This is a genomic window from Sphingopyxis italica, from assembly GCF_011926545.1.
GTDB classification, from domain to species: domain Bacteria; phylum Pseudomonadota; class Alphaproteobacteria; order Sphingomonadales; family Sphingomonadaceae; genus Sphingopyxis; species Sphingopyxis italica.
Genome location: NZ_JAATIT010000002.1, coordinates 508,422 through 622,782 on the forward strand (window position 1 = coordinate 508,422; position 114,361 = coordinate 622,782).

A 114,361-nucleotide genomic window follows, 5' to 3' on the forward strand; every position below is an offset into this window, starting at 1 on the left:
TCGATCGTCAAACTCTATATCCTCGACGAACTGGCCGCGCAGGTTGCCACGGGCAAGCGGCGATGGTCGGACGTCGTGCCGCTGTCGCATCAGAGCTTTTCCTCCGCCGGCACGGCAAACTGGCCGAAAGATACGCCCGTCACTGTGCAGAGCCTTGCCAATTGGATGATCTCGGTCAGCGACAACAGCGCGACCGACACGCTGATCCATCTGCTCGGCCGCAAAAACATCGAGGCGCGAATGCGCGCCGCCGGCCACAGCGCCGTGTCGCGCAACATCCCCCTCCTGACCACGGTCGAAGCTTTCGCGCTCAAGGGCGACAATTTCGCGGCCGAGCGCGCCGCCTTCATCGCGGGCGACGATCAAGCTCAGCGGGCACTGATCGACGCCAAAGCCGACCGGCTGATCCTGTCGAATGTCGACGGGGTCAGTTTTTCGGGCGGCCCGCGCTTCATCGACAGTCTTGAGTGGTTCGCCAGTCCGAATGACATCGCCCGCGCGATGATCGACCTGCGGACGCGCGGGTCGGACACGGCCATGTCGGCGATGGCGATCAATAATGGCGTCGGCGGCGGCCCGGCAACGCCCTGGTCCTATCTCGGCTACAAGGGCGGGTCCGAGCTTGGCGTCGTAGCGATGAGCCTGCTCGGGCAGCGCAAATCGGATGGCAAATGGTTCGTCGTGACCGCGAGCTGGAACAATCCCGACGCGGCGGTGCCGACCGAAACCATGGCCAGCCTGATCACCAGACTGCTCGCTCTCGCGGCGAAATGATCAGGCCGTCAGCGCCGCGACCAGCGCCTTGACCTTCGCCTGCCGCCACTGCGGGGTGGGGGCGACGAGCCAATAGCCCCGCTTGACGGCAAAAGCCTCGCGAACCAGCCGCACTCGGCCCGCGGCGATATCCGCTTCGGCCAGCATCGCGGGGACATTCGCCTGCCCCAGCCCGTTCGCCGCGGCGTCGATCGCCAGCCCGGCGTCGCCGAGCCGCAACGCCGGCTCGCCTTCCTCGACGGGGCAGCCGGGCCATGCGATGCGCGTTTCGCTTTCGCTCCCGGGCCCCGCGACGGTCACCATCAGCGCCTCGGCGAGCGCCACACCCTCATGCTCGCCGGCGCCGTCGGTCCAGAAGATCGCGAGGTCGAGGTTCGCCTCGGTAAAATCGATCCCGCTGTCGGCCGACACGAGCGTGAAGCGCACGTCGGGCGCTTGCTGGCTGTAGCGCGCGAGCCGCGGCGCGAGCCATTTCGCTGTCAGGTCGCGCGGCGCCGCGATCGTCAGCGACTGCGACGATTGGCCCGCCTGCATCGCGCGCACCGATTCCTCGAACTGCAGGAAGCCCTGACGCAACGCGTCGAGCCCGGCGTTGGCCTCGCCCGTCAACTCCAGCCCCTTCGGTGTCCGGCGGAACAGCACGACGCCGAGCATATCCTCGAGCGCGCGGATCTGCTGCCCCACCGCCGCGGGCGTCACCGCCAGTTCGTCGGCGGCGCGCGTGAAACTGAGATGCCGGGCAGCGGCGTCGAAGACGCGGAGCGCGTTGAGGGGCAGGTGCGTGCGCTTCATAACGCGGTCGCGGGCGCCTGAAGCGGGAAATGCGGGATGGCGACGAGCATTTGCGATCCGTCGCCCAGCTCCATCGCATAGCTGCCGACCATCGAGCCTTCCGGAGTCGGCAACGGGCAGCCCGATACATAATCATAGGCGCCGCCGGGCATGATCAGCGGCTGTTCGCCGACGACGCCCTCGCCTTCGACTTCGCTGGTCTGGCCGCGCCCGTCGCTGATCCGCCAATGGCGGCTGATGAGTTGCACGGTGTCGTCCCCATGATTCTCGACACGGACATGATAGGCCCAGAACCAGCGGCCGAGCGCCGGGTGCGACTGTTCGGGCAGATAGCTGACCGCGACGCGCACGGTGATCGACCCGGTGGTCGCCGCAAAGGGGAAGAAGGAGTCGATCATTTCCATGACAAATTCGCTTAAAGCCCGACTTTGGTCAATGCCTGGTCGAGGTCGGCGATCACGTCGCGCGGGTCTTCGAGTCCGATATTGATACGGAGCAACCCTTCGCTGACGCCCATGTCGAGCCGGACTTCGGGGCTGACGCCATAATGGGTCGTCGTCCATGGATGACAGCACAGGCTGCGCGAATCACCAATATTGTTGCTGATGTCGATCAGTTCGAGCGCGTTGAGGAACGCCATAGCCTGTTCGCTGCCGCCCGCCAATTCGAAGGCGAAGATCGGACCGCAATCCTCCATCTGGCTCTTCGCCAGCTCATGCTGAGGGTGGCTGGGCAGCCCCGGATGCAACATGCGCGCGACGCGGCTCTCGATCGCTTTCCCGACCGCGAGCGCATTTTCCGATTGGCGCCGCGCGCGCAGGTCGAGCGTTTCGAGTCCCTTCAGCACCACCCATGCGTTGAACGGCGACAGGTTGGGCCCGGTGTTGCGCTGGAACGGCAGCAGCACGTCATTGATGAATTTCCCGGTCCCGCAAACGGCGCCCGCGAGCACGCGCCCCTGTCCTTCCATCAGCTTGGTCGCCGAATAAGCGACGACGTCGGCGCCGAAATCCATCGGACGCTGGAGAACCGCGGTCGCAAAGGCATTGTCGACGACGCTGGTGATGCCGTGCGCCTTGGCCAGCCCACAGACATGCTTCATGTCGACGATATCCATCGTCGGATTGGCCGGGGTTTCGAAGAAGAAGACCTTGGTGTTCGGCTTGATCGCCTTTTCCCACGCGTCATTATCGCGGCCATCAACGACGGTGGCTTCGATCCCGAAACGCGGACAGAGATGATCGACGAGCCAGCGGCACGAGCCAAAGGCGGCCTTTGCCGCGACGATATGGTCGCCCGCCGACAATTGGCACAGCAGCGCGGTCGTCATCGCCGCCATGCCGGTCGCCTGAACGCGGCACGCCTCGGCGCCTTCCATCAGCGCGATCCGCTCCTCGAGCATCGCGACCGTCGGGTTTTGCAGGCGCGAATAGGTCATGCCCTGTTCGTCGCCTGAGAAACGCCCCGCGACTTCCTCGGCGCTTTCGTAGGTGTATCCCGAGGTCAGGAAGAGGGCTTCCGACGTCTCGCCATGCTCGCTGCGCCAGGTGCCGCCGCGCACCGCCTGCGTCGCGGGATGCCAGCTCTTTGTCTTGCTACGATCGAAACCCGTCGTCTTTTTCATCATCTTATCCGTTCAAAGCCGAAACAACCGCATCGCCCAATGCCGCCGTTCCCATATTGCCCCCCAGATCCGCACCGCGGCAACCGTCGGCCAACACCTTTGCCACCGCCGCCTCGATCCGCGCCGCGCTCGCCTCGTCGTGGCCCGAATGGCGCAGCAGCATCGCGAGCGACAGGATCATCGCCAGCGGATTGGCTACGCCCCGACCCGCGATGTCGGGCGCGCTGCCGTGGATGGGCTCGTAAAGCCCCTGCTTGCCTTCGCTCAGTGACGCCGACGCGAGCAGTCCGATCGATCCGACGCACATCGACGCCTGATCGGACAAAATGTCACCGAACAGATTGCCGGTGACGACGACGTCGAACTGCCCCGGGTTGCGCACCAGCTGCATCGCGGCATTGTCGACATACATATGGGTCAGCGCCACGTCGGGATAGTCGGCGGCGACCTCGATCACCACGTCGCGCCACAGCTGCGAGGTTTCGAGGACATTCGCCTTGTCGACCGAACACAGCCGCTTCGCCCGTCCCTGCGCCGCGCGGAAGGCGACATGTGCGATGCGCCGCACTTCGCTCTCGCTGTACGACATGATGTCATAGCCTTCGCGCTCGCCGCTCGCCGTTGTGCGCGTGCCCTTCTCGCCGAAATAGACGTCGCCGTTGAGCTCGCGGACGATCAGCAAGTCGATCGCCGACGCCACTTCGGGACGCAGCGCCGAGCTGCCTTCCAGCCCGGCGAACAGCTTTGCGGGGCGCAGATTGGCGAACAGCCCGAGTTCGGCGCGCAGGCCGAGGATCGCCTGTTCGGGGCGCAGATGGCGTTCGACATTGTCGAAACGCGGATCGCCGACCGCGCCGAAGAGGATGGCATCGGCGGCCTTCGCCTTCGCGAGCGTCTCGGGCGGCAGCGGATGACCGGTCGCTTCATAAGCCGTGCCGCCGACGAGCGCGCGGTCGAGCGTCACCGGCAATGCGAGCGCGGCGAGGACCTTTTCGGCCTCCACCATGATCTCCGGACCGATACCATCGCCAGCCAGCAGCAGGATTTTCAATGCGTCGCCCTTTCGTGTCTCGCCAGCCGCTTAGACAGCGGCGCCGCGTCACGCAACCGCCCTGCCCAGCCGGGAGACCAATCTTTCCCTTACGACCAGCAAGTCGCGGTTGCGCCCGTCGAAGACATCGCGGGCGAGGAAGTGGCCGGTGATCGCGAGGAAGTCGAGTATGTCGGCCATCGTCGAATCCGGGGCGGCTTCGTCCGGATCGTCGTGCCGCATGAACGGCGGAAGGCGAAGAAGCCGTGTTTCATACCCGGCCGCGGCCGCCGCGCTGACCGCGCCGCCCGATTTGGGACTCACGAAAGCGATGTCGCCGGTCGATCCCGTCACGACGCATTCGCTGAGGTCCAGCCCGTAACCCAGTTCGGCGAGCAGAAGCAGTTCGTAACGTCCCAGCGCAAGCGCCCATTGGCGCGCCGACGATGCGACGCCGATCGCGTCCAGCACGGCCGACAGCGCCGAATAAAGCGCCGGATAGGGCTGATTTTCGGGCAGCGTCGCCGCGGTGAGGCTCGTCGCCCAGTCGATCGCCGCCGCCGCCAGCGGCTCGGCGAGCAGCGGCGCGCGGCTCTCCAACAGCTCGACCGTCGCGCCGCCCAATTGCTCCTCGGTCCGCGCGCGCAGTTCGAGCGCCACCAGATTGCCCGGTATCAGGATCGGCCGCACCCGCCGCGAGCGCCCGCCGCGCACATAACCCGCGACCAGTCCGGCCTCCGCCGTCAGCGCGCGCAGGATCGCGCCATGCTCGCCATGCGCGCGCACCGCGCAGACGATGGCCGATGTCGTCAGGCTGGCCAAAGCACCATCTGCGTCTGCGTCACCAGTGCGACGTCGGCGCCGTCTTCGGTGCGGATGCGCGTCTGCCACACCGACAGCCGCTTGCCGATCTTCACCGGGGTCGCCTCGCCGACCAGCACCGAACCCACTGGGCCAGCGCCGAGAAAGTTGGTCTTGCTCTCGATCGTCGTCGTGCCGCTCGCGCCCTCGGGCAATGTCAGGAATGCGCCCACGGCGCCGAGGCAATCGGCGAATGCCATGATCGCCCCACCATGGACAATCCCGCCCGCGGTGCAGATCTCGGGCCGAACGGGCAGCTTGCCCGCAATGCGTTCCTTGCTGCCTTCTTCGATCGTGACACCCAGCGTTCCAGCAAGCGGCATGGCGGCTGCAAAATCCATAATATTCCCCTCACCGTCCCGAATGATAGAAATCATGCACCGCCTGCGCGACCCCGGCGCTCACACCCGGCGCTTTCCGCAAATCCTCCAGGCTCGCACCGCGCACGGCGCGCGCGGTGCCGAAGTGCATCAGCAGCGCCTTCTTGCGCGCCGGGCCGATGCCCGGCACCTCGTCGAGCGGCGAGCTGCCCATTGCCTTGGCGCGTTTCTGCCGGTGCGCGCCGATCGCGAAGCGGTGCGCCTCGTCGCGCAGCCGCTGGATATAGAAAAGCACGGCATTGTTCGGCGGCAGCGTGAACTCTCGCCCGTCGGGGTGATAGAAAGTCTCACGCCCGGCGTTGCGATCCGGCCCCTTGGCGACCCCCACATAAGTCAGGTCGTCGATCCCCAGCTCGGCGAGCACCGCGCCCGCCGCCGACACCTGTCCCTTGCCGCCGTCGATCAGCACCAGGTTGGGCCATTCGCCCTTGGTGCGTTCGGGATCCTCCTCGATCGCGCGCGCAAAGCGGCGCTGAAACACCTCGCGCATCATCGCGAAATCGTCGCCGGGCTGCGTTTCGGGCCGCTTGATGTTGAACTTGCGATAGGCGCCCTTGATCCAGCCCTCGGGACCCGCGACGACCATCGCGCCGAGCGCGTTCGTCCCCTGGATATGGCTGTTGTCGTAAATCTCGATGCGCTGCGGCGGATTTTCGAGATCGAACAGCTCGGCAAGCTCGCGCCCGAGCTTCGCCTGGCTGCTGCTTTCGGCGAGGCGGCGGTCGAGTTCCTCGCCGGCATTGCGCACCGCCTGTTCGAGCAGCCGGCGGCGGTTGCCGCGCTGCGGCACGCTGATCTCGACCTTACGGTTCGCGCTCTCGCCCAGCGCTTCGGCCAGCAGCGCGCATTCGTCGGGCTCGCGGTCGACGAGAATTGTCTTCGGCGGCGGCACGCCTTCGTAGAATTGCATCAGGAAGCTCGCCATCACCTCGTTCTCGGGCACCCCCGAAACATGCGCCGGAAAGAAACTACGATGCCCCCAATTCTGGCCGCCGCGGATGAAGAAGCCCGCGATGCACAGCTGCCCGCCCTTCGCGGCGAGCGCGAACACGTCGGCATCGCCCAGCCCCTCCGCGTGGACCGACTGGCTACCCTGGATGAAGGTCAGCGACTTCAGCCGGTCGCGGATCACCGCCGCCTGCTCAAAATCCATCGCTTCGGCGGCGCGCGTCATCGCATCGCCCAGCCGTTTCTGCACCGCCGTCGAGCGGCCTTCGAGGAAATCCTGCGCGTCACTCACCAGCCCGGCATAATCCTCCTTCGAGATGCGATCGACGCACGGCGCGCTGCACCGCTTGATCTGGTAGAGCAGGCACGGCCGCGAGCGGTTCGCGAAGAAGCTGTCGGTGCAGCTGCGCAGGAGGAAGGTCTTCTGCAACGCATTGAGCGTCTGGTTCACCGATCCGGCACTCGCGAACGGGCCATAATAGCGCCCCTTCGCGCGCCGCGCGCCGCGATGCTTTTGCACGCGCGGGAAATCATGGTCTGCGCGCAGCAGGATGAAGGGGAAGCTTTTGTCGTCGCGCAGCAGCACATTGTACGGCGGGCGATAACGCTTGATCAGCTGGGCTTCGAGCAGCAGCGCCTCGGCTTCGCTCACCGTCGTGACGATCTCCATCGCGCGCGTCTGCGACACCATGCGCTGGAGCCGCTGCGGCAGGCGCGCGACCTGCGTGTAGTTGGTGACGCGGTTCTTGAGCGCGCGCGCCTTCCCCACATAGAGCACGTCGCCGCGCGCATCGAGCATCCGGTAGACGCCGGGGCGCGTCGGCAATTTGCGCACCACGCTGCGGATCGCCTCGGCGCCGCGTTCGAGGTCGGGCTGGTCGCCCTCCCCGTCGCCGCCGCGGATCACATAGGTCGCTTTTTCTTCGTTGAATCGGTCGGGAGCGTTCGGGCGGGCCATGATTTTGCATGTAGGCGATGGCGCTGCGAGCCGCCATAGTGCGGGAGGTAAAACATGGGAGGGGTCGTATGGAACTTCGTGGAAAGCTCGCGCTGGTCACCGGCGGCAGCGACGGGATCGGGCGCGAGATCGCGCTGCAACTGCAGGGTGCGGGCGCCGAGGTGATCGTCACCGGCCGCTCGGCGGAGAAATTGCGGGCGATGGCGGCGCTCGGTTTCGGCACGATCGCGGGTGATCTCTCGACACCCTCGGGCGTCGATGCCGTCGTCGATGGCGTGGCGGACAAGCCACTCGCGCTGCTCGTCAACAATGCGGGCGTCGGCAGCGAATATGAGCTGGACCGGCCCGAAACGCTCGACAATGCGGCGCATTGCATCCGCACCAACCTCGACGCGCCGATCGCGCTTTGCACCCGGCTGCTCCCGGTGCTTCAGGCCCAGCCCGAAGCCGCGATCGTCAACGTCACCTCGGGCCTTGCGATCGCCCCGCGCGCGGGCGGTTCGGTCTATTGCGCGACCAAGGCGGGATTGCGCAGCTATACGCAGGCGATCCGCCATGCGCTGAAGGACAGCAATGTCCGGGTGATCGAGGCGCTGCCGCCGGTGGTCGAAACCAACATGACCGCGGGCCGCGCGGGCAAGAAAATGAACGCGCACGACTGCGCCGCCGAAATCGTCCGCGGCATCCGGACTGGCAAACGCGAGGTGAACGCCGGGATGGTGAAGCTGTTGCAGCTGATGCACAGCATTTCGCCCGCGCTCGCGCGGCGGATCATGATCGGGTTTTGAGGGGGGGCGTTTCGACGTAACGGTGCTCGACGCCGCCGACGTCCGTTTTGGGGTGGGGAGCGGACGTTGCCACTCTCAACCCTCGTCATTCCCGCGAAAGCGGGAACCCAGCGAGCAACCGTCGCTACTGGGTTCCCGCTTTCGCGGGAATGACGAAGTAAGGGAATAGCAGCTACCGGCCGCAGCCCGACCTTTCACCCTCAGCCGTGCGGCTTGATCAGATATTTCTCGCCCGTGCGCTTCGCGTTGTACGCCTGCGCCGTATCAACATCCAGCGCATCGGCCAACGAGACCTCATGGCTGTAATGGCTCTTGAACGTCGTCGTCAGCTCGTCGACGACGCGCTTCCGCATCCGTCCCACGACGTCCGCGCCGGCCTTCGCCATGAAGGGGGTCAGCAGGAAGCCGCCGAGCGCCCAGGTCAGGCCAAAGCTGCGCGCCGAGAAGGTCGTCGGTGACAGGTCGAGCGCGCCATAGATATAGACCTGCTTGAACGTATCCGAACCATAGCGGCTATATGTCGTCGTTTTCCGCACCGCCGCCGCCTCCATCGCGGTCAGGATCTGTCCGGCGAGCTTGCCGCCGCCGGTCGCGTCGAAGCCGATCGTTGCGCCCGTCTCAGCGATCGCATCGACCAGCCGATCCATAAAATCGTCGGCACCGCTGTTGACGATATATTTCGCCCCGATGCCCTTCAGGATTTCGACCTGCGCGTCGCTGCGCACGATGTTGACGAGCGGAATGCCGTCCTTCGCGCAAATCTTGACGAGCATCTGGCCGAGGTTCGACGCCGCCGCAGTGTGGACGATCGCGCTGTGATTCTCCATCCGCATCGTCTCGGTGAAGGCGAGGCTGGTCAGCGGATTGACGAAACAGGACGCACCGTCGGCCGCATCGGTGCCATCGGGCAGCGCCATCACCATCTGCACCGGCAGGCAGCGATATTCGGCATACATCTCGCCGCCGAGCAGCGCGACGGTCTTGCCGAGCAGCGCCTGCGCTTCGGGCGAGTCCCCTGCCGCGACGACGGTTCCGCAGCCTTCGTTGCCGATCGCGAGCGCGTCGCCGATGCGCCCCCCCATCGCGCGCATGCCCGCGGGCGGGACGTCGGCGGTGATCAGCGGCTGGCCATCCTTGGTCGAGGCGCGCGCGGTCGACACGTCCGCGCCGCCGAACAGCAGGCCGAGGTCCGACGGATTGATCGGCGCGGCGAGCACCTTCACCAGCACCTCGTGCGGCTTCGGCACCGGCATCGGGCGGGGTTCGAGCGACACTTCGAGCTGCCCTTCGGGCTTCACAAGCGTCAGCATGGTGAGGTTGGTTTCAGGCAGGTCGGTCATCGCGCGTCTCCGGTCGCTTTTCGGTTTCTCGATGCAACGGATTAGGCGAGGCGGTGCCCTGTGACAATGGGTCCTTGTCGACTTTCCTCTCCGTTCGCATCGAGCGAAGTCGAGATGCCTCGCAGGCACGCGCTTCTGTTGGGTGTCTCGACTTCGACCGCAGGTCGAAGTTTATCCTGAGCGCCTGCCAAGGCAGTCGAAGGGCTCGACACGAATGGAAATGGAGAGTTGCGTTTTAGCCGGGCGAATATTGCGCCGCGAGCCGTAGCACCTCGCCGGCGAGTTCAGCGCGGCAGATCAACAGATCGGGCAGATAGGTATCGGGATTATTGTAACGGAGCGGCGAACCGTCAACGCGGCTGACGTGCAGGCCCGCCGCTTGCGCCACGGCGACGGGCGCGCAATTGTCCCATTCATATTGGCCGCCGGTGTGGAGGTAGATATCGGCCTCGCCGCGCACGACGGCCATCGCCTTGGCGCCCGCCGAGCCCATCGCCACCAGCTCGGCGCCGAGCCGTTCGGCCACGAAAACCGCTTCGGCGGCGGGGCGCGTGCGGCTGACGAGCATGCGGAGCGGCTGGTTCGCCGGTTGAAGCGCGACCGGCGAACCAGAAGTCAGCGTGACGCCCAAGCCCGGCAACGCGACCGCGCCGACCGCCGCGAGGCCATCGACCGCGAGCGCAACATGCACCGCCCAGTCGTCGCGACCCTCACCATATTCGCGCGTGCCATCCAGCGGGTCGACAATCCACACGCGGCTCTGCCCGCAGCGTGCGCGATTATCCTTTTCCTCTTCGGAGAGCAGCCCATCGCTGGGCCGCGCAGCGCGCAACTCGCGGCAGAGCATCGCGTTGGCGGCCTCGTCGCCCGCCCGCCCCAGCGCCTTGCCTTCGAGGTCGCCCCGCCCCCGCAGGTCGAGCAAAATCGCGCCCGCGGCGTTCGCGAGCTGTCCGGCGAGTTGTTCGTCCGTTTCCTCCACGCCCAATGCCCTACCCCAACAAGCGATCGATGATCAGGTCTGCCGCCTCTTCGGGCGTCATCGCGGTCGTGTCGATGCGGATCTCGGGATTTTCGGGCGCCTCATAGGGGCTGTCGATGCCGGTGAAATTCTTGAGCTGTCCCGCGCGCGCCTTTTTGTAGAGGCCCTTCACGTCGCGGCGCTCCGCTTCGGCCAGCGGCGTATCGATGAACACTTCGATGAACTCGCCGTCGGGCAACATGCCGCGCACCATCTCGCGCTCGGCGCGGAAGGGCGAGATGAAGGCGGTGATGACGATCAGCCCGGCATCCGACATCAGCTTCGCAACCTCGCCGACGCGGCGGATATTCTCGATCCGGTCGGCTTCGGTGAAGCCGAGATCGCGGTTGAGCCCGTGACGGACATTGTCGCCGTCGAGCAGGAAGCTGTGCCGGTTCATCCGGTGCAGCTTCTTTTCGACGAGGTTCGCGATCGTGGATTTACCCGACCCCGACAGGCCGGTGAACCAGAGCAGCGCGGGCCGCTGGTTCTTCAGGCTCGCGCGCATGTCGCGGTCGATGTCGGTCGCTTGCCAATGAACATTCTGGGCGCGGCGCAGGCTGAAATGCAGCATCCCCGCGGCGACGGTCGCGTTGGTCAGCTTGTCGATCAGGATAAAGCCGCCGAGCGTATGATTGTCGCCATAGGCTTCGAAGGTGATCGGCTTGTCGGTCGACAGTTCGACGACGCCGATGCCGTTGAGGTCCAGCGTCTTCGCCGCGAGATGATCGAGCGTGTTGACGTTGATCTCGTACTTCGGCGCCTGCACCGTCGCCGAGACGCTCTGCGTCGCGAGCTTCAGCCAATAGGCGCGGCCCGGAATCATCGCCTCGTCGGCCATCCAGACGAGCGTCGCTTCGAACTGGTCGGCGGCCTCGGGCGGCGCGTCGGCGGCGGCGATCACATCGCCGCGCGAACAATCGACCTCATCGGCGAGCGTGAGGGTGACCGACTGCCCCGCGACGGCTTCATCGAGGTCGCCATCGAGCGTGACGATCCGGTCGATCGTCGTCGTTTTGCCGCTGGGCAGGATGCGCACCGCATCGCCGGGCTTGACCTTGCCGCTCGCGAGTTGGCCCGAGAAGCCCCGGAAATCGAGGTTCGGGCGGTTGACCCACTGGACCGGCAAACGGAACGGCTTCGCTTCATCGGCGGCGCTGCCGACCTCGACATTTTCGAGATGCTCGATCAGCGCGGGCCCCTTGAACCAGGGCGTATTGTCCGAGAGCGCGGTGATATTGTCGCCCTTGAAACCCGAGATCGGGATCGCGGTGAAATTGGTGATGCCGATCTCGCTGGCGAAGGCGCGGTAGGCCAACGTGATGCGGTCGAAGACGGCCTTGTCGTAGCCGACGAGGTCCATCTTGTTCACCGCCAGCACGATATGCTTGATGCCGATCAGGTGCGCGAGGAAGCTGTGGCGGCGCGTCTGCGTCAGCACGCCCTTGCGCGCGTCGATCAGGATGACGGCGAGGTCGGCGGTCGACGCACCGGTGACCATGTTGCGCGTATACTGTTCGTGCCCCGGGGTGTCGGCGACGATGAACTTGCGCTTTTCGGTCGTGAAAAAGCGGTAGGCGACGTCGATCGTGATCCCCTGCTCGCGCTCGGCGGCGAGGCCGTCGACGAGGAGCGCGAAATCGATCTCCTGCCCCTGCGTCCCGACGCGCTTGCTGTCGGCCTCGAGCGCGGCAAGCTGGTCCTCGAAGATCATCTTGCTGTCGTAGAGCAGCCGTCCGATCAGCGTCGACTTGCCGTCGTCGACCGATCCGCAGGTGATGAAGCGCAGCAAAGATTTCTGCTGATGCTGTTCGAGATAGGCGTCGATGTCCTCGGCGATCAGCGCGTCGGTGACGTAGATGGGAGAGTTTGGGGTATTTGGCATCAGAAATACCCCTCCTGCTTCTTCTTCTCCATGCTGGCGTCACCGCCATCCTTGTCGATGATGCGGCCTTGCCGTTCGCTGGTCGTGGTCAGCAGCATTTCCTGAATCACTTCCGACAACGTGCTGGCCTCGCTCTCGACCGCGCCCGTCAGCGGATAGCAGCCAAGGGTGCGAAAACGCACCGAGCGCTGAACGGGCGTCTCACCCGGCAGCAAGGGAAAGCGGTCGTCATCGACCATCAGCAGCAGCCCATCGCGCTCGACCGTCGGACGCGGCGCGGCGAAATAGAGCGGGACGATCGGGATATTCTCCCGCGCGATATACTGCCAGATGTCGAGTTCGGTCCAGTTCGAGATCGGGAAGACGCGGATGCTCTCGCCTTTCGCCTTGCGGGCGTTGTAAAGATTCCAGAGCTCGGGACGCTGTTTCTTCGGGTCCCAGCCGTGGGTCGCGGTGCGAAAGGAGAAGATGCGCTCCTTGGCGCGACTCTTTTCCTCGTCGCGGCGCGCGCCGCCGAAGGCGACGTCGAAGCCGTGGAGGTCGAGCGCCTGCTTCAGCCCCTCGGTCTTCCACATGTCGGTGTGCAAGGGGCCATGGTCGAAGGGATTGATGCCGCGCGCCTTCGCCTCCGGATTCTGATAGACGATCAGATCCATGCCGCTTTCGGCCGCCATGCGGTCGCGCAGCTCGTACATCGCCTGGAATTTCCACGTCGTATCGACATGGAGCAAAGGGAACGGCGGCGGCGAGGGATAAAAGGCCTTGCGCGCGAGATGAAGCATCACCGCGCTGTCCTTGCCCACGCTATAGAGCATCACAGGCTTCGCTGCGTCGGCCATCACTTCGCGCATGATATGGATGCTCTCGGCCTCGAGCCGGTCGAGATGGGTCAGCGTATCGGTCATGCCCCGCCCTTGCCGTCCCCGTTGACGGTGCGCAAACTGTATGGCCTTTCGAGGGGGCAAGCCAGACTTGTGATGCGCGGGGTCATGCGGCGATATCGACTTTCATCTGCCGCCATTCGGCCGCGATCGCGGCGATCGTTTCGAGCGCGTGCGTCAGCTGCGGCGCGATGTCGGGGAGCGTACGCCACGCGGGATCGGCGATCAGCCCGAGTTCGCGGCGGAAATCATAGCCCGCGACCTTCAAGGGAACGATCCCCTCGATCGCAAGCGAGACGGGCGCCGTGGTGATCCCGATTCCTGCGGCGACCATGCGCAGACATCGCTCGTCGCTCTCGCTGCGCAGCGCGAAGCGCGGGCGGACGCCGTGGCGCGTGAAGAAGCGGCTCGTCGCGTCGAGGAATTCGCACGAACGGCGCGCGATCATCGTCTCGGCGGCGAGTTCCTCGGGACCGACCTCGATACGTCCGGCCAGCGGATGATCCGCCGCTATGAACATCGCGAGCGGTTCCGCATAGAGCGGCGTCACATGGTCGCCGCGTTCGCCATCGCGCAGCGGAACCAGCGCCATATGGATGCGGCCGCTACCCAGCGCGGCGCGCAATTCGGAGTCGCTGTTTTCGACCAGCTCGATCGCGAAGCCCGGCCGCAGCGCGGCGGCGATCGCCTGCAACAACTCCGCGGGAGCCGAGCGGATGATCCCAAGCTTGAGTTCGGCCGCCTGACGGTCGCTCTCGCGCCCGAAACTGTCGGCGGAACGAAAGCCGCGCTCCAGATCGCGCGCGATCGGGAGAAAGCGTCCGCCCGCCTCGGTCAGCCGGATCTGGCGGCGATTACGAATGAACAGCGGCGTTCCGACGAGTTTTTCGAGGTCGGCGATCCCCGTCGACAGCGCCGGCTGGGTCACGCGGATGCGCAGTGCGGCCTGCGTGAAGCTGCCGGCATCGACGACGGCGAGAAACTGCCGGATGTGCGCGCGCTTTATCATAAATTTTTCTTATGCTAAATATCAGCTTGTTTCAATTTCCATATGCGGAAATTTTGATGCACTATCGCGGCCTGCACCGCCCCCAGACCGATAGGTAATTCATGCGCGCCACCCCCGACTTCGATTTCGCGCTCGGCGAGACCGCCGACATGATCCGTGACACGACCGCCCGCTTCGCCGACGAACAGATCGCGCCGCTCGCGGCGAAGGCCGACGCACAGGACTGGTTTCCGCGCGACGAGCTATGGACGCAGATGGGCGCGCTTGGCCTGCACGGCATCACCGTCGAGGAAGAGTTCGGCGGGCTCGGCCTCGGTTATCTTGAGCATGTCATCGCGGTCGAGGAAGTTTCGCGCGCATCGGGGGCCATCGGCCTCTCCTACGGCGCGCATTCGAACCTTTGCGTCAACCAGATCCGCCGCTGGGGCAATGCCGATCAGAAGGCGAAATATCTCCCCAAGCTGATCAGCGGCGAGCATGTCGGCAGCCTTGCCATGTCCGAAGCCGGGGCGGGCAGCGACGTCGTGTCGATGAAGCTGAAAGCCGACAAGGTTCAGGGCGGCTACGTCCTCAACGGCACCAAATTCTGGATCACCAACGCGACCTGCGCCGACACGCTAGTCGTCTATGCCAAAACGAGCCCCGAGGCGGGGTCGCGCGGCATCACCGCCTTCCTGATCGAAAAGGACATGCCGGGGTTCAGCATCGGGCAAAAGATCGACAAGGTCGGAATGCGCGGCTCGCCGACCGCCGAGCTCGTCTTCACCGACTGCGAAATCTCCGAAGAACAGGTAATGGGCCCCGAGAATGGCGGCGTCGGCGTGCTGATGTCGGGGCTTGATTATGAGCGCGTCGTGCTCGCCGGGCTCCAACTCGGCATCATGCAGGCGTGCCTCGACACGGTCATCCCTTACGTGCGTGAGCGCAAGCAGTTCGGCAAGCCGATCGGGTCGTTCCAGCTGATGCAGGCGAAGGTCGCCGATATGTATGTCATGCTCCAGTCGGCGCGCTCCTATGTCTACAACGTCGCCAAGGCGTGCGACGCCGGACAGACGACGCGCTTCGACGCGGCAGGCTGCATCCTGCTGGCGAGCGAGAATGCGGTGAAGGTCGCAGGCGAAGCGATTCAGGCATTGGGAGGCGCGGGCTATACCAAGGACTGGCCGGTCGAGCGTTACTGGCGCGATGCCAAGCTGCTCGACATCGGCGCCGGCACGAACGAGATTCGCCGCATGCTGATCGGCCGTGAACTGATCGGCGCCGGCGCGTGATCTGGCTCTGGCTGTCGGCCGCCTTCATGGTGACGACGGCCGGTGTTCATTCGGTGCTCGGCTACCGGCGGATGATCGTGCCGTTGCTGCACGGCGAAGCCGGGCCGCTCGCCGACCCGCGGACGCGCCGGATCATCCGTTTCGCATGGCACGCGACATCGGTGCTGATGCTGATTTCGGCGGCCGCGGTGGCCTGGCCGGGAACGCCCAATAACCTGCTGATCGTCATCGGTGCCGGCTGGCTCGCGGCAGGTTTTTTCGACGCCGCCTATACGAAGGGGCGCCATATCGCGTGGCCCGCGCTCAGCGGCGCGGGCATCTTCGCGCTGATCGGTGCGTTGGTATGAACATGCGCGACCCTTTTGCCGCCACCGGGCTGGACCATATCGTGCTTTGTGTACGCGACATCGTTGCGACCTGCGCCTTCTATGAACATGTGCTCGGTATGACCGTGCGCGAGGAACGACCCGGCAAATATTCGCTGCAGTTCGGCGAAAACAAGATCAGCCTGCAGGATGCCGCCAACAGCCCGAGCATCGCGCGCGATACCGTGCCGGGCAGCGGCAATTTCTGCCTGCTCAGCGACACGCCGGTCGCCGAATGGCGCGCGCATCTGGCGGCCGAGGGGATCGAGATCATCGACTCCGGGCTTCGCGACGGCGCGACCGGAACGATCAACTCGCTATATTTCCGCGATCCCGACGGCAATCTCGTCGAAGTCAGCAACCAGGTCGATCGCCGATGAGCGAGACACTACTCGACATCCTGCAATATTATGGCGCCGGCGCGGCGACGCTCGCGGCGTTGCTTGTCTCGCTCAACCTCGGTCGGCGCTGGACCGGCTGGGCGTTCGTCATCTTCGTGACGAGCAGCCTCGCGCTGATCGGCTGGGGTTTCCTGCAACCCGACAGCGAGGGTATCGGATGGCAGAATATCGCCCTGCTCTGCATCAACTGCGTCGGGGTCTATCGCTATCTGATCCTGAAGGAAAAGCCCGGCGAGCCGGCGGGTCGGGGCGGGACCGACTGAGTGCCCCGCCCTTCCCGATCATCAGCCCCAGACGCGGACGCGCTTGTCGGGCGCCAAGTAGAGCTTGTCGCCTTCCTTGACATCGAACGCCTTGTACCAGGCGTCGAGGTTGCGGACGGTGAGCGCGCGATAGTTGCCCGGCGCATGGCCGTCGGTCGCGACGCGCGCGCGGAGCGCCTCGTCGCGCATCTTGGTCGCCCACGTCTGCGCATAGGCGATGAAGAAGCGTTGATCGCCGGTGAAGCCGTCGATTACCGGCGCTTCCTTGCCGTTCAGCGACGCGCGATACGCGTCGTACGCGGCCTGCAGACCCGCGACGTCGGCGATATTCTCACCCAGCGTCAGCTTGCCGTTCACCGCGAGATCGGGGAACGGCTTGTAGCTGTCGTACTGCGCAGCGAGCGCCGAGCCGGCTTCCCCGAACTTCTTGAGGTCGGCGGCGGTCCACCAGTTGCGCAGCGCCCCGGTCGAGTCGAACGCGGCGCCATTATTGTCGAAGCTGTGGCTGATCTCGTGGCCGATCACCGCCCCGATCGCGCCGTAGTTATAAGCCGGATCGGCCTTGGCGTTGAAGAAGGGCGGCTGGAGGATCGCGGCGGGGAAATTCAGCGCGTTCTGAACCGGCAGGTTGACCGCGTTGACCGTCTGCGGGGTCATCCACCATTCGCTCTTGTCCATCGGCTTGCCGATCTTGGCGAGCTGGTGCGCATATTCGGTCGTTTGCGCCGCAACCTCGTTCGCATAGGCATTGTCGGCACTGACGCTATAGCTGCCATAGTCGCGCCAGCTTTCGGGATAGCCGACGCCGACGACGATCGTTTCGACCTTCTTGATCGCCTCCTTCTTCGTTTCGGGCGCCATCCAGTCGATGCCGTTCACACGGCTGGCAAACGCCGCCTTGATCCCCTTCACCATGTCGCCGACTTCGGCTTTGGCGGACGCCGGGAAATATTTCTCGGCATAGACGCGGCCGACCGCGTCGCCGAGGTCGGTGTTCAGCGCGTCGAGCGCGCGCTTATCGCGGCTGCGCTGCTGCGGTGTGCCCGCAAGCGTCGTGCCGTAAAAGGCGAAGTGCGCGCTGTCGATCGCGCTCGGCAGCACGTCGCTGTGGCTGTTGATCTGGTGGAACGTCAGCCAGTCCTTCCACGCATCGAGCGGCTCCGACGCCACAAGCGCCGACAGGTTCGTGATCGCGTTCGCGTGATAGGCGCCGAACTTGCCCGCCTTGTCGAGCTTCGCCGCGGCAAAATACGCATCCCAGTCGATACCAGGCGCCTTCTTCGCGAAGTCGGCTTTCGCCCAGACGTCGGCCGATTGAGTGAAATCCTCGCTCTGTTCGCGGGTAGCGTGTGCGCGCGCGATCTTGAGTTCGAGGTCGTAGATACGCTTGGCCTTCGCCGCGGCGTCGCTCTGCCCCGCCGCGGTCAGCAGCTTTTCGATATAGGCCTGATAGTCGGTGCGGATCGCCGCCATCTTGGGATCGGCCGACAGATAATATTCGCGCTCGGGAAGCCCGAGGCCGCCCTGCAGCATATAGGGGATGACCTCGCCCGGGGTCGCGAGCCCCTGCGTCACGAAGATGCCGAAAAGATTTTCGGTACCGAAGTCGGTCGCGTTGAGCGGGTCGACGTCGGCGCGGGTCTGTTCGCCGAGGACCTTCGACAGCGTCGCCTTGTTGGCGATCGCAGCGAAACGCGCGAGGTCGGCTTCGACCGGCTTCATGCCCGCGGCATCGATCGCCGGCCTGTCCATATAGGCCTTGTAGAAAGCGGCGATGCGCCCCGCGTCGGCGTTCGGTTCGCCGCCCTTCTGGACGATCGCGCCGACGAGTTCGCGGACGCGCTTCTCGGTCTCGAGAAAGGCGGTGTAGAAGGCGCCGGTCGACGAACGGTCGGTGGGAATTTCGGTCGTCCTTTGCCAATTGCCGTTGGCATAGGCGTAGAAATCGTCGCCGGGCTTCACGCTCGTGTCCATCGCGGCCTTGCTGATCCCGAGTTCGGTGCCGACGGTGTAGCCGGTCTCGGCCTTGTCAGTCTCGTCGCCCTTCGAACAGGCGACGGGGCCCGCGATGAGCGCGGCGGTCGAAAGCAATATGGCGAGGACGGCTTTTTTCATGAGAATGACCTTGTTCTTGACTGGCGTGCGAGGGGCATAGGCCTGTGAGAAACTGGTTTCAACGCCAACCATTTTCGGCCTGCGGTCCTTGTCGCTCGACGAGCGGCGGGATAGTCCGGGCCGATTTCAGAGGAGATTTCGAGACGTGAGCGCACCTGTTCTGGGCACGATGGCGAATAGCGAAAGCGACGCGTTCCGCGCCAATGCCGCGCATAATCGTGCACTGCGCGACGAGCTTTACGCGCGGGTGGCCGAAGCTGGTCGTGGCGGCAATGAAAAGTCGCGCGAACGCCATACGAGCCGCGGCAAATTGCTCCCGCGCGAACGCGTCGAACGGCTGCTCGATGCCGGTTCGCCCTTTCTCGAGATCGGCCAGCTTGCCGCGTGCGACATGTATGAGGGTGAGATTCCCGGCGCCGGCATGATCGCCGGCATCGGCCGCGTATCCGGGCGGCAGACGATGATCGTCTGCAACGACGCGACGGTGAAAGGCGGCACTTATTATCCGATGACGGTGAAGAAGCATCTTCGCGCGCAGGAGATCGCCGAGGCGAACCGCCTGCCCTGCGTCTATCTCGTCGACTCGGGTGGTGCCAACCTGCCGCATCAGGATCAGGTCTTTCCCGACCGCGACCATTTCGGGCGCATCTTCTTCAATCAGGCGAATATGAGCGCCAAGCGCATCCCGCAGATCGCGTGCGTGATGGGAAGCTGCACTGCGGGCGGCGCTTATGTCCCCGCGATGAGCGACGAAACCGTCATCGTTCGGGGTCAGGGCACGATCTTCCTCGCCGGCCCGCCGCTGGTGAAAGCCGCGACGGGCGAGGAGATCAGCGCCGAGGATCTCGGCGGCGGCGACCTGCACGCGAAGAAATCGGGCGTCGTCGACCATCTGGCCGAAAATGACGAACATGCGCTGACGATCGTCCGCGACATCGTCAGCCATCTCGGCGCCGACAAAGGCTTCAACGTCGAGATGAAGGAACCGCGGCCGCCGAAATATGATGCGGAGGAACTGTACGGCATCATCCCGCAGGATGTTCGCGCGCCCTATGATGTGCATGAGGTGATCGCGCGCATCGTCGACGGTAGCGAGTTCCACGAGTTCAAGGCGAACTACGGCAGCACGCTCGTTTGCGGCTTCGCGCATATCTGGGGCATTCCGGTGGCGATCCTTGCGAATAACGGCGTGCTGTTCAGCGAAAGCGCGGTCAAGGGCGCGCATTTCATCGAGCTGGCGCAGCAGCGACGCATTCCCCTGCTCTTCCTCCAGAACATCAGCGGCTTCATGGTCGGCGGAAAATATGAGGCCGAAGGCATCGCGAAGCATGGCGCGAAGCTGGTGACGGCGGTCGCGACCGCAACGGTACCGAAGATCACCGTGCTGATCGGCGGTAGCTTCGGCGCGGGCAATTACGGCATGTGCGGCCGCGCCTATTCGCCGCGTTTCCTCTTCACTTGGCCCAACGCGCGGATCAGCGTGATGGGCGGCGAGCAGGCGGCGTCGGTGCTGGCCACGGTCCACCGCGACGCCGACAAATGGACTCCCCAAGAGGCCGAAGCCTTCAAAGCGCCGATCCGCCAGAAATATGAGGACGAAGGCAATCCCTATCATGCCACCGCGCGCCTGTGGGACGATGGCATCATCGACCCCGCGCAAACGCGCGACGTGCTGGGGCTGGCCTTCGCCGCAACGCTGAACGCCCCGGTCGAGGACCGCGGCTTCGGCGTGTTCAGGATGTGATGATGGCGACGACCGTAAATCTCGACGGCAATATCATCGATAGCGAAACGCTGTTTCACACCGCGTTCCGCGACGCCTCGGGCGTCGAATGGTATGGCGGCAATCTCGACGCGCTGTTTGACCTGATGGTCGGCGTGGTGTCCGGCCCTATCAACATCGTCTGGACCAATGCGGCCCGCTCGCGCTCCACGATCGGCGAACGCTTCGACCGTCTTCTCACTGTCATCTTCGACGCCATCGCCTATCGCGGTGACGGATCGATCAACTTGCGGCTGGAATCATGATCAACTCCCTCCTCATCGCCAATCGTGGCGAAATCGCCTGCCGTATAATCCGCACTGCGCGCGAGATGGGCATAAGAACCGTTGCGGTCTACTCGGATGCCGACGCCAAGGCTCTGCATGTGCGCGAGGCCGATGAGGCCGTGCATATCGGAACGTCGCCGGCGCGCGAATCCTATCTGATCGGCGAGAAGATCATCGCGGCCGCCAAGGAGACCGGGGCCGAGGCGATCCATCCGGGCTATGGCTTCCTCTCCGAAAATGCCGAGTTCGCGCAGGCGGTCGCCGATGCCGGGCTAGTGTGGGTCGGGCCGAAGCCTTCTTCCATCACCGCGATGGGCCTGAAGGATGCCGCGAAAAAGCTGATGGCCGACGCCGGGGTGCCGGTGACGCCGGGCTATATGGGCGAAAATCAGGACCCCGCCTTCCTCGCCGAACAAGCAGCCGAGATCGGCTACCCCGTCCTCATCAAGGCGGTCGCGGGCGGCGGCGGCAAGGGGATGCGCAAGGTCGATGCCGCAGCCGATTTTGCGGACATGCTCGCGTCGTGCCAGCGCGAGGCGGCGGCGTCGTTCAGCAACGATCATGTGCTGATCGAGAAATATATCCTGACCCCGCGCCATATCGAAGTGCAGGTGTTCGGCGACACTCACGGCAATGTCGTCCACCTGTTCGAGCGCGACTGCTCGCTGCAACGCCGCCACCAGAAGGTGATCGAGGAAGCCCCCGCCCCCGGCATGGACGAAGCGACGCGCGCGGAACTCTGCGCCGCCGCGGTGCGCGCCGCGCAGGCGGTCGATTATGTCGGCGCCGGCACGATCGAATTCATCGCCGACGCTTCGGAAGGCCTGCGCGCCGATCGCATCTGGTTCATGGAAATGAACACGCGGCTGCAGGTCGAGCATCCGGTGACCGAGGAGATCACCGGCGTCGACCTCGTCGAATGGCAGCTGCGAGTGGCATCGGGCGAACCCATCCCGCTCAAGCAGGATGAACTCGCGATCAACGGCTGGGCGATGGAGGCGCGGCTTTACGCGGAAGATCCGGCAAAAGGCTTCCTGCCCTCGATCGGCACGCTCGAACTGTTCCAGCTTCCCGAGCATAGCGGCCGCGTCGACACCGGCGTTTATGAAGGCGCCGAAGTCTCGCCCTTCTACGACCCGATGATCGCCAAGGTCATCGCGTGGGGCGAGGACCGCGAGGAAGCGCGCGAACTTCTGTCGGAGATGCTGGAGGACAGCGCGATCTGGCCGGTGAGGACCAACTCGGCATTCCTGATCAATGCGCTCGATCATCCCGATTTCGTTGCCGGCACGGTCGATACCGGCCTGATCGGCCGCGATGGCGATGCGATGACCGAAGAGCCGGCGCCGACCGCACAGGCGCTGACCAACGCCGCGATGGCGATGGTGCCGCGCTCGCCGCAAGCTGGCTTCCGCCTCAACGCGCCCGACGTGCGCACCGCGCCCTTCCTGCTCAACGGCGAGCGGGTCGAGGTCGAACTCCACGGTCCCGGCGCCGAGGAGCCCGCCCCCGCGATGCTCGTCGCCGAGGGTGGGTCCGTGTGGCAGCTTGCGCCTTGGCGCGCCGATGCGAGCGCTGGCGGCGCGGCGGGCGACGGCGCGATCCTCTCGCCGATGCCCGGCAAGGTCATCGCGGTCGACGTCGCCGCGGGCGACAAGGTGACCAAGGGGCAGAAATTGCTCACACTGGAAGCGATGAAAATGGAGCATAGCCTGACCGCGCCGTTCGACGGCGTCGTCGCCGAACTCAACGCGTCGGCGGGCGCGCAGGTGCAGGTCGAGGCGCTGCTGGCGCGGATCGAGAAGGAAGAGACATAATGGCCGGAAAATATTTCGACGAATGGCAGATAGGCGACACGCTGACGCACGACATCCGGCGCACCGTCACCGAAACCGACAATCTGCTCTTCACTACCATGACGCATAACCCACAGCCCTTGCACCTCGATGTCGAGGCAGCGAAGGCGTCGGAATTCGGCCGGATCCTCGTCAACGGCACCTTCACCTTCAGCCTGATGGTCGGGCTGTCGGTCGGCGACACGACGCTCGGCACACTTGTCGCGAATCTCGGCTATGACAAGCTCGTCATGCCGAAGCCGGTGTTCATCGGCGACACGCTGCGCGCGGAAAGCGAAGTAATCGGCCGCAAGGAATCGAAATCGCGGCCCAACGCCGGGATCGTCACCTTCCTCCACCGGTGCATCAACCAGCGCGATGAACTTGTCTGTCAGTGCGAGCGTTCTGCCCTCATCCAGCGGAAAGCCAATTGATGCGTCTCAGATCCCTTCTCTTCGTCCCCGGCGACCGCCCCGAACGCTTCGCCAAGGCCGCGGCGTCGGGCGCCGATGCGATCATCCTCGACCTCGAGGATTCGGTTGCGCTCGCGAACAAGGAGGCGGCGCGCAGCGCAGTCGCCGACTATCTTTCGGGCGAGCGCGAGGTCATCACGCTGGTGCGCGTCAACCCGCTCGACGGCCATATCCATATGACCGCCGCCGACGTCGCTGCGATCGCCGCAGCCCGCCCCGACGCGATCATGTTGCCCAAGGCCGAAGGCGCACCGAGCATCCTGCAACTCGACACCATCCTGCGCAGCGAATCCGTCCAGGGCGCCTCGCTACCGGCGATCCTGCCCATCGCGACCGAGACGCCCGCGGCAATCTTCACGCTTGGCAGCTATCGCGAAGTGAAGGATCGCCTCCTCGGTCTGACCTGGGGCGCCGAAGACCTGCCCGCCGCGATCGGCGCGACGACCAGCCGGCACGACGACGGCAGCTACACCGCGCCTTATGAGACGGCGCGCGCGCTCACCCTGTTCGCGGCGCATGGCGCGAACACCGCCGCGATCGACACGGTGTTTCCCGCGATCAAGGACGAGACGGGCCTTGCCGCCTATGCCGCCCGCGCACGGCGCGACGGCTTTACCGGCATGATGGCGATCCACCCCTCGCAGGTCGGCCCGATCAACGCCGCCTTCACACCCTCAGCCGAAGAGTTGGCACGCGCCCAGGCGATCGTCGACGCGTTCGCGGCCAATCCCGGGGTCGGCGTGCTCCAGGTCGACGGCAAGATGGTCGACGCTCCGCACCTTAAACAGGCTCATCATATTCTGTCGCTGGCCGACTAACCCAGCTTCCCATCTTCCGCTCGTGTCGAGCGAAGTCGAGACACCGGTCGGGGCGGCGCAAGGCTGAGGGGCATCTCGACTTCGCTCGATGCGAACGGGAATTATTTCGACTTTCGACCGAACGGCCGCCGCCGCTTCATCCACGCCCTGCCGCGATGCCAGCTTTTCCTGAGACCGCGCTCGGTCAGGCTTTCGAACATGTCGTCGGGGCTCGTCGGATCGAGCAGTTCATTTTCGGCGATAAATTCGTCGAACGGCCCCGGCTTGGTCAGATCGAGCAGTTCGAGCGAGCGCCCCTCACCGCGAAGTCCCTCGATCGTGGCGATCAGCGAGCCCGTCGCCTCGAATCTGCGGCCGACCTCGGCCGGGTCGACGTCCAGATGCTCGGCGATCAGCGATTCGCGCAGGCACCGGATGACCGGCTCGACGCCGACGTTCGCCGGCAAGGCGGCGTCGATCGTCACGTCACATTCGCTGTCGAGCCCCATCGAGCGGTTGTTCATATTGGCGGAGCCGACGCGGATCATCCGGTCGTCGACCACCGCGGTCTTTGCATGAACATAGATGGGTTGGCCCTTCGCCGTGCGCGGATAATAGACCTTCAGCCGATCGCCATGCTTCGCCTTGGCGATTTCACGGACCAACTGTACGCGCGCGGCATCCATCGCCATCTGCTCGAGCCAGCCGTCGGCGGTCTCGGGCATCACCATCACGAATTCGGGCGGATCATCCTCGCCCAATCGCTCGGCGATCGCTGCGGCGATCTTGCCGCAGGTAAAATACTGGTTTTCAAAATAGATGAAGCGCTTCGCTGCCGCGATCATGTCGAGATAAAGCTGCTCGATCTCCCGAACTTCCTCGCACCCTTCATATTCGGCACGCGTGCGCGAGATCGCGACATCGACGCCCTCGAAATCGGGCTCGAGGTCGTCGGGCCAATTTTCGCCGTCCCTTTCGAGGTCGCGGAGCGCTTTCTTCGTCGCGCGCTGCCAGCGTTCGTTGCCGAGGTCGGCGAGTGCATTGCCCACCCGCCCCGCAAGAATCATCGTGCTGTCGTGCCAGGGCATATAGGGCTTGCCGCCGGGCGCGGTGCGATGCGGATCGCCGTCCTTGTGATCGCGCGTGTCCCAGCGGCGCGCGCCGACATCGATCCCGCCGCACACGGCAAGATGGTCGTCGAATATCGCGACCTTCTGGTGATGGCTGCACCCGACGGGATGCGCGCTGTCGAGCCGGAAACTGATCGAGCGCGTCAATTTCCAGCGCGCGACCATCGACAGGATGCGCGGCACCGCGAACTGCTTGAGCCCCCCGAAATTCCAGCGCAATATGTCGATGTCGCGGTCGGGCTTTTCATGCGCGAGCCGCAGCAGATACTCGCCAAGCGGTTCGCCCTTTCCGTTCTCGTCCGGCTTCAGCGCGATGCGCGGGTCGAAATCCCAGCCGATGAGCAGGATGCGCTCCTTCGCGTCGACCATCAGCCGTTCGAGCAGCGCATAATAATCGGCGGCATCAACGATCATTCGCGCCTTGTCGGCGTGTTCGATCCGCCAGCAATTGCGGCCTTCGACGACTATCGGTGTCAGCTCGGTCCCCATCGCCGCCACCACGCATGATGGCAGCGATGGTTGCAAGCCTAATGTTCAGGCGGCGGCGAACTGTTCGGGGGTCAGCGCCATCATCGCTTCGCTGCCCGCCTCGATCTTGCGGCGAAGCGAACCAGCATCGGGCAGGAAACGTTCGCCGAAATAGCGCGCGGTGACGAGCTTGGCTTCGAGGAAGGCCTTGTTGCCGCGCTCCTCAGCGAGCGCCTTCTGCGCCGCTTCGGCCATCATCAGCCACATCGAACCCAGCGCGACGATCCCCAAGATGTGCATATAATGATGCGCGCCCGCGCCGACATTGTTGGGGTTCGCCATGCCGTTCTGCATGAACCACATCGTCGCGGCCTTGAGTTCGCCGTTCGCTTTTTCAAGCCGGCCCGCGAAATCGGCGAGCGCCTCATTGTCCTTCGCGCGGGCGCATTCCTCGTCGACGATCGCAAAGAAGGCCTGGATCGCGCGGCCGCCATTCTGCGCGAGCTTGCGGCCGACAAGGTCCATCGCCTGCACGCCGTTCGCGCCTTCATAGATCATCGTGATACGCGCATCGCGGACATATTGGCTCATGCCCTGTTCCTCGATGTAGCCGTGGCCGCCGAACACCTGCTGCGCGTTGGTCGCGACTTCATAGCCCTTGTCGGTACCAAAGCCCTTGATGACGGGCGTGAGCAGGCTGACGAGATCGTCAGCGCGCTGGCGCTCCTCTTCGGTCTCGGCGAGATGCGCGAGGTCGACCTGCAGCGCCCCCCAGGTGCACAGCGCGCGGAGGCCCTCGACCGTCGCCTTGCCGTCCATCAGCATCCGGCGGACGTCGGGATGTACGAACAGCGGATCGGCCTTTTCCTGCGGGTCCTTCGGCCCGGTCAGCGCGCGTCCCTGACGGCGATCCTGTGCATACTGGACGGCGTTCTGATAGGCGACGTCGGCCTGTCCGAGCCCCTGAATGCCGACGCCGAGGCGCGCGGCGTTCATCATCACGAACATAGCCGCGAGGCCTTTATTTTCCTCGCCGACCATCCAGCTCTTCGCGCCGTCATAGTTCATCACGCAGGTCGAATTGGCGTGGATGCCCATCTTGTGCTCGATCGAGCCGCATGACAGCGTGTTGCGGTCGCCGAGCGAGCCGTCGTCGTTGACGAGGAACTTGGGCACGATGAACAGCGAGATGCCCTTGACGCTGTCGGGCGCGTCGGGGGTCTTCGCGAGCACGAGATGGATAATATTCTCGGTCAGGTCATGCTCGCCCGACGAGATGAAGATTTTCGTGCCCGTGACCGCATAGCTGCCGTCGCCGTTCGGCACCGCGCGGGTGCGGATGAGGCCGAGGTCGGTGCCGCAGTGCGGTTCGGTCAGGTTCATCGTCCCGCCCCATTCGCCCGCGATCATCTTGGGAACATAGGTCGCCTTTTGCTCGTCCGAGCCCTTGACGAGGATCGCAGCGGTCGCGCCCTGCGTCAGCCCCGGATACATGGCGAACGCCTGATTGGCGGCATTGCGATATTCCTCGACCGGGAAACCGATCACATGCGGCAATCCCTGTCCGCCGAATTCCTCGGGCGCGGTCAGAAGGCCCCAGCCGGCTTCAGAATAGGCCTTGTACGCCCCCTTGAAACCTTTCGGCGTCGTCACCGATCCGTCGTCGTGACGCGTGCAGCCTTCGAGGTCGCCCGACTGGTTGATCGGGAACAGGACTTCCTCGCAGAATTTTCCCGCCTCGGTCAGTACCGCCTCGACCATGTCGGGCGTCGCATTGGCGAAGCCGGGCAGGTTCGCATAACGCTCGATCCCGAGCACATCGTTGAGGAGGAACAGCGTGTCCTGCACGGGAGCGCGATAGACGGGCATGAGAAATCCTTCTGAAAAGCAGTTTCGATGTCAACTTGCCTGGGGAGAGGCAGAGGGTGAGCAGCCGGGCGGCCTAGCGGCCCGCGTCGACTTTCTTCACCATATCGATGAAGCGTGACAGCTCATCTACAGCGCTGTCAATATCGTCGCGCTGACGGCGAAGCAGCGCGATACGCTCCTCGCATTTTTCGACCGTTACCTGCCGCTGCAATTTGCGGCCGTCGCCGACGTCGTAAAGGTCGATCATCTCGCGAATGTCGGCGAGGCTGAATCCCGTGCGCTTCGCGCGCAGGATCCACGCGAGCCGCGCGCGATCGCGCTTCGAATAGATGCGCGACAGCCCCTTGCGCGACGGGCTGATGAGCCCCTCGTCCTCATAGAAACGCAGCGCACGCGCCGTGACCCCGAACTCGGTCGACAAGTCGGTAATGCTGAATTGCTCGCGCCCCAGATGATCGGGCGTGTCGATATGGGCGTGGCCGTAGGGTTCGGTCATGCCGCTGAAACTAGTTTCCGTTGACGTGAACGTCAATAGCGCCGGATCGAGCGATTTCGGGGCAGGTCAGCCCGCGCAGGGACGCACTATATTGCCGCCTTGATCGGTAATCCGCAAGCCCTCCGCATCATCGGCCGACCAGCTCGCGCGCGGCAGTCGCAAACCCGAAAGCGAGGCGCCGTTGGGACAGAGGCGCGCGCATTGCGGCGGCAGACGTCCCGGCAGGCGCAATTCATCCTCTTCCTCGTGCACCAGAGCCTCGCAGCCCTCCGCACCCGCAAAGCGCATCCGCCAGCTGTCGCCCTCGCGCACCATCGTTCCGGTCGCGAGGCAGGACAGCGTCGTTCCGAAGGAAGCGGTGATCGCGAAGCGCCATTTCCCGGCCCCGTCGGGAACGACGCACATCGCGTCGCGGCCAAGGTCGTGCCGGCGCTCGAACACGCCGACCGGCGAGGCCGCGTCCGCGCGAACCACGCCGCGCTCGCGCGCCGCGACCTCGAGCGGATTGCCGGCGTCGACCTCTTTCGCGTCGGGCTCGGGCCGTTCGCATCCCGCAAGCAGCAGCGCCGCCAACGCCAAAAGCGCCTTAGCCCTGCGCATCGTCCGCCAGAAAGCTCAGACGGCCATCGGACTCGACGCGGCGATAGAAACAGGAACGCCGCCCGGTGTGGCACGCGGGGCCCGCGGGCTTGACGCGCAGCAGCAGCGCGTCCTGATCACAATCGACGCGCATCTCGACCAAGGTCAGCCCGTTGCCCGACGTTTCGCCCTTGCGCCACAGCGAAGTGCGCGAGCGCGACCAGAAATGCGCCTGCCCGGTTTCGCGCGTTTTCGCGATCGCCTCTTCGTTCATATGCGCGACCATCAGCAGGACGTGGCTGTCGGCGTCGGTGACGATCGCGGTCACCAGTCCCGCGGCATCGAAACGCGGAAGAAATCGGTCGGTCGTGTCGCGCTGATCATCCATGAAGTGCGCTCTAGAACAGGATCGAAGCCGCTGCCACCCCGCCTGTCGCGCCCCATGTGACAATATCGTGATTAGGGGGGCGACATTTGCGATTGCCCTCCCTATATGCGCCGCAGTCACTGCCCCCCTGCCCCTGGCCCCGACCCTGGAATGACATGCTGACGACCCATCCTTTCGACGACGACAAGCTCCGTGAGGAGTGCGGCGTATTTGGTATACATGGCGCCGACAGCGCCGCCGCGGTTGTCGCGCTGGGGCTTCACGCCCTGCAGCACCGCGGACAGGAAGCCGCGGGCATCACCGCCTTTGACGGCAAGGATTTCCACACCCATCGCGCGATGGGCCATGTCGCGGGCAATTTCGACCGCGACGACATTATGCGCCAGCTCGCCGGCAATTCGGCCGCCGGCCATGTCCGCTATTCGACGACGGGCGAGACTGCGCTGCGCAACGTCCAGCCGCTGTTCGCCGACCTGTCGACGGGCGGCTTCGCAGTGGCGCACAACGGCAATATCTCCAACGCGGCGGCGCTGAAGAAAGTGCTCGTCCGCCGCGGGTCGATCTTTCAGTCGACCAGCGATACCGAGGTGATCATCCATCTCGTCGCGACGTCCAACTACCGTTCGCTGCTCGACCGGTTCATCGACGCGCTGAAGCAGGTTGAGGGCGCCTATTCGCTGATCTGCCTGACCGCCGAAGGCATGATCGGCTGCCGCGATCCGCTCGGCATCCGCCCGCTCGTCATAGGCAAGCTCGGCGATGCGCATATCCTCGCGTCCGAAACGGTGGCGCTCGACGTCGTCGGCGCCGAATTCGTGCGTTCGGTCGAGCCGGGCGAACTCGTCATCGTTCGCGACGGCCAGCTCACCTCGCACCGCCCTTTCGCCGAGCAGTCGGCGCGGCCGTGCATCTTCGAATATGTCTATTTCTCGCGCCCCGATTCGATCGTCGACGGGACGAGCGTCTATTCGGTGCGCAAGGCGATCGGCGCCGAACTCGCGCGCGAAAATCCGGTCGATGCCGATCTTGTCATCCCCGTCCCCGATTCGGGCACGCCCGCGGCGATCGGCTATGCGCAGGAATCGGGCATCCCGTTCGAACTCGGCATTATTCGTTCGCACTATGTCGGGCGCACCTTCATCCAGCCGGGCGACAAGGTCCGCCATCTTGGGGTCAAACTGAAGCACAACGCCAATCGCGCGCTGATCGCGGGCAAGCGCATCGTGCTCATCGACGATTCGATCGTGCGCGGCACGACAAGCCTCAAGATCGTGCAGATGATGCGCGATGCCGGCGCCGCCGAGGTGCATATGCGCATCGCGAGCCCGCCGACCCAGCATAGCTGCTTTTACGGCGTCGACACGCCTGAACGGGCTAAATTGCTCGCGGCGCAGATGACGGTCGGCCAGATGGCGAATTTCATCAACGCCGACAGCCTTTCCTTCCTGACGATCGACGGCCTCTATCGCGCGCTGGGCGAAGCCGACCGCAAGCATGACGCCCCGCAATATTGCGATGCCTGCTTCACCGGCGACTATCCGACCACGCTGACCGATTTCGACGAGCATGGACTGGAAGATCAATTTTCCTTGCTTGCCGAACGGGTTGTCTGACACAATGACTGTGACGTCTAAAGAACTGGCGGGCCAGGTTGCGCTCGTAACCGGGGCGAGTCGCGGTATCGGCGAAGCGATCGCCGAATCGCTTGCCGCACGCGGCGCGCATGTCGTGATCACCGCGCGCACGGCGGGCGGGCTCGAGGAACTCGAGGACCGCATCCACGAAGCCGGCGGCAGCGCGACGATCGCGCCGCTCGACCTCACCGACGGCGACAGCATCGCCCGGCTCGCGAGCGCGATCGCCGAACGCTGGCAGCAGCTCGACATGCTCGTTCTCAACGCCGCGATGCTCGGTACGCTGACCCCCGTTGCCGCGATCGACGGCAAGGAATTCAACAAGCTGCTGACGCTGAACCTGATCGCGCAGCAGGCGCTGATCGCGAATTTCGACCCGCTGCTTCGCCGCGCGTCGAACGGCCGGCTAGTCGCACTGTCGAGCGGCGTCGCGCGCGAACCGCGCGCCTATTGGGGCGCCTATGCTGCTTCGAAGGCGGCGTTCGAGACGCTCGTCACTTGCTATGGCGCCGAAATGCGCAATATCTCGACCGTACGGACCGCGATCCTCGACCCCGGCGGCACGCGCACCCAGATGCGCGCGCGCGCCTATCCGGGTGAGGATCCGCAGAGCATCAAGGATCCCGCCGCGGTCGGCGAATATGTCGCGCGGCTGATGGTCGAGGGCTTCGACAGCACCGCTTTCCACGCTCTGCCCAAGGTCATGGAAAAAGCTTGAAGCCATCTTCGTTTTCCTGCGCTAAGACACTCGCATAAGAGGGTTTGTGAGGGCGCGGGAACAATGACCAAGACACTTTTGCGATCGGCGATCGCCGCGATCATCGGCATCGTCGTCGCTTTCGGGCTGATCTGGCTGGCGCAATATGCCGGCAGCGAAATTTCGCCCGATGTTTACGACCCCAATAGCGGCGAAATCCTGATTCCCGTTGGATCGACGATCGCACTGATCGTCGGCTGGTTCATCGGAACCTTCGCCGGCGGCTGGCTCGCGATGCGCGTGTCGGCGGGCACCGGTCCGGGCTGGATCGTCGCCGGCGCGGTCATCGGCGCCGCGCTCTACCGCGCGGTAACCCTCGCCGACAGCTGGTGGATCATGATACTTGGCGTCGCCATTCCGCTGTTGGCGGTTTGGCTGGCGCAGCGTGCGGCGAGCATCGTTGCCGAATAGCTCGTCGCCCCCGCGAAGGCGGGGGCCGCAAGCAACTTTACGCCGTGTCGATAGCGGCCCCCGCCTTCGCAGGGGCGACGGTGGTTTGGCCTATTCGGCGCCCCTATCCACCGCCATCTGCACGCTTTTGTAGAAGGCTTCACGCGCGGCGCCGACGCCTTCGGGGTCGGTCGCGGTGGGCCAGTTGCCGTTGGACGCGATCACCAGCCCCCGCTTCGGATCGATGAAGATGCCCTGCCCGAAGATGCCCTGCGCGGCGAAGCTGCCGTCGTCATTTGTCCACCATTGATAGCCATAGCCGCGGCCCGGAACGTCGATCCCCGCCTGTTTCGTCGTTGCCGACGCGATCCAGTCGTCGGGCAACACTTTCTGACCGCCCGCAACCCCGCCGTTCAGGATAAACTGGCCGAAGCGCGCATAATCCTTGAGGCTCGCCGACATGCAGCAGCCGCTGATCTCATGCCCGGTCGCGCCGAGCATCCACACCGCGTCCTGCTCCATACCGAACGGCTTCCAGATTTTTTCGGACAGATATTGCGACAGCGTCTTGCCCGTCGCGCTCGACACGAGCACGCCGATCAGATTGGTCTCGCCGGTCTTGTAAACCCACTTCGACCCCGCGGGCGCTTCGCGCGGCAAGGTCTTCATATAGCTGACCGTTATGTCCTCGCCCGCGACCGGCTTTTGCATGTTGAACAAAGCGACGTCGGACTTGGGATCGGTATAATCCTCGTTCCATTTGACGCCCGACGTCATCGTCAGCAGCTGCTTCACCGAGACATCGTCATAGGCCGACCCTTTGAGCCCCGGGATATAGGCGGTGACCTTGTCATCGAGGCTCTTGATATAGCCGTCCTTGACCGCCGCGCCGACAAGCGTCGAAGTGAAGCTCTTGGCGACCGAGAAGCTCGTCCAGCGCCCCGCCGCACCATAACCGAGCGCATATTTTTCGAGCCGGACCTTGCCGTCCTGCACGATGATCAGCCCCGCGTTGCGTTGCTTGGCCATATAGGCATCGACATCGGCGCCAAGGTCGAGCGGCTTGCCCTGCGGCAGCGGATAGACGGCGTCGCCCGCCTTCACCGTATTGACGACGACCTTGGGAACCGTCTCCATCGTGCGGAAGGCGGCGTCGCGTTGGTCCTGGGTCCAGAACAGCACATTCAGATCCTTTGGCAGTTGATCGGTGGTTTGCATGGTTGCGGGCGCGCTGCACCCTGCCGCCGCGGTGCCCAGCAGCACCGCCGCCAAAAAACTTCGCATGTCGTTTCCTCCCCCTGTTTTCAGGCTGTTTTTTCGAGCGTGACTTGCGCGACATCGATTCCGCCGCCGCGAAAGCCGCCCTCGCAATATTGCAGATAATAGCGCCAGAGCCGGATGAAACGCTCGTCGAACCCCGCCGGGAGCTGATCGGCGGCTACCGCCGCGTCGAAGCGTTCGCGCCACTGGCGCAGCGTCTCGGCATAATCGCCACCGAAGCGGCGCACGTCGCGCCATGCAAGCCCCCTCGCCTCGGCAAGCGCGCGAAAGCGGCTTTCCGAAATCAGGCAGCCCCCAGGGAAGATATAGGCCTGGATGAAATCGCTGCTCGCCGCATAGCGTTCGAACAGCGCATCGTTGATCAAGATATACTGGATCGCCGCCTTGCCCCCCGGGCGCAGCAACCGTGCGATCGCGTCGAGATAGGCAGGCCAATAGGCCTCGCCGACCGCTTCGACCATCTCGACGCTGGCGATCGCATCATAAGGGCCCTGCGCGTCGCGATAGTCGCACAGCTCGATCCGCGAACGTCCCGACAGATCGACCGCGTGAAGCCGCGCGTCGGCGATTTCGGCCTGCGCCGCCGACAGCGTTATGCCGGTATAAAGCACATCGTGCCGTTCGACCGCGCGTTCGGCGAGCGCGCCCCAACCGCAGCCGATTTCGAGCAACCGGCTCCCCGAACGCAGGTCGAGCCGATCGAGGATGGCATCGACCTTCGCCGTCTGCGCATCCTCGAGCGACTGACGCGGATCGGCGAACAACGCACTCGAATAATTCATGGCTTGATCGAGCCATAAGCGATAGAAATCATTGCCCAAATCATAATGAGCATGAATGTTTCGCTTGGCTCCGCGGCGGTCGTTGCGGTTCAGCGAATGGATTGCGCGGTTCAGCCAGCGCCATGGCCCCCGCGCTCGCCCTGCCTTGCCCAAGGCCTCGCCATTGCGCATGAACAGATCGAACAGCGGCACCGGATCGGGTGACGACCATTCGCGCGCTTCCCACGCGCGATACCAGCCGACCGACCCCGACAGTGCGAGGCGCGCGAGCGCCGCCCAGTTATGAAGGTGGACCACCGCCACCGGTCCCTTGCCGCGCCCGCCGAGCAGCCGCACGCTGCCATCGGGCAAATGCCCCTCGATCGTGCCCTGCGCCAGTCCCGCGTCGATCCGGTCGAGCATGTTATGGAAAAGGCGCGCGGGCGCCAGCGCGATCAGCCGTGCCATGCCGCCGCCCGCGCGATAGGCGCGGTCGGCGCGAAGCAGTTCCTTACCGCGGCGCGGGCTGACATGCGTGTTCATTGCCACCTTCCTGCCCCAAACGCATCGCGCTGACAATCAGTTGAAACGCGCGCCGCCATGACGTCACGCACCCGCGCTCATTCGCGATGGCTGGCGGTGTCGGGCGCGGTCAGCCGCACCTGAAAACGTTCCTGAGCGAGCGGGTGCATGAAACGCTGATCGCGCAGCAGGATCGCATCGCCATCGCGCTCCGCCACGGGCATCCGCGACCAGAACAGGAAAGCGCGCGCCGCGGGATCGGCTTTCGCCCAGCTTTCGATCCGCGGATCGTCCATGCCCGTTGGACGACCGGTCAAGTCGACGTTGCCACCCACGCCGGGAACGAAGCTCGCGGTGCCGTAGCGGTCTGCGGTCCGCCAGAAGATGTCACGTTTCCAGAATGCCAGCGGCGGCGGACTCGCGACGACGAGCGCGTCTTTCCGCCCGCCCGCTTCAAGAGCAACCGATGCCATGCGCTCGGCGGCGCCGGTGATCAGCCCATTGGCGAGGATATAGCCGCACGCGCCCGTAAAGCCGATCCACGCCGGCTGCGGCCAATTTGCCGCCGCGCGCCGCTCACGGCGCAGCGACAGCCAGACCGAAATGCCGAGCGCGATCCATATCCACAGGTCGATGATGAAGATGCTGTCGCCATAGAACCAGCGATGGCTGAAGGGTTCGAGCAGGCGGATCCCGTAATTGTTGAGCCAGTCGAGCGCCGGATGGCTGAGGCAGCCGATATAGGCGAGTACAAGCAGCCAGCCCTTGTGAACCGGCAACCGGCCCGCAGGCCGCTTGCCGCGCCGCGCCTGCCAGCGGTCGAAAGCGAGCATCACCCCCCAAAGCACGATCGGCAGCAGGATGAGCGCGATCGGCCCATGCGAAATCCCGCGCCGCATCGACAGCGATTCGATCCCGTAAATCGCGCAGCCGGCGTCGATATCGGGCAGGTTCGCCGCGATGATCAGCGTCGGCATCGCCAGGCCGGTCTTCTTCTTGAGCCCCATCTGCCCAAGCAGCGCGCCAACGAGGCTGTGCGTCAGATTATCCATGGCGGCGGAAGATCAGAGTTCGGGGCCGCTTTCCGTCACCGTCCAGGTCTGTCCCTTCTTGAGCAAGCCTTGGAGATCAGCCTTTTTGCCCTCGGCCGCCGCCTTGTTCTGGCGCACGACGTCCGCCTCGAAAGTCGGGCGCGGGTCGTCGTAGAGGACGCCCAAGGCCATCGGGAACTCGCCGAAACGCATCTCGACGAGCATATGCGCCACGCTGCGGTTGGTGACGTCATGGACGATCACCCCTGCCGCTTCCCAATCGCCATCGACGACATCGACGGTCTTGAGGTGCAGGGCCTCGGCGTCGAGCGCGATGCCTCTGGTGCCCTTGGCATAGAGCATCGGTTCACCCTGCTTGAGCCAGAGCTGGCGATCCTCGGCGCCCTTCGGCGCAGCGAAATCCTCGAACACGTCTTTGTTATAGACGATACAGTTCTGAAAAATTTCGATAAATGCCGCGCCCTTGTGGGCATGTGCGGCTTTCAGCACGTTCGGCAGTTCCTTCGACACGTCGAACCCGCGCGCGACGAAGCGCGCGCCCGCACCGAGCGCGAAGGCCGCAGGTTGCGCGGGACGGTCGACCGAGCCGTAGGGCGTTGACGGGCTCGTCGTCCCGACACGGCTGGTCGGCGAATATTGCCCCTTGGTCAGACCGTAGATCTCGTTGTTGAAGAGCATGATCTGGCAATCGAGATTGCGGCGGATCAGGTGCATTGTGTGGTTGCCGCCGATCGACAGCCCATCGCCGTCGCCCGTGACGATCCAGATGTCGAGATCCGGATTGGCAAGCTTCAGCCCCGTCGCGAACGCCGGGGCACGGCCGTGGATCGTATGGAAGCCATAGGTCTCCATATAATAGGGAAAGCGCGACGAGCAGCCGATGCCGCTGACGAACACGGTATTTTCGGGCGCGGTGCCGATTTCGGGCATCGTGCGCTGCACCGCCTTCAGGATCGCATAGTCGCCGCAGCCCGGGCACCAGCGGACTTCCTGATCAGTTTCCCAATCTTTCAGCGTCGTCGTCCGCGCGATGGTCGTCATCTCGTTCATTGCATATCCTCTCGGGGCAACAACGCTTCCGCGTCAGCCCAGCGCCTCCTCGATGGCGGCTTCGATTTCGGCGATGGTGAAGGGCTGACCCGACACCTTGTTCACCGGCTTCGCATCGACCAGATATTGATCGCGCAGCACCGTCTTCAATTGCCCCGTGTTCATCTCGGGCACGATCACCCTGTCATAGCTTTTCAAAAGCGCGCCGAGATTCGCGGGCAGCGGCCAGATATGGCGGATATGGACGTGGCTGACGTCCTCGCCCTCGGCGCGCTTGCGGCGCACCGCCTGATGGATCGGGCCAAAGGTCGATCCCCAGCCGACGACCGCGAGCTTGCCGCCCTCGGCACCGAGTTCGACGACCTGATCGGGCACCTTGATGCCGTCGATCTTGTCCTTGCGGATATCGGTCATCGCCTGGTGATTGCCCGGCGCGTAATTGATGTGGCCGGTATCGAGTTCCTTCTCGATCCCTCCGATGCGGTGGAGCAGCCCCGGCGTGCCGGGCTTGACCCACGGGCGCTTGAGCTTTTCGTCGCGGCCGTATGGCTTGAAGCCGCCCTCGGGCACTTCGGTCAGGAACTCGACCGGAAACGCCTCATAGGTCGTGAGGTCGGGCACCGCCCACGGCTCGGCGGCATTGGCGATATAGCCATCGGTGAGCAGCATCACCGGCGTCATATATTGCACCGCGATGCGCACCGCCTCGATCGCGCATTCAAACGCGTCGCCGGGCGAGCGCGCGGCGACGACGGGCATCGGCGCGTCGCCATTGCGGCCATAGACCGCCTGATAGAGATCGGACTGCTCGGTCTTGGTCGGGAGGCCGGTCGAAGGCCCGCCGCGCTGCGAATTGACGATGACGAGCGGCAGCTCGGTCATAATCGCGAGCCCCATCGCCTCGCCCTTGAGCGCGATACCGGGGCCCGACGAGCTGGTAACGCCGAGCGAGCCGCCGTAGCTCGCGCCGATCGCCGAACAGATCGCCGCGATCTCGTCCTCGGCCTGAAAGGTCGTGACGTCATATTCCTTGAGCCGCGACAGGTGATGGAGGATCGCCGACGCCGGCGTGATCGGATAGCCGCCGAAAAACATCGGCAGCTTCGCAAGCTGCGCCCCCGCGACGAGCCCGAGCGCAATGCCTTCCGCCCCGGTCAGCGTGCGATAGAGGCCCGGCGCCGCCGGCGCCGGATCGACATGATGCTGCTTGAGCGGACCTGCAAGTTCGGCGGTCTCGCCATAGGCGTGCCCCGCGTTGAGCGCCGCGACGTTCGCCGCCGCGAGATCGGGCGCCTTCGCGAATTTCGCATTGAGCCAGTCGATCAGCGGCTGACGATCGCGGTCGAACATCCAGAGCGCGAGCCCCAGCGTCCACATATTCTTGCAGCGCAGCGCCTCCTTGTTGCCGAGGCCGAAGGGCTTCACCGCGTCCATCGTCAGCTGGCTGATGTTGAGCTTCAGAAGCTGCCATTTGGCGAGGCTGCCGTCGTCGAGCGGGTTCGCCTCATATTTCGCCTTGGCGAGATTGCGGTCGTTGAACTCGCCCTCGTCGGCGATGATCAGGCCGCCCTGCTTCAATTGCGGGACATTGGTCTTGAGCGCCGCGGGGTTCATCGCGACCAGCACGTCGGGCGCGTCGCCCGCGGTGTCGATCGCCGAAGACCCGAAATTGATCTGAAAGGCCGAGACGCCGAACAAGGTGCCCTGCGGCGCGCGGATCTCTGCGGGAAAATCGGGGAAAGTCGCGAAGTCGTTGCCCGCGAGCGCCGACGACAGCGTGAATTGCCCGCCGGTCAGCTGCATCCCGTCGCCGCTGTCGCCGGCGAAGCGAACCACCACTGCATCCGAAAGGGGGGACTGCCGCTCGCCGTCGGCCCGGTCCTCTACCGCTGTCGCCATTTTTTCCTCTGCCTCAAATCTTGCGAACCTGTGACATGGGCGTAGGCCTCTGCGCCTCAAGCCGCAATTGAGAAAAAATTGTGCGCCAGAAAGGGTGAAGCACAGGTGAGTTTCGTTTCGGGATTGAATTTACCCCGCCGATACCGAATAGCATGGCCAAAATATCGATCAGGGAGAGACGCGAATGACCGACGGCACTATCCAGCAGGCGCGTCCCGACGTGGCGGCTTTCCTTGCATTCCTGAACGCGCAGGAAGGGCCGAAGATGGAGGAGTTGCCACCAGCGGGCGCGCGCGAGATGTTCCGGGTGATGGGTCAACTCGCCGACGTTCCGCGCGGCGACATCGCGAAGGTCGAAGATCGCACGATTCCGGGACCCGCCGGCGACATTCCGATCCGCATCTATGACAGCCACCCGGGCCGCGAGACGGGGCCGGTGATGGTCTTCTATCATGGCGGCGGCTGGGTGATCGGCGATCTCGACACCCACGACCCCTATTGCGCCGAAGCCGCGCGGCAACTCGACATGCCGGTGATCGCGGTCGATTATCGGCTCGCCCCCGAACACCCCTTCCCCGCCGCGCCGGAGGATTGCGACGCCGCGACGCGCTGGATCGCCGACAATATCCCCTGCACGGGGCTGGTGCTGTCGGGCGAAAGCGCCGGCGGCAACCTCACCATCGCCACCGCGCTGACGCTCCGCGACAAGCCGGCTTCGAAGCCGGTGATCGCGATTCATCCCATCTATCCCGCCGTCACGACGCACGACGACTGGCAAAGCTATCGCGATTTCGGCGAGGGCCATTTGCTGACGCAGGGCAGCATGACCTGGTTCGGCAATCATTATGCCGCCGACCCCGCCGACTATCGCGCCTCGCCGCTCGATTTCCCGGCCGAAGGCTTGCCGTCGACCTTGCTGATCACCGCGGGGCTCGACCCCTTGCGCGATCAAGGCCGCGCCTATGCCGCGAAGCTGATCGAAGCGGGCGTGCCGACGACCTATCGCGAGGCGAAGGGCAATATTCACGGCTATATCAATCTGTCGCAGGCCATCCCGAGCGCGCGCGAAGATATTCGCGGTGCATTGACGGTATTGAAGGCAATCGTCGCCGAAGCTAACGGGGCGCCATGATCGACCATAGCAAACTCCCCTATCGCCCCTGCGCGGGCGTCATGCTCGCCAACCGCGACGGCCGCGTCTTCGTCGGCCAGCGGCTCGATACCTCGAGCGAGGCGTGGCAGATGCCGCAGGGCGGAATCGACGATGGCGAAGATGCCGAAACGGCGGCAATCCGCGAACTCGGCGAGGAAACCGGCGTCCATGGCGGGCTGGTCGAAATCATCGCGCGCAGCCGCGAGGAATATTTCTACGACCTGCCCGACCATCTGATCGGCAAGATGTGGGGCGGCAAATATCGCGGCCAGCGCCAGCACTGGTTCCTGATGCGCTTCATGGGCGAGGACGGCGACGTCAACATCCATACCGATCATCAGGAATTCCGCGCGTGGAAATGGGCCGAACTGGATGAGATCGAGAAATTGATCGTCCCGTTCAAGCGCGCGCTCTACCGCGGGTTGGTCGAGGAATTCGGGCCGCTGGTTTGATCCCTGATCGCGATCGCGGTGCGAAAGACGTCGGCGAACATCTCCGCCGTCAGCCGCCCGGTGTTCGTGTTGTAGCGCGAACAATGATAGCCATCGACCAGATGCCGCCCATCGGGCAGCGCATGGACCGCGCCATGCCCGAACGGATGCGCGGCGAGGCGCTCGCCGGCCGCGCGTAACGCCGCATCATGCGCGATCCGCCCGAGCGCGATGATCACCCGCACCTTCGGCAGGGCCGCGAGCTGCGTCTCGAAAAATGGCCGACAATTCGCGATCTCCGCAGGATTCGGCTTGTTCTGCGGCGGCAGGCATTTGACGCTGTTGACGATGATCGCGCCATTGAGCGCCAATCCGTCGTCGGTCCGCGCATCATATCGCCCCCGACTCAGCTCGAATTCGGCGAGCGTCGCGAACAGCAGGTCGCCGGCATAATCCCCGGTGAACGGCCTCCCGGTCCGGTTGGCGCCATGCTTGCCGGGCGCCAACCCCGCGAACGCCAGCCAGGCTTCGGGGTCGCCGAAGGCGTGCACGGGCGCATTCCACCAATCGGGATATTCCGCCTGACATTCACGCCGCAGCGCGACGAGCCGCGGGCAGCGCGGGCAATCGCGCGGCGGCTCGGTTCCGGGTAACGGGCTACCAATTTCCATGCGTCTGCGATAGGCGCGGGGGCATGAGCAACGCAACGCCGCTCCCGCTCTATGCCATCGGCCTCGGGTCGAACCGCCGCCACGCACGTTACGGCGACCCCCGAGCCGTGCTGCTCGCCGCGCTCGCCGCGCTTGAAAGCGACGACATCGAAGCGGTCGACGCGAGCCCGATCATCGCCAGCGATCCGCTCGGCCCGTCGCGCCGGCGCTATGCCAATGCCGTGGCGCTCGTCGCTTCGCCGCTCAGCCCGCCCGAAATGCTCGCGCGCCTGCAAGAAATTGAGGCGCGCTTCGGCCGCCGCACCGGCCAACGCTGGAGCACTCGAACGCTCGATCTCGATATCCTGCTCTGGTCGGGCGGCGCCTGGTCCGACGCAGCCCTCACGATCCCCCACCCCGCCATCGAACAGCGCGCCTTCGTGCTAGGACCGCTGCGCGCGATCGTCCCCCAATGGCAGCACCCGCTGACCGGGCGCAGCATCCGCCAACTCGCCGCGCGCCTGACGCGCCCGAAGCCGGTTGACCGGGGCGCCTCCGCACACTAGGGCGACGGCTCACTTCGCGCGCCGCGACATCCGGCGCCGGATGGGCCCTTAGCTCAGTCGGTAGAGCAACTGACTTTTAATCAGTAGGTCGCTGGTTCGAACCCAGCAGGGCTCACCAAATCGCGTGATTTTCGGCGTCGTGAGACGCTACCAGCGCAGGAAGCGCGGCAGGATCAATCGCCCGGCAATCGCTGAAAGCAGGACCGCGGCGCCGTGCCAGAGCGCGATGTGCACGACGTCATCGCTCGCGCAATGCAGCGCGACGATCGTCGCACCGGCGGCACCCGCGGCGATACCGATGACCCAGCCCGCGCGCGTCGGCGACGTCGGCGCGCCCGCCCTTAGCCAGAAGAACAGCGCCGCGCCGACGCCGAGCCCCGCCGCTACGCCTTGCACGAGGCAGCGAAAGCCGAAGCCGTGGCGCGCGGCTTCCATCGCGGCATGGCCGTCGGTGATGCACGCCGCCACCGCCGCGAGCGGCAGCGAGAGCGAGGCGCCGACCGCCCAGCGCCAGCCACCATAGTCGCGCCCGACGCCCGGCAGGCCCATGCGCAGCGCGCTCCATGTCGCCGCGAGGCCGGTGGCGGCGGTCAGCCAGAAAGCGAGCATCGAAAGCGGCGGCATTCCGCGCACCGCCAGATCCTGACGTAGCCCGAAGATCAACAGCAACGCCGCGGCGCCCGCCATCCATCCGGCCGCGACCCATGCGGATCCGCGCGCGACGCGGCGCGGGCGAACGGGCGTCAGATCCCCCGCCAGCTCGTCGATCAAATTGTCGATCGATGCGTCCTTCATCTCATTCGCTTTCAATCAGTTCTGCGAGCTTCTTGAGCCCCCGATGGATATTCACTTTGACGAGCGACTCGCTCTGCCCGCAGATCTGCGATGCTTCGGCGATCGACGCGCCTTCGATCTTGACCAGCGTGATCGCCTGCGCCTGCTTTGGCGGCAGGAGCGTGAGCAGATGATCGATGCTGAGCCGTGCATGGACCGCCTCGTCCTCGGCGCCGACCGCCGCGTCATTATCGCCCAGTTCGGCTTCGTCGCGCTGGCGGCGCAGCATGTCGATCCAGCGATAGCGCGCGATCGCGGCGAGCCAGGGCAAGAACGCACGCCCGCTGTCCCAGGTCGCGAGCTTGCGGTGCATCGAAACGAGCGTTTCCTGCACGAGATCGTCGATATGGTGCGGCGCGATCCGCCGCGCGAAATAGCGGGTGAGCCATTTGCGGCAATCGACGAGCAACGCGCGATAGGCGCTGCGATCCCCCCGCTGCGATGCGGCCATCAAGCGCGCCAGCGAAGGTTCGTCGATGCTCATTTCAAGCGCATCCTAGCAATCAGCGCGTCGAGCGAGAACAGCCCGCCGCCGCGCACGATCAGGATCGCCGCCATCGCCGCCCATAGCGAGTGGACGGGCCACCAGGCGTCGGGAAAGACAAAGATCTGAATGACAAGCGTCATCACGAGCAGCGCGCCCGCCGAAAGGCGCGTCGCGAGACCGAATAGCAGCAGCGCGGGGAACAAATGTTCGGAAAAGGTCGTCAGCGGCACTGCGATCGCCGGATCGAGCGGCAGGCCCGAAAATTCGCTGCGGAACAGATCATATTGCGACGGGTCGATCCGGAGGAAGCTGCCCTCGACCACCTTTGTCTGTCCGGAGCGCCAGAATACGCCCGCGAGCGCGATGCGCAGCAGGAACAGCGCAGCGCCTTCGACAAGCCGCGACCCCGCGACGGCTACGCCGTTGTCATAAAATCGCGTAATCGCATTCATCGCTCAAACCCTTTCGAAAGCCCCGGTCTCGATCAGCGCCGCGATGGCGCCGCCGCCGTCCGGATGCTGTTCGGCGAGATGCGCGATCAGGTTACCCACTGGCGCGATTTCTTCCGCCATGCCGAGCGCCGCCGCGGTGGCAGGCTCGATCGCGAACAGGCGGACATCGGTATCGGGGCGCGTGACGAGCAGCGCCTGCGTATCGGCCGCGAACGCGGGATCGACGAGCGGCGCGGCATCGCTGGCGAGCGCTACGACGCGCACCGCCGGGTGCCGACGGACCGGCAGGCCGAGCAGTTCGGTTTCGTCCAGACCGATCAGATCGGCGAGCGCCAGCGCGCGCGCATCGGCGGCGTGATAGCTTTCGAGCCACGCCCATTCCACGCGTGCAAGGTCGGCGGCGCGCGGATCGGCGAGCCAGCCCGCAAAGCCCGCGCCGATATCGTTCAACGACCGGCGCTCGGCCCCGCCTTCCTCGACAAATCGGCGAGACAGCCGATTGAATGCTTCCGTGCCCAGATAATCGCGCGTGCGCGGGAACGTCTCTTCGAGGGCGACGAGGCGCGCATGCGATATGGTGTTGGCGTGGACGCGAAGCCCGCGCAGCACGGCGGCGTCGCTGCCTTTGAAAAGACCGGGTGGCAGATGGCCGGGGCCGCGCAGCAATGTTGCGGCGAGCGCCGCCTGTTGCCCTTCAAGCATGGGCCGGCGCCCGCAGCAGCGCGTCGGCCTTGGCCGCCTCGGCGATCAAGGTCGCATAATCGGGAACGTCGCTATCCCATTCGATCAGCACGGGTTTCGGCCCCGAACGGTCGAGAAATCGCGCCAGCGAGTCCCAGCAACTCGCGCGCACCGGGGATCCGTGGTCGTCGACCGCGATCGCCCCGCCCATATCGTCGTCCTTGACCGCATGGCCCGCGACGTGAATTTCGCCGACATGGCGCGGGTCGAAAGCGTCGAGCCAAGCCGCAGGATCGAGCCCGAGATTGAAGGCCGAAACCTCGACATTGTTGATGTCGAGCAGCAGGCCGCAGCCGCTACGTCGGCAAAGCTCGTGCAGGAAATCGACCTCGCCCCAATCGTCGCCCGCATAGGCGAGATAGCGCGAGGGGTTTTCAATCAGGATCGGCCGAAGCAACCGGTCCTGCACGCGGCCAACTTCGGCCGTAAAATGATCGAGCGCCGCATGACTATAGGGGATCGGCAGGAGGTCGGGGAATCGGTCGCCGCGTCCGTTGCTCCAGCTCAGATGATCCGAGACCATCGCAGGCGCATAGCGACGGCAAAGCGTGGCGAGCGCGTCGAGTTCGCCCTCGTCAACACCCGACGCCGATCCCAGCGACAGCCCGACCGAGTGAAAGCTCAGCGGCAATCGCTCGGCGATCGCGGTTAGCCAGCGGTGCGGCGGCCCGCCCGCGCCGAAATAATTCTGGGGGTGGACTTCGGCCCAGGCGGGCGCCGTCCCCTGCCCCGCCGCCAGCACATCGGCATAGTGCTGGGGCTTGAGCCCGATACCGGCGCGTGCGGGCAGCGGCGAAGACAGGGAAGCGGTCACGCGCGGTCAGCCCTTCTTGGCGACCGGCTTGGCATTGCCTTTGTGCGCGGTCAGCGTACCGCCCATCTTGACGCAGCTACCGGCGGCAACATGCTTCCAGGCATTGCCCTGATAATCAACGGTCGAGGTGCCCGCGCAGCTCGTACCCGGCCCGGCGGCGCAGTCATTCTTGCCCTTGAGCGAAACGCCGTAGCATTTTTCCTTGGCGCCCTCGGCGGCGACGGCGGCGCCGCCGATCGCGGTGCCCGCGGCCATGGCAAGAACAGCCGAAGCGGCGAGCGACAGTTTGAGTGCGTTGGTCATGGATATTCTCCCTTTGAGAAAATGGACGATGCGGAGGATGGCATCGTCATGGGTTCGCGGGGGAAGGTGCGAAAGTTACGCCGAGGCGGGAGACAATGATTTGGCAGGATGAAGCCGATAGAATAGGCCCTGCGTCGAACGAAGGCTCACGAATGGAGACAGGCGAGGCATGAATATTCTGCTGACGGGCGGCGCCGGCTATATCGGCAGCCATGTCGCGGCGCCGCTGGTGTCGGCCGGGCACCGCGTCATCTGCTTCGACAATCTGTCGAACAGCGATCCAGCCGTGATGGAGCGGCTCGAGGCGATCACCGGGCGTGCTGTTCCGCTCGTCACCGGCGACATCCGCGACGGCGATGCGCTGCGTCAGGCGATGCGGGATCATGCGATCGAGGCCGTGATTCACTTCGCGGGGCTGAAAGCCGTGGGAGAATCGGTCGCCGAGCCCATGAAATATTACGACAATAATGTCCGCGGCACCCTGTCGCTGCTCGAAGCGATGGCCGATTGCGGGACCAAGACGCTCGTCTTCTCGTCGAGCGCGACCGTTTATGGCCAGCCGCAATATCTGCCGCTCGACGAGAGTCACCCGACGTCGGCGACCAATCCCTATGGCCGCACCAAGCTGATGATCGAGGAGATGCTCGCCGACGTCGCCGCCGCCGATCCCGAATGGCGCATCGCGATCCTGCGCTATTTCAACCCCGTGGGCGCGCACGACAGCGGGTTGATCGGCGAGAATCCGAACGGCATTCCGAACAATCTGATGCCTTTCGTCAGCCGCGTCGCCGCCGGGCGGCTCGGCGAACTGTCGGTGTTCGGCGACGATTATGACACGCCCGACGGCACCGGCGTGCGCGACTATATCCATGTCGTCGATCTCGCCGAGGGCCATGTGGCGGCACTTGAGGCGATCACGAAGAGCGAAGAACCGCTATCGATCTGGAACCTCGGCACCGGTCAGGGCTATTCGGTGCTCGACATGGTCCAGGCGTTCGAGCGCGTGAACGGCGTCCGGATCCCCTATCGCATCGCGCCGCGCCGCGACGGCGATGTCGCAAGCTGCTTCGCCAGCCCCGACCGCGCCGCGCACGAATTGGGCTGGAAAGCCGAGCGCGATCTCGATGCCATGTGCGCGTCGAGCTGGAACTTTGAACGCACGCTCGCAGGGCGTAATTCGGACTAGCCGAACAACCCCGCCGTCTGCGCGAGCACCCACAGGCCGAGCACGAGAAACAGGCCGGCGGCGACGAGGCGGACTTTCGCCAAATCGACGCGCTTCAGCAGTTCGTGTCCCAGAAAAATCGCCGGCACATTGGCGATCATCATGCCGAGCGTCGTGCCCGCGGTCACCAGAAGCACATCGTGATATTGTGCGCCCAGCGCGATCGTCGCCACCTGCGTCTTGTCGCCCATTTCGACCAGGAAAAAGGCGACGAGCGTCGTCAGGAACGCCCCGAAGCGCGGTTTCGGCGCCTCATCATCATCGAATTTGTCGGGGATCAGCGTCCACGCCGCCATGGCGATGAACGAAGCGCCGATCGCATAGCGAAAGATCGGGCTGTCGAGAAAGGCGGCGGCCGACGCGCCGAGCAGCGCCGCGAGCGCATGGTTGGCAAGCGTCGCGACCAAGATGCCGAATATGATCGGCAGCGGCCTTTTGAAACGCGTCGCAAGCAGGATTGCGAGCAGCTGCGTCTTGTCGCCGATTTCGGCGAGCGCGACGACCGCGGTCGAGGTGAACAGGGCTTCCATGACAACTCCGGGGCCGGGCGGCTTCGCGATTCCAATAGACATCAAACCCGCCGCCCGGCCCGGACGAAGGTCGATGCCATTGGTCTCGCCCAAGCGGTCTCCCGCTTCCACCGCACCACGACCTCTCGGCCGAGTATGTTGACACGGTGGCCCGTCCCGAAGGACGGCTGGCTACTCCCCAGATGACGCGGGCGGATTAGACGGCTTGGTCTCCGCTTGCAAGCCCTTCGACGCGGCCGCCTTCTCGGCTTCGGCGATGTCGGCATCCATCGCCTTGGCGCGCGCCTCGATTTCCTTCGCCGCCTTGTCGTAACGCGTATCGAAGTCGGGCTCGTCCTTGCAGGCGGCAAGGAGCAGCAGCGGCACGAGCAGGAAGGCCGCGCGCATCAATAATCCTTGCGATAGCGGATGCTGAGGTTCGATCCGCCCGAACCGCCCGCCTGACTGAGCAACGACAACGCCCGCGTCAGGCTGATCTCGAGCTGGGTCGCGGTATAGCCGCGCGCGTCGGTGATCACCTCCAGATAGATGTCCTTGGTAATATATTGCCCGGCGGCGAGCGCCGCGCCGCGCCCGACCGTGTCATCCGGCCCGAGCACGCGCAGCCGGTCGATACCCGTCGCCGACTGGAGCGCACCGAGCGGGCTCAGCCCGCCGCCGCCGCTGCTCAGCGTGTTGAGCGAAGCGGCGAGCTGCACCGCCTGCAACGGCGACAGCGTCGTGATCGAATCGCCGAACAGGATGCGCGAGACGATCTCGTCCTGCGGCAGGCCGGGGACGCTGGAGAAGGCGACCTGCGGATTGCTCGCGCGGCCGGTCACGCTGACGGTCACCGTCACCGTTTCGATCGTGTCGTCGGCGATCAGGCGGATCGCGGGATCGAACGCATCGCCGGTCGGGAAGGTCACCCGGCCCTCCTGAAGCTCGAACGAGCGGCCCGCGAAATCGAGCGTGCCGCGCACCAGCTCGATCTCACCGGTTACCCGCGGCGCCTGCGTCGTCCCGCGGAGCACGATGTCGGCGCGCCACTCGGATTCGAGCCCCATGCCCGAAACATAGATTTCATCGGGCGCCTTCAGCGCGATGTCGAGGCGGATGAGGTCGAACAGACTGCCGCCGACCGCGGCGAGCCCGTCACCGCTGATGCGCCGGCGCCCGGTGGGCGGCTTGCGCCGCACGCCGGTCAGCACCGGCACCTGCGCCGCGCCTTCGCGCACGATGCGATAGCGCGTTTCTGGAAGGCGCAAGCTGCCCGACAGCAGCGCGGCCTGCCCCGCGACCTTTTCGAGCGTCAAATTGCCGGTCGCGCGCGCGGCGATATTCTCGCTGCGCGCAAGCCGGGCGTTGTCGAGCGTCGCCGCGATGTTCATCGGATAACCGTCGGCCGAAGCGAGGCTGACGAAGCCCTTCGCCTGCACCGTGCCGTCGCCGGCCTTCGCGGTCAGCTGCTCGATCTCCAACCGGTTGCCCGTGAAGCGGCCGTTCACGACGATATTCGTCAGCTTGGTGCCGTAAGTCTGGTTCTCATAAGTCATGTCCTTGCCGCGCACCACGCCCTCCAGGCAGGGGTCGGCGACGCTGCAACTGAAATCGGCGGCGACCGCGATCGGCCCCGCGACATGCTGATCGGCCGGACCGAAGAAGGAATAGAGCGTGTCGGCGGGACCGTTGTAGCGGATGCCGCCGCCAAGCGGCGCGGCCATCAACCGCTCGGTCCAGCCACCCGCGCCGGGGCCGAGCGGGCGCAGCGACGCCTGAATCCGGCCGATGACGCTGCCGCGCTTGCGCATCACCGCGCGCGCCTCGCCGCCGTCGGCGAGCAGTTTGCCCGCGAAATTTACGTCGACCGGCTGGCTCACAGATGCCGCGGTGGTGCGCGTGAAGCCGGTGATCGTGAGCCGGGCATCGGCGCGCGGGAAGCTTTCGGAACTCGCCTGCTCGAAATCGAGACTGCCCGTCGCGCGGCCACCCAGCCCCATGTCGGGATAGACGGCGTTGAGGATCGCCATGTTAACGCGCTCGAGCCGGCTCTGGAGCATGATCCCGTCGCCGAAGCGCCCCGCGATGCGCGCGGTGCTGCCGCGGCCGAGATTGACCGTCGTCGGCAGCAATTCATATCCGTCATCCCCGGGAATGATCCGCGCGGGCGTGGTGGTGCGGAAATTGATGCCCGTCGCCCGCCCGCGCACCGACGCGCGCCAGAGTTCGGGCGTCAGGTCGGCATTCGCCGCAATACGGAAGGGCACGCCGCTCGTCCCCTCCACCAACGCCTGCGCCTTGCCGCTACCGTTGCGATAGTCGATCTTCACCCGCCCGACCGCGATGTCATAGTCGCGGATCTGCGTATCGGCGATCTGGATGTCGGCGACGATATGCGGCTGGTCGTAGAGGGTGACGTCGGCGTCGATGATCGCCGAACCGACCGCGAGTTGCGCCGGGCCAGGCAGCACGACATCGTTCGCGCGGATATTGATCGCCGCCGCCTGATATTGACCCGCGGCGCTCAACCGCACCAGCCCGCCCAGCCCCTGCCCCGACGCGTTGAGCTGGCCGGTGAACGGTCCCGCCTCGCTCTGCACGAGCCGCCCGTTGAAGCCTATTCCCGCAAGGTCGCCGCGTTCGACGTCGATCGTCAGCGGGCCCGCCGCCATCAGCAGCACGACGTCGGCCGACAGCGGCCCATAGTCGGTCTCGCCCGTCGCCGCGAGGCGATAGCCGTTCGGCGCGCCGTTGATCTTTGCCACGAGATTGGCGAGCCCGATGCCGAGCCCCGGCTTCTCGGCGGTCACGACCGCGCGCGGGTCGCTGATCGTCCCGGCAAGCTGGACGCCGATCGGGCCATAATCGGTCGAGTTCGCACGCGCGGTCAGCCGGATCTGGCCGTTCGGCGCATAGCTCCCCTGCCCCCCGGTCACACGCAGGCGCGGCGCCGACAGGCGGAGGCTGGAGAAGCGGATCATACCGTCGGTGCCGTAACGCACCGCGCTCGACGCGGTCGCATTGCCGCCGAGGAAATCGCGAACCCCCGAGTTGAACAATCGCGTCGAGCGCGCCCGGACATTGCCGACGATCTCGAAGCCGCCGCGCGGCGCGGTCTTGAGGTCGGCGTCGGTATCGATGTCGAAAATGCCGACGCTTTCGATCCGGTAATCGTTGATCCGTCCGTCGATCGCGCCGGTGTAGAAGCCCTTGTTCAGATCGGCGATGACGATCGCCTTGGCGTCGATGCGCGGCGAGCGCAGGCGCAAATTGTCGCTGAGGATGCGGCCGTCCGCATAGGCGAGATCGCCGTCGAGCCGGACCTGCACCAGCGTGCCGCCCGCAACGGTGTCGAGACCGCGAATCCGCGCCGCGCGCCCCGCGACGGGGATGACGATCTGGTCGGCATCGACGCGCGCCTTGCCCGCGAGGCTCAGCCCTTCGACGATAATGTCGTTGACAGCGAGGCTGTTCGCATTCGCCTGATAATCGACCGTCGGCAGCGCGAATTCGCCGTCGAGCGTCGCGGTGGCACGCAGGCCGCTCGCACGCACGGCCGGCGCGATCGCGCCCGGGCGCAGGATATTGGCCGCGAACTGCAATCCCTCGAACCGGTTGGCGCCAAGGTCGAGCCCGCCGCTGATCCCGAGCCGCGCCGCGTCGGACGAAAGCCGGCCGTCGATTGCCGCCTTGCGCTCCTGCAGCCGGGCGGTGAGGTCGATTGCGGTTTCGGTGCCAAGCAGTTCGGCCGCCGGACCGGTCAGCAGCCGCGATGCCTGTGCCGTTCCTTTGGCGGCAAAGGTGCCGTCGCGCGCCGTCAGCGCGACGCGCGCGAGCGGCGCGGCGCCCAGGCTTGCGGTCAGATTACCGTTCCACGCTTTCCAGTCGCCGCGCCCGGTGAGCTTGGCGGTCAGCGTCTCCTCGAAACCGCCCATTGCCGCCAGCACCCCGCCTTGAGGCGCCGCCACATCGAGCGCTACCGCGAAACGATTTGCCTCGGGCACCGCATCGAGGACCAGCTTCAGCGTATCGCCCTGCCCGCCGCCGCCCGCGATCGTCCGGGCGTCGGCGGTAACCTGCGCCCGCCGATCGGCGATCGCGACCTTGCCGCGGAGCGTCGCCACCTGCCGTTCGCCGGCTACCGCGGGCTCGAAGACGAAGCGGTCGACGCGGAGCAGTCCGACGTCGATATCGAGGTCGGGCAGCAGCGGCTCGCCCGTGTCGGGTACCGCTTTGAACGCCGGGACTTTCTCCATCACCAGCGTTTTCGCCGTCGCCGATTTGATGTCGACATGGTTTGCGAGATAGCGGATCGGGCGCCAGTCGACGCGAAGCTCGGGCGAGCGCAGGAAGACGCCCTTCGGATCGGACAGCGTGAAATCGCTAACGATCATCTCACCATAGAGCGAGCCGTCGAGCCGGCCGATGCCGATCTTCATCCCGTTTTCGAATTCATATTTCTCGATCTGGGTGACGACGAAGCGCCGTCCGGCATCGCTGTTGAGCCCGATGAGGAACAGCGCCAAGAGCAGGACGAGTCCGAGTAGCCCGATCCCGATCCAACGCAGGACAGCAAGTGGCCAGGACCGGCGCTTGGCCGGCGCGGCGTCGTCGGGGGCGAAAGGCGCCTCCTCGGCCATCAGAAGGCCTGCCCGATCGAGACATAAACGCTGACCCGCGCCTCACCCGGCTTGCGCCCGATCGGCGTCGCGACGTCGAGCCGCATCGGACCGAAATTGGTGTAATAGCGCGCGCCGATCCCGGCGCCGAAGCGCAGATTCTGGAAGGTCGGCGCCGACGAGCGATAGACCTGCCCCGCATCGACGAAACCGACGACGCCGAAATTGCCGAAGCGATAGCGCGCCTCGAGCGCCACCTCGTTCACGCTGCGGCCGCCGATCGGATCGTTGTTCGGGTCCTTCGGCCCAAGTTCCTGATAGCCGAAGCCGCGCACCGACCCGCCGCCACCGGCATAGAAGCGCCGCGAGGGCGCCAGCCGCTCGCGCGCCGCGCCGACGATTGATCCGACGCGCACCCGTCCCGCGAGCACGATGCTGTCAGTCACCGGATAATAGCCGCTGATGTCGGTGCGCAGGCGAGCATAGGGCGAGAAGCTGCCGGCGAGCGACCCTTCGGGCTGGATCAGGCTGGTGACGCGAAAGCCCTTGGTCGGATCGAGCAGGCTGTCGGTGCGGTCCATGCCGACCTGTCCGGTGAGGCCTAGGATCGTGTAGAAGTCGTAACTCCGCTCCCCCGTCGCGAAATCATAATCATCCTCGCGCGTCGCGATCAGTTCGACACCATAGGCATAGGTGAATTTCTTCTGCCAGATCGGCGTCGAATCATAGCTGACGCGCGCCGCGACACGGCCCGTGATCGCGTTGAACGCATCATAGGTGCTGCGTGTGACTTCGGTGACGAGTTCGAACGTGCGGTCGCGGCGCCCGGCGTTCGAGCGGCGCAGCGTCGCGCCAATCCCCTGTTCCTGCGTTCCCAGCACACCGCGAAAGGTCAGCGCGCCCTCGGGCGGCAGCAGGTTGCGGTGAGTCCAGCTGCCTTCCAGCCGGATCCCCTGACCCGTGCTATAGCCGGCGCTGGCAGCCAGCGTGCGCGGCGGCCCCGCCTGCTGGGTCACCAGCATCGTGACATATTCGGTGTCGTCGCCGGCGCTCTCGCCCGTCGGCTGCGGCTCGGCGGCGACGGTCGCGAACAGGCCGGTGGCGACCAGCGCCTGCCGCAGGTCGTCGACCATCCGGCTGTCATACAGGTCGCCGCGCTTGAAACGCGCGAGCACTTCGACATGCTCGGCGTCGAAGGCGAGGTCGCCGGTCGTCTCGATCCCCCCGAAGCGCGAGCGTTTGCCGATATCGACGGGCAGCGTGTAGACGCCGTCGCCCGTCGCCCCGTCGAGCAAGATATCGCGCTGTCCGACCTTGGCGAAGGGATAGCCTTCCTCGGGCAGTTTGAGCGCGATCGCCGCCTCGGCACCCTGAATGCGCTGCGCGACGATCGGTTCGCCGACGCTCAGCGGGAAATTGTCGGCGATCAGATTGGGGGGGATCGTCGGATCGGCATCGATGACAATGTCTGCCAAAGTATAGCGTTTGCCCGGCTTCACATCGATGACCGCGGTGGTCGACCGGCGCCGGCGCTCCTGCCCCTCCTCGCGCGGGCCGCGGTCGATACGGGTGTCGACGACCGCGTCATAATAGCCTTCGGAGGCAAGGATTCGCTGCATCAGCTCGCCGTCGGCGGAAAGGCGCGCGCGGATCATCGCCGCATTGTCGGCTTTGCCGTCGCCGTCGTAGAGCGCCGACAGATCGCCGAACAGGTCGGCAAGATCGACAATTGTGCTGTCGTCGGCATCGCTCAGTCCGTTGACCTGCACCGCGTAGGAAAGCTCGACATTGTCGCTGTCGTCTTCGGGCTCGGCGAATTGAACGGGCTCGACGTCGAAATTTTCAAGCGGCGGTAGCGGCGCTGCGAGTTCGCTGTCGCTGATCGGCGCATCGCCGATCGCCTCGGCCGCGTCGCCGTCGGCCAGCGCAGGAACGGGCACGCCGTCCACTTGCGGCGGCTGCGCTTCTGCGCTGGCGTCCGCTGCATCCTCGGCACCGCTCGCCGCGCTCTCCGCCGCTTCGGCCGCCATCCGCTTTTCGAATTCCGCGATCGATTCGAGTGGCCGGTCGAGTTCGGCGTCATCCTCGGCGCGGATCGGCGGGATCGACTTTTCGAACTCCTCATCCCCGATGATCGGTTCGACGGCGGGCAATTGCGCTTCGGTCGGTGGCGGCGATGGCGCTGCGATCTTGGCCGAGCCGGTGTCGAGTGTCGGCACCACCTTCGGCGGCGCGACATCCTGCTCCGGCGTTTGCGCCTGCGCGGTGCCCGCCCAGGTCAGGCTGATAAGCGAGACCGCGCCGATCAGCAGCGGGCGCATCCGCAACGATGGGCGCCAGCATGATTCACGCAAAATTTCAGATTGTTTCATCTGCTGGCCACCGGTGCATCGTTGTGGCTCGCGAGATATGGCTGTGCAACCCGTTTCTCCCCTGTTTCCAAGCTAACTCTCCGACATTGGGACAGTTCCCGGCGATGCGGCGAGTTGCGCCCGGGGGAGATGGTCAGGAATCGGCGCCGAACAGATCGCGGCTATAGACCTTGTCCGCGACGTCGGCGAGTTCGTCGGTCACGCGGTTCGCGATGATGACATCGGCCTCCGCCTTAAATGCGTCCAGATCGCGGATCACGCGCGAATTGAACAGCCGCTCCTCCTCGATCAACGGTTCATAGACGATCACCTCGATCCCCTTCGCCTTGACGCGCTTCATCACGCCCAGGATGCTGCTCGCGCGGAAATTATCCGATCCCGCCTTCATCGCGAGGCGATGGATGCCGACGATGCGGGGGCCGCGCTTGATCACCTCGGACGCGACGAAATCCTTGCGCGTCGTATTCGACGACACGATCGCCTGGATCAGATTCTGCGGCACATCCTCGTAATTGGCGAGCATCTGCTTGGTGTCCTTGGGTAGGCAATAGCCGCCATAGCCGAAGGAGGGATTGTTGTAGAAGCTGCCGATCCGGGGGTCGAGGCACACGCCCTCGATCACCTGACGCGGGTCGACGCCGTGCGCGGCGGCATAGGTGTCGAGTTCGTTGAAGAAGGCGACGCGCATCGCGAGATAGGTGTTGGCGAACAGCTTGATCGCCTCGGCCTCGGTATTGCCCGTCTGCAGGATCGCGGCATCGGGCTTCAGCGATCCTTCGAGCAACAGCCGCGCGAAATCGGCCGCGCGCGGATGCGTGTTGCCGACGATGATGCGCGAGGGATGGAGATTGTCATAGAGCGCGCGCCCTTCGCGAAGAAACTCGGGCGAAAAGACGATCGCATCGGTGCCGAATTCAGCGCGCATCCTGTCAGTGAAGCCCACCGGCACGGTCGATTTGACGACGATCAGCGCATCGGGCGCCATGACCAGCGCATCCGCGATCACGCTCTCGACCGTGCGCGTGTTGAAATAATTGGTATCGGGATCATAGTCGGTCGGCGTCGCGACGATGACGAAGTCCGCGCCCTTATAGGCCGCCTCGCGATCGGTCGTCGCGATGAGGTTCAGCGGCCGGTTCGCCAGATAATCCTCGATCTCGGGATCGGCGATCGGCGATTGCTTCGTATTGAGCTGCTCGACCTTGCGCGCATCGATGTCGAGCGCGACGACCTCATTATGCTGCGCCAGCAGGATCGCGTTGGAAATGCCGACATAGCCCGTGCCGACGACGGCGATCTTGGCGGGCGAAACTTGTGCTGGGACCAATGACTTATCCTCTGAGTGATGCGGCGCCGTCCCTAGCAACTGCGATGCGGCGGCTCAACCGCGACCCTCAGGTGCCGCAAAAGGTTTTGTAAGGCCCCGCATCGGCGGGCGCTGGCAGCTCGAAGCGTTCCAGCCCCGGGCGGACTTCATACGGGTTGCGGACGACGCCAAGCAATTGGAGCCACGGCGCAAGATCGCCGGCCTCGGCTGCATCCAGCGTCTCTTCGACCAGATGGTTGCGCGGGATATAAAGCGGGTTCACCGCGTCCATCGCGTCGGCGATTTCCAGCGGATTGCCCGCATCCTGTTCGATACGCCGCCACCATGCGGCGATCCACGGCGCCATAGCATCGGCGCTGGGAAGCAAGCCTTCGAGCATTGCGCCATCGCCGCGCAGCAGCATCGCGAGCGCGCGGAAGAAGGAAGTGAAGTCGACGCTGTGCGTTTCGAGTTCGTCGAACAGGCTGTCGATCAATTCGCCGTCGTCCGCCCCCTCGCCGTTCAGCCCCAGCTTTTTCCTCGCCTTCGCATGCCAGCTGGCGCGGAACCGGCCCGGAATCGCATCGACGATCGCCTTTGCCGCCTCGACGTCCTCGGGCGACACGCGGTGGATCGCCGGCAGCAACGCCTCGGCAAAGCGCGCCATGTTCCAGTGCATGATCTGCGGCTGGCGGCCATAGGCATAGCGGCCATTGGCATCGATCGAGCTGAACACGGTGTTCACCGCAAAGCGGTCCATGAAGGCGCAGGGACCGTAATCGATCGTTTCGCCGCTGATCGCGACATTGTCGGTGTTCATCACGCCATGGATGAACCCCACACCCAGCCAGTGCGACACCAGCTCGCATTGTAGCCCGGTCACCCGGTCGAGCAACGCAAGATACGGATTGGCCGCCTCGGCAAGATCGGGAAAATGCCGCCGGATGCTGTAATCCGACAATTGCGTGACGTGATCGGCGCCGAAATGCGCGGCGAAGAACTGAAAGGTGCCGACGCGGATATGGCTGCTCGCGACGCGCGTAAGCACCGCGCCCGGATGCGCGCGCTCGCGATGGACCCGGTCGCCAGTCGCGACCGCCGCGAGCGCACGCGTCGTCGGCACGCCCATCGCCGCCATCGCCTCGGATACCAGGAATTCGCGCAGCACCGGGCCGATCGCCGCCTTGCCGTCGCCGTTGCGCGAAAAGGCGGTCGGCCCCGATCCCTTGAGCTGGACATCGAAACGCGCACCATCGGGCGCGACGATTTCGCCGAGCAAAAGCGCGCGCCCGTCGCCAAGCTGGGGAGAAAAATGCCCGAACTGATGCCCGGCATAGGCCAGCGCGAGCGGATTTGCGCCTTCGGGCGCCTCCTCGCCAGAAAAGATGCGCGCCAGCTGATCGTCCGTTGCATCCGCAACCTCGATCCCGAGCCGTTCGGCGAGCGCATGATTGAACAGGAGCAGCTTCGGTGCGGAGGGCTTGGCGGCTTCCGCGGGCGCGTAAAAGCCTTCCATGGAATCGTGGAAACTATTTTCGAAAGCGAAATCCATGGCGCCTATGTCTAGCGTTGACGCCATGAATGCAAGTGGGCCAGCCTGCTTGTGATTGCGCCGGGACCGGTTGCGCATGGCCGTGCCGCGCCCCGCATCGGAAGCGTCTCCTCATCGCAATATATCCCAGGTTGGTCCGTTTGGACGAGATTGACCATTTCGATCGCGCCCCGCCTGTCCTATGCCGCACCGGCGTGCCTTCGGCCCGCCGTGTCCAGAGTCGGCAGAATGGAATTATGAAGAAAATTTTCGTCACGGGCAGCGCCGGATTCATCGGCTTTCACCTCTGCAAGCTCCTGTTGGACGAAGGTTTTGAAGTATTCGGCGTCGATGCCATGACCGACTATTACGACGTACGGATCAAGGTCGAGCGCCACCGCATGCTGACGTCGCGTTCGAACCGCTTCACCGCGCAGGAATTCCGCCTCGAAGAAGCCGACCGGCTGATGGAATATGTTCGTTCGGTCCAGCCCGACGTCATCGTTCATCTCGCGGCGCAAGCCGGCGTACGATACAGTCTGGAAAATCCGCGCGCCTATATCGACACGAATATCGTCGGCACATTCAACATCATGGAGTGTGCGCGCGAACTCGGTATCGACCATCTGCTCATGGCTTCGACCTCCTCGGTCTATGGAGCCAATGAGGAAATGCCCTTCGACGAGCGGCAGAAAACCGACACGCCGCTCACCATCTATGCGGCAACCAAAAAGGCCAATGAAGCGATGGCGCACAGCTATGCGCATCTTTGGGGCCTGCCGACGACGATGTTCCGTTTCTTTACGGTATACGGCCCGTGGGGCCGCCCCGACATGGCCTTGTTCAAATTTACGAAGGGGATCATCGAAGGAACCCCCATCGATATCTACAATCACGGCGATATGTGGCGCGACTTCACCTATGTCGACGACCTGGTGCGTGGAATCCGGCTTCTGATCGACGCGGTTCCACCCGGCGTCGCCGATCGCGGCGAGCCGACTCCCGGCGACAGTCTGTCGCCTGCCGCACCGTTTCGCATCGTCAACATCGGGAATTCGGACAAGGTCCGCCTGCTCGACTTTATCGAAGCGATCGAGGACGAAGTCGGAGTGAAGGCGCTTCGCAATTATATGGATATGCAAGCGGGCGACGTGCCGGCGACATGGGCCGACGCATCGCTGCTTGAGGCCTTGACCGGCTATACGCCGCGCACCGACTTCCGGTCCGGGGTGCGCGATTTCGTCGCCTGGTATCGGGAATATTACGAAGTTTGATGATGATCGAGGGAAACAGCGCCGGGACGGTTGCGGCATCCCATGACGATGCCGCAACCGCGATAGTCGGCCTCGGCGATGTCGGTCATATCGACGCGCGCGGGCGGGCGATCGTTGCCACCGCCATCCTTCGGCCTTGGAAACAGGATCCAAGTTTATGAATGTGATCGATTCGGTTCGTATCCTTTTGATTGCGATGCTCGGCATTGTGCCCGCCGGTTCGTCGGACGCGAATGATCGATCCGCCCGATCGGCCGATAGCATATGGACGCACAAGAGCAGCAGCATCGCCCTCCCCGAAACGATCGGCGGCCTTCCTCGCCAACTCGCGTTGACCTTTGCCCCCTCCGGTCCCAACGCTCACATCTCTTTCGGGTCGACCCACGGCGGCGACACCCTGTCCATCGATATCTTCCGCAACACGTCCGGGAATGTGCCTCTGTGGTTTTCTCAGGCGCAGCGGTCGGTGGAATCGCTGGGCGACTATGAGGGCGCAAAACTTGCCGTCCCGCCGAGCCCTTTCGACCCGCCCGCCCTCGGCAGCGACACCGGCTTGCTTGCGGTTTATGATCGCAGACCGACCGGAAAACGGCAGAGTATCGGGGTGGCGCTCTTTTCGGTCGGCGACTGGTATGTTCACCTGCGCGCGGTTTCTTTCAAGCGTAGCGCCGGTGATACCGCCGCCTGGATGCAAACGGCCATCGCGGACATGAAGCTCCCGCCAGCTCCGCGCGGCAAGCCGATCCGCCCGATAACCGCCTGCGCGACCCCGCTCGCGCACCCCTCCGGCCGGCCGGAGGATGTTCCCGCCTACGGCCTCGTCACGCTTACCAAGCGGGAGAAGGCCCCGGACACCCGAATTTCGGGCAGCTTTTGGTGTCTGGATTCCAATCTGGGCCAAGGACGCGTCGCTTACAGACCGACCGGAACAAATGATCGTTACCTGCTGGCGACGGATCATGTGGGCGCGGCGTTATCGGTGCGCGGCGAAGCTCCGACCGGGGGAACGCCCTCCTATTATTCGGTCGTGTCCTTGCGCCCTCGCACGATCGAAGTGCGGGCAATGCTCGACCGCCTCCCGGCACCTGCGCACGCTCTCGAAAGAAAATCGGCTAATCAGTCGCTAAGATCCTATAACATATGGCCATCTGTGCAGTAGCCGGTTTACCCTTCGAATATACCACGGTGAATAGCATCGCTGGCCCCGAAAATTTGGAAACCTGAACAGCATGAACCGATTTGCTTCCATCACCGCGTCGATCACCGCCTTCTTCCTTCTCGCATCGGGCGCGGAGGTTTACGCCCTCGAATGCGCAAAACCGGTGCCGCGGCCGTTCAAGGTTTTCAACGGCCTCTTCTTCGACGGACAGCCCGATTTCGGCGCCTATGGCATGCAGCCGATTCACATCATCGATCGGCAAATCTGGGCGCCCGGCGTCGCGCGCTTTGGCCCCCCGGATCAGGCGATGGTGAACCGCTATGTCGAGGGACTGCCCGACGATGGCGCACCGATCGTCCTCGATTTCGAAGACTATGACCTCGCGAAAGGCGATGCGCAGGCCGGGCATGGCTTGACCAAACTGCAAGCCATTCTGGATGCCTTTCGCGCGACCGGCACGAAGCGCGAGGTCGGATTCTACGGTTATGTTCCCCTGGTCGACTATTGGCGCACCGTGACGCCGATGGATTCGGAAAAATACAGGGAATGGCAGAAACAGAACGACCGCGCGGCGCCGCTGGCAGAGGACGTCGATGCCCTGTTCCCGTCGATCTATACCTATTATCCCGATGAAACCCGGTGGGTCACGAATGCGACGGCGCAAATTTGCGAAGCGCGGCGTCTGTCGTCGAAGCCGGTCTATGTCTTCCTATGGCCTCATTATCACAATGAAGGAAATCTCCGGCCGCCGCGCCCTATTCCCGGGCCCTACTGGAAGCGCCAACTGGAAACGGCCTACCGCCTGGCCGACGGCGTGATCATCTGGGGCGGATGGAATGAGGCGGCCGGGACAAAGGCCAAGTGGAATTCTGACGAACAATGGTGGCAGGAGACCGTGCAATTTTTGAAAAGGATCGATGCGCAGTAAGCTCCCCGGCCCCCTCACCCCGGGATGCCTGGCGGGATAGAGACCGACGAGCCTTACTTCGCGCCCGAACCCCGGACGACAACCACGACGGTCTTGAACAGCACGACGAGATCCAGCCACAACGAGAAATTCTTGATATAGTAAAAATCGAAGCGGAGCTTGTCATGGACTTCGCTGATCGCGGCGACATGCCCCTGATTCACCTGCGCCCACCCCGTGATCCCGGGCCGCACGATATGGCGATAGGAATAAAAGGGAATTTCCCTTTCATACCATTCGGAGAGCGGTCGAGCCTCGGGCCGGGGCCCGATCCAGCTCATTTCTCCGCGCAAGATGTTCAGAATTTGCGGAAGTTCGTCGATCCGCGTCTTGCGCAGAAAGCGTCCAATTCGGGTGATGCGATCATCGTCGTCGCGCGTGATCGCTTCGTGCACCGAATCGATCGACTCGTCCGTCTCCGCGCTCTTGGCCCGCATGGTACGAAACTTCAGGACACGAAACGAGTGCCCTCGATAGCCTATTCTTTCCTGGCGAAAGAACACGGATCCGGGCGAATCCATCCGGACAAGAAAAGCGACGACCAATAGCGGCAGAATGAGGATGGGAAGAGCAACCGACGTCAACGCAATATCGAACAGGCGCTTGACCTTCGCGTAGGAATTGCTCGGGATCAGCGATCCGAAGCTGTTTTCCGACAGATGCTCGATGCGGACCTTGCCGGTTTGGGCTTCCCACACCTGTTTGTAATGGTGGACGCCCATGCCGTTGAGGGCCGCGATCGCGAAAGTGCGCTCCCACTCGGCAGTGTGGTCATGGTGCAGATCGGCGACGATGATGGCATCGGGCATATTCGGCAACACGGGCTTGTCGAGCATGATCGAAGCCGCTTCCATATCGCGGCGGATGCGGTCGATATTTCCCCCGGGCACCAGGAAATAAACTCCCCGACCCCCTCGCTTCTCCATCGCGCTGATTGCGAAGCGTGCGGTCAGACTCAATGCGAAGCTGATCGACAGGAGCACGCCGCTGTAAGGCGCGCGGATGAGAAGGATGGCGAACATAGCGACGCCATAGCTCGCCGCAAATGCCGGAAAAACATAGCTGGCGCCGATTGTGCCGGGGAAATCGGCGAGCTTGCGCACCCCAACCACGCCAGCCATTATCGCGAAGGTTGCCGCCAGCGTAGAGTTCCAGGCGGGTATATTTTCGGATAGGGCCGACAGATCGTTCAGAAAATAGATCAGAACCGGAAGGATGACACCCGCGAAGAAGCAGATCAGGAACTGCACGCGCAGCGAGGAAAAAAACAACTGCAAGGTCAGGCCGCCGCGTATCGGAGGCTCCGGCGCTCCAACACGCCTGTTTCCTTGAAGATCGGAAGCGTTCGGTGAAGTTAACAATTTCGTTTCGCTGCTTCAGGGTCACAAAAGCGGACAATATCCGCATGCTCACGACCGCAAGGGAGGTGGACGTTCATTATCGCGAGAGAAACCGGCCAGGCAAGCCGGGAGCGCAGCGGTCTGGCCCGCTTTCGCGTTGATCGCCGCACAAAGACCGAACCGCCGGGCTGTCATGCCTCACGCAGCGCGGCCTTGTTTTGTTGAAACCATTCATATGTTTCCTGAACCCCTTGATCGAGAGCGATGGTCGCTTGCCATCCCATCCGTGCGAGTCTGGAAACATCCATCAACTTGCGTAAGGTTCCATCGGGCTTCGCCGTGTCGAACGCGATGCGTCCGGCAAAGCCGGTCTTGTCGGCGACGAGACGGGCCAGGTCCGCGATGCTGACGTCCGTCCCGGTCCCGACATTGATGTGGCTGAGCATCGGACGGGTCTCGGCCTCGTAAACCGTCTTGTCGAGCCCCAGAACGAACAGCGAAGCCTCCGCCATGTCGTCGACATGCAGAAATTCACGGCGCGGGGTGCCGCTGCCCCAGATGACGACTTCGTCGCGACCTTCTTCCACCGCCTCGTGGAATCGCCGGATCAGCGCGGGCATGACATGGGAATTGTCGGGATGGAAATTGTCGCCCGGCCCATAGAGATTGGTCGGCATGACACTCCGGTAATCCATGCCATGTTGACGATTATAGCTTTCGCACAGCTTGATGCCGGCGATCTTCGCGACGGCATAGGGTTCGTTGGTGGGCTCGAGAACGCCGGTCAGCAACGCATCTTCGCGCATGGGCTGCGAAACCGCGCGCGGATAGATGCAGGACGAACCAAGAAAAAGAAGTTTCTCGACGCCCACCCGAAATGCCTGATGGATGACATTGCATTCCATCATCAGATTTTCATAAATAAAATCGGCGGGATAGCTGTTGTTCGCGTGAATTCCCCCGACCTTTGCGGCCGCCAGCACGACCGCGTCCGGGCGCTCGCTCGCCATGAACCGCCGCACCGCATCCTGATCGGTGAGATCGAGTTCGCTACGCGATCGCACGACCACGTCCGCGCCGGCTCGCTGCAAGCGGCGGAGGATGGCGCCCCCCACCATTCCCCGGTGCCCGGCAACATAATATTTCATCGGTTCAGCCTTTATGTTTCGATCGACACCGGAAGATCGAGCCCGTTTTCACGCAGCAAACGGTGACGCTTGGCCGCTCGCAGATCTTCGGCGACCATTTCCGCACACATTTGCTGAACCGTGATTTCCGGAACCCAGCCGAGCCTTTCCTTGGCCTTGGCCGGATCGCCCAGCAGGGTCTCGACTTCCGCCGGGCGAAAATAGCGGGGGTCGATCCGGACGATGACGTCGCCTTCCTTGATCGCGGGCGCGGAGTCGCCGGCAATCGCCTCGACGATCGCCTTCTCCTCCACCCCTTCGCCCTCGAAGCGAAGGGTGATGCCGAGTTCGGCCGCGGACCACAGGATGAATTCACGGACGGAATATTGAATGCCCGTGGCGATCACGAAATCTTCGGGGTGGTCTTGCTGCAGCATCATCCACTGCATGCGCACATAATCCTTCGCATGGCCCCAGTCACGCAGCGCGTCGATGTTCCCCATATAGAGGCAATTCTCGAGCCCTTGGGCGATATTCGAAAGTCCGCGGGTGATCTTGCGCGTCACGAAGGTCTCGCCCCGACGCGGGGATTCGTGATTGAACAAAATGCCGTTGCAGGCATAAATGCCATAGGCCTCGCGATAATTGACGGTGATCCAGTAAGCATAGAGCTTGGCGACGGCATAGGGCGAGCGCGGATAAAAGGGCGTCGTCTCGCGCTGCGGCGTTTCCTGTACAAGCCCGTATAGCTCCGAGGTCGAAGCCTGATAGAAACGGGTTCGCTTGTCGAGACCCAGAAAACGTATCGCCTCGAGCAAGCGGAGCGTGCCCATCGCGTCCACATCGGCGGTATATTCGGGGGCTTCGAAGCTGACCGCGACGTGGCTCTGCGCGCCGAGGTTATACACTTCGTCGGGCTGGACCTCCGACAACACGCGCGTCAGATTGGAGCTGTCCGTAAGATCACCGTAATGGAGAATGATGCGCGCGTTGTCGGTGTGCGGGTCTTCATAGATGTGGTCGATCCGCTGCGTATTGAACATCGACGCCCGGCGCTTGATGCCGTGGACCTCATAGCCCTTTTCCAGCAGAAACTCCGCGAGATAGGAGCCATCCTGGCCCGTAATGCCCGTGATCAAAGCCTTTTTAGTCATCACCATACCTTCACGATTTCCGAAAAAACTGCGGAACTTTCTGTATATTCTTGAGGAACAATGCGCTGAGGCCGCCGATGTCGTTGCGACGCAGCGCCCTATAGTCCTCCCGACTCTTGCGGAGGATACGCTCCAAAGAGCGATTGCTCTCGCCCCCTAGGCGCATTTTGACCATGACGCCAGAAAGATAGGAAACGCGCACCTCCTCGTCGCTGAAATAGCGAAGAATCGCGTCATAGTCCGCCGCGATACGAAAGGACGTGTCATAACCGCCCAATCGTTCGATCACGTCCCGGCGCAGGAATAGAGCGGGATGCGGCGGCATCCATCCCCGACGAAGTCGATCGGAATCGAAAGCTCCGGACTTCCAGTGCCGAACGACGCGCGATGTATCCCCCGCCGCGACATAGTCGAGATCGCCATAGATCGCATCCGCGCCGGTTTTGGCGAAGGCGTCGGATACCCGCGCCAGAATATCGGGGCTGGCGAAAAAGTCATCCGAATGGAGCACTCCGACAATTTCACCCGAACTGCGTGCAAAAGCACGGTTGAGCGCCTCATAGATGCCACCATCACGGCGACTTTCGACATGGCGCCGGGCATCCGGCCTTGCCGCCAGCAGCGCGAGGGTTCCGTCGGTAGAGCCGCCGTCCTGCACGACATGCTCCCAATCGGAATGCGTTTGTTCCTCAAGGCTATCGAGCGCTTGGCCCAATGTGGCCACTCGATTCCAAACAGCGGTTAGAATTGAAATTTTCATCGAATTTTCAGTTAATTACCTCGGCGTGGAAACCATTCATGGCCCGATGTGATCCGCGTCATGTTGCTGACAGCCCGTTCAAAATGGCCTCGCCATGGTCTTTCCAAGAAGGTATCCGCCAACGGGGTGCAGCTTCGTCGAAAGCCGCGTCGATCTCTTCTACCGTGAGACGATCGCGTATATCGCGGAAATACTCGAGCGCCTCGTCTACCGATGCGACCTGCCGCCAGAAGGGATAGCCGGGCGCGATCCTTTCCATCTCGTCAGCGATGTCGGCGCAGCTCGCGATGATATCACGGCACGCGATCATCTGCATCAGTTTCAGCTTGAAGCCGACGGTAAAGCGGTCGTTGATCAACCCGAACGCGGACGAGGGGTCGGGGTCAAAATCGCCGATGACAAAACCCGCTTTCGCAAAGCGCGCGATTTGATCGTCCGTCAGACGGGAAAGCCTCTTGGGCAACCAGCCTTCCGAGCCCGAAACATGTACGATCCCCATCCGCCGAGCGGAGGGAACGGCGGGTGCGGGAGGAGGCGGAACGACGATCGTTCGCCCGCGAATGCCCGGAAAATCGTCCTCGGCGGCGTCGCGTTCACGATGGGAGAGAAAGAAGAGCCGGGGCGTCCGATCGAACGCGCGGCGATAATGGTTGAGCGCGCCGAGCCGATAATATAATTCCAGGTCCTTACGATCGGGGAAACGAAAGCGCGGAAAATAATTGTGCACGATCAACGCATCGGCATTTACCACGCGTGCAAGGTCGAAGGTCGCCTCGTGCGACAAAATCGTGTGCCCGCCGGTTTCGTCCGTTGGAATGCGAAGTCGTGACGTCTCGATCCGGCCGGCCCATGTCGGCAGACGCAAAGCCCGGCGGCGGAGAACGGGTAGTTCATCGACCGCAGCGCCCGATTGCCGAAGTGCCGCGACGGTCTTGCGATCGAAGATCGCGCCGCCATCGTCGGCATCCCGGCCCAGCCCGTCAACGTGATAAAAGTGGATATGCACCGATTATCCGCCGATACCTGCGCTTGCGCGGCGCCACGGCTCCGCGGTGGGCGATGCCGCCAATCCACCATTTCCGGATGCCAGTTCGGCGCCGCGCCGTAAGGACAGCGCGTTGACCAGAACCAGAAACAGATACCAAACAAGATAGGAAATCATATGGCCATATGAAAAATGCACGGCGACGACGAAAATACCGATTGCGATCAACCGGCCTTTGCTGATCGAGTAAAATCTCACAAAGAGAAACGTCAGGTATGAAATTATGCCTAGCACGCCCGTCGAAAGCATCACTGCCGCGAATATATTATCAATATCGCCGCGACCAGCACTGGAAAATACACCCAACCCTCCGTATCTGTAAATAAGCCAGTCGGAATAATTTCCATATCCGGTGCCCAGGAAAAAATCGGTCCAACCATTTTCGGACCAATAGTCCAGAACCGGCCGGAACGCGTTGATCCGGCTCCCCTCGCTGCCGACCAGATCCCCTCGGGAAAAAGCCTCGCTAACAATGCCGATACGCTCGAAATATGTACTGGATATGATATCGTCCCAGTAAATAAGCACCACGACGAACGCCATGATCAACGTCATAAATGAAATGAAAGCGTTGCGCTTTTTCTTGAAAATCACGGCCGACCATTGGGCTGCGATATAGAATGTTACGATCAGGAATCCGGACAGCGAACCAACGTACAGAATCGAGACGCCTATCAAGGCCTTGAAGGCATTGGAAAGTTTGGATTTCTGGAACGCGATATCGACGATCACGAACGCGAAAGCGAGATAGACGGCAAGGTGGGAGGGTTCGAAGAAGCCCGCCTTTGGCCGCAGGTAAGGCGCGGGATTTCCGCGGCGTCCATCAGGAAAAATGGTATCGAGGAGGATCAGGATATCGTCGATACGGAGCAGCGCACCGACAAGCTCGATGAAAGAGATCGCCAGAGTGACGACCAGACCGACCAGAAACCCCCGGATCATTGCCCGACTGACGCTTCGCTCGATATTCCCGAGCATGAGCGGCGAAATCACGGCGAATAGCGCGACCAGAGAGGGCAGATAGCTGCCCACCGGATTCCGGCCGATGTTCGAAACGATAAAGCAGGCCGCCATTGCGATAGCGGCGACGAGATAATCCCGCCGGGCAAAAGCTTTGGAAATGTTGACCAGCAAAAACAGCGATCCGCATACCAGAGCCGGCGAAATGGTAAGGTCGGCAGCTACCGGATAGCCAAGCGTCGGAAACGGGATAAAGGCTGCGGTCAGGAAGGCCAATATTTCGGATAATTTCTTCATGGCCTCACCAGCACAGCCCGGTCGCGTCGACCCGATAGCAGAATTTGTTCAGGACCGTCATTGCCACTTCGCGATAGCCTCGACGAACTGCTGACGCATCGCGGCGATGGACCGGACATCGACGCCGTTCGCCATGGTGTCGCCCGCGCTTGCGTGCGAATCGATCGCTTCCACCGCGCGGGCGGGCTCGCCATAGTCAATCGCCAACACCTTTGCGCCCACATAATCCGCATATTGCTCGATGACCGACCCCGATCGGACCACGGATGTTTTTCCGGTTTGGAAGGCGCGCCCGAAAACGCCCGACGCCTGATCATAATCGGGCCGATAACAGGCCCATATCATGTCGGCAACGCCGTAAAGACTCTCCAATTCGGAGTCGGAGAGATGGCGATCGACGACCATTGCCCCACAGGCCGCCAGCTCTTCCACACGGCCCGCGCTTTCCGTATCGGACTTCCCCATGACCGCAACGAGGTAACGGTCGGCCAAGCCGGTATCGGCGCACGCAATATCCCGCAGGAATTCGATGCCCTTGATGACCGATACGCCGCCGACAAAGCATAATATCCGGCGGCCCGACGCGGCTTTTTTCAGCGATTGCGCCAGCGGCGTGAGGGGCGCAACCTTCTCCCTCTCCGCGACATCCCACATCTGGGGATCGTGGATCCAATCGCGTGCGACCGATGCGAATTCGGGTCGCACCGCAAAGGGCACGATGGTCAACACGGCGATCGACCGGACCCGACGAAGCATCGAGAAGGCACGGCGTTTCCAGCGATGATAAAATCGCGTGCCGGTGAAGCATTGTGCGGGGCGGAGGAATATTCCCACCGTTCGACGCCCGCAAACCGCGCGAACCAACGAAATCAGAATGAAGGTGAAATAATTGTCGTCGATCGTCGAAAAGATGAGCCGCGGCGCCCGCACCATCTTTCCAAGCAGACGCATGTCGACGCGCCCATACAGCGGCTCGACATCAAGCCATTTCGATATAATCGCCTGATATGATTGGCGATGACCGTCGTCGCGCTCCACATACACATAGGATTTGCGTTTCATGCCCCGGATACTCGAACGCGATCAAAATGCCGCGTAAAAGGCATCCCCGCGGACGGCCTTGGCGTAGCCGCCCCGGCCCGGGTGATGTTCAAACGTCAGATCGAATTGCCGGGCCCACCGCTCGGCGATTTCCTGCTCGCCCGACCGCCGGATATCGTCCAGGAAAATCGCGCAGCGATCGCCAAGTCGGGCCGATATGTTGGGGAGCGCCGGATATCGCGCCAGCCGTTTCTCTTGGGTGTAGGCGATGGGACCGTCGACGAGGACAAGGTCGACCGTCACCTCGGCCAAGCGATCGGCGACAACGGCCTGATCATACCAATGGTTGCCGTCGACGGCGTGGTCGTTGGGTCCAAGCGGCGCGATCACAATCTCGCAATGCGCGGCGGCTTCGATGCGATCGATCCATTCGCGCACGATCGCGGCCCACGCGGGATTGTCGTCGAAGCTGATGATCCTGGCCCCGGTGCGCTTGGCGACCATTGCCATATAAACGGTCGAAATCCCGCAGCCGAATTCGACGATATTGCGCCGACCGTTGATTTCGATGTCGTTCAAGATCGACAACAGGGCCGAAGGCGCGATCGCCGACGCCGGCCACGGAAGATAGGGTACGCCCATCTTGGCCAATTCGACCGCCGCACGCGCGTCGGCCGCCGATTGGTTGATCTCGGCCAGCTTCGTTGTTGCCCTTTTGAGGAGAGAAGGTCCGCTAGTCATCAATTTCCCTTTGATTCTAATCTTCGTCTTTGCGCCTTAGCCGATTTGCGGACGTTTGGCCCAAATGTCGATGGTCGCCAAAGCTACACCGAATTCCGCCTCTCGCTATAGCTTTGGCCAAAGCGCCAAAGCCGGTATAACGCCGCCCACGGCTGCAGGAGCGATCTGGACATCGCGACGAACAGCGGCCGTGTCTGCGACGAAAATACGAGCGCTCCATAGGTGGCGAAACCGTATGAAACGACCGTCGCCACCGCCGCCCCTTCCGCTCCGAAACGAGGAATGAGGAGGAGGCCGAGTGCGATATTGAGCACCGCCCCGATCGCCTGAATGACCACGTTGATCGCGCTGAGCCGCGTTATCACGATCCAGCGATTGAGTGCCGCCCGCAAAAACATGAAAGGAATGGCGAGCGAAAGGATCGACAGCAACCCGTAGACCCTGTCATATTCCTCACCAAAAACGATGCCGATGATCGGATCGGCAACGAAAATGACGCCCAATATTCCCAAAAATCCAAGGATCACGAGCAGGTCGAACAAAAGCTGAAGGTGCTGGTCGAACTCCGCCGCCGAGCGATTATAGGAATGAATCAGATAGGGGAAAACCGCAGTCGTGATCGCAATAGGCAGAATATATATCGTCTCGGACAACAGCGCGGCGACCGCATAATTGCCAAGAGCGTCGGGCGTCGACATCCATTGGAGCATGACCTGCCCGATCTTGAGGTAGATCGTCGTAAAGGCGGCGGCGAGAAAAAGAAGAGCCCCCTCCCCCATCAGGCGGCGGGCCTCTCGCCCCGAACTTTTCCATTTGAGGATCGGCAGCCCTCCCCTCCATCGGAAGAAGGCATATGTCGATGCGAACGCGATGGCGGCGCCGGCCGCATTCGCCGCTGCGAACAACACCACGCCTCCCGCCATGGCGATCGCGCTCAATTTCAGCACCGCCATCACAGCCTTGCTGACGATCGAGGCCATCGACGGATACAGATTTTCCGACCGCGCCTGAAACCATGCGTTCAATGCGCCCGTGCTCGAAAAAAGGATCATAAGCGCCGCAAAGCCGAAAAGTGCGATCGCGGTCGGGTCCCCGGCATGCGCGAGACATGCGTAAAGCATCAACGCCGCGGCAGCGACGGCATAAGCGATCAATTTGAGATTGAAGACCGTGCCGAGGATCGTTTCATTCTCTTCGGGTCGCAACTTGAACTCCCGCACCACCAGCCCATCCAGGCCAAGATGGCCGACGATCGCGAAAATGGAGGCGGTAGCGAACGCGTAGGAGAATAAGCCGAACTGTTCGGGACCCAGATAACGCGCGACCAGCATGGTCACGACAAAGCTCAACGCCAGCGAAACGAAATTATCGAGCAATATCCAGGCGGTATTTTTGGCTACGACCAGGCGGCTCATGGGCGTACGGCCACTTTTTCGGCCGCGCCGTCTCCGCCCGCTGTCGCCAGCAGTCGGTGATAGACCGCGACCGTTCGCGCGACATTGGTCCGGGCCGCGAACCGCTCGCCCGCGAAACGAAAAGCGGCCTCCGAGAAGGCCTGACGCTCATCGGGGCGGCAGAGCATGTTGACGGCGTCGATCAGCTCGTCCGGATCGAACGGGTCATAGGGGAGACCCGTCTCTCCCTCCACGATCAGCTCCTGCAGATTCGGCAATTTCGTGACGAGCGCCGGCTTTCCCATCGCGGCTCCTTCAAAGACGCTGCGGGCGCTGTGCGGGGTCGTGAAGGGTGCCACAATCACGTCGGCGGCGTCGATCAGACCGCGGACATCGTGGGTGAAACCGATCGCATCGCACCGGCTCGACAGGTCGACCGCTTCCCGCACCTGTTGTTGATAGGTTCCGCCGTCGTCTTCAAAGCCCGCGATCGCAAATCTCGCGTGCTTGTCGATCCGGCCGTCGCCATTGCCGATGCTCCGTACCAACTCAAGCGCCCCGTTCGCGGCCGTTATCCGCGACAGCGACAAAAACACGACATCATCGTCGCCCCAACCGCGCGCCAGGCGCTCGGCTGCCCTTCGCGCCGGGTCGGGCCGAAATACGTCGGTATCGACGAAATTGAAGATCACGCTGCTGGCGGGGGACGGTTGACCGAGCGATCGAAGCCCTTCCGCGTCGATCGAAATGAAATGATCGACGCACTTGCGATTGAGGCGGGCGAGCCAGCGCCCCCATCTGTTCCGCAACAACGGCTCGCGCACATGGGCGATCACCGGTTTTCGAGCGCCCGACATCCGGGTTCCGATCGCCGCCCCCACCACGCTCGTCGAATTGAGGTGCACGATGTCGGGGTTCAACCGCCTGACCAGCTTTCGCGCAAGCAGCGCGAGCGGGAAAAGTCCCGCCAGGCTGTAGATTTTTTCACGAAGCGTGCCGACGGGGACGACGGTGGAACCGTGAAAGGGACGAATATGCCGTTCCGCGATGACCGTCGCACCGGCTTTTTCCAGTAGAGCCCGCACCTCGTCGGCCCCGGGGCGATCCGGTATCGCGACGATCGGCTCGATTGCCTGCTTGTCCAGCCCGGCGACAAGCGCCGCCAGGCTACGCACCGCCCCGCCCGGGTCATGGGCGTGGTGAAAATAGAGCAACCTGATCCGCGGGGCCACCAAGGCCGACGGTTCGTCCGCGCTGCCGGCCATGCCGTTCAAGCCCGTAGACCGCACAGGTGTCGACCTCCGGAGGGCATGGCCCGCCCGGACTCCATAAGGCCTGCTGTCGGATTCCCGTGCCGCACTATCTTTTCCCGAAAACAAAGACCTTTTCGCCGCGGGCGAGGCCATAGGTCACGACGTCGCTTCCTTCCGCGGTGATTTCATGTTTGAGCTTCAGCCCGCCCCGCTCGATGCGGTCGCTGAAGTCGCGACCGTAATATCGGACATGATCCCCTTGACCGAAATGCAGCCACCGCCCGGTTTCGTCGGTAATTTCGGGATTCTCGTAGCTCGTTTCCCACCCCTCGACGATCGGAACCATTGCGACCAATATGCCGTCATCCGTCAATATTCGTGCGATTTCGGAGGAGGCTTTGAAATCATCCACATGTTCCAGAACATGATTGGCAATGATCAACCGGAACTTTCCGTCCGGCAGATCCATCTCCTCGAGATTGATTTTCAGATCGGCCTTTTCGAACAGATCGGCGGTTTTGTAATTGCCGAACCGCGCGCGCAAAATGCGTTCGAGCTGCGGTTCCGCCGCGAAATGCAGCACCGGGTCCGTCGCCTCGTCGATGCCCTCGGTAATCACGCCGCGCGTCATCGCCAGGAAAAGGAGCCGATGCCGCTCCAGACTGCCGCAACGGGGACATAGCGCGTCGAGGCGCGGCGGCCGGCCAAAGCGGTCGAACCAGCCGTGGAAGTCGCAAACGGGGCATTGCCGCGGGGCGATCGGCTTCAGCGTGAGACGCCGCGCGAGATAGTTGGCCACCCACACTCGAACCCTCAAAGGAACCAGTGTCTTGCCTATATTTTTCACGCTAGCGTGCATTATATTGGTCCATCTTGCGGTTCCTCATTCCCGAAAATGCGATCTTTACCCACCGCTTGGCCAGCCCGTCGCCGTATCGCGAAACCCGATGATCCGGTCCGCGGCGAATGGTCGCCGGCGAACGGCAAGGGGATCGACGCCTGGCTCCAGAGAGCCGATTCCACGGGGCTTACCCCTTCCGACGATCAGGACGGCGTCCCGGCATCTTCGACGACATCGCCGCCCCCTTCCGCAGGAGCGAGCGACACGGCGTGAAAATACGCATCGACGCCCTGCGCATCGTCGGCGAGAGACACGAACAGCGACAGCCAATACCAGCTGCACACGCCGTCCGGGATTTCCACCGTGCGCGTCTGTTTACCCGTGACGATCGGAACGGCTTCGATCGGGATCGATTTCACCCCCTCTTCAGCGCACTCGATGCGGGCCGACAATGCACCTGCCGGCAACGGCATGTCACTGGCAAGCGACCAATGGAGCCGATAACGCCCCGGGAGCAGGCGGACCAGCTGCCGGGCGGCGCTACCGCGTGCACCGCCGATGGCGGAGACCGACAGGGTTTTCGCGCCGGGATCGATCGTGCTCCCCAGGCTGCCCGTGGTCGCGAGCTGCCAATCGAACGGAGGCAAAAGCGGCGAGCGAGAAAAATCGCTATTCTGGACGAGGTTGCCGTTTTGCGCTGCGCGCGATCCACCCGTCAGCTCGGCGCTCAGGCGGCGCGCGGTTTCGAACTCCCCAATCGTGGCGAGCCCCACTGCGAGGGTTCGGTCATGCGAGGTGACCTCGGTCTGGTTCCAAGGCGCATTCGCCAGGGCGATCCGCAGTTCGGCGGCGTTCATCAGGCTGGCGCGGCGCTGAACGACGGCTTCCCAATAATCTTCCGCCCAGTCCGGCTTGGGGCCGAGAACCGGAGCCAGTGCTTCCGCCGCTCCGGGCCGGGCGGTGCCGTCAGCCATCGCCCGGATGTAGGTCGGGCGCAGATTGTTGTCGGTCAGCACCAGCCGCGATAACCACAGAAAAAATCCCGGATTATCCCCGCTGAGAGCTGCGGCCTTCAACTGTTCCATACTGACAAAGGAATTGCGCCGCGATAGCTGGCTGCCAAGGTCGAGCAACGTTTGGCGTCGCCGACCTTGCGTTTCGGGCTGCGCGGCGATCAGCAGGCTGAGCGCCACGGGATATAATGGCTCGACCTGGAATGCCCTCAGCGCAAGCCCTTGTTCCATTTTGTTGGGACGGAGCTTCGGGTTCTCGCTCTGGCGCACGGCGAAGCTTGCCGCCGCCACATTCGCGCCCGCGGCCGCGGCCGAAGGCAGGCCGAGCGCGTAAGCGGCCCCGGGCGAGCTCGACCGGTTGGCGATCGAGAAGCTCGACAATCCAACGAACAGCGCCAGCGCCAGCGCGATCGCCCAATAGGATATCCGAAAAATGCTCACGGCTCTATCGCGCCCAGCTTTTCGCGACCATCACGTCGCTTCCTTGTCGGATCCATAGACGTAGCCGTAACCATAGCCATAGCCATAGCCATAAACCTGGTTACGGGCGCCTACCTTGGTCACGATCGCACCGAACAAGCGCGCTCCGGACATCCGCAGACGCGTCAAGGCGGTCCCTATCTCGCGATTTCGCGTCGCGTTCGCTTCTATGGTGAAAACGACGCCCTCGACCCGGCGCGCGATCAGCGGCGCATCGGCGAGGCCCAGAAGGGGGGGTGAATCGACCAGGACATGATCGTAGCGGGCGAGAAGGGTCTCGATCAGCGTACCCATACGGTCGCCGCCCAAAAGCTCGGCCGCGTTCGGCGGCGTCTTGCCCGCCGTCACGATCGAGAAGCCAAAGGCGTCCAGGGGCGCGATCATACCGTCCAGATCGTCGTCACCCGCAAGATAATGGCTCAACCCCCGCTTGTTCGGGATATCGAGATAGCGATTGAGAGACGGGTTTCGCACGTCGGCGTCGACCAGGATGACGGACTTCCCCGTAGCCGCAAGGACGGTGGCAAGGCTGAGAGAGGAGTTGCTCTTACCCTCCTTCGGTCGCGACGAAGTCAGCATGATCGACCGCGGCGCGCCATGGTCGGTCAGGAAGGACAGGTTCGTCATCAACGAGAAATAAGCCTCATAAATCGCCGATTTCTTGTCGAGGATCGCATCCGCGACGTCTCGGTCGACAAGCTCCGGAATCGCACCCAGCAGCGGCAGTTCAAAGCGGCTGACGACCTCCTGCGGATCACGGATCGAACTGTCCATCTTCTCGAGAAGGAACACGACGGCCGACGCCAGGCCAACGCCCAGCAGAAGCGCCAACGCCACGTTGAGCGGCAAGCTCGGGCTGGAAGGCCCTTTTGCCGGCTTTGCGCGGTCCACGATCGAGATGTTGTTCGGGCCGACGCCTGCAACCCCGATCTCCTTGGAACGCTGCAGCAATCCTTCATAGAGCTGGCGGTTGGAATCCACCTCGCGCTGAAGGATGGCCATTTGGATCGATTCACGCTGTTGCGTGTTATATTTTTCCGTCAGCGCATCGAGTTCGCTCTGCAGCTCACGCTCACGCCGAACCGACGCCTCATACGCTTCGCGATTGTTTTGAGACGATCGCGCCGTTTCGGCGCTGAGGCTGCGATCGAGGTTCGCCAACTGCGCGCGCAACGAGATCACGGCAGGATAGTCTTCGCCAAACTGTGTCCGGAGCCGCGCCAATTCCGCTCCGATTTCCGCGCGGCGCTGCCTCAGCCCGCTGATGGTCGGCGCATTGATCTGGGCGCTGCCGGTAACCGTATTCCCCAATTCCGCCTCGGCAGCGATGCGCATCTCGCGCGCTCTGGCCAGTGCCGAGCTGACCTCGGCAAGATCGGACGCCACGAGCGTCCGGCTGCTTGTACGTCCGGTCGTGTCCGTCTCCGTTGTAATGGTGACGATGCCCTTGTTCGTGGCATAGTTGATCAATGCCCGTTCGGAGGTTTCCAGATTTTCCCGAAGCCGCGCCAGGCGGCCTTCAAGATACTGGCGCGCGTCCGACGTCGCCGCAAATCTGCGGTCGATCGTCGATTGGACGAACTGCGTCACCCAAAGGTTCGTCAATTTCGCCGAAAGCTGGGGCGAAGGGGTGGAGAAGCTGACGTCCACGAGGCTGGAATTGCGGACCGGTGTCACGCTCAGGCTGTTGAGAAGAATTTGGGCCGCCCCGTTCGTCAGATCCCGCCGCTCGGCGCTGGTCATGCCGGCTTCGGGATTTTCCAGACCAAATGCAGCGGCAAATTCCTTATTCGCCGTCAGATTGCCGGCGCGCACCACCCGTTCCGCCAGCGATTCGGATTCCAGCAGCGAATATTGCGTGTTGTAGAAGGCCACCTCGTTGATGAGCACGCGGTCGCGCTGCCCTTCGACATTGGTGGCGATCGGAGAATCCGTCAGAATTTCGATGCGCGCGGTCGAGGAAAATTGCGGCGTTGCCAGAAATGTCGCAAGCAGCCCCAGCAGCAAAGCGCCGGTGATGATGCCGATCACCCAATTCCGGTGATTGGCAGCGGCAAGCAGCACATGCTCGACTGCCGTGATACCCGAAGAATAACCCCGTTCCGATGCCGTGTCATAATGAGAGGACATCGGATCGACTGGCGGGTTAGCCTGGCGACCGTTGATCAGTTCGTTCATATAGAGCCAGTTCCCGCTTAAAATTCTCTGAAAAGCAAGATGACCGGCGAAAGCAAGGCCGGTGCCGTCTGCAGCACATCCTTGAACATCCGCCGCTGCGGCGAGTCCCCGACGATCACGACATCGTTCGGGAAAATTTCCGGATCGGGATAATTGCCGCGCTGAATCGCTTCCAGATTATAAATCGCCACATATTGCTTTGAGCCAACGTCACGGAAGACCACGACATCTTCAAGCTTGGCAAACTCGGTAATACCGCCCGCCTGCGCCACCGCGCGCATCAGCGTCAACCGCCCGACAACGGGGTAGGAGCCGGAACGCTTGACCTCGCCATCGACCGTTACCGACATCGATTGCAACGCCAGCGGATTGTTCGACGCCTTGAAATTCACCGTCACTTGCGGGTCGCGGACGTACCTTCCGGCCAGCTTGTCGCGAATTTCTCCCGCCACGATGTCGGGGGTCTTGCCGGCCGCGGCGATGGTCCCGACAAGCGGGAAGGAGAAATTCCCTTTCCCGTCGGTCAAAATGTCGCGCTGCATATCCTGCACGCCGAACACCTCGACCCGCAGTTCCGTAAAGGGCCCGATATAGGCGAGACGCGTCGACCGGACCACGTCCGGCGCTTCCGGCTCCGGCAATTCGGAGAGAAGCTGAACCGGACTGCCGGGCGCGCTGGCGACCGGCGGGCCGTCCTTGGCGCACGCCGCAAGCGTTGCCGCAACTAGCATCAAACTGTATCGAAATCTGATCATGGGAAAGCCGGTCGATCCTGCGTTCTTCGGGAAGGCGGGCTATAGAAGCGCGAGTTGCCTGCTCGCAAGCCTATTCGGGCCCAGTCCTGCTCGCCGCCGGTGGGCAGCATAGTAGAACCGTCATCAAAATGGCAAAAACCTGAAGCGACGGCACGCGCAGAGGATAGTCGACAAAGCTCGCCATCATCAACACGCCCAGAATGATCGCCACCGGAAGGCGAAGGTCGCCGCGATATCCCTTGACCAGATTCCGCGCGCCTTGCGCCATTATCCGTCGCACAAGCCAGAACAGGCCGGCCAGGGTCAACAGCGCGAAGGGCAAACCTCCGGTGATGATCAGTTCCGCCCAATCATTATGCGCGTGGTTGAAATAGCTCGGCTGGAGCAGCGCGTCGGGTTCGAATATCCGGTACACATCGGGAAAGGATCCGAAACCGCTACCGAGTAGCCAGAATTTTCCGATCATGGTCTCGATCGTCGGCCAGGCCAGAATGCGCATATCATCGGCCACCGCTTCACCGGCCAGGCGCGTGACCGAAGTCACCCGGTTCGACAAGGTGAGCACCACCGCCACACTCAGGGCCAACAGAACGGGCGGCAGCGCCAATACAAGCCGGCGCCCCGACAGGAATCGATGCCGGGGTTCTTCCGCTCGCGGATGGCCGCCCTTGGCGAGCCAGGCCGTCAAAACGATCGCGTAACTGACGACGAATGTAATGACGGTCGCGACGAGCCCCGCGCGGGAACCGATCAACACCGTACAAATCGTCAGGAAAATGATGGCCGTCAACAGCCCTGCGCGGATCGCGGCGCGCTTGCGCTTGCGCATAAGTTCGTCCCGCAGAAGCATCGCCGCAACCAGCGTAACGCAGGACAGGAAAATCGCATGGTGATTACGATTGGAGAAAAGGCCCACCATCGCGCCATCATTGGTTATCCGGTAAAGATATGCCGGACTGCCGCTGCCGCCCAAAACCTGCAAAAATCCGAGCAGGGCGCTCGCGCATCCCAGCAAGACGATCGCGAACATGACGCGCGGATAGTCATCTGCGCCGAGACGCGCGGCAACCAGAAGACCGGCGAACAGGACGGTCATCCCCAGCAAGGCATTCCACGTCTGGCCAGGAGTCAGGCTCAATGGCCGCCACAACTCGGACTGCCCCAGCAATGCGTCGATCTGGGCGGTGAATTCACGGCCGGGAAGAGCATGCCACGTCGAAGGGGGTAGCGGGATCAACTGGACCGCCATCCATGCCGTAAGCAGGACCAAGAGCGCCATCGGCACGCGAATTCGCCGCCAGTCCGCGGGCTCAAGCTTCAGCAGCGCCCATGCGGCGATCACCACGGAAAAACCGCGCAACAGCGGCAAGGAAGAAACATCGCTGCGCGATCCGCCCCCCATAAGGAAGACCAGCACGAGGAAAATAACGGGCATCCAAACAGCGACATTCTGTCGAACCTCGGATAATTTTTTAGCGATAGAAAGGTTCACAATTATTCATCTCATCCTGGGCTTCATCGCCCTTGCGAAGCTTGGGCGACCCGTTGGTCCATTGCCGTGCATAGGAGTAGAAAAGCAACAGCCGAAACGAAGCAACGCCATCCGCTTCACGTTTCGACGATCGGATCGCGCTTATCCAGACCGGGCATCTGAATCGCGAGCGAAAAGAAACCACCGTGCGTCCGCTTCCAGGCCAAGTGCGGCCAGCGTCCCGCTCTTGAACGCACCCGTATCGATCCCGAGCCGATTCGCCTGCTCATCCGGACAGGCTGTTATCGTATGTCCGTGGACGATCATTTTGCCGTGATCGCCCATGTGGTCCAGAAAGTCGTCGCGTATCCAGCGCAGATCGTTCCGGTCCTGCTTTTCCAGTGGGACCCCGGGACGCACACCGGCATGAACAAAGGCAAAATCCCCTATTTCTATCAGGTCCTCGCCATTCCCCAAAAAATCGACATGGCGCGAGGGAACCAAAGTGGGGAGACGCGCCGCCACCTCGTCGAAGCTTGCCATTTCGAATCCCTCATCGTCGCCCCAATAACTCCGGATCGTCGCATCCCCGCCGATCCGCATGAAATATTTCAAGCGGCGAACGTCGCCGGTCAGCGCTGCGAGAAAGCATTCCTCATGATTCCCGATCAGCAGACGCGTGTCGGAAAACTCGCGTTTCAACTCCAGCGCACGCTCTACGACCCGCGCCGATTCAGGGCCGCGGTCCACAAGATCGCCCAGCAATATAATTGTCAGTTCCGCGGGCCCGCGGGCTTCATGGTCGGCGCGGATCATGTCTATAACCCGACCGAACAGATCATCGCGACCGTGGATGTCGCCGATCGCGTAGACGCGCCGCCCTTCAGGTATCGCGTGATGCCCCTGCGCACCCAGCGGACCTGCCTTGCTTTTACGCTTCCAGAACATGGAAATCGACCGATCAAACGAATATTCGAGGAAAGGACCAACCGGCACCGCAGGAGCCGCGTCCGCGTTCCCTCTAGCGATCACCGATAACGATGACAACATACTCGCATTCCCGAGCCAAGGTTGCACTATATGGTCGCGCCGACCAAAAAATCCCCGGGCACGGCCCTTAACAGATTCGAAGATAATATTGGTTAGCGCGGGGTAACCGGCGCGCATTCGTCCGACATGCTGGCCGCCGCCGACACGACAGGAATCTTGATCAAATGGTCACACGAACGAAGATATTCGCCGTTTTTGGCACCAGACCCGAAGCGATCAAGATGTTCCCCGTCGTCCACGCGTTGCATCGGCAAGCCGCCGTGGCGGTACGTGTCTGCGTGACCGCCCAGCACCGCGAAATGCTCGACCAGGTGCTCGCGATCGCGCGCATCAAAGCCGATTTCGACCTCGACGTGATGACGCCGAACCAGTCGCTCGACGCCCTGCTCGCCAGGCTGGTCACCGGGCTGGGCGAGACGTTCGATCGCGAGAAACCCGATCGCATCCTTGTCCACGGCGACACGCTGACGACGATGGCGGCGACGCTCGCCGCCTATTTCCGCAAGATTCCCGTCGGCCATGTCGAGGCGGGGCTGCGCAGCGGAAACATCTATCATCCTTGGCCCGAAGAGGTGAACCGCAAGGTCGCGGGCGCGGTCGCCGACCTGCATTTCGCGCCGACCGAAACCGCCGCGGCCGCCTTGCGCGCCGAAAATGTGCCCGCGGAGCGCATTCACGTCACCGGCAACACCGTGATCGACGCGCTGCTCGCGACCAAGGTGCGGATCGACGAAGAGCCGTCGCTCGCCGCCGGCCTCGACGCGCTGGCCGCGCGTTTTTCGGGCAGGCGGATTATCGCCGTTACTTCGCACCGCCGCGAGAATTTCGGCGAGGGCATGAAAGCCATCGCCGATGCGATCGCCGGGATCGCCGCACGCGACGACGTCGCGGTCGTTTTTCCGGTCCACCCCAACCCGCATGTGCGCAGCGCGATGGAGCCGATTCTCGGCAATCTGGCCAATGTCGCGCTGATCGACCCGCTCGACTATCCGCACTTCGTCCGCCTGCTCGGGATGAGCAGTCTCGTCCTCACCGACAGCGGCGGCGTGCAGGAAGAAGCGCCCTCGCTCGGCAAGCCGGTGCTCGTGATGCGCGAGACCACCGAACGCCCCGAGGGCATCGAGGCCGGCACCGCACGGCTCGTCGGCACCGACAAAAATCGCATCGTTTCGGAAATTTTCAGCCTTTTGGACGATGAAAGCGCCTATAACGCCATGGCCCGCGCCCATAACCCGTTCGGGGACGGCCGCGCGGCGGAACGAATAGCGGAGATTGTTGCGCGTGCCCATTGATAGCGAACAGACGGTCACCGTCCTCGGCCTCGGCTATATCGGCCTGCCCACCGCCGCACTGATCGCGCGCTCGGGCAACAAGGTTACCGGCGTCGATGTCAGCCGGCATGTCGTCGACACCGTCAACAACGGCAAGGTGCATATCGAGGAAGTCGATCTCGACGGGCTCGTCCAGGGCGTCGTATCGCGCGGTGCGCTCACCGCCTCGACCGAGGTCGCACCCGCCGACGTCTTCGTCATCGCCGTGCCGACGCCGCACGACGAGGAACATCGCCCCGACATCGGCCACGTCTTGTCGGCCGCGCGCGCGATTGCCCCCACACTTCAGCCAGGCAATCTCGTCATCCTCGAATCGACCTCGCCCGTCGGCACGACCGAAAAGGTCGCGGCGCTGCTCGCGGAGCTCCGCCCCGATCTCAAGGTCCCCGGCGCCTGCTCCGGCGCCGCCGACATCTTCGTCGCTTATTGCCCCGAACGCGTGCTGCCGGGGCGCATCCTCGTCGAGCTCGTCGATAACGACCGCTGCATCGGCGGCATCACCCCGCGCTGCGCACGCCGCGCGATGACCTTCTACCGCCAGTTCGTGCGCGGCGCCTGCGTCACCACCTCGGCGCGCGCCGCCGAAATGGTGAAGCTGGTCGAAAACAGCTACCGCGACGTCAACATCGCCTTCGCCAACGAGCTGTCGATGATGGCCGAGCATATGGGCGTCGATGTGTGGGAGGTCATTCGCCTCGCCAACCGCCACCCGCGCGTCAACATCCTCCAGCCCGGCCCCGGCGTCGGCGGCCATTGCATCGCGGTCGATCCCTGGTTCCTCGTCCATGGGGCGCCCGATCACAGCCGCCTGATCCGCACCGCGCGCGAAGTGAACCTCGCCAAGACCGCGCATGTCATCGGTGCCGCCGAAATGCTCGTGTCGCAGCATCCGGAGGCGCGCGTCGCCTGCCTCGGCCTCGCCTTCAAGCCCAATATCGACGACTTCCGCGAAAGCCCCGCGGTCGAGGTCGCCGCCGCGCTGGCGCGCCGCTTCGGCAAGCAGATCGAGATCGTCGAGCCCTATGCGCGCGGCCTGCCGATGGAATTTGCCGGCACCGGCGCCGAGCTGATCGACCTCGACAGCGCGCTCGCCGGCTGCGACCTTCTCATCGTCCTCGTCGATCACGATCTTTTCAAGTCGATTCCGATCGAGGAACGCGTCGACAAGATCGTCTATGACACGCGCGGGCTGTGGCTCGACCAGCCGAACGGCGGAAACGGCAATCGTTTCAATCGCGCAGCCTGACCGATCACCCTTGACGCCCGGCGGCTGGCCCAACATGGTGGCGCCATGTTTACCCGCCTCGAAACGATTATCGTCGACAAGCCATGGGGGCGTGTCGACATCCCCCGCGATTTTGGCGATTTCGGCGATCGCCGTGTGGGCGAAATATGGTTTTCGCACCCCGCCGGCGACGATGCGCCGATCATGGTCAAATTCCTCTTCACCTCCGAACGCCTTTCGATCCAGGTCCATCCGGACGACGAAGCCGCGGCGGCCGCAGGCTATCCGCGCGGCAAGGAGGAGTGCTGGCTCGTCCTGGACGCCGAACCGGACGCCGAGCTTGGGGTCGGGCTGAACGTCGCCACGACGCGCGAGGCACTCCGCAGCGCCGCGCTCGACGGATCGATCGTCGACATGGTCGACTGGCGCCCGGCACATACCCATGATTTCGTCTACAATCAGGCGGGAACGATCCACGCGATCGGCGCTGGGCTGACCGTCGTCGAGGTGCAGCAGAATGTCGACTGCACCTATCGTCTCTATGACTATGGCCGGCCGCGCGAGCTGCATCTCGATGCCGGCCTCGCCGTATCCGAGACCGCGCCGCGGCCAGATGCACGCGATCGCAGGGTCGACCCGAGCGAAAACCGCCCGCTCGTCGATGGCCCGCATTTCCGGCTGCTCCACCTGTCGGGCCCCGACGCGGCGGCTTCGCTGCCGCAGGAAAGGGCCGACTTCATCTTCACCCCTTTGTCCCAGGGATGCAGCATTGCTGGCGAAGAGGTAAAGCTCGGCGAATGCGTGGCGACGGATCGCGCCGACGGCATCGCGCTCGCGTCCGGCGCTCGCGCACTGCTCTGTTGGCCCGCCTGATTTCCTTTCCTAAAGGCCTGATATGAACAGCATCGTCCCCGTCATCCTTTCCGGCGGCTCCGGCACGCGCCTGTGGCCCGTGTCGACCGGCGCCGCGCCGAAGCAGTTCCAGCCGCTGACCGGAAGCGAAAGCATGTTCCGGCAAACGCTCGATCGGGTGTCCGACCGCACGCGCTTCGCCGCGACGCTCATCGTTTGCGGTCCCGGTCATGTCGACCATGTGGAAACCGATCTGGCGGCCGCGGGGGTTACCGATGCGCGGATCATCGTCGAGCCCGCGGCGCGCAACACCGCTCCGGCGATCGCCCTCGCCGCGCTCTCGACGCTCGCCGCCGATCCTGCCGCGATGATCCTCGTGATGCCGGCAGACCATGTGATGACCGACGTATCGGCCTTCCTCGACGCGATCGCGACCGCGCGACCCGCAGTCGAAGCCGGCGCGCTCGCGACCTTCGGTATCGCTCCCGCCTATCCCGAGACCGGCTATGGCTATATCGCCGCGGGCGAGCCGCTGAACGGTACGCCGGGGGTCCACGCGGTGCGGCGCTTCGTCGAAAAGCCGGCGCGTGACAAGGCCGAGGCGATGCTCGCCGAGGGGGGCCATTACTGGAACGCCGGCATCTTCCTGATGCGCGCCGACCGTTTCCTCGCCGAACTCGAACGCCAGAATCCCGCCATGGCCTCGACCTGCATCGCCGCCGTCGCGAGGGCGCGGCAGGATGGCGCAAAGATCCATCCCGATCGCGACGCGTTTCTCGCCAGCCCGTCGGACTCGATCGACTATGCGGTGATGGAGGGCGCCGAACGCGTCGTCGTCGCTCCCGTCGATCCCGGCTGGTCGGACGTCGGCGGCTGGGCTGCGATGCACGATCTGGGCGAGAAGGACGACGCCGGCAACGTCCGCATCGGCGATGTTATCGCGATCGGGGCGGAGGGCAATTATCTTCGCGCCGAGAGCGGCCGGCGCATCGCCGTCGTCGGTGTTTCCGACCTGATCGTCGTCACGCACGGCGAAGATGTCCTCATCATCCCGAAAGGCCGCGCACAGGAAGTCAAGGCGATCGTCGAACATCTGGCGGCGATCCCCGAGACCTGACCGCCGCGCCCTCCCCTTGCGGCCCCGCCCGCCATCGCCCATATCGCGCCACATGACCAATCCCCACGCGCAAAGTGCCGCGCCCTGGCACGGAACCACCATCCTCTCGGCCCGCAGCGACGACAAGGTCGTCATCATCGGCGATGGCCAGGTGTCGATGGGTCAGACGGTGATGAAGCCCAACGCGAAGAAAGTACGCCGCCTCCACGACGGCGGCGTCATCGGCGGCTTCGCGGGTGCGACCGCCGACGCCTTCACCCTCTTCGAACGCCTTGAAGCCAAGCTCGAGCGCCACAACGGCCAGCTGCTCCGCGCGGCGGTCGAACTTGCCAAGGATTGGCGCACCGACAAATATCTCCGCAATCTGGAGGCGATGATGATCGTCGCCGACAAGGAGGTCACGCTCGTCATCACCGGCAATGGCGACGTGCTTGAACCCTTGGGCGGCATTGCGGCGATCGGCTCGGGGGGCAATTACGCGCTCTCGGCCGCGCGCGCGCTCGCCGACTATGAAAAGGACCCCGCGGTGCTGACGAAGAAGGCGATGGAGGTCGCCGCCGACATCTGCGTCTACACCAACGACCAGTTCACATCCGAGACCATCGACATCAAGGGCTGATCGCTTATGGTCGCGGGGTGATTCAAACGCTCCCCCGCCGCCATTTCGTTGCCGCCTCGGCCGCGCTCACCCTCCCGGGCTGCGCGGCCACCACCGCGCGCACGCCCGCATCGTGCCTAATGCCCGTCATGGCCTCGCCCGATCGGGTCATCCGCACCCTCGCGGGCCTCCGCCCCTATCGCCCGGGCGGCTTCGTCGTCCGCGCCGATACGCTCGGCGCCAAGCGGCTCGTCCATAATTACGGCCATGGCGGGTCGGGCATCACGATGAGCTGGGGCACCGCAAAGCTCGCGGTCGAAATGGGCGCCCCCGGGCACAGCGGCCCCGTCGCGGTGATCGGCGCCGGCATCGTCGGCCTGTCGACCGCGCGGCTGCTGCAGGAAGCGGGCTTCCCTGTCACCGTCTACGCCAAGGCGCTGCCGCCCGATACCACCTCGAACATCGCCGGCGGGCAGTTCCACCCCTTCGGCCTGTTCAGCGCCGATGCCGTGACGCCGGAGTGGCGGCGGCAATTCACCGCGGCGCTCGATTACAGCTGGCGGCGCTTCCAGATCATGGTCGGCGACGATTATGGCGTGCGCTGGCTGACGACCTATTCTGAAGGCTCGCCCGAGGAGCCCAAGCTTGCGACCTTCCCGCCCGCCGCACGCGCGCTCCGCCCGGATGAGCACCCGTTCCCGGTCGAGCGGCTCTGGCAATATGACACGATATATGTCGAGACGGGCCGCTACCTCCGCCAGATGATGCGCGATATCGAGGGTGCGGGCGGCCGCATCGTGGTGCGCGACTTCGCTTCGCCCGCCGAGATCGCGTCGCTCTCCGAAACGCTCGTCTTCAACTGCACCGGGCTCGGCGCACGCGAGCTGTTCGGCGACATGGAATTGATCCCGATCCGGGGCCAGCTCGCGATCCTCATCCCCCAGCCCGAGGTCCGCTACGCCTTCACGGGCGAGGCGGGCTATATGTTCCCGCGCCCCGACGGGATCGTGATCGGCGGCAGCTACGAGCGAAACCAGTGGGGGACCGAGCCCCAGCCCGAACGCATCGCGCGCATCGTCGCCGCGCATCAGCGGCTTTTCTCCGGATTCCGCTGTCCCGCTTGACTTGAACCGGCCCCTTCCCATCTAGCGGTCACATGAATTTCTGTCTGGAACTCTCCACAAAATGAACAAAGACCTGACCCCGAAGGCGATCGTCGCCGCGCTCGACACGCATATCATCGGCCAGACCGCGGCGAAGCGCGCGGTCGCCGTCGCCCTGCGCAACCGCTGGCGCCGCCAGCAGCTCGCGCCCGACCTCCGCGACGAGGTGAGCCCCAAGAATATCCTGATGATCGGCCCTACGGGCTGCGGCAAGACCGAGATTTCGCGGCGCCTCGCCAAGCTCGCCGACGCGCCGTTCATCAAGGTCGAGGCGACCAAATTCACCGAGGTCGGCTATGTCGGCCGCGACGTCGAACAGATCGCGCGCGACCTCGTCGAGGAGGCTGTGCGGCTCGAAAAGGACCGCCGCCGCGAAGCGGTGCGCGCCGCCGCCGAGGAGGCCGCGATGGAACGGCTGCTCGATGCTCTCACGGGCAAGGGCGCCAGCGAGGCGACGCGCCAGAGCTTCCGCCAGCGCATCCGCGAAGGCCATCTCGACGACAGCGAAGTCGAGGTCGAGGTCGCCGACGCCCCGAGCATGAACTTCGAGCTGCCCGGCCAGCCGGGGCAGATGAGCATGATCAACCTGTCCGACATGCTCGGCAAGGCGATGGGCGGCCCGCCCAAGAAGCGCCGCAAGCTGACGGTTCTCGAAGCCGCGACGCGGCTGATCGAAGAAGAGCAGGACAAGCGGCTCGACCAGGACGACGTCGCGCGCGTCGCGCTCGCCGACGCCGAGGCGAACGGCATCGTCTTCCTCGATGAAATCGATAAAATTGCCGTCAGCGACGTGCGCGGCGGCTCGGTCAGCCGCGAGGGCGTCCAGCGCGACCTGCTGCCGCTGATCGAGGGTACGACCGTTGCGACCAAATATGGCCCGATGAAGACTGACCATATTCTCTTCATCGCATCGGGCGCCTTCCACGTCGCCAAGCCGAGCGACCTGCTCCCCGAACTCCAGGGCCGCCTCCCGATCCGCGTCGAGCTCGGCGCGCTTTCGGAAGAGGATTTCGTCCGCATTCTCAGCGAGACCAAGGCCGGCCTTCCCGAACAATATGCGGCGCTGCTCGGCACCGAGGGAGTCACGCTGAACTTCAGCGACGACGCCATCGCGCGCGTCGCGAAACTTGCCGCACAAGTAAATGAAAAGGTAGAGAATATCGGAGCGCGTCGCCTCCAGACGATCATGGAGCGGCTGGTCGAGGAGATCAGCTTCACCGCGGAGGATGCGGGCGGCACGACGCTCGACATCGACGCCGCCTATGTCGACAGCCAGCTCGCCGACGTCGTCGGCGACACCGACCTCAGCAAATATGTGCTTTAAGCTGAAGGCAGCCTTCGGCCGGTTGTGGCCTCCCTTGCAATCGTCATCCCGGACTTGATCCGGGATGACGAAAAGAGATGTCGGCTTCACACGCCATTGTGGACAAAGGGCGTGCCGGGGCTAAACGAGGTCGAACGCAAGGGCACGGCTCTTCAATCGCCGTGGGGAGCGCCATAATGATCGATATGCCCGCCGAACCGCCGCCAGCGCACGAACAGGTCATTGAACAGCGGCTCGCCCAGTGCGGACTAGACATCGGGGGCGTATCTGTCCGGTTCGAGGATTATCTTCAAAGCACTGAAATAGTTATTCGACCCACCGCCGGCGCGACCGTCGATCACTTCGAGTGCATCAAAAACGCTGCCGGTTACGAGATAGTCACGTTCGAAGATCGAGAGATGTATCAAGCCTACAGCGACTATACGGCGGAGTTGGCCCGCCCCGAGATGCTGGAGAGCTTGAAGGCCCGCCTTCAGGAAAAGGGGCTGCTGGAAGCTTTGCCGGAGCGCGCTAGCTTCGAAAACTTGGACGCCTATGCGAAAGCACTCGAAGCACATGGCGGCGTTGCCCCGGGCTCGGTATTGCGGGTGTACGGCGACGAAATCCTCTTTTATCCACCGCGCGACGGCGAGAGTCCTGCAGCTTTCGTCGATCATTATTCCGACTTAATAGGAATAATCGGCTATTTATCGGTGCGTGACGGGCTGCGCTTCGCATTTATCGGCAACGAGCAGTTTTCCGAGGAGCGATGATTAAGACGCGGCACTTCGCATCCGTCCACCCGAATTCGCAAACTCTCACGCCATCGCGCGCCCGACTCAAGGCCCGCATCAACAAACCCAAATCCGCTTCTTTTCAAACCGTCCGTTTACCGAACTTCATTTGACTTTCTCGCGCCGTCAATGCGATGAACGGACGACACGGTCGAACCTGGGTCAAACGACCGGCACGGAGACAGCAATGACGGATGAGGACGTCGCCCCCGATCAGGGCGAGTTGGCGATCACGCGCACCGGCGATCGGCTTCGGCTGGCGCGGGAGGCGGCGGGACTGTCGCTCGCCGACGTGGCGACGCGGACGCGCATCACCCAGCGCCACCTCGCCGCGATCGAAAAGTCCGATTTTTCGGAACTCCCGGGCCGGACCTATGTCACCGGTTTCGCGCGCGCCTATGCCCGCGCTGTCGATCTGCCCGAGGCCGAAATCGGCGCCGCGGTGCGTCAGGAACTCGAAGACGACGAATATGGCTCGCGCCCGCTTTACGAAGCCTATGAGCCGACGGATCCCGCGCGGCTGCCCACCGCGCGGCTGACCTGGACGCTGGTCATCGTCACGCTGCTGCTCGCATCGGCCTATGGCGTCTGGCGCTTCCTTTCGGTCGAACCCGACGAAGCCCTGATCGCGGCGCAGAACCGCGCCGCGGACGAATCCGAAGCGCCGCAGAGCGACGCCGCCCCGGCCACCGCAACCAAGGCCAGCGCCGTCGCGGCCAATGCGCCGGTCGTGCTGACCGGCCTGTCGGAAGTCTGGATCGGCTTCGACGATGCGACGGGCAAGACCGAGAATTGGCGCACGCTCGAAGCCGGCGAGGTCTATCAGGTACCGCCCGCCTATATCGAACAATTCACGCTGCGCACCAGCATCCCGCAAGCACTGAAGGTCACCGTCGGCGGCCGCGACGTCGGGTCGATCGGACCGGCCAGCACGCTCGTGAAGGGCGTTTCGCTGAAACCCGTCGACCTTGTCGCGCACACCCAAGGCGGCGCCGCCGCCACCCCTGCGGGCCCGCGCCCCAAGGGCTGACCCGGCGCGGTCAAAGGGCAACACAGGGTCTGAAATGCCGGTCATTCGAGCCGGCTCGAACGCCGGCGCGCCGAAATGGGTTTGCGCTGGCGCCGATTGCCGCGTTATGGACGGCCTATTGGTTAATCAGTGGGAACCCAACGGCAGATGATGATGCGTCAGATCACTTTTCTCGGAGCGGCGACGATCGCGCTCGCCGCGGCGATGCCTGCGGCGGCGCAGGACAATGGAATCGGTAAGCGCGTCGAGCGGCTCGAAAAGGAAATGCGGGCGGTCCAGCGCTCGGTCTTCCCGGGCGGCAATCCGACCTTCTTCGAAGGCGAGATCGCGCCCGACAATACGCCCGGCGAACGCTCGCGCGCCAATGCCCCGGTGATCGACCTGACCGCCCGCGTCGACGCGCTCGAATCGCAGCTGCAGACGCTGACGGGCCAGACCGAACAGAATGCGTATCACCTGCGCGAGCTCGAAAAGGCGTTTACCGCTTACAAGGCCGAAATGGACAAACGTTTCGCCGATCCGGCGGCGATCGATCCGGCGGCCACCGGCCCGACTGCAACCCCCGCGAGCCTCGCCCCCATTGTGAAGGCGCCCGCGACCGCCGCGGCCACGCCGACGAAAAAGCCGGCGGCGAAACCGGGCGCGCCCGATGCTGCGCGGCTCGCGCTCGTCAAAAAGGTCGAAGTGCCGTCAACCGGTAACGAAACGCAGGACGCCTATGACTATGGCTTCCGCTTGTGGGATGCCAAGCTGTATCCCGAGGCGCAGGCGCAGTTGAAGACCGTCGTCGCCAAATCGCCGAAAACCAGTCTGGCAAGCTTTGCGCAGAATCTGCTCGGCCGCGCCTACCTCGATGAAGGCAAGCCCAGCCTCGCCGCGGTCGCCTTTTACAATAATTACAAGGATCGCCCGAGCGGCCCGCGCGCGCCGCACAGCCTGATGTATATGGGCGTCGCGCTCGACAAGCTCGGGCGCAAGGCCGACGCCTGCAAGGCGTTCCGCGAACTCGACGAAGTCTATGGCGACAAGGCGCCGCAGGATGTCCGCACCGATGCTGCCGCCGCAAAAGCAAAAGCAGGCTGCTGATCGCGACCTCGCCGGCCGGCTGGCCGGCGGCATCGCGGCGCTTTTGGGCCCCGACTGGCACCGACTCCACTACGGCGTCGCGGTGTCGGGCGGCCCCGACAGCATGGCATTGCTGTGGCTGATGACCAGCCTGCTGCCCGGGCAGGTCTGGGCGGCGACGGTCGATCACGGCCTGCGCAAGGGATCGGACGACGAAGCGCGGATGGTCGGGGGCTTTTGCGCGCGCGAGCATATCGCGCATTCGACGCTGCGCCCTCCCACTCCGATCACGGGATCGCAGCAGGCGGCGGCGCGGACCGAACGCTATCGCCTGCTCGAACAGTGGCGCGAGGCGAACGCGCTCGACCATATCGTCACCGCGCATCACGCCGACGATCAGCTCGAAACGATCGTGATGCGGCTCAACCGGTCGAGCGGCGTCGGCGGCCTTGCCGCGATCCGCGCCAAAAATGGCCGGATTCTGCGCCCGTTGCTCGACTGGCGACGGAGCGATCTCGTCGAGGTCGCGCTCGACAACGATCTGCCCTTCGTCGATGACCCGTCCAACAGCGACGATCGCTTCGATCGCGCGCGGCTGCGCCATGCGCTGCGATCGCAGACCGCGCTCGATCCGGTCGCGGCGGCGCGGTCGGCGGCGTGGCTCGCCGAGGCCGACGAGGCGCTCGACTGGGCGGTCGAGCGGCTGATCGCGTCCTGGCCCGACGCCTCCGATATCGCGGTGATCCGCGACGAGGGCTATCCGCCCGAAATCTTCCGCCGCATCGTCGCGCAGCGCCTGCGCGCCAACGCGCCGCAGCTGGCCTTGCGCGGCGCCTCGCTCGATGGCGTGATCACCGCGATGCACCAGGGCCGCCGCGCGATGGTCGGCGCGCTGCTGATCGACGCCGTCCGCGGCCTCGAAGGGACGATCTGGCGCATTTCCGCGGCGCCGCGGCGGAAATCCCCTAAAAAGCCCTGATTGCCTCATTGTCATTTAATCCGATTATCCTATCTTGTGCGGATAGGAGCGCAGCACCGCGCCGTTGAGGACGAATCCGAATGCAGGACGACAAGGAACCGCAGGGCAATCCCTGGATGAAGAGCGTGATGATCTGGAGCGGCATTCTGCTCGCCATGCTCCTCGTCGCCTCGATGTTCGGCGGCGCCGCGCAGCCCGCGGGCAGCCCGCTCGCCTATTCGGAATTCCGCCAGAAGGTCGAGGAAGGCAGCGTCAAGGACGTCGTCCTGTCCGAAGACAAGGTGACCGGTACGCTCTCGAACGGCGACCGCTTCACCGCCAACGTCGTGCGCGATCCCGAACTGCTCAAGATGCTCAACGACAATGGCGTCAAATATGACGGAAAGGCGGCCGAAGTGCCGAACTTCTGGATGTATATGCTCATCCAGTCGCTCCCTTTCCTGCTGATCCTCGGTATCGCCTTCTTCGTCTTCCGCCAGGTGCAGAAGAACAATGGCTCGGGCGCGATGGGCTTTGGTAAATCGCGGGCAAAGATGCTCACCGAAAAGCAGGGCCGCGTGACCTTCGACGACGTCGCGGGCATCGACGAAGCGCGCGAGGAGCTTGAGGAAATTGTCGAATTCCTGAAAGACCCGACCAAATTTTCGAAGCTCGGCGGCCAGATTCCGAAGGGCGCTTTGCTCGTCGGCTCGCCCGGCACCGGCAAGACCCTGCTCGCCCGCGCGATCGCGGGTGAGGCGGGCGTCCCCTTCTTCACCATCTCGGGTTCGGACTTCGTCGAAATGTTCGTCGGCGTCGGCGCCAGCCGCGTCCGCGACATGTTCGAACAGGCGAAGCGCAACGCGCCGTGCATCGTCTTCATCGACGAAATCGACGCGGTCGGCCGCCATCGCGGCGCCGGCCTCGGCAACGGCAACGACGAGCGCGAGCAGACGCTCAACCAATTGCTCGTCGAGATGGACGGTTTCGAAGCGAACGAGGGCATCATCATCGTCGCCGCGACGAACCGCCCCGACGTGCTCGACCCCGCCCTCCTCCGCCCGGGCCGTTTCGACCGCCAGGTCGTCGTGCCGCGCCCCGACATCGAGGGCCGCCAGAAGATCCTCGAAGTCCACACGCGCAAGAAGCCGCTCGCGCCCGACGTCGACCTTCGCCGCGTCGCGCGCGGGACGCCGGGCTTCTCGGGCGCCGACCTCGCCAATCTTTGCAACGAAGCGGCGCTGCTCGCCGCAAAGAAGGGCAAGCGCCTGATCGCCAACGACGAGTTCGAAGAGGCGAAGGACAAGGTCATGATGGGCGCCGAACGCCGCTCGATGGTGATGACCGAGGACGAGAAGAAGGCGACCGCCTATCACGAGGCGGGCCACGCGCTCGTCTCGCTCCACGTCGAGCACAACGACCCGCTGCACAAGGTCACGATCATCCCGCGCGGCCGCGCGCTGGGCGTGACGTGGAACCTGCCCGAGCGCGACCGCTATTCGCAGAATATGAAGCAGATGAAGGCGCGCCTCGCGCTCTGCTTCGGCGGCCGCATCGCCGAACAGCTGATCTATGGCAACGATGAGCTCAACACCGGCGCCTCCAACGACATCCAGCAGGCGACCGACATGGCGCGCTCGATGGTCATGGAATATGGCATGTCCGAAAAGCTCGGCTGGCTGCGCTATCGCGACAATCAGGACGAGGTTTTCCTGGGCCACAGCGTGTCGCGCGCGCAGAATATGTCCGAAGAAACCGCCAAGCTGATCGACGCCGAAGTTCGCCGGCTCGTCGAGGAAGGCGAAAAGGTTGCGCGCAAGGTGCTCACCGACAATATCGACGAGCTCCACCTGCTCGCCGGTGCGCTGCTCGAATATGAAACGCTGTCGGGCGAAGAAGCGAAGCGCGCGATCAAGGGCGAAGACATCGGCCGCGAAGACGATGCGACGAAGCGCGGTATGCCTGTCTCGGGCCATGCCGGCGGCCTGCCGCAGATCAAGCGCAAGCCGCGCCCATTCGGCGACGCCAATCCTCAGGGGGCCTAGGCTTCGCGACCTGGCCCCCTTCAGGGACTATTCATTGCCGGAGGGCGATTTGCGGCGCATGATCAACGCGAAACATGCGCGCCTTTTCTCCGGCCTGCTCGCGATTCCCGTCCTCTGCGCCATGGCGCCCGGCGACATGAGCGTCGCGGCGTTTTTGGCGCGCGCGGCCTCGATCGAACGACTTGGTCCGCTTGCGCTCGCCACGCCGCAAGGCCATCAGCTCAAGGGCGAAGTCGTCGCGGCGGGTAAACGCTATAAGGCGCGGATCGACGCCGAACGCCGCGCCGGGCGCAGGACGACGAGTTGCCCGCCCGAATCGGGCAGCCTCACCCCCGATCAATGGTTGTCGCACCTGCGCAGCTATCCGGTTTCCGCGCAGCGGAAAGTCAGCATCTATTCGGCCTTCGACGCCCTGATGAAGAAACGCTATCCCTGCCCCACCTGATGCGCCAAAAGCGCGAAGGACCAAAGGAGATGCCCATGATTGGCAAGGTGGGGAATATCTTGGCCGCTGCGATGCTTCTGATCGTCAATGCCGGCTCGGCGGCGGCGCAGGGCACCGGCGCGCTGACAAGCAAGATTGAACTGGAGAAATCGACGCCGGCGACAGCCAGCCAACCGGCGCAAAAGACCTATGTCGATCCCGATGTCGTTGTTCCCGGCGACAGGGTTCGGGTCACCCTCACCTTCACCAACGATGGCGCCGCGCCCGCCTCGGGAGTCAATCTCGTCAATCCCATTCCCGAAGGCCTGGTTTACGACGATACGGCCGATACAGCAGGCTTCGGCGTCTCGATCGACGGTGGCAAGAATTTCGGTCCGCTCGCCGCACTCATTCCCCTCATCGTACCGGTCGAAGGGGGGGCCAGCCGCCCCGCCACCACCGCCGAGGTGACGCACGTCCGCTGGCTGTGGCCCGACGCGATCGCTCCCGGCGCGAGCCGATCGGTCGCTTTTTTCGGGCGCGTGCGGTAACCCCCGCGAATGACGATTTATTGCGACGAATCGGGCGGGCTCAACGCGGGCGCGATGACTTTCTCGGCGGTGATGCTGGCGCCCCAGGCCGCAACCGAAATCCATGAACGGTTCCGCGGCGTCACGGGACTTCGCGGCGAACTCAAGGGCAGCCGCATCAGCATCGTCGAGCGCGCCTATCTGCTCGAACTATTCGATCGCGCCGGGGGCCGGGCATGGGTCGCGGTCGCCAGCCGTGACAAGCTCGCCCAAAATCCGGGCGGCACGCTGCCGAGCGATCTCGCGCTTTATGCCGGACTGCTCAATCTTGCGATCGGGCGGTGGCTGCCCGAAACGGGCGGCGTGTGCACCGACGTCGTGATCGACGACGGGCGCTACGATCCCAAGATACTCGCGCACGTCCGCGAAGAGATACAGGAGGGGCTCGGCCAATGGGGCCGCGCTTCGCTCGCCGACAGCCGCCGCAGCGACGGCGTTCAGATCGCCGATGTGATAGCGAACAGCCTGTTCAACATCACGGTCGGTTCGCAGCGCGCGCATCGCATCCAGCGAATCCTAGACCCGATGCTCGCCTCCAAGGCAGTCCGCATCGCCGAACTCACCAAGCTTCCATAACAAAAGGGCCGCAGTTTCCTGCGGCCCTTTTGGCGATTCTGATGCAAGCGGCGCTTATTCGAAGTCGTTGCCGCCGCCCGCGGGGCTGCGCGGCGGCGCAGCGGCGGTCAGACGCAGGGCCTCCGCCGAACGGCTGATCGAGCTGATTTCGTCGGGCGTATCGTCATCGTCGATGACAACCTTCTGCATCGAACCGACGAGCGTTTCCTGCAGATCCTTGGGACGAATCGTCTGTTCGGCGATCTCGCGCAGCGCGACGACGGGATTCTTGTCGCGGTCGCGGTCAACGGTCAGTTCCGAGCCGCCAGAGATTTCGCGCGCGCGGTGGGCGGAGAGCAGAACCAGGTCGAAACGGTTGGAAATCTTGTCGACGCAATCCTCGACGGTAACGCGGGCCATGTTGTTTCCTTAATATCGGAGAGGCCAGCCTTTGGGGCTGGCGGCAAGCGCTGCGCGCTAGCAGCGCGGCCCGCCGATGTCAACCAAAGCGGTGCTCTTGCGGCCTTTGCCGCCGCCAGCCTATGAGCGGGTGATGACTGACGCCTGCCCCCCTGCCGACCTGCACAAGAGTTTGTCGGCGGATGTAGCAGGCCACCGCCTCGAACTGCTCTTCGACGGCGGCGAGAGGTTGGCGCGCCTCCTCGACCTCATCAAAGGCGCGGCGCACAGCATCGACTTGATCATGTATATTTTCGAGAGCGATACCGCGGGCCGGCGCATCCTCGACGCGTTGGTGACCGCCGCCAAACGCGGCGTCCGCGTGCGCGCGGTGATCGACAGCTTCGGATCGGGCGACACCCCCGACAGCCTGTTCAACCCGCTGCGCGAAGCGGGGGGGAGCGTCACCTTCTTCTCGCGCCGCTGGCGGTCGACCTATCTGATCCGCAACCATCAGAAACTGATCCTGATCGACGATTATATCGCGGTCACCGGCGGGTTCAACATCGCCGACGATTATCTGAGCCCGCCGCGCGGCGATTGCTGGTTCGACATCGGAATGGTCGTGACCGGCCCGACGGTCGTCCGCGCCGCGCAGTGGTTCGCCGAAATCCACGATTATACGGTCAACGAAGACGGCAAGGTGTTGACCCTGCGGCGGCTGATCCGCGAATGGCCGGTCGATGGCGAGGCCGTATCCTGGCTCGTCGGCGGGCCGACGCAGCGCCTCTCCCCTTGGGCGCGCGCGGTGCGCGCCGATCTGGATGACGCACGCCAGCTCGACATGGCGATGGCCTATTTCTCGCCGGGTCAGGGTATGCTGCGCCGGCTCGGCCGCGTCGCGCGGCGCGGCCGCGCGCGTTTCGTGATGGCCGGCAAGTCCGACAACCCGGCAACGATCGGCGCGTCGCGGCTGCTCTATGGCTATCTGCTGCGCAAGAGTGCCGAAGTCTGGGAATATCGGCCGTGCCGGCTGCACATGAAGCTGATCGTCATCGACGATGTCGTCTATATCGGATCGGCCAATTTCGACGTGCGCAGCTTGTTCGTGAACATCGAGGTGATGGTGCGGATCGCGGACGCGGGCTTTGCCGAAAAGATGCGTAACTTCCTCGCGTCGCTGCGGCCCGACTGCGAGATTATCACGCCGCAATCGCACAAGGCGCGCGGCAATTGGCTAACGCGGCTGCGCTGGACGCTTGCTTGGTTCGTCGTCGGCGTGGTCGACTATACGGTGTCGCGGAAACTCAACTTCGGGCTCGGCGACCTCGACCCGGAAATTTAATCTTTCCAGCCCCAGAAAAGGAAGCAGGGCGGGACGTTTACCCATTCGAACGCATTATCGATGCGATTGAAATGCGCCGCAAGGAAGTCGCGCGCGCGGGCCCGGAATTGATAGACGAGGAAAGCGCCGCCCGGACGCAGCACGCGGTGCGTCGCCGCGGCGATCGCCGGACCGATACCGGCGGGCAGCGTCGAGAACGGTAAGCCCGACAGGACATAATCGGCCTTTTCGAAGCCGTGCGCGCGGATGATCTCCTCGACATCGGCGGCCGAACCATGAACCGCGATGAAGCGGCTATCGCGGATATCCTTCCGAAGATATTCGATGAAATCCTCGTTGGTGTCGATCGCGATCAGCGTCGCGTCGCCAGCCATATGTTCGAGAACGGGGCGACAGAAAGTGCCGACCCCCGGACCATATTCGACGAACAGCTTCGTGTTTTTCCAGTCGACCGGACGCAGCATGTGGCGGATCAGCGTCGGCGACGACGGCACGATCGACCCCACCATGACCGGATGTTTGATAAAGCCGCGGACGAACATGCCCCACGGCCCGAAAAAGCGTTTGAGGCCCACCCGCAACCGGCGGACCAGCGGGGCTTTCGTTTCTTGGGCCTGCGCCCGCGGATTGGTCATGGTGGCTTTCGCGTTGTTGCGGTTGGCAATGGCGTGGCAAAATCGTGACGGTCGCGCAAGGAAAGAGTCTGTCTTGACTCTGGACAGACGGGCGCCCGCGTGTAGGGAGAAGGCGCGTTACGAACAGTGAAAAAGAGGGAGCGGACATGGCGACGGCATCGCATTCCATCCCTTCCGATCGCATGGCGGTGCTGTTCGCGGTGATGCTGGTCGCGGCGGCGGGCAATACCGCGATGCAGTCGATCCTTCCCGCCATCGGCGCCAAATTGCACATTCCCGACGTCTGGGTCAGTCTCGCTTTCAGCTGGTCGGCGCTGCTCTGGGTGCTCACCGCGCCGCATTGGGCGCGCCAGTCGGACAAGCGCGGGCGCAAGGCGCTGATGGCGCTCGGCGTCATCGGTTTCCTTTCGTCGATGGCGCTCTGCGGCTTCGTGCTGTGGGCAGGGCTCGAAGGCTGGCTGGCGGCGAGCATGACCTTCATCCTCTTCGCGCTGTTCCGCAGCCTGTATGGCGGGCTCGGCTCGGCCGCGCCGCCCGCGGTGCAGGCCTATGTCGCCGCGCGCACCGATCCCGAACAGCGGACGCAGGCGCTGTCGCTCGTATCATCCTCCTTCGGGCTCGGCACCGTCATCGGTCCCGCGATCGCGCCCTTCTTCATCCTGCCCATCGTCGGCCTCGCCGGGCCGCTGCTCGTCTTTGCGCTGATCGGCATCGGCGTGCTCATCGCACTGCGCTGGCGTCTGCCCAACGATGTCCCGCGCTTTGCGGCGCGCGGGGCGGTCGCCTCTTATCCCACGACCGCCGGATCGCCTCAGACCGCCGCCGAAGAGACCGAAGAACAGGCACCCGATCGGCCCGATATCGCGCCCGACGTCCTGCGCTGGGCTGACAAGCGCGTGCGGGTGTGGATGCTCGCCGGCTTCCTCGGCGGCCAAGCACAGGCGATGATGCTCGGGGTGATCGGCTTCCTGATCCTCGACCGTCTGCACCTCCGCCTACGCCCCGACGAGGGCGCCGCGATGACGGGAATCGTGCTGATGGCGGGCGCGTTCGCGACGCTGCTGTCGCAATGGGGGCTGATCCCCTTGCTCAAAATGTCGCCGCGAACCGCGGTGCTCTGCGGCGCGACGCTCGGCGGGCTCGGGGCGGTGCTGACCGGATTGTCGCATGATTTTCACGGCATCATCATCGGCTTTGCCCTCGCCTCGCTCGGCTTCGGGCTGTTTCGCCCGGGCTTCACCGCGGGCGCGTCGCTATCGGTGCCGCGCCGCGATCAGGGCAGCGTCGCGGGCATGACCGCCTCGATCAACGGGTCGGCCTATATCGTGTCGCCGGCCGTCGGCGTGCTGCTCTATAATTGGCATCCGATGGTCGCCTACGGCCTGATGGCGGGGTTTTGCGGCTGGCTGGTCCTATGGGGCTGGTCGGCGCTCAGACCCTCGGACTTGACCTGATCCAGCCCTCCCACGCCGCCGTCATCCCGGCGAAGGCCGGGATCTCGCCGGCGCGTTTGGATGCGAGATCGAGATCCCGGCCTTCGCCGGGATGACGCTTTCGTTCAGTCTTTCGGTTCCTCATGCTTGCGCTCGCGGATGGGCTTCAACATGCCCGGCGCGAAGAAGCCGATCGGATTGACGCTCATCGCGGCTTGCTTGATCTCGCCCTGAATCTTCTCATAATCCCTCTCCATCGCTTCAGTGACCGATGCGCGGGTATCCTTCAGCGCGGTTTCGAAATCTTCCATCGTCACCGTCTCGCTGCTCATCGAACGCTTGAGCGCGGAGAGGCCCGCGCGCCGCGTCAGATCTTCGAGGTCGGCGCCGGTGAAGCGATCGGACTTTTCGGCAAGGACGCCCAAATCGACATCATTCGCCAGCGGCATCTTCCCGGTCTGGATCTCGAGGATGCGCTTGCGTCCTTCGGTATTGGGTACTGAGACATAGATGAGCTCGTCGAGCCGTCCCGGGCGCAGCAGCGCCGGGTCGATCAGGTTCGGGCGGTTGGTCGCGCCGATGACGACCACCGACTGCATTTCCTCGATCCCGTCCATCTCGGCGAGGATCGTGTTGACGACGCGCTCGGTCACCTGCGGTTCGCCCGACGTGCCGCTGCCGCGCGCCGGCACCAGGCTGTCGAGTTCGTCGATGAAGATGATCGTCGGCGCGACGGCGCGCGCACGCTGGAACAGGCGCGCGATCTGCTGTTCGCTCTCGCCATACCATTTCGAAAGCAGGTCCGACGATTTGATCGAGATGAAATTGGCATCCGATTCGCGCGCCGCCGCCTTGGCCAGCAAGGTTTTGCCGGTTCCGGGCGGGCCATAGAGCAAAAAGCCCTTGGCCGGACGGATTCCGAGGCGCCGGAACGCCGCGGGATTCTTCAGCGGCAGTTCGATCCCTTCGATCAGCTTGTCGCGCGCCGCGTCGAGACCGCCAATGTCGCTCCAGCGCGTCTTCGGCGCCTGCACCATCACTTCGCGCATCGCCGAGGGCTGGACGCGTTTCAGCGCATTATTGAAATCCTCGCGCGTCACGCGCAATTCTTCAAGCACCTCGGGCGGGATCGTCCCTTCCTCGAGGTTAAGTTTGGGCATGATCCGCCGGACGGCTTCGATCGCGGCTTCGCGGGTCAGCGCCGCCATATCGGCACCGACGAAGCCGAAGGTCGTGCGCGAAAGCTCGTCCAGATCGACATTGTCGGCGAGCGGCATGCCGCGCGTGTGAATCCCCAAGATCTCGCGGCGGCCTTTCTCGTCGGGGACGCCGATCACGATCTCGCGGTCGAAACGGCCCGGGCGCCGCAGCGCCTCGTCGATCGCATCGGGGCGATTGGTCGCGGCGATGACCACCAGGTTCGTCCGCGGTTCGAGCCCATCCATCAGCGTCAGCAGCTGGGCGACGAGCCGCTTTTCCGCCTCGCCCTGCACCTGCCCCCGCTTCGGAGCGATCGAATCGATCTCGTCGATGAACAGGATCGACGGCGCGGCCTTGGCCGCAGCTTCGAAAATATCGCGCAGCCGCTTTTCGGATTCGCCATAGGCGCTGCCCATGATCTCAGGGCCGTTGATCAGGAAGAATTGCGCTTCGCTCTCATTGGCGACCGCGCGCGCGAGCCGCGTCTTGCCGGTTCCCGGCGGGCCGTGGAGCAGCACGCCGCGCGGCGGGTCGACGCCCAGACGGCGGAACAGCTCGGGATAGCGCAGCGGCAGCTCGACCATCTCGCGCAGCTGGTCGATCGTCTCGCCCAGCCCGCCGAGATCGTCATAGGTTACGTCGGTGCGGCGCGCATCCTGCGGCTCCTGATATTCGGGCAGCAGTTCGATTTCGGTATTTTCGTCGATGAAAACGACGCCCTTGGGGGTCGCGGACACGACGAGCAGGCGCACCTCGGCCAGCGCATAGGCCGGCGCGTTGAGCATCTGGCGGAGCTGCGGCGGCATATCGCCCGACGGCAGCCGCTGCTGCCCGGCAGTCGCGACCGTATCGCCCGCGACGAGCGGACGGCCGAAGAAGCTGCGTTTCAGCGCGTTGGCCGAACCCTGAAGCCGAAGATTTTCCTGCGCGGGCGCGAACACCACGCGGGCCGCGGGGCGCGTTTCGACGCGGCTCAGTACCACCATATCGCCCGCGCCTGCTCCGGCATTGGCGCGCTGCAAGCCATCGAGCCGGATGACCTCCAGCCCCTCATCCTCGGCATAGGGCGCGACGATACGCGACGCCGTTTGCCGTTTGCCGCTGATCTGGATGATATCGCCCTCGGTCACGCCAAGCTCGGCCATCGCCGAGCGCGGAATGCGGGCGATGCCGCCGCCGCTTTCCTCGGCGCGCGAATTCGCCACCTGCAGTTTCACCTGTTTTTCTTTTACCGCCGCTTCGGCCAAGACGCGTCTCCCTCAAAAAGGTCAGAATGCGAAACATAGGTTGTCGTTCCCGATTTGCGACCCCGCTTCTCGGTCAATCTATGACGCACTGCACAAAATTCTGGCGTGTCCGCTTCGCTCATGCCATCATCGCCAACCGATATGCCACGCCTTCCCCCCCTCAGCAGCATGGAAGCCTTTCTCGAGGTCGCCCGCCATGGCACGGTCAAGGCGGCTGCGATCGAGCTCGGCCTGTCGATGCCCGCGCTGTCGCGCCGCATCCAGACGCTCGAACATGCCGTGGGACGCCCGCTGTTCAACCGCCATCATCACGGGCTCAGCCTCACCGAGACGGGCCGCGCGCTCGACGCGCAACTGTCGCCGCTTCTCGATGAACTGCGCGCGGTGATCGGCCAAGCCGGCAGCCCCGACGCCTCGCTCCGCCTCCATCTCAACGTCCTGCCGCTGTTCGCACAGCAGCGGCTGTTCCCGCGCCTTCCCGAACTCAGGCGCCAGCATCCCGAACTGCACATCGACATCGACACCATGTCGCACGGCGAAGCGCGGCTGGGGGAAGGCATCGACGCTGCGATCGCGCTCGCCCGCTCGATCGATCCGATGCTTTATGCCGCACGGCTCGATCAGGACAAGGTGTTCCCGATCGCGTCGCGGACGCTGACCGATGGCGACCGCACGATAACCGTGCCCGAACAGATGCAGCGGATGACCGTATTGCTGCACAGGGAAATGCCCGAGACCTTTTCCGAATGGAAGAAAGCGATCGGCATGCCCTATCTGGAACCGGCCGGGATCGACTATTTCGATTCGGGGCCATTGATGCTGGAAGCCGCGGCGCAGGGCATCGGCGTGGCTTTCATGCACGGCCACCATTTCGACGACGCGCACGACCCGCGCCTCGTCCGCCTGTTCGATTTCGACGTCGACAGCCCCTACAGCTACTGGTTCGTCTGCCGTCCGCGCGCGCTGCGCCAGCCCGCGGTCAAGCTGTTCCACGACTGGTTGCTGGCCGCCAGAATCTGACGCAATAATCGTCTCGAATGTGGGAAATGGTGCTGCTGGACAGGATTGAACTGTCGACCTCGTCATTACCAATGACGCGCTCTACCACTGAGCTACAGCAGCAACCGGACCGCCCGCCAACGCATGTTCGCTGGGCAGGCGCGGCCTATGGCGGGGCGTCCCTCGCCTGTCAAGACGCGAGGCTTGACGATGCGGCGATTTCGCGGGCATGGCCGCGTTCGTGAGCAAGACGCCCTCCCCCGCCGATCTCGAGCGCGAACGCCGTCTGGCCGAAGCGCTGCGAGCCAATCTGCGCAAACGAAAGGCGCAGGCGCGCGACGCAAAGGCTGAAACGCCGCCTAAAGACTGACCGTCACGGTCACTTCGTCGCCCTCGGCAAGGCTTTCCGCCTTGCGCACCATGGCCTTGACCGGCAGCAGCCAGCCTCCGCTTTCCTTGTGCGGGAACACCGACGTCTTCCACCTCGTGTCGCCAATTTTCGCTTCGACGCGCGCCGAGCCGAATCCTTTTTGCCCGTCGATCCACTGGCCGGTCATCGCCGCCATGCGGATCCCGTCGGCTTCGTCGCCCGCGATCGTCACGAAGAACCAAGCCGCGGGCGCGGTAGCCGATTGCCAGCGCCACAAGGGCGTCGTGACGGTAAAACTTTCCACGCCGTTCCTAACCCATTCGTGTCGAGCGAAGTCGAGACACCCATCGTCGGTGCATGCCTTCGGGGCATCTCGACTTCGCTCGATGCAAACGGGTCTGCGTCACTTCGCTACCGCTCGCACCGGTACTGGAATGTTACAGATGTCGGCGCCACCGGCGGGCCGGATAAAGAAGGGATCGCGCCGGTTGGCGCGGGCATCGGCATAGCGCGCGAAACTGTCGCTTTCGGTCGACAGATATTCGAATTCGGGCTGTTCGGCCGCCGGCAATTCGTTCGCGATGCGGATCGAAGTGATGAGCGTGCGCTCGGCGTCCGCTTTATAGAAGCCAAGCGCCTCCGTCCCGCGCGGCAGGCTCGAAAGATGCTCGATCCCGCTAATGACGCGGCCGACGACGGCGATGTTGCGATCGAGATGGCGCGGTGCGTGCCCGATTACGGCATAGAGCTCGGCGCCGCTACCGGTATCGGGCGACATATTGCGGCCGACGCCGACAGTGCCGTAGCAATGGACGGGCCAGACATCATGTCCCTCCTTTGCACCAGCGACCGGCCACCCGCTCCAAAAACCGGCCAGCCCGCTGTAGGCGTCCGTCTTCACAGGCACGGAAAGCAACCTCTCGGTTCCGCCCGCACCGGCATGAACTCCGGCGGATGCGAAGCGGGACTCAACATACCGGCTTTCCGGCACCGCCGCCAATCCCTCCGGCAACGCCTTCTTCTCGGTCGCGTCCCCCCATTGCACGACATAATTGTCCTGCACGCGGTTGATGCTCGTCCCGTCCCACCAGTGCGCGGCGGCGAGCTTGCGGATATTGCCGATCCAACCCTGGCTGAACGGCGCGGGCATCAACTGGATGACGACGCGCCGCGGTCCTGAGCGTGTCGAAGGGCCCTTCGCATCTGGCGCGAGGTCCATCACCAACAGGTCGGATGGCGCGATGGCGATCCAGTCGCTCGCAGGGGCCGCTGCGGCAATTTCCCCCGGCGAAGAGATCGGCGCCGGCTCCGAAGCGATGGCGGGAAGGATGAGCGACGCGGCTGCGATTGCCGCAAGCAAAAGATGTTTCATACCCGATGTCTGCCACGCCCAATCGGCTTGCGAAAGCCCCGCCAAGCGATTAGGGCGCCCCTTCCAGTGCGAATTGGTTGGGCACCCGATTCACGCTTCGTGCTTCGCACGAAACGACCGGGGTGCATGCGGAGCGGTGGCCGAGTGGTCGAAGGCGCTCGCCTGGAAAGTGAGTATACGTCAAAAGCGTATCGAGGGTTCGAATCCCTCCCGCTCCGCCACCATATGTCCGCAGATGCCCTGCTGGAACGCTTGTCCCCCGCGCCGCTGCCTTTTCATGCCGACTATAATCTATGTTGCGAGAGAACAGCCACATCTGGGCTAATAGTCGCTTCACGGACACCGACCCAGCGACCCGGGGCGGTAGATGGGCATCCTCTTGCGTAGCCATATACAAGAGGACTGAAGGACTCTGCGGCGACGCAGAGTCCTTCTTGCACTTCCTTCACGGACCCCACCTCGCCTCCTCGATACGGGAAGCGGCATGACTGTGATTCGATCCCTGTCAGATCGCCGACGAAAGCGCGCCGTCGATCGGCCGGTCCCGACCGTCGAGGTCCGGCAAGAACAGCATCCGCGCCCTTTCGACCAGCATCGCCGGTTCGCCCAGATGTAGATAGGTCGCGTTGAACGACGCCAAGGCCGCCAGCTGCGCGAAATCCGGAATTTCGAGCCGCATGTTGCGAATCTCCACGGCACAGCGAAGGCGCAATTGCTGGACGACACGGTTCACATGCACCTGCGTCAGCCCCATCGCTTCCGCCATCTGCCCCTGAGTCAGCAGGAAGTCGCATGAACCTCCGCCGCCGGACGGGACGTCGCGCTGACGAACATAGATTTCGCAAAGGAGCTGGGCCACGCGCTCGAGCGCGTTTCGCTGCCCGATGTTGATCGTCCATTCACGCTGTACCGCCGCGCCGATGATCGCGGCCCAGCACAATGCCGGTGCCAAATTGGGGCATTGTTCGAAAAGCCGCTGCGCGTCCGGCCGGCTGATCTCCGCCACCGACAGGCGGCGCACCGCGGCAATCGAATGGTCGGTGCGCGCGACGGTAAAAAGATCAAGGTCGCACAGCTCGCCCGGCAGGACCAGGCCCAGGATTTGCCTGCGGCCGTCGGGCATCTGCTTATATTTCTGCGCCCAGCCCGCCAATATGATCCGAAGCGCCACGGGTCTTTCGCCTTCGCGGGCCAAGTCGGCACGTTTCATATAGTCGCGCGCGTTGCGCGCCAGGCTGGCTTCCCAAATCAACCGCTCGCGCGAGGTCAGCAGCCCGTTGACGATTTCACCCAGCCCCATGTGTCCCCCTTGGATTAGGGAGATCAGATGGGCGTTACGCGCCGCGCGGACATTCACCCATGTTAAGTTGCCGAAACACTGCTGATCGGGCGCGGGCCGGCCCTTTGGTTCATGTCGAATTACACGCGCGAGCAGGGCGGAATCCGCCGCGAGAAGCAGCTTCCGGAGTTCGTCGATTTAAGCGGGAAAAATTCCCAACGCCTGTCCAATGACAGCAGCAGGAGGGAATGGTGCACCCGGAGCGATTCGAACGCCCGACCCTCAGATTCGTAGTCTGATGCTCTATCCAGCTGAGCTACGGGTGCGTGGAGAGGCGCCTTTAAGGGGCCGTGCGCGGGGGCGCAACCCCCTATTTCAGCTTTGTGACCCATTGGCGGGATGATCGTCGGCGGATGGCGTCCGGCGCGTCGATTTTCGCGAAGTTTCTCGATGAGCGGCCCGGCTGGCGCGACCCCGCGTTCGTGCTCTGCGCACGGTCGCGGGCGCTGCCCGCCCTCGCACTCGACCATGATTCGAAAGCGCAGGCCGCGTCGCCTACGCTTTCACCGTCATCGCCACCGCGCCCGCGAGGGGCGTTATTTCGCTTTCAGTGCCGCCTGCGCTGCCGCCAGACGCGCGATGGGCACGCGGTAGGGAGAGGCGCTGACATAATCGAGACCGGTCTTTTCGCAGAAATGGATGCTCGGCGCGTCGCCGCCATGCTCGCCGCAGATGCCGAGCTTGACGTTGGGGCGCGTCTTGCGTCCGCGTTCTGCCGCCAGATCGATCAGTTGCCCGACGCCTTCGACGTCGAGGCTGACGAACGGGTCGGTCAGGAAGATGCCCTTGTCGACATATTGCGTCAGGAAGCGGCCCGCGTCGTCGCGGCTGATGCCGATCGTCGTCTGAGTGAGGTCGTTGGTGCCGAAGCTGAAGAATTCGGCACTCTCGGCGATCTCACCCGCCATCAGCGCGGCGCGCGGCAGTTCGATCATCGTGCCGACGAGATAGGCGATCTCGCGGCCCTTTTCGGCGAACACCGCCTCGGCCTGCGCATCGACGACCGCCTTCATCAGGTCGAACTCGCGGCGCGTCGCCACCAGGGGAATCATCACCTCGGGGATCGGCGCGGCGCCGGTCTCGGCAGCGACGTCGCACGCCGCCTCGAAGATCGCGCGCGCCTGCATCTCGTAGATTTCGGGATAGGTCACGCCAAGGCGGCAACCGCGATGGCCGAGCATCGGGTTGAATTCGTGCAGTTCGTTCGCACGCGCCTTCAGCGCCTCGACACCCACGCCCGCCGCCGCGGCGACATCGGCGAAATCCTCCTCGCGCGTCGGCAGGAATTCGTGGAGCGGCGGATCGAGCAGGCGGATCGTGACCGGCAGGCCCGCCATCACCCCGAAGATCGCGGCGAAGTCACCGCGCTGTTCGGGGAGCAGCTTCGCGAGCGCGACGCGCCGGCCGACTTCGCTGTCGGCAAGGATCATCTCGCGTACGGCAGTGATGCGCGCCGCGTCGAAGAACATATGCTCGGTGCGGCACAGCCCGATGCCCTCGGCACCGAAATCGCGCGCGACCTGGGCGTCCTGCGGCGTTTCGGCGTTGGCGCGGACCTTCATGCGGCGCACCTTGTCGGCCCAGCCCATCAACACGCCGAAATCGCCGACCAGTTCGGGGAGCAAGGTCGGGACTTCGCCCGCCATTACTTCGCCGGTCGAACCGTCGAGGGTGAGGATGTCTCCTTCGCGCAGTTCACGTCCGCCCACGCGCAGAACGCGCGCATTACCGTCGATCGACAGCCCGCCGGCACCCGAGACGCAGGGGCGACCCATGCCGCGGGCAACGACCGCCGCGTGGCTCGTCATCCCGCCGCGCGCGGTCAAAATGCCCTTGGCGGCGTGCATGCCGTGAATGTCTTCGGGGCTGGTTTCGACGCGAACGAGGATCACCGCCTCGCCCATGCCCGCGGCCTTCTCGGCGCTGTCGGCGTCGAACATGATCTTGCCCGATGCGGCGCCGGGGCTCGCGGGGAGCCCCTTGGTCAGGACGTCGCGCGGTGCCTTCGGGTCGAGCGTCGGGTGGAGCAACTGGTCGAGCGCGCCCGGATCGACGCGGCCAACGGCCTCCTCTTCCGAAATCAGCCCCTCAGCCGCCATATCGACCGCGATCTTGAGCGCGGCCTTGGCGGTGCGCTTACCGCTGCGCGTCTGCAGCATCCACAGCGTCCCGCGTTCGACGGTGAACTCGATATCCTGCATGTCGCGATAATGCGTCTCGAGCGTGTCGAAGACGCGGCCGAGCTCGCCGAAGGTCTCGGGCATCGCCTCTTCCATCGACGCCGGCTTGGCGCCCGCCTTCTCGCGCGCAATTTTCGTGAGATATTGCGGCGTGCGGATGCCCGCGACGACGTCCTCGCCCTGCGCGTTGATCAGCCACTCGCCGTACCAGGCGCGCTCGCCCGTCGCCGGGTCGCGGGTGAAGGCGACGCCGGTTGCCGACGTGTCGCCCATATTGCCGAACACCATTGCCTGAATATTGACCGCGGTGCCCCATTCTGCGGGGATCGAGTTCAGCCGGCGATAGACTTTGGCGCGGTCGCTTTCCCAGCTCGCGAAAACGGCGCCGACCGCGCCCCACAGCTGGTCGTTCGGTTCCTGCGGGAACGGCGCGCCGGTCTCGCGCTCGACGATCGCCTGATATTCCTTGACCAGCGCCTGCCAGTCTTCAGCAGACATCTCTGTGTCGAGATAGAAACCTCTGTCTTCTTTAGCGATTTCCAGCGCTTCCTCGAACTCGGCATGGTCGAGGCCCATGACGACGTCGGCGTACATCTGGACGAAGCGGCGATAGCTGTCCCACGCGAAACGCGGGTCGCCCGAAGCTTCGGACAAGCCCACGACGGTGCGGTCGTTGAGCCCGAGATTGAGGACGGTGTCCATCATCCCCGGCATCGACACGCGCGCGCCCGAACGGACCGAGACGAGCAGCGGGTCGGCGGGGTCGCCGAATGTTTTGCCGGTGATACCCTCGATATGCGCGATGCCCGCGGCGACATCATCGACCAGTCCGGCCGGAAACTGCTCGCCGTTGGTATAATAAGCGGTGCAGACGTCGGTGGTGACCGTAAAGCCCGGGGGCACCGGCAGGCCGATCGAGGCCATTTCGGCGAGGTTCGACCCCTTGCCGCCCAGCAATTCCTTCGAGCGTTCGGCGGTGGTCGCGTCGCCGCCGAACAAATGCACCATCTTCGTCATCATAAGCTCCTGCTGCCCCGGGGAGGAGGTTGCGGGGGGAATAGGGTCGCCGCCCTTCGCGGTCGACTCAGTTTTGCTTTTAGCGGTGTCAGGCTGGCCTGCCTCCATGGCGGGCCTGCCAATGGTCGAAGATCGCCTCCCCCGCGCTGCCGCCGAAGGTCAGGATCGGCACGTCGCGGCGAAAGGCGAGCGACCAGGCCTTGACCCACAGCGTCTTGCGCGGCTCGATCGCCGCGATCTGGTCCCAACCGATGTGCAGGGGCGGATGAAACAGGCGAAAGAAGACGGGCGGGCGAAGATAGATGCCGCGCTGATCGATCCAGACATTGATCGCATTCCGGTAGCTGACACCACCGGGAAAGCGGCCGATCACCATCGTCGCCCATGAAAAGCGGCGCGCATCGGCGGGGATCGGGCGGTCCCATGCAAAGGCGGGCAGATATTTCGACCATCCCACCCACGACAGGATGCGCGTGACGAGCAGCCACATGGCGACGAAGAACAGCGGAAAGCCGATCGCGAAAATCCAGATGAGGTGGCTGTTGTCCATGACGCTTCACCTTCCTTCGATGACCGGGAGAGCCCTAACCCTCTATCTTCGAGAAATCGGCGACGCTGTGCACCGCATCACGGAACCGCGCCAGCAGCCCGAGCCGCCAGGCGCGGACCGCTTCATCGGGGTCGTTGACCATCACGCCGTCGAAAAAGGCGTCGATCGGCGCGCGGAGCGACGCGAGCGCGGCCATCGCGTCGGTGAAGCGTTCGTCGGCGACGGCGGCGGCGGCCGCGGGTTCAGCGGTGTCGAGCGCGGCGAGCAGGGCCGCCTCGGCGGGGTCCATTTCTCCCCTCCCGCTTGCGGGAGGGGTCGGGGGAGGGCCTGTTTCGTCGGAAGCGCCATCGGACATGCCCTCCCCTAGCCCCTCCCGCAAGCGGGAGGGGGACGTCTCGCCCGCCTGCTTCAGGATATTCGCCGCGCGCTTGTAGCCCGCGAGGAGGTTTGTGCCGTCGTCGGTCGCCATGAACGCCTGCAGCGCCTTCACGCGGGCGAGCAAGCGGACGAGATCATCCTCGCCGCCGAGCGCAAACACCGCGTCGATGAGGTCGTGACGGACGCCAGCTTCGCGCTGTTGGACCTTGAGGCGGTCGGCGAAGAAGGATGCCAGCTTCTTTTCGGTGTGGCCTTCCCAAACAACCCCGAACTTATCGAGATCATCTTCAACAGCCTTCAGCAACACCTGTTCCAAGCGGAAACGCAGGCCGTTCCGTAAAATGGTAGCAATCACGCCCAAGGCCGCGCGCCGCAAAGCAAATGGGTCTTTCGATCCGGTCGGAGCTTCATCGATCAGCACGAAGAATTGGGTAAAGACGTCGAGCTTATCCGCCAGCGCCACAGCCACCGTCACCGGCGCAGTCGGGACGTCATCGCCCTGCCCGACCGGCTTGTAATGATCGCGGATCGCGTCGGCGACCGCATCGGGCAGACCTTCGGCGCGGGCGTAATAGCCGCCCATCAGGCCCTGCAATTCGGGGAACTCGCCAACCATTTCGGTAACGAGGTCGGCCTTGGCGAGTTCAGCCGCTTGCCGCGCGAGCGCTGGGTCGCAATTCGGGACGACGCCTTCGCTCGCCAGCCATTCGGCGAGCTTCGCGACGCGTTTGACCTTGTCGGCGACGGTGCCGAGCTTTTCGTGGAAGGTGATGTTCGCGAGCTTCTCGGCGTGCTGCGCGAGCGTCTTTTTCTGATCCTGTTCCCAGAAGAAGCGCGCGTCGGACAGGCGCGCGGCGAGAACCTTGCGGTTGCCCGCGACGATCTCCGCCCCGCCGTCGACCGCGTCGATGTTCGCGGTGCAGACGAAGCCGTTGGCGAGCTTGCCGTCCGCATCGTTCACGACGAAATATTTCTGGTTCACCCGCGCGGTCAGCTGGATGACCTCGGGCGGCACTTCCAAAAACGCTTCGTCGAACCGGCCGAGCAAGGGCACCGGCCATTCGGTGAGCCCGGCATTCTCGATCACCAGCCCCTCGTCCTCGACCAGCGTCAGCCCGGCGTCGGCCGCGGCCTTGGCGGCGCCGTCGCGGATGATCGACTGGCGCTCCTCATGGTCGACGATGACGTGGCAGGCGCGCAGCTTTTCGGCATAGTCGGCGGCCGATCCGATCGTGATCTCGCCCGGGCAGTGGAAGCGGTGACCGCGCGTCGCGAAACCGGCGGAAATCCCGCTAACTTCACACGCAACAAGGTCTTCGCCGAAGATGGCGACGATGCCCGACAGCGGACGCACCCAGCGAAGGCTTTCGCTGCTCGCGCTCGCCTTGCCCCAGCGCATCGACTTGGGCCAGGCAAAGCCGCGGACGATCGCGGGGATCGCCTCGGCAAGCACCTCTGCGGTCGCGCGGCCCGGCTTGTCGATGACGGCGAACCAGACGCCGTCGCGGTCTTCGAGTTGGTCCTGCGTCAGCCCCGTCTTGCGAAGGAAACCTTCGAGCGCCTGCGGCGGCGCACTGCTGCGCGGTCCTTTGAGCTCCTCGCTGACCGCGGCGGTCGCTTCGGGAAGACCCTTGGCGATCAGCGCAAGGCGGCGCGGCGTCGACCATATGGTGAGCTCGCCCGTTTCGAGGCCCGCTGCGGCGAGCTGCGCGCGGAACAGTTTTTCGAGTTCGGCGCGCGCCCCCGCCTGCATCCGCGCCGGGATTTCCTCGCTGCGCAGTTCGAGAAGAAAGTCGGTCACAGCGCATCCCTCAATAAATAGGGACAGTCCCTATTTAATCGCAAACTGACGGCGCGGCACGCAGCGCGCGCGAAAATTAAATAGGGACTGTCCCTATTTATTGAGCCCACGGTCACAGCACCCACCCCGGATAGTTTTCGGCCCAGCGTTCGGACTGGCTGTCGATCCACGCCTTGCAGCTGCCCTTTGCGAGGTCGCGGACGCGCGCCATATAATTGGCGCGTTCCTGTACGCTGATCACGCCGCGCGCTTGCAGCAGGTTGAAGAGGTGGCTCGCCTCGATCGCCTGGTCATAGGCCGCGAGCGGAACGCCAGCGTCGATCGCGCGATTGCATTCGGCCTCGGCCGCCTTGAAGCCTGCGAACAAGGTCTCGGTGTCAGCGACCTCGAAATTCCATTTCGAGAACTGCTTTTCATTCTCGAGGAACACGTCGCCATAGCTGACCGCCGCGACATCGTCGACCGCGTCGGAAAAGCGCAGGTCGTACACATTGTCGACGTTCTGGATATACATAGCGAGGCGTTCGAGCCCGTAGGTAAGCTCGCCCGCGACGGGCTTGCAGTCGAAGCCGCCCATTTGCTGGAAGTAAGTGAACTGGGTGACTTCCATCCCGTCGCACCATACTTCCCAGCCGAGCCCCCACGCGCCGAGCGTCGGCGATTCCCAGTCGTCCTCGACGAAGCGGATGTCGTGGAGGAGCGGGTCGATGCCGATCGCGGCGAGCGATCCTAGATATTGCTCCTGCAGGTCGGCGGGCGACGGCTTCAATATCACCTGATATTGGTAATAATGCTGGAGCCGGTTCGGGTTCTCGCCATAGCGGCCGTCGGTCGGCCGGCGGCTTGGCTGGACATAGGCGACATTCCACGGCTCGGGACCGAGGCTGCGCAGCGTCGTCGCGGGATGAAAGGTCCCCGCCCCCACGCGCATGTCATAAGGCTGCAAGATCGCGCAGCCGCGCGCGCTCCAGTAATTGTGCAGCGTCAGGATCATGCCCTGAAAGCTGAGTGGTGTCTTGTCCGCCCCGTCGGCCACGGCCGCAATCCCTTCGCAGGTGCAAAAATCGCCGCCGCATTGGCCCAGCGGCGGCGCATGGTCAAGGCTCCCCGCCGCTCGCCACGGCGCGAAAAAATCCGCTTTAGTCAGGTCTTCAGAACTTTTTGTAAGGTTTTATTGACATAGTCAGCGAATCGCGACATATAGTCATGGAAACGTGACATTAAGGCAGGTTGAGTTGACCACAACCTGCTGATCCAAGGAGAATGACATGATGACCCGCACGCTGATCCTCGCCCTCTCGCTTGCCGCCAGCGCAATTCCCGCCGCGGCCGCCGAGAGCGAAAACGCCACGGCCGAAATCCGCATCGACGATCTCGACCTGACCCGCGCGACCGATCGCGAACGACTGGATACCCGCCTGAAAAGCGCCGCGCGCAGCGTCTGCCGCACCAATCTTCGCCGCGCGGGCGAAGGTAGCCGCCAAGCGGCGTGCCTCACCGCCGCGCTCGCGCAGGCCGAACCGCAAGCGGCGCGGGCTATTGCGGCGGCGCAAGACGGCAGCCGGCTCGCGCTATTGATGATCCGCACCCCGCGGTAACGACAGGATCCTACGGCTTCGCTCTGCCGTGCCTCCCCGGTGACGGCTGCGACTTGGGCTGGAGCGCCCCGGGACGGGCGCTCCAGTTCCTTGATCCCGGGCAAGGCCGATCGGAAACTGTCGCCATCAACGCGACCTGCCGCAAGGACAGAATAAATATTCCCCTTCCCGAACATATTGATGCGCTATGGGAAGATGATGACCCTTCGGACGGACATGCTGGCGAGGCGCCGATGAACAACAAGCTGAAAGTGCTGCGCGCGATGCGGAACTGGAGCCAAGCGGAACTCGCCGACCGGCTCGACGTCTCGCGGCAGGCGGTGAATGCGATCGAAACGGGGAAATACGACCCGTCGTTGCCGCTCGCCTTCAAGCTCGCGCGGCTGTTTGCAATGCCGATCGAGGAGATTTTCGATGACGGTTACAAGGGAGGCGACGATGCCGGTTGAGAATACGAAACCTCATAACCTGCCGGCGATGATCGTCTGGCCGATCATCATCGTACTGACCGCCGCGGGCGTGCTCGGCGGCTTCGCTGGCTATAATCAGGCTATGGTCGATGATGGCGGCACCCCGCTTCCCGCCTGGGCCGGTCCGCTCGCCGCGCTGGGTTTCGGCGCGGTCGCGCTGGCCGTCTATGCGCGCCGCTATCGATCGGCATGGCAAAGCCTGCCGCCTCGCCGGCGGCACTATTGGCTGGCGCTCGGCCTTTGCGCGACGATCGGCGGCATCGTCGGCGGCTGGCTCGTCGCCGATCAGCCGATCGATCGGGGGTTCGCCGAAATGCTCGCCAGCGGGACGCTGAGCCCCGGTTTCGCCGTCGGCGCGTCGCTGCTGTGGATCGGCGGGCTCGCCGTCGGCATGGTCCTTTACCACCGCGCGATCGACGACCATGAAGAGCGCGCGTGGCTGTGGGCGTGCGTCGCGGGCTGGTATGCCTTCATCTTTCCCGCTCCCGCCTGGTGGGCGCTCCACCGCGCCGGCATGGCGCCGCCGGTCGACGCGATGCTGCTTTTCTTGCTGTCGCTGATCGCGAACGCCATCGTCTGGATGTGGCTGAAATTCCGCTGACCGACGATCGCCCTTTCCTCCTTCCCTTTTCCCTTCCTCCGGCCCGGTGCCCCCTGACGAGAGGCTTTCCTGTGAAAAAATGGTTCAAGACGCTTGCCGCCACCTGCGCGGTCATCCCCTTCGCGCAGTGCGCGCTGGGGCCGGGCGGCAATAGCGCCGTTGCCGCCGAGCCCGCCACCGCGACGCAGCAAGCGCCGGCGCCCACCGCGACCGACGCCGACCCCGCGCTGTGGGTGGTGAGGGACGAGGACACGACGATCTATCTGTTCGGCACCGTCCATGTGCTGAAGCCCGGTCTCAGCTGGTTCGACGAGGCGGTGAAGACCGCGTTCGACAAGTCGGACCAGCTGATGCTCGAGATCGTTCTGCCCGAGGATCAGGCGGAGATGGTCAAGGTAATGATGCCGCTGGCGATCGACCAGAGCGGCAGGACGCTGTCGTCGCGGCTCAAGCCGGAGCAACTCGCGGCCTATCAGGCGGCGATGGCGAGCGTTGGCCTGCCCGCCGCGCAGTTCGACATGTTCGAACCCTGGTTCCCGGCGATCACGCTGTCGGTGCTGCCGCTCACCAAGCTCGGATACGATCCCGAACAGGGCGCGGAGAAGCAGCTGACCGGCTTCGCGAAGGCGGTGAGCAAGCCGGTGGCGGGGCTCGAGACACTCCCCGAACAGCTCGGCTTCTTCGACACGCTGCCCGAAACGCAGCAGGTCGCCTTCCTCAACGCGGTGGTGAAGGATCTCGACCAACTGGGGCCGCAGCTCGACAAGATGGTTTTGCTATGGGCGAAGGGCGATCCCGATGGTCTGGCGGTCGCGATGAACGAGAGTCTTGCGGCGACACCCGAACTCGCGAAGACATTGCTTTGGGATCGCAACGCGCGCTGGGCGGACAAGCTGAAGGCGCGGATGGATCATCCGGGAACGGTGTTCGTCGCGGTCGGCGCCGGACATCTCGCGGGTCAGCACAGCGTGCAGGATTATCTGAAGGAACGCGGCCTGACCGTGAAACGGGTCGAATATTGAGGCCATCCGCGCCTCTCTCCCGCGAATCCGGACGATGGGGCCGCCGCATCGCGGTCGCCCTTTCGCCATTGTTGCTGCTGACCGCCTGCGGGACCGCAGAGCCGGGGCCTGAAGCGCGGCCGGCGATGTGGATGGTCGCGGACGCCGATACGAAAATCTATATTCTCGGCACAATGCACGCGGTGCCGCGCGGCACCGACTGGGACGCGGGCCGGGTGACGAGCGCGATCGAGGCAGCCGACGAGTTGATGATGGAGCTGTCGCCCGCCGAACTCGCGGCCGCGGGGGAGACATTCCGGCAGCTCGCCCAGCGCGACGCCCCGCTCGCGATCGAAGCGCGCCTCTCGGGCAAGGCGCTGACCGGTTTTCGCGCGCTCGAAGCAAGCGGCCGCAGCTTTGGCGAGGACGGGCTCGATGATTGGGCGGTGATGGTCCTGATGGGCCAGCGCGTCGCGCAAAATGCCGGCCTGTCCTCGGCCGATGGTGTGGAAACGGGCCTCACCGAAAAATTCGAGGCCGCGGGCAAGCCGATTGGCGGCTTCGAGACGGCACGCGAACAGCTGATGCTGTTCGAAACGCTCGATCTGCAGACCCAGCGCATCCTGCTCACGCGCGCAGCCGAGGAAGCGGGCGACGCGGTAAAGGAGGTGGGCGCGCTCACCGCGGCGTGGGGCCGCGGCGACGTCGCGGCGCTCGAAACGGTGATCAACGAGGACATCGACAGCGTGCCCGCCGCGCGCAAGGCGATCCTCACCGACCGCAACCGGCGCTGGAGCGCGTGGGTGAAGCGGCGGATGGAGCGGCCGGGCACCGTGCTGATGGCGGTGGGTGCGGGGCATCTGGTGGGCGCTGACGGCGTTCCAGCGATGGTGGAGGCTGAAGGGCTGACGGTGATGCGGGTGCAATGATCGGCGTCGGCGTCCGCTTTG

The 114,361-nt window shown here is 64.1% G+C and carries 107 protein-coding genes, 4 tRNA genes and 1 riboswitch (1 of these 112 running past the window's edge); of the genes, 47 read left to right on the top strand and 64 right to left on the bottom strand.

Annotation, left to right across the window (positions count from 1 at the left end):
* Positions 1-774: the 3' portion of a serine hydrolase gene (locus tag GGR90_RS10125; protein ID WP_167921307.1), read on the top strand. 540 nt of this gene lie to the left of the window's left edge; the window shows 774 of its 1,314 coding nt (coding positions 541-1,314); the start codon falls outside the window, past its left edge; it ends in the stop codon at positions 772-774.
* Here the strand turns inward: GGR90_RS10125 and GGR90_RS10130 are convergent, their stop codons facing one another.
* Genes GGR90_RS10130 through uvrC form a run of 7 tightly spaced genes read right to left on the bottom strand, consistent with a single transcriptional unit; the run spans position 775 to position 7,367 of the window.
* Positions 775-1,566: a LysR family transcriptional regulator gene (locus tag GGR90_RS10130; RefSeq protein WP_167921308.1), complete on the bottom strand. Its 792-nt coding sequence runs from the start codon at positions 1,564-1,566 to the stop codon at positions 775-777. It lies immediately after the preceding gene.
* Positions 1,563-1,964 (bottom strand): Co2+/Mg2+ efflux protein ApaG, encoded by a 402-nt coding sequence (apaG, locus tag GGR90_RS10135; RefSeq protein WP_167921546.1) that lies wholly within the window; start codon positions 1,962-1,964, stop codon positions 1,563-1,565. The genes GGR90_RS10130 and apaG overlap by 4 nt, the downstream gene beginning before the upstream one ends.
* Positions 1,965-1,981: 17 nt before the next feature.
* Complete coding sequence (locus GGR90_RS10140; protein ID WP_167921309.1) at positions 1,982-3,190, bottom strand: trans-sulfuration enzyme family protein; 1,209 nt, start codon at positions 3,188-3,190, stop codon at positions 1,982-1,984.
* Positions 3,191-3,194: 4 nt separating this feature from the next.
* A complete protein-coding gene (leuB, locus tag GGR90_RS10145; RefSeq protein WP_167921310.1) occupies positions 3,195-4,241 on the bottom strand; it encodes a 3-isopropylmalate dehydrogenase in 1,047 nt (348 codons plus the stop codon).
* Between the two features lie 48 nt (positions 4,242-4,289).
* Complete coding sequence (recO, locus tag GGR90_RS10150; protein ID WP_167921311.1) at positions 4,290-5,042, bottom strand: DNA repair protein RecO; 753 nt, start codon at positions 5,040-5,042, stop codon at positions 4,290-4,292.
* On the bottom strand, positions 5,030-5,422 hold the full coding sequence (locus GGR90_RS10155) for a PaaI family thioesterase (RefSeq protein WP_167921312.1): 393 nt from the start codon (positions 5,420-5,422) through the stop codon (positions 5,030-5,032). Before GGR90_RS10155 ends, recO begins: the two co-directional genes overlap by 13 nt.
* A gap of 10 nt (positions 5,423-5,432) precedes the next feature.
* Entirely contained in the window at positions 5,433-7,367 is a 1,935-nt protein-coding gene (gene uvrC / locus GGR90_RS10160) for an excinuclease ABC subunit UvrC (RefSeq protein WP_167921313.1), read from the bottom strand.
* 68 nt (positions 7,368-7,435) lie between these two features.
* On the opposite strand from uvrC, the gene GGR90_RS10165 reads away from it, so the two are divergent.
* Positions 7,436-8,155: an SDR family oxidoreductase gene (locus GGR90_RS10165; RefSeq protein ID WP_167921314.1), complete on the top strand. Its 720-nt coding sequence runs from the start codon at positions 7,436-7,438 to the stop codon at positions 8,153-8,155.
* 200 nt (positions 8,156-8,355) lie between these two features.
* Here the strand turns inward: GGR90_RS10165 and GGR90_RS10170 are convergent, their stop codons facing one another.
* The 5 genes from GGR90_RS10170 to GGR90_RS10190 form a co-directional block, all read right to left on the bottom strand.
* Positions 8,356-9,495, bottom strand: a complete 1,140-nt coding sequence (locus tag GGR90_RS10170) for a zinc-binding dehydrogenase (RefSeq protein ID WP_167921315.1) — start codon at positions 9,493-9,495, stop codon at positions 8,356-8,358.
* A 235-nt stretch (positions 9,496-9,730) separates the two neighbouring features.
* A complete protein-coding gene (locus GGR90_RS10175) occupies positions 9,731-10,474 on the bottom strand; it encodes an inositol monophosphatase family protein (protein ID WP_167921316.1) in 744 nt (247 codons plus the stop codon).
* Between the two features lie 10 nt (positions 10,475-10,484).
* Positions 10,485-12,398, bottom strand: coding sequence for a sulfate adenylyltransferase subunit CysN (gene cysN / locus GGR90_RS10180; protein WP_167921317.1), 1,914 nt, complete (start codon positions 12,396-12,398; stop codon positions 10,485-10,487).
* Entirely contained in the window at positions 12,398-13,303 is a 906-nt protein-coding gene (gene cysD / locus GGR90_RS10185) for a sulfate adenylyltransferase subunit CysD (RefSeq protein ID WP_167921318.1), read from the bottom strand. Before cysD ends, cysN begins: the two co-directional genes overlap by 1 nt.
* 82 nt (positions 13,304-13,385) lie before the next feature.
* On the bottom strand, positions 13,386-14,288 hold the full coding sequence (locus GGR90_RS10190; RefSeq protein ID WP_167921319.1) for a LysR family transcriptional regulator: 903 nt from the start codon (positions 14,286-14,288) through the stop codon (positions 13,386-13,388).
* A 101-nt stretch (positions 14,289-14,389) separates the two neighbouring features.
* On the opposite strand from GGR90_RS10190, the gene GGR90_RS10195 reads away from it, so the two are divergent.
* The 4 genes from GGR90_RS10195 to GGR90_RS10210 are packed head-to-tail and all read left to right on the top strand — an operon-like array spanning position 14,390 to position 16,588.
* Positions 14,390-15,559 (top strand): isovaleryl-CoA dehydrogenase, encoded by a 1,170-nt coding sequence (locus GGR90_RS10195; protein WP_167921320.1) that lies wholly within the window; start codon positions 14,390-14,392, stop codon positions 15,557-15,559.
* Entirely contained in the window at positions 15,556-15,906 is a 351-nt protein-coding gene (locus tag GGR90_RS10200; protein ID WP_167921321.1) for a hypothetical protein, read from the top strand. The genes GGR90_RS10195 and GGR90_RS10200 overlap by 4 nt, the downstream gene beginning before the upstream one ends.
* Entirely contained in the window at positions 15,903-16,304 is a 402-nt protein-coding gene (locus GGR90_RS10205; RefSeq protein WP_209023671.1) for a VOC family protein, read from the top strand. The genes GGR90_RS10200 and GGR90_RS10205 overlap by 4 nt, the downstream gene beginning before the upstream one ends.
* Positions 16,301-16,588, top strand: coding sequence for a hypothetical protein (locus GGR90_RS10210; protein ID WP_167921322.1), 288 nt, complete (start codon positions 16,301-16,303; stop codon positions 16,586-16,588). Before GGR90_RS10205 ends, GGR90_RS10210 begins: the two co-directional genes overlap by 4 nt.
* A gap of 21 nt (positions 16,589-16,609) precedes the next feature.
* On the opposite strand, the gene GGR90_RS10215 is transcribed toward GGR90_RS10210, so the two are convergent.
* Complete coding sequence (locus GGR90_RS10215) at positions 16,610-18,703, bottom strand: M13 family metallopeptidase (RefSeq protein ID WP_167921323.1); 2,094 nt, start codon at positions 18,701-18,703, stop codon at positions 16,610-16,612.
* 145 nt (positions 18,704-18,848) lie between these two features.
* Here GGR90_RS10215 and GGR90_RS10220 point away from each other — a divergent pair, with 145 nt between their 5' ends.
* From GGR90_RS10220 to GGR90_RS10240, 5 genes are read left to right on the top strand one after another with little or no spacing between them, the layout of a single operon-like run.
* Positions 18,849-20,447 (top strand): carboxyl transferase domain-containing protein, encoded by a 1,599-nt coding sequence (locus GGR90_RS10220; RefSeq protein WP_167921324.1) that lies wholly within the window; start codon positions 18,849-18,851, stop codon positions 20,445-20,447.
* A 2-nt stretch (positions 20,448-20,449) separates the two neighbouring features.
* Positions 20,450-20,731 (top strand): barstar family protein, encoded by a 282-nt coding sequence (locus GGR90_RS10225; protein ID WP_167921325.1) that lies wholly within the window; start codon positions 20,450-20,452, stop codon positions 20,729-20,731.
* Positions 20,728-22,569, top strand: a complete 1,842-nt coding sequence (locus tag GGR90_RS10230; RefSeq protein WP_167921326.1) for an acetyl/propionyl/methylcrotonyl-CoA carboxylase subunit alpha — start codon at positions 20,728-20,730, stop codon at positions 22,567-22,569. Before GGR90_RS10225 ends, GGR90_RS10230 begins: the two co-directional genes overlap by 4 nt.
* Positions 22,569-23,021 carry a MaoC family dehydratase gene (locus tag GGR90_RS10235; protein ID WP_167921327.1) on the top strand — a complete coding sequence of 151 codons (453 nt, stop codon included), beginning with the start codon at positions 22,569-22,571 and terminating at the stop codon, positions 23,019-23,021. The genes GGR90_RS10230 and GGR90_RS10235 overlap by 1 nt, the downstream gene beginning before the upstream one ends.
* Positions 23,021-23,878, top strand: a complete 858-nt coding sequence (locus GGR90_RS10240; RefSeq protein ID WP_167921328.1) for an HpcH/HpaI aldolase/citrate lyase family protein — start codon at positions 23,021-23,023, stop codon at positions 23,876-23,878. The genes GGR90_RS10235 and GGR90_RS10240 overlap by 1 nt, the downstream gene beginning before the upstream one ends.
* A 101-nt stretch (positions 23,879-23,979) precedes the next feature.
* On the opposite strand, the gene GGR90_RS10245 is transcribed toward GGR90_RS10240, so the two are convergent.
* The 5 genes from GGR90_RS10245 to hisI all read right to left on the bottom strand — a co-directional run bounded on the left by GGR90_RS10245 (position 23,980) and on the right by hisI (position 28,787).
* Positions 23,980-25,476 (bottom strand): phospholipase D-like domain-containing protein, encoded by a 1,497-nt coding sequence (locus GGR90_RS10245; protein ID WP_167921329.1) that lies wholly within the window; start codon positions 25,474-25,476, stop codon positions 23,980-23,982.
* 45 nt (positions 25,477-25,521) lie between these two features.
* Positions 25,522-27,324, bottom strand: coding sequence for an acyl-CoA dehydrogenase C-terminal domain-containing protein (locus tag GGR90_RS10250; protein ID WP_167921330.1), 1,803 nt, complete (start codon positions 27,322-27,324; stop codon positions 25,522-25,524).
* Positions 27,325-27,397: 73 nt separating this feature from the next.
* Positions 27,398-27,820 (bottom strand): MerR family transcriptional regulator, encoded by a 423-nt coding sequence (locus tag GGR90_RS10255; protein ID WP_167921331.1) that lies wholly within the window; start codon positions 27,818-27,820, stop codon positions 27,398-27,400.
* Positions 27,821-27,886: 66 nt separating this feature from the next.
* Positions 27,887-28,420, bottom strand: coding sequence for a hypothetical protein (locus GGR90_RS10260; protein WP_167921332.1), 534 nt, complete (start codon positions 28,418-28,420; stop codon positions 27,887-27,889).
* The gene (hisI, locus tag GGR90_RS10265; RefSeq protein WP_167921333.1) at positions 28,407-28,787 is read right to left on the bottom strand and encodes a phosphoribosyl-AMP cyclohydrolase; all 381 of its coding nucleotides are present in this window, start codon (positions 28,785-28,787) and stop codon (positions 28,407-28,409) included. Before hisI ends, GGR90_RS10260 begins: the two co-directional genes overlap by 14 nt.
* A gap of 155 nt (positions 28,788-28,942) precedes the next feature.
* Between hisI and purF the strand changes: the two genes are divergently transcribed.
* The 3 genes from purF (at position 28,943) to GGR90_RS10280 (ending at position 31,589) form a co-directional block, all read left to right on the top strand.
* Entirely contained in the window at positions 28,943-30,400 is a 1,458-nt protein-coding gene (gene purF / locus GGR90_RS10270; protein ID WP_167921334.1) for an amidophosphoribosyltransferase, read from the top strand.
* A gap of 4 nt (positions 30,401-30,404) precedes the next feature.
* Positions 30,405-31,139 carry an SDR family NAD(P)-dependent oxidoreductase gene (locus tag GGR90_RS10275; protein ID WP_245198564.1) on the top strand — a complete coding sequence of 245 codons (735 nt, stop codon included), beginning with the start codon at positions 30,405-30,407 and terminating at the stop codon, positions 31,137-31,139.
* A 63-nt stretch (positions 31,140-31,202) separates the two neighbouring features.
* Positions 31,203-31,589 (top strand): hypothetical protein, encoded by a 387-nt coding sequence (locus tag GGR90_RS10280; protein WP_167921336.1) that lies wholly within the window; start codon positions 31,203-31,205, stop codon positions 31,587-31,589.
* A 90-nt stretch (positions 31,590-31,679) separates the two neighbouring features.
* Here the strand turns inward: GGR90_RS10280 and GGR90_RS10285 are convergent, their stop codons facing one another.
* The 5 genes from GGR90_RS10285 to GGR90_RS10305 form a co-directional block, all read right to left on the bottom strand.
* Positions 31,680-32,852 (bottom strand): serine hydrolase domain-containing protein, encoded by a 1,173-nt coding sequence (locus tag GGR90_RS10285; protein ID WP_167921337.1) that lies wholly within the window; start codon positions 32,850-32,852, stop codon positions 31,680-31,682.
* Positions 32,853-32,872: 20 nt separating this feature from the next.
* The gene (locus GGR90_RS10290) at positions 32,873-34,153 is read right to left on the bottom strand and encodes an SAM-dependent methyltransferase (protein ID WP_167921338.1); all 1,281 of its coding nucleotides are present in this window, start codon (positions 34,151-34,153) and stop codon (positions 32,873-32,875) included.
* A gap of 77 nt (positions 34,154-34,230) precedes the next feature.
* The gene (locus GGR90_RS10295) at positions 34,231-35,184 is read right to left on the bottom strand and encodes a metal-dependent hydrolase (protein WP_167921339.1); all 954 of its coding nucleotides are present in this window, start codon (positions 35,182-35,184) and stop codon (positions 34,231-34,233) included.
* A 12-nt stretch (positions 35,185-35,196) separates the two neighbouring features.
* On the bottom strand, positions 35,197-36,234 hold the full coding sequence (locus GGR90_RS10300) for a 2-oxoacid:ferredoxin oxidoreductase subunit beta (RefSeq protein WP_167921340.1): 1,038 nt from the start codon (positions 36,232-36,234) through the stop codon (positions 35,197-35,199).
* Positions 36,235-36,267: 33 nt separating this feature from the next.
* Entirely contained in the window at positions 36,268-38,133 is a 1,866-nt protein-coding gene (locus GGR90_RS10305) for a 2-oxoacid:acceptor oxidoreductase subunit alpha (protein ID WP_167921341.1), read from the bottom strand.
* 184 nt (positions 38,134-38,317) lie between these two features.
* Here GGR90_RS10305 and GGR90_RS10310 point away from each other — a divergent pair, with 184 nt between their 5' ends.
* A complete protein-coding gene (locus tag GGR90_RS10310) occupies positions 38,318-39,265 on the top strand; it encodes an alpha/beta hydrolase (RefSeq protein WP_167921342.1) in 948 nt (315 codons plus the stop codon).
* On the top strand, positions 39,262-39,738 hold the full coding sequence (locus GGR90_RS10315; RefSeq protein ID WP_167921343.1) for an RNA pyrophosphohydrolase: 477 nt from the start codon (positions 39,262-39,264) through the stop codon (positions 39,736-39,738). The genes GGR90_RS10310 and GGR90_RS10315 overlap by 4 nt, the downstream gene beginning before the upstream one ends.
* Here GGR90_RS10315 and GGR90_RS10320 read toward each other — a convergent pair.
* The gene (locus GGR90_RS10320) at positions 39,699-40,388 is read right to left on the bottom strand and encodes a uracil-DNA glycosylase (protein ID WP_167921344.1); all 690 of its coding nucleotides are present in this window, start codon (positions 40,386-40,388) and stop codon (positions 39,699-39,701) included. The two genes, GGR90_RS10315 and GGR90_RS10320, sit on opposite strands and share 40 nt — an antisense overlap.
* A 23-nt stretch (positions 40,389-40,411) precedes the next feature.
* Here GGR90_RS10320 and folK point away from each other — a divergent pair, with 23 nt between their 5' ends.
* Both folK and GGR90_RS10330 read left to right on the top strand, forming a co-directional pair.
* A complete protein-coding gene (folK, locus tag GGR90_RS10325) occupies positions 40,412-40,933 on the top strand; it encodes a 2-amino-4-hydroxy-6-hydroxymethyldihydropteridine diphosphokinase (RefSeq protein WP_167921345.1) in 522 nt (173 codons plus the stop codon).
* 42 nt (positions 40,934-40,975) lie between these two features.
* A tRNA-Lys gene (locus GGR90_RS10330) sits at positions 40,976-41,051 on the top strand.
* Between the two features lie 29 nt (positions 41,052-41,080).
* On the opposite strand, the gene GGR90_RS10335 is transcribed toward GGR90_RS10330, so the two are convergent.
* Genes GGR90_RS10335 through GGR90_RS10360 form a run of 6 tightly spaced genes read right to left on the bottom strand, consistent with a single transcriptional unit; the run spans position 41,081 to position 44,564 of the window.
* Positions 41,081-41,728 (bottom strand): DUF1109 domain-containing protein, encoded by a 648-nt coding sequence (locus GGR90_RS10335; RefSeq protein WP_167921346.1) that lies wholly within the window; start codon positions 41,726-41,728, stop codon positions 41,081-41,083.
* A gap of 1 nt (position 41,729) precedes the next feature.
* Positions 41,730-42,251, bottom strand: a complete 522-nt coding sequence (locus tag GGR90_RS10340) for a sigma-70 family RNA polymerase sigma factor (protein WP_167921347.1) — start codon at positions 42,249-42,251, stop codon at positions 41,730-41,732.
* Positions 42,248-42,706, bottom strand: a complete 459-nt coding sequence (locus GGR90_RS10345; RefSeq protein WP_167921348.1) for a DoxX family protein — start codon at positions 42,704-42,706, stop codon at positions 42,248-42,250. The genes GGR90_RS10340 and GGR90_RS10345 overlap by 4 nt, the downstream gene beginning before the upstream one ends.
* Before the next feature lie 3 nt (positions 42,707-42,709).
* Positions 42,710-43,408: an HvfC/BufC family peptide modification chaperone gene (locus GGR90_RS10350; protein WP_167921349.1), complete on the bottom strand. Its 699-nt coding sequence runs from the start codon at positions 43,406-43,408 to the stop codon at positions 42,710-42,712.
* A complete protein-coding gene (bufB, locus tag GGR90_RS10355; RefSeq protein WP_167921350.1) occupies positions 43,401-44,261 on the bottom strand; it encodes an MNIO family bufferin maturase in 861 nt (286 codons plus the stop codon). Before bufB ends, GGR90_RS10350 begins: the two co-directional genes overlap by 8 nt.
* Before the next feature lie 6 nt (positions 44,262-44,267).
* Positions 44,268-44,564 carry a BufA1 family periplasmic bufferin-type metallophore gene (locus GGR90_RS10360; RefSeq protein WP_167921351.1) on the bottom strand — a complete coding sequence of 99 codons (297 nt, stop codon included), beginning with the start codon at positions 44,562-44,564 and terminating at the stop codon, positions 44,268-44,270.
* 169 nt (positions 44,565-44,733) lie between these two features.
* Here GGR90_RS10360 and galE point away from each other — a divergent pair, with 169 nt between their 5' ends.
* Positions 44,734-45,750 carry a UDP-glucose 4-epimerase GalE gene (gene galE, locus GGR90_RS10365; RefSeq protein ID WP_167921352.1) on the top strand — a complete coding sequence of 339 codons (1,017 nt, stop codon included), beginning with the start codon at positions 44,734-44,736 and terminating at the stop codon, positions 45,748-45,750.
* Here galE and GGR90_RS10370 read toward each other — a convergent pair.
* The 6 genes from GGR90_RS10370 to GGR90_RS10395 form a co-directional block, all read right to left on the bottom strand.
* Complete coding sequence (locus GGR90_RS10370) at positions 45,747-46,319, bottom strand: TMEM165/GDT1 family protein (protein WP_167921353.1); 573 nt, start codon at positions 46,317-46,319, stop codon at positions 45,747-45,749. The genes galE and GGR90_RS10370 overlap by 4 nt on opposite strands.
* Positions 46,320-46,329: 10 nt before the next feature.
* Positions 46,330-46,519, bottom strand: a riboswitch (yybP-ykoY riboswitch).
* Positions 46,491-46,706, bottom strand: coding sequence for a hypothetical protein (locus tag GGR90_RS10375; RefSeq protein WP_167921354.1), 216 nt, complete (start codon positions 46,704-46,706; stop codon positions 46,491-46,493). (Overlaps the previous riboswitch by 29 nt.)
* Positions 46,706-50,938, bottom strand: a complete 4,233-nt coding sequence (locus tag GGR90_RS10380) for a translocation/assembly module TamB domain-containing protein (RefSeq protein ID WP_167921355.1) — start codon at positions 50,936-50,938, stop codon at positions 46,706-46,708. The genes GGR90_RS10375 and GGR90_RS10380 overlap by 1 nt, the downstream gene beginning before the upstream one ends.
* Positions 50,938-53,238, bottom strand: coding sequence for an autotransporter assembly complex protein TamA (locus GGR90_RS10385; protein WP_245198565.1), 2,301 nt, complete (start codon positions 53,236-53,238; stop codon positions 50,938-50,940). The genes GGR90_RS10380 and GGR90_RS10385 overlap by 1 nt, the downstream gene beginning before the upstream one ends.
* Before the next feature lie 184 nt (positions 53,239-53,422).
* A complete protein-coding gene (locus GGR90_RS10390) occupies positions 53,423-54,616 on the bottom strand; it encodes a nucleotide sugar dehydrogenase (RefSeq protein ID WP_167921357.1) in 1,194 nt (397 codons plus the stop codon).
* A 67-nt stretch (positions 54,617-54,683) separates the two neighbouring features.
* Positions 54,684-56,147 carry a protein adenylyltransferase SelO gene (locus tag GGR90_RS10395; protein ID WP_167921358.1) on the bottom strand — a complete coding sequence of 488 codons (1,464 nt, stop codon included), beginning with the start codon at positions 56,145-56,147 and terminating at the stop codon, positions 54,684-54,686.
* Positions 56,148-56,383: 236 nt separating this feature from the next.
* On the opposite strand from GGR90_RS10395, the gene GGR90_RS10400 reads away from it, so the two are divergent.
* The 3 genes from GGR90_RS10400 to GGR90_RS10410 all read left to right on the top strand — a co-directional run bounded on the left by GGR90_RS10400 (position 56,384) and on the right by GGR90_RS10410 (position 59,487).
* Positions 56,384-57,400 (top strand): NAD-dependent epimerase/dehydratase family protein, encoded by a 1,017-nt coding sequence (locus tag GGR90_RS10400; protein ID WP_167921359.1) that lies wholly within the window; start codon positions 56,384-56,386, stop codon positions 57,398-57,400.
* Positions 57,401-57,557: 157 nt separating this feature from the next.
* Entirely contained in the window at positions 57,558-58,559 is a 1,002-nt protein-coding gene (locus GGR90_RS10405; protein WP_167921360.1) for a hypothetical protein, read from the top strand.
* 70 nt (positions 58,560-58,629) lie between these two features.
* The gene (locus tag GGR90_RS10410; protein WP_167921361.1) at positions 58,630-59,487 is read left to right on the top strand and encodes a hypothetical protein; all 858 of its coding nucleotides are present in this window, start codon (positions 58,630-58,632) and stop codon (positions 59,485-59,487) included.
* Between the two features lie 53 nt (positions 59,488-59,540).
* Here the strand turns inward: GGR90_RS10410 and GGR90_RS10415 are convergent, their stop codons facing one another.
* From GGR90_RS10415 to GGR90_RS10490, 16 genes are all read right to left on the bottom strand, one after another.
* Positions 59,541-60,776, bottom strand: coding sequence for a sugar transferase (locus GGR90_RS10415; RefSeq protein WP_209023672.1), 1,236 nt, complete (start codon positions 60,774-60,776; stop codon positions 59,541-59,543).
* 281 nt (positions 60,777-61,057) lie between these two features.
* Positions 61,058-62,014 (bottom strand): GDP-L-fucose synthase, encoded by a 957-nt coding sequence (fcl, locus tag GGR90_RS10420; protein ID WP_167921363.1) that lies wholly within the window; start codon positions 62,012-62,014, stop codon positions 61,058-61,060.
* A gap of 11 nt (positions 62,015-62,025) precedes the next feature.
* On the bottom strand, positions 62,026-63,153 hold the full coding sequence (gene gmd / locus GGR90_RS10425; RefSeq protein ID WP_381448867.1) for a GDP-mannose 4,6-dehydratase: 1,128 nt from the start codon (positions 63,151-63,153) through the stop codon (positions 62,026-62,028).
* 4 nt (positions 63,154-63,157) lie between these two features.
* A complete protein-coding gene (locus tag GGR90_RS10430) occupies positions 63,158-63,907 on the bottom strand; it encodes a glycosyltransferase family 2 protein (protein WP_167921365.1) in 750 nt (249 codons plus the stop codon).
* 58 nt (positions 63,908-63,965) lie between these two features.
* Positions 63,966-64,772: a hypothetical protein gene (locus GGR90_RS10435; RefSeq protein WP_167921366.1), complete on the bottom strand. Its 807-nt coding sequence runs from the start codon at positions 64,770-64,772 to the stop codon at positions 63,966-63,968.
* 144 nt (positions 64,773-64,916) lie between these two features.
* Positions 64,917-66,209, bottom strand: a complete 1,293-nt coding sequence (locus GGR90_RS10440; RefSeq protein ID WP_167921367.1) for a hypothetical protein — start codon at positions 66,207-66,209, stop codon at positions 64,917-64,919.
* Between the two features lie 57 nt (positions 66,210-66,266).
* The gene (locus GGR90_RS10445; protein WP_167921368.1) at positions 66,267-67,271 is read right to left on the bottom strand and encodes a hypothetical protein; all 1,005 of its coding nucleotides are present in this window, start codon (positions 67,269-67,271) and stop codon (positions 66,267-66,269) included.
* Positions 67,272-67,292: 21 nt separating this feature from the next.
* Positions 67,293-67,892 (bottom strand): class I SAM-dependent methyltransferase, encoded by a 600-nt coding sequence (locus GGR90_RS10450; RefSeq protein ID WP_245198620.1) that lies wholly within the window; start codon positions 67,890-67,892, stop codon positions 67,293-67,295.
* A gap of 182 nt (positions 67,893-68,074) precedes the next feature.
* Positions 68,075-69,406 carry a flippase gene (locus GGR90_RS10455; protein ID WP_167921370.1) on the bottom strand — a complete coding sequence of 444 codons (1,332 nt, stop codon included), beginning with the start codon at positions 69,404-69,406 and terminating at the stop codon, positions 68,075-68,077.
* Positions 69,403-70,650 carry a glycosyltransferase gene (locus tag GGR90_RS10460; RefSeq protein ID WP_167921371.1) on the bottom strand — a complete coding sequence of 416 codons (1,248 nt, stop codon included), beginning with the start codon at positions 70,648-70,650 and terminating at the stop codon, positions 69,403-69,405. Before GGR90_RS10460 ends, GGR90_RS10455 begins: the two co-directional genes overlap by 4 nt.
* Positions 70,651-70,744: 94 nt before the next feature.
* Positions 70,745-71,437: a methyltransferase domain-containing protein gene (locus tag GGR90_RS19460; RefSeq protein WP_167921372.1), complete on the bottom strand. Its 693-nt coding sequence runs from the start codon at positions 71,435-71,437 to the stop codon at positions 70,745-70,747.
* Positions 71,438-71,682: 245 nt separating this feature from the next.
* On the bottom strand, positions 71,683-72,933 hold the full coding sequence (locus GGR90_RS10470) for a hypothetical protein (RefSeq protein WP_167921373.1): 1,251 nt from the start codon (positions 72,931-72,933) through the stop codon (positions 71,683-71,685).
* Between the two features lie 30 nt (positions 72,934-72,963).
* Complete coding sequence (locus GGR90_RS10475) at positions 72,964-75,150, bottom strand: GumC family protein (RefSeq protein ID WP_167921374.1); 2,187 nt, start codon at positions 75,148-75,150, stop codon at positions 72,964-72,966.
* Between the two features lie 17 nt (positions 75,151-75,167).
* On the bottom strand, positions 75,168-75,905 hold the full coding sequence (locus GGR90_RS10480) for a polysaccharide biosynthesis/export family protein (protein ID WP_245198567.1): 738 nt from the start codon (positions 75,903-75,905) through the stop codon (positions 75,168-75,170).
* 70 nt (positions 75,906-75,975) lie between these two features.
* Positions 75,976-77,340, bottom strand: a complete 1,365-nt coding sequence (locus GGR90_RS10485) for an O-antigen ligase family protein (protein WP_167921375.1) — start codon at positions 77,338-77,340, stop codon at positions 75,976-75,978.
* 198 nt (positions 77,341-77,538) lie between these two features.
* Positions 77,539-78,324 carry a metallophosphoesterase gene (locus tag GGR90_RS10490; protein WP_167921376.1) on the bottom strand — a complete coding sequence of 262 codons (786 nt, stop codon included), beginning with the start codon at positions 78,322-78,324 and terminating at the stop codon, positions 77,539-77,541.
* 266 nt (positions 78,325-78,590) lie between these two features.
* On the opposite strand from GGR90_RS10490, the gene wecB reads away from it, so the two are divergent.
* The 15 genes from wecB (at position 78,591) to GGR90_RS10565 (ending at position 93,497) form a co-directional block, all read left to right on the top strand.
* Complete coding sequence (gene wecB / locus GGR90_RS10495) at positions 78,591-79,718, top strand: non-hydrolyzing UDP-N-acetylglucosamine 2-epimerase (RefSeq protein WP_167921377.1); 1,128 nt, start codon at positions 78,591-78,593, stop codon at positions 79,716-79,718.
* On the top strand, positions 79,708-81,003 hold the full coding sequence (wecC, locus tag GGR90_RS10500; RefSeq protein WP_167921378.1) for a UDP-N-acetyl-D-mannosamine dehydrogenase: 1,296 nt from the start codon (positions 79,708-79,710) through the stop codon (positions 81,001-81,003). Before wecB ends, wecC begins: the two co-directional genes overlap by 11 nt.
* Before the next feature lie 45 nt (positions 81,004-81,048).
* Positions 81,049-81,855 carry a class I mannose-6-phosphate isomerase gene (locus tag GGR90_RS10505; protein ID WP_167921379.1) on the top strand — a complete coding sequence of 269 codons (807 nt, stop codon included), beginning with the start codon at positions 81,049-81,051 and terminating at the stop codon, positions 81,853-81,855.
* Between the two features lie 22 nt (positions 81,856-81,877).
* Positions 81,878-82,951: a mannose-1-phosphate guanylyltransferase/mannose-6-phosphate isomerase gene (locus GGR90_RS10510; protein WP_167921380.1), complete on the top strand. Its 1,074-nt coding sequence runs from the start codon at positions 81,878-81,880 to the stop codon at positions 82,949-82,951.
* Positions 82,952-83,003: 52 nt separating this feature from the next.
* Entirely contained in the window at positions 83,004-83,570 is a 567-nt protein-coding gene (gene hslV / locus GGR90_RS10515; RefSeq protein WP_167921381.1) for an ATP-dependent protease subunit HslV, read from the top strand.
* Between the two features lie 17 nt (positions 83,571-83,587).
* A complete protein-coding gene (locus GGR90_RS10520) occupies positions 83,588-84,673 on the top strand; it encodes an FAD-dependent oxidoreductase (RefSeq protein ID WP_167921382.1) in 1,086 nt (361 codons plus the stop codon).
* 61 nt (positions 84,674-84,734) lie between these two features.
* On the top strand, positions 84,735-86,036 hold the full coding sequence (hslU, locus tag GGR90_RS10525; protein WP_167921383.1) for an ATP-dependent protease ATPase subunit HslU: 1,302 nt from the start codon (positions 84,735-84,737) through the stop codon (positions 86,034-86,036).
* Between the two features lie 176 nt (positions 86,037-86,212).
* Positions 86,213-86,788 carry a hypothetical protein gene (locus tag GGR90_RS10530; RefSeq protein WP_167921384.1) on the top strand — a complete coding sequence of 192 codons (576 nt, stop codon included), beginning with the start codon at positions 86,213-86,215 and terminating at the stop codon, positions 86,786-86,788.
* Between the two features lie 208 nt (positions 86,789-86,996).
* Entirely contained in the window at positions 86,997-87,839 is an 843-nt protein-coding gene (locus GGR90_RS10535) for a helix-turn-helix domain-containing protein (RefSeq protein ID WP_167921385.1), read from the top strand.
* Positions 87,840-87,986: 147 nt separating this feature from the next.
* Positions 87,987-88,925 (top strand): hypothetical protein, encoded by a 939-nt coding sequence (locus tag GGR90_RS10540; RefSeq protein WP_167921549.1) that lies wholly within the window; start codon positions 87,987-87,989, stop codon positions 88,923-88,925.
* Complete coding sequence (tilS, locus tag GGR90_RS10545) at positions 88,879-89,883, top strand: tRNA lysidine(34) synthetase TilS (RefSeq protein ID WP_167921386.1); 1,005 nt, start codon at positions 88,879-88,881, stop codon at positions 89,881-89,883. Before GGR90_RS10540 ends, tilS begins: the two co-directional genes overlap by 47 nt.
* Positions 89,884-89,963: 80 nt before the next feature.
* Positions 89,964-91,907: an ATP-dependent zinc metalloprotease FtsH gene (gene ftsH, locus GGR90_RS10550; protein ID WP_167921387.1), complete on the top strand. Its 1,944-nt coding sequence runs from the start codon at positions 89,964-89,966 to the stop codon at positions 91,905-91,907.
* A 58-nt stretch (positions 91,908-91,965) separates the two neighbouring features.
* Positions 91,966-92,352: a hypothetical protein gene (locus GGR90_RS10555; RefSeq protein WP_167921388.1), complete on the top strand. Its 387-nt coding sequence runs from the start codon at positions 91,966-91,968 to the stop codon at positions 92,350-92,352.
* Between the two features lie 35 nt (positions 92,353-92,387).
* Positions 92,388-92,882, top strand: a complete 495-nt coding sequence (locus GGR90_RS10560) for a DUF11 domain-containing protein (protein WP_167921389.1) — start codon at positions 92,388-92,390, stop codon at positions 92,880-92,882.
* A 9-nt stretch (positions 92,883-92,891) separates the two neighbouring features.
* Complete coding sequence (locus GGR90_RS10565) at positions 92,892-93,497, top strand: DUF3800 domain-containing protein (RefSeq protein WP_167921390.1); 606 nt, start codon at positions 92,892-92,894, stop codon at positions 93,495-93,497.
* Positions 93,498-93,551: 54 nt separating this feature from the next.
* On the opposite strand, the gene rpoZ is transcribed toward GGR90_RS10565, so the two are convergent.
* Positions 93,552-93,896 carry a DNA-directed RNA polymerase subunit omega gene (gene rpoZ / locus GGR90_RS10570; protein WP_167921391.1) on the bottom strand — a complete coding sequence of 115 codons (345 nt, stop codon included), beginning with the start codon at positions 93,894-93,896 and terminating at the stop codon, positions 93,552-93,554.
* Between the two features lie 133 nt (positions 93,897-94,029).
* Between rpoZ and GGR90_RS10575 the strand changes: the two genes are divergently transcribed.
* Positions 94,030-95,220: a phospholipase D-like domain-containing protein gene (locus GGR90_RS10575; RefSeq protein WP_167921392.1), complete on the top strand. Its 1,191-nt coding sequence runs from the start codon at positions 94,030-94,032 to the stop codon at positions 95,218-95,220.
* Here the strand turns inward: GGR90_RS10575 and GGR90_RS10580 are convergent.
* On the bottom strand, positions 95,217-95,855 hold the full coding sequence (locus tag GGR90_RS10580) for a class I SAM-dependent methyltransferase (protein ID WP_167921393.1): 639 nt from the start codon (positions 95,853-95,855) through the stop codon (positions 95,217-95,219). The two genes, GGR90_RS10575 and GGR90_RS10580, sit on opposite strands and share 4 nt — an antisense overlap.
* A 146-nt stretch (positions 95,856-96,001) precedes the next feature.
* Between GGR90_RS10580 and GGR90_RS10585 the strand changes: the two genes are divergently transcribed.
* Positions 96,002-97,309, top strand: coding sequence for an MFS transporter (locus GGR90_RS10585; RefSeq protein WP_167921394.1), 1,308 nt, complete (start codon positions 96,002-96,004; stop codon positions 97,307-97,309).
* Positions 97,310-97,413: 104 nt separating this feature from the next.
* On the opposite strand, the gene GGR90_RS10590 is transcribed toward GGR90_RS10585, so the two are convergent.
* On the bottom strand, positions 97,414-99,735 hold the full coding sequence (locus GGR90_RS10590) for a CDC48 family AAA ATPase (RefSeq protein WP_209023676.1): 2,322 nt from the start codon (positions 99,733-99,735) through the stop codon (positions 97,414-97,416).
* A 141-nt stretch (positions 99,736-99,876) separates the two neighbouring features.
* Here GGR90_RS10590 and GGR90_RS10595 point away from each other — a divergent pair, with 141 nt between their 5' ends.
* Positions 99,877-100,755: a LysR substrate-binding domain-containing protein gene (locus GGR90_RS10595; protein ID WP_167921395.1), complete on the top strand. Its 879-nt coding sequence runs from the start codon at positions 99,877-99,879 to the stop codon at positions 100,753-100,755.
* A 27-nt stretch (positions 100,756-100,782) separates the two neighbouring features.
* On the opposite strand, the gene GGR90_RS10600 is transcribed toward GGR90_RS10595, so the two are convergent.
* Positions 100,783-100,857, bottom strand: a tRNA-Thr gene (locus GGR90_RS10600).
* Between the two features lie 106 nt (positions 100,858-100,963).
* Here GGR90_RS10600 and GGR90_RS10605 point away from each other — a divergent pair.
* Complete coding sequence (locus GGR90_RS10605; protein ID WP_167921396.1) at positions 100,964-101,104, top strand: hypothetical protein; 141 nt, start codon at positions 100,964-100,966, stop codon at positions 101,102-101,104.
* Here the strand turns inward: GGR90_RS10605 and GGR90_RS10610 are convergent.
* Both GGR90_RS10610 and GGR90_RS10615 read right to left on the bottom strand, forming a co-directional pair.
* Entirely contained in the window at positions 101,094-101,408 is a 315-nt protein-coding gene (locus tag GGR90_RS10610; protein WP_167921397.1) for a DUF1905 domain-containing protein, read from the bottom strand. The genes GGR90_RS10605 and GGR90_RS10610 overlap by 11 nt on opposite strands.
* 99 nt (positions 101,409-101,507) lie before the next feature.
* Positions 101,508-102,476, bottom strand: coding sequence for a peptidylprolyl isomerase (locus GGR90_RS10615; protein ID WP_167921398.1), 969 nt, complete (start codon positions 102,474-102,476; stop codon positions 101,508-101,510).
* 130 nt (positions 102,477-102,606) lie between these two features.
* Between GGR90_RS10615 and GGR90_RS10620 the strand changes: the two genes are divergently transcribed.
* Positions 102,607-102,697 (top strand) — tRNA-Ser (locus GGR90_RS10620).
* A gap of 284 nt (positions 102,698-102,981) precedes the next feature.
* Here GGR90_RS10620 and GGR90_RS10625 read toward each other — a convergent pair.
* The 6 genes from GGR90_RS10625 to GGR90_RS10650 all read right to left on the bottom strand — a co-directional run bounded on the left by GGR90_RS10625 (position 102,982) and on the right by GGR90_RS10650 (position 110,735).
* On the bottom strand, positions 102,982-103,776 hold the full coding sequence (locus GGR90_RS10625) for a helix-turn-helix domain-containing protein (RefSeq protein WP_167921399.1): 795 nt from the start codon (positions 103,774-103,776) through the stop codon (positions 102,982-102,984).
* Positions 103,777-104,004: 228 nt separating this feature from the next.
* Positions 104,005-104,081, bottom strand: a tRNA-Arg gene (locus GGR90_RS10630).
* A gap of 270 nt (positions 104,082-104,351) precedes the next feature.
* Complete coding sequence (gene ppdK, locus GGR90_RS10635; protein ID WP_167921400.1) at positions 104,352-107,012, bottom strand: pyruvate, phosphate dikinase; 2,661 nt, start codon at positions 107,010-107,012, stop codon at positions 104,352-104,354.
* A gap of 88 nt (positions 107,013-107,100) precedes the next feature.
* Positions 107,101-107,562: a hypothetical protein gene (locus GGR90_RS10640; RefSeq protein WP_167921401.1), complete on the bottom strand. Its 462-nt coding sequence runs from the start codon at positions 107,560-107,562 to the stop codon at positions 107,101-107,103.
* 34 nt (positions 107,563-107,596) lie between these two features.
* A complete protein-coding gene (gene glyS, locus GGR90_RS10645) occupies positions 107,597-109,741 on the bottom strand; it encodes a glycine--tRNA ligase subunit beta (protein WP_167921402.1) in 2,145 nt (714 codons plus the stop codon).
* Between the two features lie 112 nt (positions 109,742-109,853).
* Positions 109,854-110,735: a glycine--tRNA ligase subunit alpha gene (locus tag GGR90_RS10650; protein WP_167921551.1), complete on the bottom strand. Its 882-nt coding sequence runs from the start codon at positions 110,733-110,735 to the stop codon at positions 109,854-109,856.
* Between the two features lie 274 nt (positions 110,736-111,009).
* Here GGR90_RS10650 and GGR90_RS10655 point away from each other — a divergent pair, with 274 nt between their 5' ends.
* The 5 genes from GGR90_RS10655 (at position 111,010) to GGR90_RS10675 (ending at position 114,340) form a co-directional block, all read left to right on the top strand.
* A complete protein-coding gene (locus tag GGR90_RS10655) occupies positions 111,010-111,339 on the top strand; it encodes a UrcA family protein (RefSeq protein WP_167921403.1) in 330 nt (109 codons plus the stop codon).
* A 233-nt stretch (positions 111,340-111,572) separates the two neighbouring features.
* Complete coding sequence (locus GGR90_RS10660) at positions 111,573-111,788, top strand: helix-turn-helix transcriptional regulator (RefSeq protein ID WP_167921404.1); 216 nt, start codon at positions 111,573-111,575, stop codon at positions 111,786-111,788.
* Positions 111,778-112,410, top strand: coding sequence for a hypothetical protein (locus tag GGR90_RS10665; RefSeq protein WP_167921405.1), 633 nt, complete (start codon positions 111,778-111,780; stop codon positions 112,408-112,410). The genes GGR90_RS10660 and GGR90_RS10665 overlap by 11 nt, the downstream gene beginning before the upstream one ends.
* Positions 112,411-112,481: 71 nt before the next feature.
* The gene (locus GGR90_RS10670) at positions 112,482-113,432 is read left to right on the top strand and encodes a TraB/GumN family protein (RefSeq protein WP_167921406.1); all 951 of its coding nucleotides are present in this window, start codon (positions 112,482-112,484) and stop codon (positions 113,430-113,432) included.
* A gap of 71 nt (positions 113,433-113,503) precedes the next feature.
* A complete protein-coding gene (locus GGR90_RS10675; RefSeq protein ID WP_245198571.1) occupies positions 113,504-114,340 on the top strand; it encodes a TraB/GumN family protein in 837 nt (278 codons plus the stop codon).
* Positions 114,341-114,361: the final 21 nt, after the last annotated feature.

Coding starts and splice junctions, on each gene's coding strand:
- cysD (WP_167921318.1), bottom strand. CDS start 13,303: ATGACCGATACGCTGACCCATCTCGACCGGCTCGAGGCCGAGAGCATC.
- GGR90_RS10405 (WP_167921360.1), top strand. CDS start 57,558: ATGAATGTGATCGATTCGGTTCGTATCCTTTTGATTGCGATGCTCGGC.
- GGR90_RS10625 (WP_167921399.1), bottom strand. CDS start 103,776: ATGGGGCTGGGTGAAATCGTCAACGGGCTGCTGACCTCGCGCGAGCGG.
- GGR90_RS10280 (WP_167921336.1), top strand. CDS start 31,203: ATGACCAAGACACTTTTGCGATCGGCGATCGCCGCGATCATCGGCATC.
- GGR90_RS10660 (WP_167921404.1), top strand. CDS start 111,573: ATGAACAACAAGCTGAAAGTGCTGCGCGCGATGCGGAACTGGAGCCAA.
- GGR90_RS10530 (WP_167921384.1), top strand. CDS start 86,213: ATGATCGATATGCCCGCCGAACCGCCGCCAGCGCACGAACAGGTCATT.
- GGR90_RS10315 (WP_167921343.1), top strand. CDS start 39,262: ATGATCGACCATAGCAAACTCCCCTATCGCCCCTGCGCGGGCGTCATG.
- tilS (WP_167921386.1), top strand. CDS start 88,879: ATGTCCGCACCGATGCTGCCGCCGCAAAAGCAAAAGCAGGCTGCTGAT.
- GGR90_RS10260 (WP_167921332.1), bottom strand. CDS start 28,420: ATGCGCAGGGCTAAGGCGCTTTTGGCGTTGGCGGCGCTGCTGCTTGCG.
- GGR90_RS10565 (WP_167921390.1), top strand. CDS start 92,892: ATGACGATTTATTGCGACGAATCGGGCGGGCTCAACGCGGGCGCGATG.
- GGR90_RS10505 (WP_167921379.1), top strand. CDS start 81,049: ATGTTTACCCGCCTCGAAACGATTATCGTCGACAAGCCATGGGGGCGT.
- GGR90_RS10360 (WP_167921351.1), bottom strand. CDS start 44,564: ATGACCAACGCACTCAAACTGTCGCTCGCCGCTTCGGCTGTTCTTGCC.
- uvrC (WP_167921313.1), bottom strand. CDS start 7,367: ATGGCCCGCCCGAACGCTCCCGACCGATTCAACGAAGAAAAAGCGACC.
- GGR90_RS10255 (WP_167921331.1), bottom strand. CDS start 27,820: ATGACCGAACCCTACGGCCACGCCCATATCGACACGCCCGATCATCTG.
- GGR90_RS10290 (WP_167921338.1), bottom strand. CDS start 34,153: ATGAACACGCATGTCAGCCCGCGCCGCGGTAAGGAACTGCTTCGCGCC.
- GGR90_RS10195 (WP_167921320.1), top strand. CDS start 14,390: ATGCGCGCCACCCCCGACTTCGATTTCGCGCTCGGCGAGACCGCCGAC.
- GGR90_RS10340 (WP_167921347.1), bottom strand. CDS start 42,251: ATGAGCATCGACGAACCTTCGCTGGCGCGCTTGATGGCCGCATCGCAG.
- GGR90_RS10240 (WP_167921328.1), top strand. CDS start 23,021: ATGCGTCTCAGATCCCTTCTCTTCGTCCCCGGCGACCGCCCCGAACGC.
- GGR90_RS10205 (WP_209023671.1), top strand. CDS start 15,903: ATGAACATGCGCGACCCTTTTGCCGCCACCGGGCTGGACCATATCGTG.
- GGR90_RS10210 (WP_167921322.1), top strand. CDS start 16,301: ATGAGCGAGACACTACTCGACATCCTGCAATATTATGGCGCCGGCGCG.
- GGR90_RS10385 (WP_245198565.1), bottom strand. CDS start 53,238: ATGCGCCCGCTGCTGATCGGCGCGGTCTCGCTTATCAGCCTGACCTGG.
- GGR90_RS10310 (WP_167921342.1), top strand. CDS start 38,318: ATGACCGACGGCACTATCCAGCAGGCGCGTCCCGACGTGGCGGCTTTC.
- GGR90_RS10305 (WP_167921341.1), bottom strand. CDS start 38,133: ATGGCGACAGCGGTAGAGGACCGGGCCGACGGCGAGCGGCAGTCCCCC.
- GGR90_RS10375 (WP_167921354.1), bottom strand. CDS start 46,706: ATGCGCGCGGCCTTCCTGCTCGTGCCGCTGCTGCTCCTTGCCGCCTGC.
- GGR90_RS10395 (WP_167921358.1), bottom strand. CDS start 56,147: ATGGATTTCGCTTTCGAAAATAGTTTCCACGATTCCATGGAAGGCTTT.
- GGR90_RS10485 (WP_167921375.1), bottom strand. CDS start 77,340: ATGCCCGTTATTTTCCTCGTGCTGGTCTTCCTTATGGGGGGCGGATCG.
- GGR90_RS10535 (WP_167921385.1), top strand. CDS start 86,997: ATGACGGATGAGGACGTCGCCCCCGATCAGGGCGAGTTGGCGATCACG.
- GGR90_RS10575 (WP_167921392.1), top strand. CDS start 94,030: ATGACTGACGCCTGCCCCCCTGCCGACCTGCACAAGAGTTTGTCGGCG.
- GGR90_RS10475 (WP_167921374.1), bottom strand. CDS start 75,150: ATGAACGAACTGATCAACGGTCGCCAGGCTAACCCGCCAGTCGATCCG.
- GGR90_RS10400 (WP_167921359.1), top strand. CDS start 56,384: ATGAAGAAAATTTTCGTCACGGGCAGCGCCGGATTCATCGGCTTTCAC.
- GGR90_RS10380 (WP_167921355.1), bottom strand. CDS start 50,938: ATGGCCGAGGAGGCGCCTTTCGCCCCCGACGACGCCGCGCCGGCCAAG.
- galE (WP_167921352.1), top strand. CDS start 44,734: ATGAATATTCTGCTGACGGGCGGCGCCGGCTATATCGGCAGCCATGTC.
- GGR90_RS10445 (WP_167921368.1), bottom strand. CDS start 67,271: ATGAAACGCAAATCCTATGTGTATGTGGAGCGCGACGACGGTCATCGC.
- apaG (WP_167921546.1), bottom strand. CDS start 1,964: ATGATCGACTCCTTCTTCCCCTTTGCGGCGACCACCGGGTCGATCACC.
- GGR90_RS10615 (WP_167921398.1), bottom strand. CDS start 102,476: ATGAAACATCTTTTGCTTGCGGCAATCGCAGCCGCGTCGCTCATCCTT.
- hslV (WP_167921381.1), top strand. CDS start 83,004: ATGACCAATCCCCACGCGCAAAGTGCCGCGCCCTGGCACGGAACCACC.
- GGR90_RS10275 (WP_245198564.1), top strand. CDS start 30,405: ATGACTGTGACGTCTAAAGAACTGGCGGGCCAGGTTGCGCTCGTAACC.
- GGR90_RS10370 (WP_167921353.1), bottom strand. CDS start 46,319: ATGGAAGCCCTGTTCACCTCGACCGCGGTCGTCGCGCTCGCCGAAATC.
- rpoZ (WP_167921391.1), bottom strand. CDS start 93,896: ATGGCCCGCGTTACCGTCGAGGATTGCGTCGACAAGATTTCCAACCGT.
- GGR90_RS10165 (WP_167921314.1), top strand. CDS start 7,436: ATGGAACTTCGTGGAAAGCTCGCGCTGGTCACCGGCGGCAGCGACGGG.
- GGR90_RS10335 (WP_167921346.1), bottom strand. CDS start 41,728: ATGAAGGACGCATCGATCGACAATTTGATCGACGAGCTGGCGGGGGAT.
- GGR90_RS10295 (WP_167921339.1), bottom strand. CDS start 35,184: ATGGATAATCTGACGCACAGCCTCGTTGGCGCGCTGCTTGGGCAGATG.
- GGR90_RS10605 (WP_167921396.1), top strand. CDS start 100,964: ATGGCCGCGTTCGTGAGCAAGACGCCCTCCCCCGCCGATCTCGAGCGC.
- ppdK (WP_167921400.1), bottom strand. CDS start 107,012: ATGACGAAGATGGTGCATTTGTTCGGCGGCGACGCGACCACCGCCGAA.
- hisI (WP_167921333.1), bottom strand. CDS start 28,787: ATGGATGATCAGCGCGACACGACCGACCGATTTCTTCCGCGTTTCGAT.
- fcl (WP_167921363.1), bottom strand. CDS start 62,014: ATGAAATATTATGTTGCCGGGCACCGGGGAATGGTGGGGGGCGCCATC.
- GGR90_RS10595 (WP_167921395.1), top strand. CDS start 99,877: ATGCCACGCCTTCCCCCCCTCAGCAGCATGGAAGCCTTTCTCGAGGTC.
- GGR90_RS10345 (WP_167921348.1), bottom strand. CDS start 42,706: ATGAATGCGATTACGCGATTTTATGACAACGGCGTAGCCGTCGCGGGG.
- ftsH (WP_167921387.1), top strand. CDS start 89,964: ATGCAGGACGACAAGGAACCGCAGGGCAATCCCTGGATGAAGAGCGTG.
- GGR90_RS10245 (WP_167921329.1), bottom strand. CDS start 25,476: ATGGGGACCGAGCTGACACCGATAGTCGTCGAAGGCCGCAATTGCTGG.
- GGR90_RS10455 (WP_167921370.1), bottom strand. CDS start 69,406: ATGAGCCGCCTGGTCGTAGCCAAAAATACCGCCTGGATATTGCTCGAT.
- GGR90_RS10560 (WP_167921389.1), top strand. CDS start 92,388: ATGATTGGCAAGGTGGGGAATATCTTGGCCGCTGCGATGCTTCTGATC.
- GGR90_RS10655 (WP_167921403.1), top strand. CDS start 111,010: ATGATGACCCGCACGCTGATCCTCGCCCTCTCGCTTGCCGCCAGCGCA.
- GGR90_RS10285 (WP_167921337.1), bottom strand. CDS start 32,852: ATGCGAAGTTTTTTGGCGGCGGTGCTGCTGGGCACCGCGGCGGCAGGG.
- GGR90_RS10440 (WP_167921367.1), bottom strand. CDS start 66,209: ATGAAGAAATTATCCGAAATATTGGCCTTCCTGACCGCAGCCTTTATC.
- GGR90_RS10140 (WP_167921309.1), bottom strand. CDS start 3,190: ATGAAAAAGACGACGGGTTTCGATCGTAGCAAGACAAAGAGCTGGCAT.
- GGR90_RS10250 (WP_167921330.1), bottom strand. CDS start 27,324: ATGCCCGTCTATCGCGCTCCCGTGCAGGACACGCTGTTCCTCCTCAAC.
- gmd (WP_381448867.1), bottom strand. CDS start 63,153: ATGGTGATGACTAAAAAGGCTTTGATCACGGGCATTACGGGCCAGGAT.
- GGR90_RS10665 (WP_167921405.1), top strand. CDS start 111,778: ATGCCGGTTGAGAATACGAAACCTCATAACCTGCCGGCGATGATCGTC.
- hslU (WP_167921383.1), top strand. CDS start 84,735: ATGAACAAAGACCTGACCCCGAAGGCGATCGTCGCCGCGCTCGACACG.
- GGR90_RS10230 (WP_167921326.1), top strand. CDS start 20,728: ATGATCAACTCCCTCCTCATCGCCAATCGTGGCGAAATCGCCTGCCGT.
- GGR90_RS10450 (WP_245198620.1), bottom strand. CDS start 67,892: ATGGGCGTACCCTATCTTCCGTGGCCGGCGTCGGCGATCGCGCCTTCG.
- GGR90_RS10480 (WP_245198567.1), bottom strand. CDS start 75,905: ATGATCAGATTTCGATACAGTTTGATGCTAGTTGCGGCAACGCTTGCG.
- GGR90_RS10350 (WP_167921349.1), bottom strand. CDS start 43,408: ATGCTTGAAGGGCAACAGGCGGCGCTCGCCGCAACATTGCTGCGCGGC.
- GGR90_RS10510 (WP_167921380.1), top strand. CDS start 81,878: ATGAACAGCATCGTCCCCGTCATCCTTTCCGGCGGCTCCGGCACGCGC.
- GGR90_RS10155 (WP_167921312.1), bottom strand. CDS start 5,422: ATGGATTTTGCAGCCGCCATGCCGCTTGCTGGAACGCTGGGTGTCACG.
- GGR90_RS10490 (WP_167921376.1), bottom strand. CDS start 78,324: ATGTTCTGGAAGCGTAAAAGCAAGGCAGGTCCGCTGGGTGCGCAGGGG.
- GGR90_RS10580 (WP_167921393.1), bottom strand. CDS start 95,855: ATGACCAATCCGCGGGCGCAGGCCCAAGAAACGAAAGCCCCGCTGGTC.
- GGR90_RS10300 (WP_167921340.1), bottom strand. CDS start 36,234: ATGAACGAGATGACGACCATCGCGCGGACGACGACGCTGAAAGATTGG.
- GGR90_RS10130 (WP_167921308.1), bottom strand. CDS start 1,566: ATGAAGCGCACGCACCTGCCCCTCAACGCGCTCCGCGTCTTCGACGCC.
- GGR90_RS10190 (WP_167921319.1), bottom strand. CDS start 14,288: ATGATAAAGCGCGCGCACATCCGGCAGTTTCTCGCCGTCGTCGATGCC.
- GGR90_RS10585 (WP_167921394.1), top strand. CDS start 96,002: ATGGCGACGGCATCGCATTCCATCCCTTCCGATCGCATGGCGGTGCTG.
- GGR90_RS10320 (WP_167921344.1), bottom strand. CDS start 40,388: ATGGAAATTGGTAGCCCGTTACCCGGAACCGAGCCGCCGCGCGATTGC.
- GGR90_RS10460 (WP_167921371.1), bottom strand. CDS start 70,650: ATGGCCGGCAGCGCGGACGAACCGTCGGCCTTGGTGGCCCCGCGGATC.
- cysN (WP_167921317.1), bottom strand. CDS start 12,398: ATGCCAAATACCCCAAACTCTCCCATCTACGTCACCGACGCGCTGATC.
- GGR90_RS10650 (WP_167921551.1), bottom strand. CDS start 110,735: ATGATCCTGACGCTGCACAATTACTGGAGCGCGCGCGGCTGCGCGATC.
- GGR90_RS10215 (WP_167921323.1), bottom strand. CDS start 18,703: ATGAAAAAAGCCGTCCTCGCCATATTGCTTTCGACCGCCGCGCTCATC.
- GGR90_RS10555 (WP_167921388.1), top strand. CDS start 91,966: ATGATCAACGCGAAACATGCGCGCCTTTTCTCCGGCCTGCTCGCGATT.
- GGR90_RS10225 (WP_167921325.1), top strand. CDS start 20,450: ATGGCGACGACCGTAAATCTCGACGGCAATATCATCGATAGCGAAACG.
- GGR90_RS10170 (WP_167921315.1), bottom strand. CDS start 9,495: ATGACCGACCTGCCTGAAACCAACCTCACCATGCTGACGCTTGTGAAG.
- folK (WP_167921345.1), top strand. CDS start 40,412: ATGAGCAACGCAACGCCGCTCCCGCTCTATGCCATCGGCCTCGGGTCG.
- GGR90_RS10235 (WP_167921327.1), top strand. CDS start 22,569: ATGGCCGGAAAATATTTCGACGAATGGCAGATAGGCGACACGCTGACG.
- GGR90_RS10410 (WP_167921361.1), top strand. CDS start 58,630: ATGAACCGATTTGCTTCCATCACCGCGTCGATCACCGCCTTCTTCCTT.
- purF (WP_167921334.1), top strand. CDS start 28,943: ATGCTGACGACCCATCCTTTCGACGACGACAAGCTCCGTGAGGAGTGC.
- GGR90_RS10540 (WP_167921549.1), top strand. CDS start 87,987: ATGATGATGCGTCAGATCACTTTTCTCGGAGCGGCGACGATCGCGCTC.
- wecB (WP_167921377.1), top strand. CDS start 78,591: ATGGTCACACGAACGAAGATATTCGCCGTTTTTGGCACCAGACCCGAA.
- GGR90_RS10640 (WP_167921401.1), bottom strand. CDS start 107,562: ATGGACAACAGCCACCTCATCTGGATTTTCGCGATCGGCTTTCCGCTG.
- GGR90_RS10430 (WP_167921365.1), bottom strand. CDS start 63,907: ATGAAAATTTCAATTCTAACCGCTGTTTGGAATCGAGTGGCCACATTG.